The 114254-nt window shown below is 59.5% G+C and carries 114 protein-coding genes, 3 tRNA genes and 1 pseudogene (2 of these 118 only partly in view); 58 read left to right on the top strand and 60 right to left on the bottom strand.

Annotation, left to right across the window (positions count from 1 at the left end):
* Window positions 1-409, bottom strand: partial view of a heavy metal translocating P-type ATPase gene (locus I6E56_RS08525; protein WP_197137342.1) — the beginning only. Its footprint begins 1574 nt before the window's first position; only the first 409 of its 1983 coding nucleotides appear in the window; the start codon lies at window positions 407-409; its stop codon lies beyond the left edge, outside the window.
* A gap of 71 nt (window positions 410-480) precedes the next feature.
* Here I6E56_RS08525 and I6E56_RS08530 point away from each other — a divergent pair, with 71 nt between their 5' ends.
* The 4 genes from I6E56_RS08530 (at window position 481) to I6E56_RS08545 (ending at window position 4197) form a co-directional block, all read left to right on the top strand.
* A complete protein-coding gene (locus tag I6E56_RS08530) occupies window positions 481-783 on the top strand; it encodes a DUF2470 domain-containing protein (protein ID WP_197137344.1) in 303 nt (100 codons plus the stop codon).
* 150 nt (window positions 784-933) lie between these two features.
* Window positions 934-2316, top strand: a complete 1383-nt coding sequence (locus tag I6E56_RS08535; RefSeq protein WP_197137346.1) for an ABC transporter substrate-binding protein — start codon at window positions 934-936, stop codon at window positions 2314-2316.
* A 26-nt stretch (window positions 2317-2342) separates the two neighbouring features.
* Complete coding sequence (locus I6E56_RS08540; RefSeq protein WP_231606287.1) at window positions 2343-3299, top strand: carbohydrate ABC transporter permease; 957 nt, start codon at window positions 2343-2345, stop codon at window positions 3297-3299.
* Entirely contained in the window at window positions 3286-4197 is a 912-nt protein-coding gene (locus tag I6E56_RS08545) for a carbohydrate ABC transporter permease (RefSeq protein ID WP_231606288.1), read from the top strand. The genes I6E56_RS08540 and I6E56_RS08545 overlap by 14 nt, the downstream gene beginning before the upstream one ends.
* Before the next feature lie 74 nt (window positions 4198-4271).
* Here I6E56_RS08545 and I6E56_RS08550 read toward each other — a convergent pair whose 3' ends face one another.
* On the bottom strand, window positions 4272-5033 hold the full coding sequence (locus I6E56_RS08550; protein WP_197137347.1) for a FadR/GntR family transcriptional regulator: 762 nt from the start codon (window positions 5031-5033) through the stop codon (window positions 4272-4274).
* 65 nt (window positions 5034-5098) lie between these two features.
* Complete coding sequence (locus tag I6E56_RS08555; protein ID WP_197137350.1) at window positions 5099-6241, bottom strand: mandelate racemase/muconate lactonizing enzyme family protein; 1143 nt, start codon at window positions 6239-6241, stop codon at window positions 5099-5101.
* A gap of 185 nt (window positions 6242-6426) precedes the next feature.
* Here I6E56_RS08555 and I6E56_RS08560 point away from each other — a divergent pair, with 185 nt between their 5' ends.
* Window positions 6427-6834 carry a DUF4383 domain-containing protein gene (locus tag I6E56_RS08560; protein ID WP_197137351.1) on the top strand — a complete coding sequence of 136 codons (408 nt, stop codon included), beginning with the start codon at window positions 6427-6429 and terminating at the stop codon, window positions 6832-6834.
* 89 nt (window positions 6835-6923) lie between these two features.
* Window positions 6924-7571 carry a heme oxygenase (biliverdin-producing) gene (locus I6E56_RS08565; RefSeq protein WP_197137353.1) on the top strand — a complete coding sequence of 216 codons (648 nt, stop codon included), beginning with the start codon at window positions 6924-6926 and terminating at the stop codon, window positions 7569-7571.
* A 103-nt stretch (window positions 7572-7674) separates the two neighbouring features.
* Here the strand turns inward: I6E56_RS08565 and I6E56_RS08570 are convergent, their stop codons facing one another.
* From I6E56_RS08570 to I6E56_RS08580, 3 genes are read right to left on the bottom strand one after another with little or no spacing between them, the layout of a single operon-like run.
* Window positions 7675-8586, bottom strand: coding sequence for a TerC family protein (locus tag I6E56_RS08570; RefSeq protein WP_197137355.1), 912 nt, complete (start codon window positions 8584-8586; stop codon window positions 7675-7677).
* Window positions 8587-8637: 51 nt separating this feature from the next.
* Window positions 8638-9654 (bottom strand): Gfo/Idh/MocA family protein, encoded by a 1017-nt coding sequence (locus I6E56_RS08575; RefSeq protein WP_197137358.1) that lies wholly within the window; start codon window positions 9652-9654, stop codon window positions 8638-8640.
* On the bottom strand, window positions 9651-10244 hold the full coding sequence (locus tag I6E56_RS08580; protein WP_197137360.1) for an N-acetyltransferase: 594 nt from the start codon (window positions 10242-10244) through the stop codon (window positions 9651-9653). Before I6E56_RS08580 ends, I6E56_RS08575 begins: the two co-directional genes overlap by 4 nt.
* A gap of 191 nt (window positions 10245-10435) precedes the next feature.
* On the opposite strand from I6E56_RS08580, the gene I6E56_RS08585 reads away from it, so the two are divergent.
* The 7 genes from I6E56_RS08585 (at window position 10436) to I6E56_RS08615 (ending at window position 17439) form a co-directional block, all read left to right on the top strand.
* The gene (locus tag I6E56_RS08585) at window positions 10436-11194 is read left to right on the top strand and encodes a GntR family transcriptional regulator (protein WP_231606289.1); all 759 of its coding nucleotides are present in this window, start codon (window positions 10436-10438) and stop codon (window positions 11192-11194) included.
* Complete coding sequence (locus I6E56_RS08590) at window positions 11194-12117, top strand: N-acetylglucosamine kinase (RefSeq protein WP_197137362.1); 924 nt, start codon at window positions 11194-11196, stop codon at window positions 12115-12117. Before I6E56_RS08585 ends, I6E56_RS08590 begins: the two co-directional genes overlap by 1 nt.
* Window positions 12114-12872: a sugar isomerase domain-containing protein gene (locus I6E56_RS08595; RefSeq protein WP_197137364.1), complete on the top strand. Its 759-nt coding sequence runs from the start codon at window positions 12114-12116 to the stop codon at window positions 12870-12872. Before I6E56_RS08590 ends, I6E56_RS08595 begins: the two co-directional genes overlap by 4 nt.
* Window positions 12869-14308, top strand: coding sequence for a protein O-GlcNAcase (locus I6E56_RS08600; RefSeq protein ID WP_197137366.1), 1440 nt, complete (start codon window positions 12869-12871; stop codon window positions 14306-14308). Before I6E56_RS08595 ends, I6E56_RS08600 begins: the two co-directional genes overlap by 4 nt.
* 2 nt (window positions 14309-14310) lie before the next feature.
* A complete protein-coding gene (locus tag I6E56_RS08605) occupies window positions 14311-15579 on the top strand; it encodes an ABC transporter substrate-binding protein (protein WP_197137368.1) in 1269 nt (422 codons plus the stop codon).
* An 85-nt stretch (window positions 15580-15664) separates the two neighbouring features.
* A complete protein-coding gene (locus tag I6E56_RS08610; protein WP_197137370.1) occupies window positions 15665-16546 on the top strand; it encodes a carbohydrate ABC transporter permease in 882 nt (293 codons plus the stop codon).
* A complete protein-coding gene (locus I6E56_RS08615; protein WP_231606290.1) occupies window positions 16543-17439 on the top strand; it encodes a carbohydrate ABC transporter permease in 897 nt (298 codons plus the stop codon). The genes I6E56_RS08610 and I6E56_RS08615 overlap by 4 nt, the downstream gene beginning before the upstream one ends.
* A gap of 28 nt (window positions 17440-17467) precedes the next feature.
* Here I6E56_RS08615 and I6E56_RS08620 read toward each other — a convergent pair whose 3' ends face one another.
* Window positions 17468-18766: an ATP-dependent RecD-like DNA helicase gene (locus I6E56_RS08620; RefSeq protein WP_197137372.1), complete on the bottom strand. Its 1299-nt coding sequence runs from the start codon at window positions 18764-18766 to the stop codon at window positions 17468-17470.
* 95 nt (window positions 18767-18861) lie between these two features.
* Between I6E56_RS08620 and I6E56_RS08625 the strand changes: the two genes are divergently transcribed.
* Window positions 18862-19902 carry a hypothetical protein gene (locus I6E56_RS08625; protein WP_197137374.1) on the top strand — a complete coding sequence of 347 codons (1041 nt, stop codon included), beginning with the start codon at window positions 18862-18864 and terminating at the stop codon, window positions 19900-19902.
* A 51-nt stretch (window positions 19903-19953) separates the two neighbouring features.
* On the top strand, window positions 19954-21387 hold the full coding sequence (gene thrC, locus I6E56_RS08630; RefSeq protein WP_197137376.1) for a threonine synthase: 1434 nt from the start codon (window positions 19954-19956) through the stop codon (window positions 21385-21387).
* Between the two features lie 10 nt (window positions 21388-21397).
* Here thrC and I6E56_RS08635 read toward each other — a convergent pair whose 3' ends face one another.
* From I6E56_RS08635 to I6E56_RS08675, 9 genes are all read right to left on the bottom strand, one after another.
* A complete protein-coding gene (locus I6E56_RS08635) occupies window positions 21398-23359 on the bottom strand; it encodes a cytochrome c oxidase assembly protein (protein WP_307842810.1) in 1962 nt (653 codons plus the stop codon).
* A gap of 133 nt (window positions 23360-23492) precedes the next feature.
* Window positions 23493-23783 carry an HU family DNA-binding protein gene (locus tag I6E56_RS08640; protein ID WP_100387826.1) on the bottom strand — a complete coding sequence of 97 codons (291 nt, stop codon included), beginning with the start codon at window positions 23781-23783 and terminating at the stop codon, window positions 23493-23495.
* Between the two features lie 72 nt (window positions 23784-23855).
* Window positions 23856-24161 (bottom strand): 30S ribosomal protein S14, encoded by a 306-nt coding sequence (rpsN, locus tag I6E56_RS08645; RefSeq protein WP_197137378.1) that lies wholly within the window; start codon window positions 24159-24161, stop codon window positions 23856-23858.
* A 2-nt stretch (window positions 24162-24163) separates the two neighbouring features.
* Complete coding sequence (gene rpmG, locus I6E56_RS08650) at window positions 24164-24331, bottom strand: 50S ribosomal protein L33 (RefSeq protein ID WP_009773536.1); 168 nt, start codon at window positions 24329-24331, stop codon at window positions 24164-24166.
* The gene (rpmB, locus tag I6E56_RS08655; RefSeq protein ID WP_022885355.1) at window positions 24331-24567 is read right to left on the bottom strand and encodes a 50S ribosomal protein L28; all 237 of its coding nucleotides are present in this window, start codon (window positions 24565-24567) and stop codon (window positions 24331-24333) included. Before rpmB ends, rpmG begins: the two co-directional genes overlap by 1 nt.
* A gap of 161 nt (window positions 24568-24728) precedes the next feature.
* Window positions 24729-25112, bottom strand: coding sequence for a Fur family transcriptional regulator (locus I6E56_RS08660; RefSeq protein WP_197137380.1), 384 nt, complete (start codon window positions 25110-25112; stop codon window positions 24729-24731).
* A gap of 14 nt (window positions 25113-25126) precedes the next feature.
* A complete protein-coding gene (locus tag I6E56_RS08665) occupies window positions 25127-26035 on the bottom strand; it encodes a metal ABC transporter permease (protein WP_197137382.1) in 909 nt (302 codons plus the stop codon).
* Window positions 26032-26910 (bottom strand): metal ABC transporter ATP-binding protein, encoded by an 879-nt coding sequence (locus I6E56_RS08670; protein ID WP_231606291.1) that lies wholly within the window; start codon window positions 26908-26910, stop codon window positions 26032-26034. Before I6E56_RS08670 ends, I6E56_RS08665 begins: the two co-directional genes overlap by 4 nt.
* A complete protein-coding gene (locus tag I6E56_RS08675; protein ID WP_197137384.1) occupies window positions 26885-27859 on the bottom strand; it encodes a metal ABC transporter solute-binding protein, Zn/Mn family in 975 nt (324 codons plus the stop codon). The genes I6E56_RS08670 and I6E56_RS08675 overlap by 26 nt, the downstream gene beginning before the upstream one ends.
* Before the next feature lie 154 nt (window positions 27860-28013).
* Here I6E56_RS08675 and I6E56_RS08680 point away from each other — a divergent pair, with 154 nt between their 5' ends.
* Window positions 28014-29267 (top strand): FAD-binding protein, encoded by a 1254-nt coding sequence (locus I6E56_RS08680; RefSeq protein ID WP_197137386.1) that lies wholly within the window; start codon window positions 28014-28016, stop codon window positions 29265-29267.
* A 17-nt stretch (window positions 29268-29284) separates the two neighbouring features.
* Here I6E56_RS08680 and I6E56_RS08685 read toward each other — a convergent pair whose 3' ends face one another.
* The 5 genes from I6E56_RS08685 to I6E56_RS08705 are packed head-to-tail and all read right to left on the bottom strand — an operon-like array spanning window position 29285 to window position 35051.
* Window positions 29285-30412 (bottom strand): AI-2E family transporter, encoded by a 1128-nt coding sequence (locus tag I6E56_RS08685; RefSeq protein WP_197137387.1) that lies wholly within the window; start codon window positions 30410-30412, stop codon window positions 29285-29287.
* A gap of 48 nt (window positions 30413-30460) precedes the next feature.
* Complete coding sequence (locus I6E56_RS08690; RefSeq protein ID WP_197137389.1) at window positions 30461-31849, bottom strand: dihydrolipoamide acetyltransferase family protein; 1389 nt, start codon at window positions 31847-31849, stop codon at window positions 30461-30463.
* A gap of 14 nt (window positions 31850-31863) precedes the next feature.
* The gene (locus tag I6E56_RS08695) at window positions 31864-32841 is read right to left on the bottom strand and encodes an alpha-ketoacid dehydrogenase subunit beta (protein WP_197137391.1); all 978 of its coding nucleotides are present in this window, start codon (window positions 32839-32841) and stop codon (window positions 31864-31866) included.
* A complete protein-coding gene (locus tag I6E56_RS08700; RefSeq protein ID WP_197137393.1) occupies window positions 32841-33956 on the bottom strand; it encodes a thiamine pyrophosphate-dependent dehydrogenase E1 component subunit alpha in 1116 nt (371 codons plus the stop codon). Before I6E56_RS08700 ends, I6E56_RS08695 begins: the two co-directional genes overlap by 1 nt.
* Window positions 33957-33980: 24 nt before the next feature.
* Window positions 33981-35051 carry a histidinol-phosphate transaminase gene (locus I6E56_RS08705; RefSeq protein ID WP_197137395.1) on the bottom strand — a complete coding sequence of 357 codons (1071 nt, stop codon included), beginning with the start codon at window positions 35049-35051 and terminating at the stop codon, window positions 33981-33983.
* Between the two features lie 138 nt (window positions 35052-35189).
* On the opposite strand from I6E56_RS08705, the gene I6E56_RS08710 reads away from it, so the two are divergent.
* Window positions 35190-35585, top strand: a complete 396-nt coding sequence (locus I6E56_RS08710) for a phage holin family protein (RefSeq protein ID WP_197137397.1) — start codon at window positions 35190-35192, stop codon at window positions 35583-35585.
* Here I6E56_RS08710 and I6E56_RS08715 read toward each other — a convergent pair.
* Both I6E56_RS08715 and I6E56_RS08720 read right to left on the bottom strand, forming a co-directional pair.
* Window positions 35582-37009: a hypothetical protein gene (locus tag I6E56_RS08715; RefSeq protein ID WP_197137398.1), complete on the bottom strand. Its 1428-nt coding sequence runs from the start codon at window positions 37007-37009 to the stop codon at window positions 35582-35584. The two genes, I6E56_RS08710 and I6E56_RS08715, sit on opposite strands and share 4 nt — an antisense overlap.
* Window positions 36999-37259: a hypothetical protein gene (locus tag I6E56_RS08720; RefSeq protein WP_197137400.1), complete on the bottom strand. Its 261-nt coding sequence runs from the start codon at window positions 37257-37259 to the stop codon at window positions 36999-37001. Before I6E56_RS08720 ends, I6E56_RS08715 begins: the two co-directional genes overlap by 11 nt.
* 125 nt (window positions 37260-37384) lie before the next feature.
* On the opposite strand from I6E56_RS08720, the gene I6E56_RS08725 reads away from it, so the two are divergent.
* Window positions 37385-37915 (top strand): low molecular weight protein-tyrosine-phosphatase, encoded by a 531-nt coding sequence (locus I6E56_RS08725; RefSeq protein ID WP_197137402.1) that lies wholly within the window; start codon window positions 37385-37387, stop codon window positions 37913-37915.
* 8 nt (window positions 37916-37923) lie between these two features.
* Window positions 37924-39315, top strand: a complete 1392-nt coding sequence (gene purB / locus I6E56_RS08730) for an adenylosuccinate lyase (protein ID WP_197137404.1) — start codon at window positions 37924-37926, stop codon at window positions 39313-39315.
* Between the two features lie 73 nt (window positions 39316-39388).
* Here the strand turns inward: purB and I6E56_RS08735 are convergent, their stop codons facing one another.
* The 12 genes and pseudogenes from I6E56_RS08735 to I6E56_RS08790 all read right to left on the bottom strand — a co-directional run bounded on the left by I6E56_RS08735 (window position 39389) and on the right by I6E56_RS08790 (window position 49645).
* The gene (locus I6E56_RS08735; protein ID WP_197137406.1) at window positions 39389-40144 is read right to left on the bottom strand and encodes an ABC transporter ATP-binding protein; all 756 of its coding nucleotides are present in this window, start codon (window positions 40142-40144) and stop codon (window positions 39389-39391) included.
* Window positions 40141-41193, bottom strand: a complete 1053-nt coding sequence (locus I6E56_RS08740) for an iron chelate uptake ABC transporter family permease subunit (protein ID WP_374061653.1) — start codon at window positions 41191-41193, stop codon at window positions 40141-40143. Before I6E56_RS08740 ends, I6E56_RS08735 begins: the two co-directional genes overlap by 4 nt.
* Window positions 41186-42172 carry an ABC transporter permease gene (locus I6E56_RS08745; RefSeq protein ID WP_197137407.1) on the bottom strand — a complete coding sequence of 329 codons (987 nt, stop codon included), beginning with the start codon at window positions 42170-42172 and terminating at the stop codon, window positions 41186-41188. Before I6E56_RS08745 ends, I6E56_RS08740 begins: the two co-directional genes overlap by 8 nt.
* Before the next feature lie 96 nt (window positions 42173-42268).
* Window positions 42269-43258 carry a siderophore ABC transporter substrate-binding protein gene (locus I6E56_RS08750; RefSeq protein ID WP_197137408.1) on the bottom strand — a complete coding sequence of 330 codons (990 nt, stop codon included), beginning with the start codon at window positions 43256-43258 and terminating at the stop codon, window positions 42269-42271.
* A 267-nt stretch (window positions 43259-43525) separates the two neighbouring features.
* Window positions 43526-43771, bottom strand: coding sequence for a hypothetical protein (locus tag I6E56_RS08755; protein WP_197137409.1), 246 nt, complete (start codon window positions 43769-43771; stop codon window positions 43526-43528).
* Window positions 43771-44415 carry a DUF308 domain-containing protein gene (locus tag I6E56_RS08760; protein ID WP_197137410.1) on the bottom strand — a complete coding sequence of 215 codons (645 nt, stop codon included), beginning with the start codon at window positions 44413-44415 and terminating at the stop codon, window positions 43771-43773. Before I6E56_RS08760 ends, I6E56_RS08755 begins: the two co-directional genes overlap by 1 nt.
* Window positions 44416-44501: 86 nt before the next feature.
* Window positions 44502-45890, bottom strand: a complete 1389-nt coding sequence (dnaB, locus tag I6E56_RS08765; RefSeq protein ID WP_197137411.1) for a replicative DNA helicase — start codon at window positions 45888-45890, stop codon at window positions 44502-44504.
* A gap of 396 nt (window positions 45891-46286) precedes the next feature.
* Entirely contained in the window at window positions 46287-46739 is a 453-nt protein-coding gene (gene rplI, locus I6E56_RS08770; protein ID WP_197106865.1) for a 50S ribosomal protein L9, read from the bottom strand.
* A gap of 12 nt (window positions 46740-46751) precedes the next feature.
* Window positions 46752-47015 (bottom strand): 30S ribosomal protein S18, encoded by a 264-nt coding sequence (gene rpsR / locus I6E56_RS08775; RefSeq protein WP_009773575.1) that lies wholly within the window; start codon window positions 47013-47015, stop codon window positions 46752-46754.
* A gap of 42 nt (window positions 47016-47057) precedes the next feature.
* Window positions 47058-47570, bottom strand: a complete 513-nt coding sequence (locus I6E56_RS08780; protein ID WP_197106866.1) for a single-stranded DNA-binding protein — start codon at window positions 47568-47570, stop codon at window positions 47058-47060.
* A 122-nt stretch (window positions 47571-47692) separates the two neighbouring features.
* A pseudogene (gene rpsF, locus I6E56_RS08785) lies at window positions 47693-48034 on the bottom strand (30S ribosomal protein S6); the annotation flags it as partial.
* A 183-nt stretch (window positions 48035-48217) separates the two neighbouring features.
* Window positions 48218-49645: a CCA tRNA nucleotidyltransferase gene (locus tag I6E56_RS08790; RefSeq protein WP_197137414.1), complete on the bottom strand. Its 1428-nt coding sequence runs from the start codon at window positions 49643-49645 to the stop codon at window positions 48218-48220.
* Window positions 49646-49769: 124 nt separating this feature from the next.
* On the opposite strand from I6E56_RS08790, the gene I6E56_RS08795 reads away from it, so the two are divergent.
* From I6E56_RS08795 to trxA, 4 genes are all read left to right on the top strand, one after another.
* Window positions 49770-51440 carry a DUF6049 family protein gene (locus I6E56_RS08795; RefSeq protein ID WP_197137415.1) on the top strand — a complete coding sequence of 557 codons (1671 nt, stop codon included), beginning with the start codon at window positions 49770-49772 and terminating at the stop codon, window positions 51438-51440.
* Window positions 51433-53121, top strand: a complete 1689-nt coding sequence (murJ, locus tag I6E56_RS08800) for a murein biosynthesis integral membrane protein MurJ (RefSeq protein ID WP_197137417.1) — start codon at window positions 51433-51435, stop codon at window positions 53119-53121. Before I6E56_RS08795 ends, murJ begins: the two co-directional genes overlap by 8 nt.
* 158 nt (window positions 53122-53279) lie before the next feature.
* Window positions 53280-54266, top strand: a complete 987-nt coding sequence (gene trxB / locus I6E56_RS08805; RefSeq protein WP_197137418.1) for a thioredoxin-disulfide reductase — start codon at window positions 53280-53282, stop codon at window positions 54264-54266.
* Between the two features lie 54 nt (window positions 54267-54320).
* The gene (gene trxA, locus I6E56_RS08810; RefSeq protein WP_197106872.1) at window positions 54321-54647 is read left to right on the top strand and encodes a thioredoxin; all 327 of its coding nucleotides are present in this window, start codon (window positions 54321-54323) and stop codon (window positions 54645-54647) included.
* Window positions 54648-54680: 33 nt separating this feature from the next.
* Here trxA and I6E56_RS08815 read toward each other — a convergent pair whose 3' ends face one another.
* The gene (locus tag I6E56_RS08815) at window positions 54681-55625 is read right to left on the bottom strand and encodes an oxidoreductase (RefSeq protein ID WP_197137420.1); all 945 of its coding nucleotides are present in this window, start codon (window positions 55623-55625) and stop codon (window positions 54681-54683) included.
* Between the two features lie 237 nt (window positions 55626-55862).
* Here I6E56_RS08815 and I6E56_RS08820 point away from each other — a divergent pair, with 237 nt between their 5' ends.
* Together I6E56_RS08820 and I6E56_RS08825 are read left to right on the top strand one after the other, a co-directional pair.
* Window positions 55863-57167, top strand: coding sequence for a PLP-dependent aminotransferase family protein (locus tag I6E56_RS08820; RefSeq protein WP_197137422.1), 1305 nt, complete (start codon window positions 55863-55865; stop codon window positions 57165-57167).
* Window positions 57168-57176: 9 nt separating this feature from the next.
* The gene (locus I6E56_RS08825) at window positions 57177-58127 is read left to right on the top strand and encodes a D-alanine--D-alanine ligase (protein ID WP_197137424.1); all 951 of its coding nucleotides are present in this window, start codon (window positions 57177-57179) and stop codon (window positions 58125-58127) included.
* A gap of 1082 nt (window positions 58128-59209) precedes the next feature.
* Here the strand turns inward: I6E56_RS08825 and I6E56_RS08830 are convergent.
* The 8 genes from I6E56_RS08830 to rpmH all read right to left on the bottom strand — a co-directional run bounded on the left by I6E56_RS08830 (window position 59210) and on the right by rpmH (window position 64107).
* Window positions 59210-60160, bottom strand: coding sequence for a ParB/RepB/Spo0J family partition protein (locus tag I6E56_RS08830; protein WP_197137426.1), 951 nt, complete (start codon window positions 60158-60160; stop codon window positions 59210-59212).
* Window positions 60160-61077, bottom strand: coding sequence for a ParA family protein (locus tag I6E56_RS08835; protein WP_307842811.1), 918 nt, complete (start codon window positions 61075-61077; stop codon window positions 60160-60162). The genes I6E56_RS08830 and I6E56_RS08835 overlap by 1 nt, the downstream gene beginning before the upstream one ends.
* 65 nt (window positions 61078-61142) lie before the next feature.
* On the bottom strand, window positions 61143-61778 hold the full coding sequence (gene rsmG / locus I6E56_RS08840) for a 16S rRNA (guanine(527)-N(7))-methyltransferase RsmG (protein WP_197137427.1): 636 nt from the start codon (window positions 61776-61778) through the stop codon (window positions 61143-61145).
* Between the two features lie 14 nt (window positions 61779-61792).
* Window positions 61793-62323: a R3H domain-containing nucleic acid-binding protein gene (locus tag I6E56_RS08845; RefSeq protein WP_197137428.1), complete on the bottom strand. Its 531-nt coding sequence runs from the start codon at window positions 62321-62323 to the stop codon at window positions 61793-61795.
* Complete coding sequence (yidC, locus tag I6E56_RS08850; protein ID WP_197137429.1) at window positions 62320-63303, bottom strand: membrane protein insertase YidC; 984 nt, start codon at window positions 63301-63303, stop codon at window positions 62320-62322. Before yidC ends, I6E56_RS08845 begins: the two co-directional genes overlap by 4 nt.
* A gap of 7 nt (window positions 63304-63310) precedes the next feature.
* Entirely contained in the window at window positions 63311-63622 is a 312-nt protein-coding gene (gene yidD / locus I6E56_RS08855; RefSeq protein WP_197137430.1) for a membrane protein insertion efficiency factor YidD, read from the bottom strand.
* Window positions 63619-63939, bottom strand: coding sequence for a ribonuclease P protein component (gene rnpA / locus I6E56_RS08860; protein WP_374061661.1), 321 nt, complete (start codon window positions 63937-63939; stop codon window positions 63619-63621). Before rnpA ends, yidD begins: the two co-directional genes overlap by 4 nt.
* A 30-nt stretch (window positions 63940-63969) precedes the next feature.
* Window positions 63970-64107, bottom strand: a complete 138-nt coding sequence (gene rpmH / locus I6E56_RS08865) for a 50S ribosomal protein L34 (protein ID WP_055810406.1) — start codon at window positions 64105-64107, stop codon at window positions 63970-63972.
* A gap of 287 nt (window positions 64108-64394) precedes the next feature.
* Here rpmH and dnaA point away from each other — a divergent pair, with 287 nt between their 5' ends.
* From dnaA to I6E56_RS08920, 11 genes are all read left to right on the top strand, one after another.
* Window positions 64395-65810, top strand: a complete 1416-nt coding sequence (dnaA, locus tag I6E56_RS08870; RefSeq protein WP_197137431.1) for a chromosomal replication initiator protein DnaA — start codon at window positions 64395-64397, stop codon at window positions 65808-65810.
* A gap of 326 nt (window positions 65811-66136) precedes the next feature.
* Window positions 66137-67282, top strand: coding sequence for a DNA polymerase III subunit beta (gene dnaN / locus I6E56_RS08875; protein ID WP_197137432.1), 1146 nt, complete (start codon window positions 66137-66139; stop codon window positions 67280-67282).
* Window positions 67283-67297: 15 nt separating this feature from the next.
* Window positions 67298-68182: a phosphogluconate dehydrogenase (NAD(+)-dependent, decarboxylating) gene (gene gnd, locus I6E56_RS08880; protein ID WP_197138269.1), complete on the top strand. Its 885-nt coding sequence runs from the start codon at window positions 67298-67300 to the stop codon at window positions 68180-68182.
* Between the two features lie 11 nt (window positions 68183-68193).
* Entirely contained in the window at window positions 68194-69357 is a 1164-nt protein-coding gene (gene recF, locus I6E56_RS08885; protein WP_197137434.1) for a DNA replication/repair protein RecF, read from the top strand.
* Window positions 69350-69850 (top strand): DUF721 domain-containing protein, encoded by a 501-nt coding sequence (locus I6E56_RS08890; protein WP_197137436.1) that lies wholly within the window; start codon window positions 69350-69352, stop codon window positions 69848-69850. The genes recF and I6E56_RS08890 overlap by 8 nt, the downstream gene beginning before the upstream one ends.
* A 166-nt stretch (window positions 69851-70016) precedes the next feature.
* Window positions 70017-72011 carry a DNA topoisomerase (ATP-hydrolyzing) subunit B gene (gyrB, locus tag I6E56_RS08895; RefSeq protein WP_197137439.1) on the top strand — a complete coding sequence of 665 codons (1995 nt, stop codon included), beginning with the start codon at window positions 70017-70019 and terminating at the stop codon, window positions 72009-72011.
* Window positions 72012-72070: 59 nt separating this feature from the next.
* Window positions 72071-74647 (top strand): DNA gyrase subunit A, encoded by a 2577-nt coding sequence (gene gyrA / locus I6E56_RS08900; protein ID WP_197137441.1) that lies wholly within the window; start codon window positions 72071-72073, stop codon window positions 74645-74647.
* Window positions 74640-75047 (top strand): DUF3566 domain-containing protein, encoded by a 408-nt coding sequence (locus tag I6E56_RS08905; protein WP_197137442.1) that lies wholly within the window; start codon window positions 74640-74642, stop codon window positions 75045-75047. The genes gyrA and I6E56_RS08905 overlap by 8 nt, the downstream gene beginning before the upstream one ends.
* 48 nt (window positions 75048-75095) lie before the next feature.
* A tRNA-Ile gene (locus I6E56_RS08910) sits at window positions 75096-75169 on the top strand.
* A gap of 30 nt (window positions 75170-75199) precedes the next feature.
* Window positions 75200-75272: transfer RNA gene (locus I6E56_RS08915), tRNA-Ala, on the top strand.
* Window positions 75273-75598: 326 nt separating this feature from the next.
* Complete coding sequence (locus I6E56_RS08920; protein ID WP_197137443.1) at window positions 75599-76363, top strand: SDR family oxidoreductase; 765 nt, start codon at window positions 75599-75601, stop codon at window positions 76361-76363.
* A gap of 111 nt (window positions 76364-76474) precedes the next feature.
* Here the strand turns inward: I6E56_RS08920 and I6E56_RS08925 are convergent, their stop codons facing one another.
* Window positions 76475-77026 carry a hypothetical protein gene (locus I6E56_RS08925; protein WP_197137444.1) on the bottom strand — a complete coding sequence of 184 codons (552 nt, stop codon included), beginning with the start codon at window positions 77024-77026 and terminating at the stop codon, window positions 76475-76477.
* Window positions 77027-77159: 133 nt separating this feature from the next.
* On the opposite strand from I6E56_RS08925, the gene I6E56_RS08930 reads away from it, so the two are divergent.
* Both I6E56_RS08930 and I6E56_RS08935 read left to right on the top strand, forming a co-directional pair.
* Window positions 77160-77699, top strand: a complete 540-nt coding sequence (locus I6E56_RS08930) for a peptidylprolyl isomerase (RefSeq protein ID WP_197106889.1) — start codon at window positions 77160-77162, stop codon at window positions 77697-77699.
* Between the two features lie 125 nt (window positions 77700-77824).
* Complete coding sequence (locus I6E56_RS08935; RefSeq protein ID WP_307842813.1) at window positions 77825-78538, top strand: rhomboid family intramembrane serine protease; 714 nt, start codon at window positions 77825-77827, stop codon at window positions 78536-78538.
* A gap of 59 nt (window positions 78539-78597) precedes the next feature.
* Here I6E56_RS08935 and I6E56_RS08940 read toward each other — a convergent pair whose 3' ends face one another.
* The gene (locus tag I6E56_RS08940) at window positions 78598-78828 is read right to left on the bottom strand and encodes a cell division protein CrgA (RefSeq protein ID WP_197137446.1); all 231 of its coding nucleotides are present in this window, start codon (window positions 78826-78828) and stop codon (window positions 78598-78600) included.
* Window positions 78829-78909: 81 nt separating this feature from the next.
* Between I6E56_RS08940 and I6E56_RS08945 the strand changes: the two genes are divergently transcribed.
* Genes I6E56_RS08945 through I6E56_RS08955 form a run of 3 tightly spaced genes read left to right on the top strand, consistent with a single transcriptional unit; the run spans window position 78910 to window position 80473 of the window.
* Window positions 78910-79683, top strand: a complete 774-nt coding sequence (locus I6E56_RS08945) for a class E sortase (RefSeq protein WP_197137447.1) — start codon at window positions 78910-78912, stop codon at window positions 79681-79683.
* Window positions 79683-79841: a hypothetical protein gene (locus tag I6E56_RS08950; RefSeq protein WP_197137449.1), complete on the top strand. Its 159-nt coding sequence runs from the start codon at window positions 79683-79685 to the stop codon at window positions 79839-79841. Before I6E56_RS08945 ends, I6E56_RS08950 begins: the two co-directional genes overlap by 1 nt.
* Window positions 79838-80473: a gamma-glutamyl-gamma-aminobutyrate hydrolase family protein gene (locus I6E56_RS08955; RefSeq protein ID WP_197137451.1), complete on the top strand. Its 636-nt coding sequence runs from the start codon at window positions 79838-79840 to the stop codon at window positions 80471-80473. The genes I6E56_RS08950 and I6E56_RS08955 overlap by 4 nt, the downstream gene beginning before the upstream one ends.
* A 39-nt stretch (window positions 80474-80512) precedes the next feature.
* On the opposite strand, the gene pknB is transcribed toward I6E56_RS08955, so the two are convergent.
* The 8 genes from pknB to I6E56_RS08995 all read right to left on the bottom strand — a co-directional run bounded on the left by pknB (window position 80513) and on the right by I6E56_RS08995 (window position 90158).
* A complete protein-coding gene (gene pknB, locus I6E56_RS08960; protein ID WP_197137453.1) occupies window positions 80513-82237 on the bottom strand; it encodes a Stk1 family PASTA domain-containing Ser/Thr kinase in 1725 nt (574 codons plus the stop codon).
* A 69-nt stretch (window positions 82238-82306) separates the two neighbouring features.
* Window positions 82307-83995 carry a protein kinase gene (locus I6E56_RS08965; protein ID WP_197137455.1) on the bottom strand — a complete coding sequence of 563 codons (1689 nt, stop codon included), beginning with the start codon at window positions 83993-83995 and terminating at the stop codon, window positions 82307-82309.
* Window positions 83992-85446, bottom strand: coding sequence for a penicillin-binding protein 2 (locus I6E56_RS08970; protein WP_197137457.1), 1455 nt, complete (start codon window positions 85444-85446; stop codon window positions 83992-83994). The genes I6E56_RS08965 and I6E56_RS08970 overlap by 4 nt, the downstream gene beginning before the upstream one ends.
* Window positions 85443-86882 (bottom strand): FtsW/RodA/SpoVE family cell cycle protein, encoded by a 1440-nt coding sequence (locus tag I6E56_RS08975; RefSeq protein WP_197137459.1) that lies wholly within the window; start codon window positions 86880-86882, stop codon window positions 85443-85445. The genes I6E56_RS08970 and I6E56_RS08975 overlap by 4 nt, the downstream gene beginning before the upstream one ends.
* A complete protein-coding gene (locus I6E56_RS08980) occupies window positions 86866-88110 on the bottom strand; it encodes a Stp1/IreP family PP2C-type Ser/Thr phosphatase (protein ID WP_197137460.1) in 1245 nt (414 codons plus the stop codon). Before I6E56_RS08980 ends, I6E56_RS08975 begins: the two co-directional genes overlap by 17 nt.
* Before the next feature lie 4 nt (window positions 88111-88114).
* Window positions 88115-88642, bottom strand: a complete 528-nt coding sequence (locus tag I6E56_RS08985) for an FHA domain-containing protein (RefSeq protein ID WP_197137462.1) — start codon at window positions 88640-88642, stop codon at window positions 88115-88117.
* Entirely contained in the window at window positions 88639-89355 is a 717-nt protein-coding gene (locus I6E56_RS08990; protein ID WP_197137463.1) for a DUF3662 and FHA domain-containing protein, read from the bottom strand. Before I6E56_RS08990 ends, I6E56_RS08985 begins: the two co-directional genes overlap by 4 nt.
* 80 nt (window positions 89356-89435) lie before the next feature.
* Window positions 89436-90158, bottom strand: coding sequence for a M23 family metallopeptidase (locus I6E56_RS08995; protein WP_307842814.1), 723 nt, complete (start codon window positions 90156-90158; stop codon window positions 89436-89438).
* A 211-nt stretch (window positions 90159-90369) separates the two neighbouring features.
* On the opposite strand from I6E56_RS08995, the gene I6E56_RS09000 reads away from it, so the two are divergent.
* Window positions 90370-90453 (top strand) — tRNA-Leu (locus tag I6E56_RS09000).
* Window positions 90454-90538: 85 nt separating this feature from the next.
* Here I6E56_RS09000 and I6E56_RS09005 read toward each other — a convergent pair.
* The 4 genes from I6E56_RS09005 to I6E56_RS09020 all read right to left on the bottom strand — a co-directional run bounded on the left by I6E56_RS09005 (window position 90539) and on the right by I6E56_RS09020 (window position 95378).
* Window positions 90539-91585 carry a DUF389 domain-containing protein gene (locus I6E56_RS09005; RefSeq protein ID WP_197137465.1) on the bottom strand — a complete coding sequence of 349 codons (1047 nt, stop codon included), beginning with the start codon at window positions 91583-91585 and terminating at the stop codon, window positions 90539-90541.
* A gap of 27 nt (window positions 91586-91612) precedes the next feature.
* The gene (locus I6E56_RS09010) at window positions 91613-93220 is read right to left on the bottom strand and encodes an amidohydrolase (RefSeq protein ID WP_197137467.1); all 1608 of its coding nucleotides are present in this window, start codon (window positions 93218-93220) and stop codon (window positions 91613-91615) included.
* A gap of 92 nt (window positions 93221-93312) precedes the next feature.
* On the bottom strand, window positions 93313-94164 hold the full coding sequence (gene pdxY, locus I6E56_RS09015; protein WP_197137469.1) for a pyridoxal kinase PdxY: 852 nt from the start codon (window positions 94162-94164) through the stop codon (window positions 93313-93315).
* Between the two features lie 116 nt (window positions 94165-94280).
* Window positions 94281-95378: a LacI family DNA-binding transcriptional regulator gene (locus I6E56_RS09020; RefSeq protein ID WP_197137470.1), complete on the bottom strand. Its 1098-nt coding sequence runs from the start codon at window positions 95376-95378 to the stop codon at window positions 94281-94283.
* Between the two features lie 300 nt (window positions 95379-95678).
* Between I6E56_RS09020 and I6E56_RS09025 the strand changes: the two genes are divergently transcribed.
* The 8 genes from I6E56_RS09025 to I6E56_RS09060 all read left to right on the top strand — a co-directional run bounded on the left by I6E56_RS09025 (window position 95679) and on the right by I6E56_RS09060 (window position 105438).
* Complete coding sequence (locus tag I6E56_RS09025; protein WP_197137472.1) at window positions 95679-96959, top strand: ABC transporter substrate-binding protein; 1281 nt, start codon at window positions 95679-95681, stop codon at window positions 96957-96959.
* A 75-nt stretch (window positions 96960-97034) separates the two neighbouring features.
* Entirely contained in the window at window positions 97035-97994 is a 960-nt protein-coding gene (locus I6E56_RS09030) for a carbohydrate ABC transporter permease (protein ID WP_197137474.1), read from the top strand.
* 2 nt (window positions 97995-97996) lie between these two features.
* Entirely contained in the window at window positions 97997-98932 is a 936-nt protein-coding gene (locus tag I6E56_RS09035) for a carbohydrate ABC transporter permease (RefSeq protein WP_231606293.1), read from the top strand.
* A 91-nt stretch (window positions 98933-99023) separates the two neighbouring features.
* Window positions 99024-99788 carry an SDR family NAD(P)-dependent oxidoreductase gene (locus I6E56_RS09040; RefSeq protein WP_197106917.1) on the top strand — a complete coding sequence of 255 codons (765 nt, stop codon included), beginning with the start codon at window positions 99024-99026 and terminating at the stop codon, window positions 99786-99788.
* A complete protein-coding gene (locus tag I6E56_RS09045) occupies window positions 99785-101632 on the top strand; it encodes a heparinase II/III family protein (RefSeq protein WP_197137477.1) in 1848 nt (615 codons plus the stop codon). Before I6E56_RS09040 ends, I6E56_RS09045 begins: the two co-directional genes overlap by 4 nt.
* A complete protein-coding gene (locus tag I6E56_RS09050; protein ID WP_307842815.1) occupies window positions 101629-103596 on the top strand; it encodes a DUF4962 domain-containing protein in 1968 nt (655 codons plus the stop codon). The genes I6E56_RS09045 and I6E56_RS09050 overlap by 4 nt, the downstream gene beginning before the upstream one ends.
* Complete coding sequence (locus I6E56_RS09055) at window positions 103593-104246, top strand: DUF624 domain-containing protein (protein WP_197137479.1); 654 nt, start codon at window positions 103593-103595, stop codon at window positions 104244-104246. Before I6E56_RS09050 ends, I6E56_RS09055 begins: the two co-directional genes overlap by 4 nt.
* A gap of 4 nt (window positions 104247-104250) precedes the next feature.
* Window positions 104251-105438 (top strand): MFS transporter, encoded by a 1188-nt coding sequence (locus tag I6E56_RS09060; RefSeq protein ID WP_197137482.1) that lies wholly within the window; start codon window positions 104251-104253, stop codon window positions 105436-105438.
* 44 nt (window positions 105439-105482) lie between these two features.
* On the opposite strand, the gene I6E56_RS09065 is transcribed toward I6E56_RS09060, so the two are convergent.
* Together I6E56_RS09065 and I6E56_RS09070 are read right to left on the bottom strand one after the other, a co-directional pair.
* Window positions 105483-105857 carry a DUF2834 domain-containing protein gene (locus I6E56_RS09065; RefSeq protein ID WP_197137484.1) on the bottom strand — a complete coding sequence of 125 codons (375 nt, stop codon included), beginning with the start codon at window positions 105855-105857 and terminating at the stop codon, window positions 105483-105485.
* A gap of 43 nt (window positions 105858-105900) precedes the next feature.
* Window positions 105901-106878 (bottom strand): AraC family transcriptional regulator, encoded by a 978-nt coding sequence (locus I6E56_RS09070; protein ID WP_197137486.1) that lies wholly within the window; start codon window positions 106876-106878, stop codon window positions 105901-105903.
* Window positions 106879-107162: 284 nt separating this feature from the next.
* Between I6E56_RS09070 and I6E56_RS09075 the strand changes: the two genes are divergently transcribed.
* The 8 genes from I6E56_RS09075 to I6E56_RS09110 form a co-directional block, all read left to right on the top strand.
* A complete protein-coding gene (locus I6E56_RS09075) occupies window positions 107163-108503 on the top strand; it encodes an ABC transporter substrate-binding protein (protein ID WP_197137487.1) in 1341 nt (446 codons plus the stop codon).
* A gap of 78 nt (window positions 108504-108581) precedes the next feature.
* Window positions 108582-109517, top strand: coding sequence for a carbohydrate ABC transporter permease (locus tag I6E56_RS09080; RefSeq protein WP_231606294.1), 936 nt, complete (start codon window positions 108582-108584; stop codon window positions 109515-109517).
* Window positions 109517-110329: a carbohydrate ABC transporter permease gene (locus tag I6E56_RS09085; RefSeq protein ID WP_197137489.1), complete on the top strand. Its 813-nt coding sequence runs from the start codon at window positions 109517-109519 to the stop codon at window positions 110327-110329. Before I6E56_RS09080 ends, I6E56_RS09085 begins: the two co-directional genes overlap by 1 nt.
* A 69-nt stretch (window positions 110330-110398) precedes the next feature.
* A complete protein-coding gene (locus tag I6E56_RS09090) occupies window positions 110399-111865 on the top strand; it encodes a mannitol dehydrogenase family protein (RefSeq protein ID WP_197137492.1) in 1467 nt (488 codons plus the stop codon).
* A 136-nt stretch (window positions 111866-112001) separates the two neighbouring features.
* Window positions 112002-112550 carry a DoxX family membrane protein gene (locus I6E56_RS09095; protein ID WP_197137493.1) on the top strand — a complete coding sequence of 183 codons (549 nt, stop codon included), beginning with the start codon at window positions 112002-112004 and terminating at the stop codon, window positions 112548-112550.
* Between the two features lie 29 nt (window positions 112551-112579).
* Window positions 112580-113638: a type III polyketide synthase gene (locus I6E56_RS09100; RefSeq protein ID WP_197137495.1), complete on the top strand. Its 1059-nt coding sequence runs from the start codon at window positions 112580-112582 to the stop codon at window positions 113636-113638.
* A 67-nt stretch (window positions 113639-113705) separates the two neighbouring features.
* Complete coding sequence (locus I6E56_RS09105; protein ID WP_100387739.1) at window positions 113706-114236, top strand: isoprenylcysteine carboxyl methyltransferase family protein; 531 nt, start codon at window positions 113706-113708, stop codon at window positions 114234-114236.
* On the top strand, window positions 114233-114254 hold the 5' end (the start) of the coding sequence (locus I6E56_RS09110; protein WP_231606295.1) for an NAD(P)/FAD-dependent oxidoreductase. The gene runs 1127 nt beyond the window's last position; 22 of the gene's 1149 nt are visible here — the first part of the coding sequence; the start codon lies at window positions 114233-114235; its stop codon lies off the right edge, out of view. The genes I6E56_RS09105 and I6E56_RS09110 overlap by 4 nt, the downstream gene beginning before the upstream one ends.

Raw genomic sequence — 114254 nt, forward strand, 5'->3', positions numbered from 1 at the left:
GTGCGCTTGAGGTCTGAGCCAGTGACCGCATTTCGACCCAGTGGCCGAGCAGCATCACGACGAGCAGAAGCGCGAGCTCCCACCAGAACTCAAGGGCCTGGTCGATGAGGCCCAGAGTGGATGCCAGCGACGCGACATACGCGACCGTGATGCCCAGTGAGATCAGCAGCATCATTCCCGGTTGGCGCGACTTCAGCTCAGAGTAGCCGCCCGTGAGGAAGGGTTTTCCGCCCCAGAAATACATGACCGTGCCGAGCACTGGCGAGATCCAGTGGAACACCGCGACATCCGGGATCGTGTAGCCGATGATCTCGGAGAACATCATGCTGAAACCCGTCACGGGCACCGCGATCACCAGCATGATCCAGAACAGGCGGCGGAATTGGGCAACGTGATGCGAGTGATCCATGGGCGCCACGCTATACCCCTCTAGGGTATGGAACAACCCCAAAACCCACGACTCCCAGCTACCGTAGACCCGTGACTACTTTCAGTGAAGAAATCGTGTCCGCAGTACTCGCCCACATGAACAGCGACCACAACGATGACAACCTGCTCATCGTGCGTGCCTTCGCAGAATCTTCCGCCATTTCAGCGGCGATGGTGTCCTTCGACGGCACTGAGGGAACGTGGCAGTACTCGGATGTCGACGGCATCGAACATCACGTCACGGTGCCCTGGAGCACGGAGATTACCGAGCGCGCGGAGATCCGCCATGAGATCGTGAAGCTCTACGACGCCGCCTGCGAAAAGCTCGGCGTCGAAGCTCGACCCCACAGCTAACGCACCGCTTCCGCCCCGACTCCGCACTGCCTCCGCACTGCCTCCGAGCCCGCCGTCAGGCGGGTGTCGCGCCTCTCTATAGCGCTTATTGCGCAAACGTCACACGTATGATCTACTGTTCTCACCGCAATCTGCGGCTAGTCGTCAACGATGTCGACCCAGAAAGGCACCACCGACATGGCACCACAGCACTTTGGCCCCCAGCGATCACGCCGCTTTCTTACTGCCGTAGCGACCGTCGCAGCGCTCGGACTCCTCGCTAGTTGCAGCAGCGAATCCGCAGAGTTCAACGATGAGTACGGCTTCGCCGCCGCGGAACAAGTCGCCGACTCCACCATCACCATCTGGGCGGATGCCGCCCGCCAGTCCGCCGTCGAAGCCTTCATTGAGGCTCACCCCGAGATTGATGTCGACCTCGTGATCGACGATGGCTCGGCCGGTGCATCCGGAACCCTGAAGACCAAGATCTCGCTCGCCGATCAGGCCGGCGAAGGGTGGCCAGACGCCGTCTTCTCCAGCCAAACCAATGACGCTTCGTGGGCCGCGCAAGAGACCAACGGCAACCAGGCTTTCGCTGCACCCCTCAACAACGGTTACCTCGAGCAAGACTTCCTCGACGGCTTCACCGCCGGCGCGCTCGACCCCGTGACCGTCGATGGCACCGTGTACGGCCTGCGTAACGACCTCGCCCCGGTTCTGTTCTGGTACAACGAAAGCCTCTTCAACGAACTCGGCTACGACGTTCCAACTACATGGGAAGACTACGAAGCACTCGGCGCCCAGCTCGCTGACGAGAACCCCGGCTACTTCCTCGGTTCCATCGGCGACTCCTTCGTTGGCCCCTACGTTTACTACTGGGCTGGCCAAGCACCGATCTTCCAGCTCGACGGCGACACCTTCATCTCCGACCTGCAAGACCCGAACTCCCAGCGAGTGACGGCGATGCTCGACACGATGCACGACAACGGTTCGCTCATCTCCGACAGCCTCTTCAGCGCCGAATTCGTTGAGCAGTCAGACAAGCTGCTCGCGCTGCCCGGAGCTGCCTGGTACGCCGGAGCGCTCATCCAGAATCCCAGCAACATCAACGCTGCTGAGGGTGACTGGGCCGCGGCAGCACCTCTCGTCTGGGAAGGCGAAGAAGCAGTCACCGGCAACATCGGTGGCGGCGTCTGGTACGCCTCGAGCCACTCCGAGAACCTCGACGCGGTGGAAACCTTCATGGAATTCATCACAAGCGATGAAGCCGTGGCCGGCACCGGCGGCCTCCCCGCCTACGACGCCGCTGCGCAATCGTGGCTCGCCGACCAAGAGTCCAGCGGATTCTTCGGTGGAGACTTCACCGGCGCCATGAACGCTGCCGCCACCTCCGTGTGGAGCGGGTGGAGCTACCCCGACTTCAGCATCGAAACCTCCTACGCCAAGATCATCGTTCCGGGTCTCGCCGAAGGCAAGTCGATTGCAGAACTATCGGATGCCTGGCAGCAAGAAATGCAGAATGAAGCGCAGGTAGTCGGTTACCAAGTTCAGTAACCGCCACACCTCTACCCAGGAGACACGTGACATCCACGACCGTGACATCCACGACTAAGGCCGCTGCCGACTCTCGCACGAGTCGGCAGCGGTCCCCCCGCGGCTCGGCCTCACCCTCACTTTCGCGCTCACAAGCGCAAGTGGGGGCGGCCTTCTCCAGCGGCTACACCCTCTTTTTGATCGCGTTTGGTGTGCTGCCAGCCATCTACGCCATCTACTTGGCGTTCACGAAGAACGGCAGCTTCGCTGGCGTCTCCAACTTCACCAAGATCTTCAGCGACTACCGCTTCTTACCCGCCCTCGGCCACGTGGCTCTCTTCGTTGCCGTCTGGCTTGTGGGGCTCGTGATCATCGTCGTTCTTCTCGCGATCATCACCCACTCCATCAAGACCCGCTGGCTCTCGACCAGCATCCGCTTCTTCTATTACATCCCGGGCGCCCTCGCCGGAGCATCCAGCGTCATGCTGTGGTTGTTCGTGCTCGACCCCGCCGTGAGCCCTGTCTCCTTCATTCTCGACGCCTTCGGTTTCGACTCGTTCGTGCAAGTGGTGCGCGTCGATCAGCTCCCCGTCATCTTCGCGATTATCGCGTTCTGGACCGGCGCCGGTGGCTGGATCGTCATCATGTACGGCGCCCTCAACAACATCTCTTCGGAGATTATGGAAGCCGCTCGCATCGACGGCGCTGGCCCCATCAACGTGGCCTGGCACATCCAGATCCCGCTGCTGCGCAAGTGGATCTCCTACATGGCCATCCTTTCTCTCGCGGCAGGAACCCAACTCTTCGTGGAGCCTCGCGTTCTCTCGATCGCGAGCAAGGGTGTTGTGCCTCAGGATTACTCGCTCAACCAACTCGCTTTCCTGTATGCGTTCAAGCAAAACGACTTCAACGGCTCGGCAGCAATTTCGCTCGTCTTGCTCGCAGTCGCCCTGGGCTTGAGCAGTTTCTTTGTCTTCCGTGGAGGTCTCTTTGAGCGCGACTAACAGTTCACTCACCGCACGTCGCAGTGAACGCAGCCCCGGCCAGTGGCTCTGGCGAGTACTCGGCGCTTCCATCACGGTCGTCTTCGTGTCGTTCTTCATAATCCCCATCGTGTGGCTGCTGTTTGCTCCGACGAAGGATGCCCGGCAGCTGCTACTCGACTTCCCGTTCTCGTTCGGCAGCTTCAGCACGCTGGCCGAGAACTGGGCGAGCCTCGTGGCCTACCAAGACGGCCTTGTGTGGACCTGGCTCGGCAACTCCGCGCTCTACTCGGGAGCAGCACTCGTGCTCACTCTCGTGATCAGCATCCCGTGTGGCTACGCTCTCGCGCTCACCGAGTTCAAGGGCCGCAAGCTCTTGCTCGCGACCACGCTCATCGTGATGCTCATCCCCAACACCGCCCTCGTGCTGCCGGTCTTTCTCGAGCTCAGCGCCGTCGACCTCATTGGCTCACCGCTCGCCGTCATCCTGCCGTACTCGTTCTTTCCGTTCGGCGTCTATCTGACCTACATCTACTTCTCCACGACCGTGCCGCGTGACCTCTTGGATGCCGGCCGCCTCGATGGTGCCGGAGAGTTCCGTGTCTTCACCCAGGTCGCGATGCCGCTCGCGGTACCCGTGATCGCACTGGTCGGGTTCTTCAGCTTCGTGGCCAACTGGACCAACTACTTCCTGCCCTTCGTGACCGTGCCGGGCAAGGGCGCACCGATTCAGGTCGGGCTCGCAGAAATGCTCGCGAACGTTCCCCAGTTCAACCCCACCAATGCGGGCTCGACGACGATTGAGCTACCGGTTCTCGCGCTAGGAACGCTGCTGTCGGTGGCGCCCGTGCTGATCCTGTTCCTGTTCTCGCAGCGCTTCCTCGTCACCGGAATGACCGCGGGCGGTACCAAGGGCTAAGGCTCTCCGCCTGCGGACAGGTGCGAACGTGGCGGCAGCACGCGACGCGAGCTACACCCTCGAGCGACCGAAGGTCAGGATGCGGTGGGGCGGCGACGCAGCCACGCGCGCGAGATGTGGGTCGCCATCGCTTCAGACGCGGCTTTGCTGTCTGCGCGCTCAATGGCATCCAAGACGGCTACGTGCTCGGCGAGAGTGACCCGCAGTGAGTCTTCATCGGCGGGTGCTCCCACGAATCGGGTGCTCGAGAGGGCGCGGTCAAAGAGGATTCCGGTGATGTTTGCCGCCAGGCGGATGCCCGACTGCTCCATCACGCGGTGGTGAAACTCTGCGTCAGCCTGGTTGTTCTCTTCGGCATCGCCGAGGCTCGTCTCCATGCGCTGCGTGAGCGCTCGGAGGGCGGCGAGATCGTCGTCGGTGCGGCGCGTGGCAGCAGCACCCGCCATTGAGGCTTCGAGGCTTCCGCGCACGACGGCGAGTTCATCCAGCACACCAAGAGTGTCGTCGTTGTCGACGAGGGAGGACAGCACTACCGGGTCAAGCATGTTCCACGAGCTTGCGGGATTGACGGTGGTTCCGCGGCCTTGAGCTACGGTAACAAGACCTTTTTCTTCAACCCGCTTCACGGACTCTCGAATCACGGTGCGGCTCACTCCAAAGTGGGAGCTCAAGGTGCCTTCGGGAGGAAGGGTTGTGCCGGCGGGGACTTGCTCAGTGACGATCGAGTCCACAATCTCGCGAACGACCGCAACACCGAGTCGAGCGGCCGGCGCACGGCCTACTTCGCCATTCGCTAGCCACTTGGGCGCAGCATCATCGGCACTCACAAGATCCATCCACCCAGCATAGGGGAGCCCCTCCGTGCGCTGAGCTACGGCACTCCGCCCGGCAATAGGCCGGACTATTCACCGACGAGCCGCAGCCCTGCACGTTCGGAGCGCACATGAGGGCCGCCGGGAGCCAACCATCCTGCATGGGTTGTCGCCTGCGCCGCGATGGCCTCTTCGTCGATCGATACTCCGACACCGGGGGTGTCTCCGACGACGATTCCGCCATCGATGAACTCTTGATCGATCGTGACACCGAAGGGCGCGTTCACGTCTTGCACTTCGGCAGTGAGGTGGTTGGGCACGGATGCCGCGGCAGCAGCAAGCGCGGAATTGAGAGTGAGGCCCACCGGGCTCACCGGCAGGTTGCGGCTGTGTGCGGCGTGCGCGACCCGCAAGAAGTGGGTGATCCCCCAGACGCTGCCGACCTGCACAATGTCGATGCCGCCGAGATCGAAGAGCTGCGAATACTGTTCGAGCCCGGTCAGGTTCTCGCCGGTAGCGACAGCGGCGCGGATGGAGCGGCTCAAGCGAGCGTGACCAGCGGCGTCCCAGCGGCGCAAGGGCTCTTCAATCCAAGTGAGGTCGAGCTCATCTTCGATTTTTGCCATGAAACGTTCGGCCTGTTTCAGGTTCCACGATTCATTTGCATCGAGCATGAGCCCGGGCTTGCGAGCATTGATGCTGAGGGCGTCTTCGACAAGCGTGAGGCGACGGATGTCATCCTCATGGTCGCGCCCACCCTTCAGTTTTCCGGCGGTGTAGCCTCGCTCTGCCATGCCGACGTAGAAGCTCGAGAGTGCATCATCGTCGAGCGCAATGTCGAGGCCCGAGGCGTAGCCGGGCACGAATTTGTCGCGCGCTCCGAGCAATCGCCAGAGCGGCTCGCCGAGGGCTTTTGCTTTGATGTCCCACAGCGCCATGTCGAAGGTGCCGATGCCGCCGAAAGTGGCTCCACCGTGGCCTGATTTGAAGACTTGGGCGAGCATCCGGTCATACAGGGCCGATACCGCACGGGGGTCTTGGCCTTCGATGGCGGGGAAGATCTGGTCGAGGTCGCGGTGGGAACCGGTACCAACACCCGTGATGCCAACGTCAGTTTCGAGCAGAACGATGGGAAATTCGGTGATTCCCGAGGCGACGAAGCCGTTCACGTCGCCAACGGGACGCCCCCAGTTGTGGACGCTGCTGAGGCAGCGGTAGCCGGTAATCTTCATCTTCGCCTTTGATGATCGCTGTGCGCGCAGTGAACCACTGCGCGTAAACAGCATACATCATATGTTCTATTGTGCTCGGGAGAGAATTCACCTACCCCTCCCCCTAGCGAACGTTGCTCGATGCGACTACGAATAGAGAGCACACGATGCGCACTCACCTAGTGTGCGCACAAGGGGGAACAATCATGACTCGATCACCCAACCGCATGCTCGGAGCCACCGTCGGAGCATTCTTCGCACTCATCGGCATGCTCGGATTTTTTCGTACCAGCGGCATCGAATTCTTCGCGACGGAGGGTGCGCTTCTGGCCAACATCTTCAGCGTGAACGGATTCCAGAACGTTGTCCACATCGTGGTCGGTGCAGCCCTCGTGCTCGCCGCACTCGCCAACCGTGCGACCGCCCGAGCCGTCAACTCCGCTCTTGGCTTCGGCTTTCTCGTGCTCGGCTTTGCTGGTCTGCTGCTCGTCGGCTCGGAATACAACATCCTTGCCCTCAATTCGGCTGACAACGCATTGCACTTCGCGGGCGCCGTCATCCTTCTTTTGGTTGGCATCGGTGCCGACAAGCGCGCTACCGGAGTCAGTGCCTAACAGAGCCGAATACCCAACTTTCGGATGATGCCGGGCGTCTAAACGCCCCACTAGAGTGAGGGTCACCTAACCCCCATCTAGGAGACTCCGTGGCTGTAATTCCTTTCTCGCAAGCACTTCGCGAGCGCACCTGGTCGAGCCACGGAGACAGCGAAGGTGCTGACTTCATGAAAGACCTCATGACGGGAAAGGGAACTCGCGAGGACTACATCGCGTTGGTGGCACAGCACTACTTCATCTACGAAGCGATTGAAGCGGCCGCCGACCACTTCGCCAGCAACCCCGTTGCCGCGCCCTTCATCACGTCGCAGCTCACGCGCCTGCCCGCAATCGAAGCAGACCTCGAGTTTCTGATTGGTGCCGACTGGCGCGACCAGATCGCTCCGCTCCCCACTGCCGCTGCCTATGCGGCCCGCGTGCGCGAAGTTGCTGCCCAAGACTGGGCTGGCGGATTCATCGCCCACCACTACACCCGCTACCTCGGCGATCTCTCGGGTGGGCAGGTGATCCGCACCATCATGCAGCGCCAGTTTGGTTTCGAAACCAACGGCGTCGGCTTCTACCTCTTCGATGAGATTGCGAAGCCCAAAGAGTTTAAAAACACGTACCGCGACCAGCTAGATGCTGTCGAGTGGGATGACGCTGAACGCGACCGAGTCATTGACGAAGTGCTCGTTGCGTACAAGTTCAACACCGACCTGTTCATCGACCTGTCGCGCGCGAAAGCGGCCGCCTAGCCTGCCGCGCGGGTCGTGTCGCCGAACCGGCACGGCCCGCCTTGGGCAACGTTCTCCTCTGCTGCCTGCTGTTGCGCCCGCAGCGTTGTCCGAGGTCTGAGCGCTATCCGAGACCCGAGCGCTCATCGCGAACGCCGTCAGCTTCAGAATCTACGGATCCCTCAACGGGCTTCTTTGACAGCCCGACCGACCCGGCGCTGGAACGGCCCTCGAGAGCAGTGTGCACCGCGATCGACTCGTCGACATCGGCGTACCGCGGGCGCAGGCCCACGGGGCGCTGGCGACGCTCCTCGCGTTTCGCTCGCCGGGCCGCAACGATCAAGTTGAGAGCTTCGACCAGAATCGCGAACGCCATCGGCGCGTAGATGAGAGCTTTGTCGATGTAGACCCCGAATCCCTCGGCGATCAAGAAGACTCCAATGAGGAGCAAGAACGACAAGGCCAGCATTTTCACTGTTGGATGCTCGTTGACGAATGTAAAGATAAAGCGGGCCGCGAAGAGCATGATTCCGAACGACAGCACAACCACGGTGATGATGATGACGAGGTTTTCTGTCATACCGACTGCCGTGATAACGGAATCGAGCGAGAAGACGAGGTCGAGCACCAGAATCTGCGCGATGACCGACCCGAAGGTGACTGCTTTCCTGCCACCTCCAGTGCTGTGCTCTTCGTCGCCTTCCAGTTTGTGGTGTATTTCCGTGACGGCCTTGTAGACGAGGAAGAGACCACCCGCAATGAGGATGATGTCTTTCCACGAGAATCCGAGCTCACCGATGACGAAAATTTCGTCCTTCAATGTGATGATCCAGCCCGCAAACAGAACGAGAATGATTCGCATGAGCATCGCGAGGGTGAGGCCCAGGTTGCGAGCCTTCGCCTGCTGATCTTTCGGCAGTTTCGATGCGAGGATCGAAATGAAGATGACGTTGTCGACACCGAGCACAATTTCGAGAACGAAGAGTGTGAGAAAGACCGCAATGAGGTCAGGCGTAAAGGCGAAGGAGAATTCCATTCGTCAATTCTCCACTAGAGGCCCGCAATTGGGAGAGTGCGCCTGAGAAAATTAGCCCATCGCTTCGATCTGCGCGCGCAGCCCGTCAAGCGTACGCAGCACGGTAAGTGATGTGTCGAGCGGATGCTCGGGGGCTTCGGTGCGGCCATCCGCAATGTGCTGGGCAATCGCCGTCGTCTGAAAAGCGAGTCCCTCACGACCACGCAAACCCGTGCTGTCAGTGAACTCGGTGCGTTCGTGATCGCGCACGACCGCGAAACCGTTCGGCGCATAAAACGGAGTACGCACTTCAACGCGAGCACGGGTGCCGCTGATGCGGGCCTCCGTGGGGGTGTCGGCCTGCATGGTCGTGTGCAACACAGCCTGGGCACCGGTGGCGTGGTCGAGAATCATCGCCGCCTGCCCATCAACGCCGCTCGCGAGCATCCGCCCCGTTGCCACCGCTGCGCTGGGAGCGCCGAGCACGAACTGAGAGAACCAGACGGGATAGATGCCAATGTCGCGCAGCGAGCCACCGCCCATGGTCGGGTCGAACACGGGCTGGCCGGCGGGGGCGCCAAAGTTGGCCCCGAAGTCGGCGGTGACAACTTTCAGATCGCCGAGCTCCCCTTCGGCGAGCAGCTGCGCGATGATCGTCGTCTGCGGCAAGAAGCGAGTCCACATGGCTTCCATGGCGAACACGCCTGCGGCACGGGCGGCATCCACAATCACGCGAGCATCAGCGGCATCAATGCCGAGCGGCTTCTCGATGAGCACGTGCTTGCCTGCTGAAATGGCGAGCAACGCCAGCGGCCGATGAAAAACGTTCGGCGCGGCAACGTAGATGATGTCGACCTCGGGGTCGGCCACCAGCTGGTCATAGCTGCCATAGCTGCGCTCGATGCCGTGCTTCTTAGCGAACTCAGCGGCGCGGTCCGCAGAACGTGACGCGACGGCTACCACTCGCTGATCGGTGTTGGCGTGCATCGCGGCAACCCAATCGGTGGCGATACCCCCCGGGGCAAGGACACCCCAACGCAGTGTTGGGCCGCCCCGGAGCGGCGTTGCAGTGGAGTTAGGCAGAATCACGACAGTTCCATTCCCAGACAAATCGAGTCGGCGCCCCGAGCAAGTTCTGTGAAACCAAGGTGGCGGTAGAACGCGATGGCGTTGTGATTGTCTTCGCCAACCTCGAGATGGATGCCGCGCACTCCGCGAGCGCGCAGCGCCTCGAACAGTGTCTCGAGCATCGTTCGCCCGAGGCCCTGCCCTTGAGCGCGCGGCAGAAGATCGATGTGGAGGTGCGCTGGATAGTCGGCAACGACACCCGCGGGCGCTGTGACCGGAGTGTGAAGGTGCGAGATGAGTTCGTCGTCGAGCGAATCACCCGCCGTCGCGGGGTACTGGTCGCGCAATACCGGCCACCACTCACGCTCTTGCCACGCCTCAAACTGGCGCGTGTCTGCGGCGCCAAGAACGTAGCCGGCGACTCCGAGTTCGTCCGCGATCACGAATGCGAGATCGGGCGCACCGACCAAATACGGACCAACGTAAATGTGGCCAAGAAGGTCGGGATTCTCGTAGAGAGCGCTCCCATCAGCCCCGGCATCCGCTGTCTGAAGACAGACTCGGTAGGTGCCGGGAAGATCGTAGGGACCCGCAGGCCGAATCTGACTCATGGTTTCACCATATCGCCCGCGTCAACTGGTCTAGTTCAGCCGTTCCACCTTCGCAACGGAGTGGTCTAGCGAGCCTGCCCTCAACCGTGAATTTACGGGTGCAATCAGGTCATAATCTTGTATGTTTCGAGCATATTTCACCGAAATGTACCCCGGAGTGGTCTACTTCGCTCTTTACCCGGATGGTCAAAATGGACTCTAATGAGGAGGTGACAGTTGTCGAGGAAACCACCAGGCACACCTTGAGAGCACGCCTACGAGAACTCGTAGCGTCGACCGAGGTAGGCAAGAGTCTGCCTAGCGAACGCGACTTGAGCGCCCGTTGGGGCGTTGCTCGCATGACCATCCGTCGCGCCGTTGATGCTCTCGTTGCCGAGGGACTGGTCGAACGACGCCACGGTTCCGGCACCTACGTCACCCCTCAGCCCTTCGTTCGCCTGCTCGGGCTCACTTCGTTCTCTCAAGACATGCGTGACCGCGGTCTCGAACCGGGCGCCCGCCTTCTTGCTTACCGAGTGGCGCCGGCGGATGCCGCAATCTCCACTCAGCTGCACATCTCTGCTGGTGACCCTGTGGTCAGCTTCACTCGCCTGCGTTTGGGCAGTGGCGAAGCAATGGCGGTAGAAACGGTCTGGATTCCCCAAGCGCTCGTTCCCGGAATCAACGGCAGCGACCTCGGGGGTTCGCTCTACGAACTTCTGAGTAGCCGCTATCGCATCGCCCCTGGCGCCGCGAACGTGTCGATCGAGCCAGTGCTGCCTGATGAACGAGTGCGCGAGTTGCTCACCATCTCCGAAAACCAGGCCTGCCTGCGCATCCGGATGGTGGACTCTGATGCCCGCGGAAACATCATCATGATCGCCAATTGCTTCTACCGCGGCGACAAGTACCAGCTGACGGCTCAAGTTTCGGGCGGTGCTTTCTCGGCCGAACAGCCGCGGAACAACTAATGTTTCGGGTTCTGGCTGTCGACGGCGGCCAATCTGGAATTCGCCTCAAAAGCAGTGCACAACCCGGCACCGTTGAGGTCGACGGCGTAAGCCGCCTCGAGGGCGACACGCTGCGCACGGTTGCTGCCGCGATCACAAACGCCTGGATACACGGCAAGTTCGAACCCGTTGATCGGGTCGTGATGGGTCTCACTACGTCCCCGGCGGATGCCGCGTCTTCCACCCGTCTCGCTGAACTTGTCGCTGCAACGACGGGGGCCAGCGAGGTCTGGATCGCGGATGACACCGTCACCTCCCACGCGGGTGCGCTCTCCATCGAGCCCGGCGTCTCGCTCATTACCGGCACGGGAGTCGCCTGCCTCGCTGTGCGACCATCGGGAGAATCCCACGCTATTGATGGCGATGGCTATCTCTTAGGGGATGCCGGCGGCGGGTTCTGGATCGGCAGTCGCGGCATCTCTGCAGTGCTCAAGGAACTCGACGGGCGCGGACCAAGCACCACCCTGACGGCACGAGCGGCAGAACACTTCGATGGGCTCACGAATATCGCCGCACGCCTTCATAGCACCTACCGCCCGGTCAACCGCATTGCCCAGTTCGCCCGTGCCGTGCTCGCTTCGGCAACTGCGGGGGATGCCGTCGCCGACGCCATCGTGACCGCTGCGGCGCACGAACTCTTTCTCACCGCCCGCGTTGGCGTGAATTGGGTGGGCAATGATGCCCCGCTCGCCCTCGGCGGCAAACTGCTCGGCCCCAACACTCTCCTCTTCGCCCGTCTCGTCGAGCGCCTCGCCAATGAAGGCATGTCGTTTCGCCCCGCGGATGCGTCGGCTCTCGAAGGTGCACTGCTGTTGGGAACTGGCGACACCGACAATCTCTATCGCGATCTCATTTACGTGTGGAAAAAAGGAAGCCCCGAATGACTCTCACGAGCCCCCACAATCTCGATGTGCACTCCCCCGCTGCACGGTATCTCACGCAAGCGGCTCAACTCATTGGCCGATTGAGCACCGATGAAGCTCCGAACATTCGTGCGGCGTCTCGACTGGTGGCCGACGTTCTCATCAACCGGCGCATCGTTCATATCTTTGGCACCGGTCATTCCCACATGCTCGCTGAAGAGCTGTACTACCGCGCTGGCGGCTTAGTCAACGTTCAGCCGCTGCTCTTCGAAGGCCTGATGCTGCACACGAGTGCACCGCTCAGCACGTCCCTCGAGCGCCTGCCCGGGCTCGCTTCGGCACTGCTGCGCGATCACCCGATCGCTGCGAACGACGTGCTGATCGTGGCATCCAACTCCGGAAGCAACGCTGTGACTTCCGAACTCGTGCAACAGGTAATGGCTAATGGCACCCCCGTCATTGCCCTCACGAGCCTGACGCACGCGACCTCCCCCGAGGCTCGCCCCACAACGCGGCCACGACTGCACGAACTCGCCACCGTGGTGATCGACAACGGTGGCGCCGTCGGCGACGCGGCCGTTGAGATCGCCGGGTTGAGCAGCCGAGTGTCCGCCACCTCTACTGTGGTGGGAGCGGCCATTCTCAACGCGGTCATGGCCGAAGCTATTCAACTGGCAGTAGACGCCGGCGTCACCCCCGATATCTACCAGAGCGCCAACACCACAGCTGGTGATGCCAACAACCTCAAATACACCACCCCGGTAACCACACCATGAACCCACGCTCCCGAGCCGTCTCTGACTCCTCCGCTTTCGCCATTCGAGGCGTTATCGAGGGGTTCTACGGCGCGCCCTGGAGCCACGAACAACGCCTCGACCTCATCAGCTTCCTCGGCAACCGCGGCATGAACACCTTCGTGTACTCGCCCAAAGATGACCCGCTCGTTCGTCACGAATGGCGAACCCCCTACGCCGGCACCGAGCTCGCCCGCATGGCCGAACTCATCGCACGCTGTGACGACAACAACATGACCTTCATGTACTGCCTCTCCCCCGGGCTCACCATGAAGTACTCGAGCAACGCCGACATCGAGATGCTGCTCGCCAAGTTCAGCGCCGTGCGCGAATTGGGCGTCACCAGCTTTGGACTGCTGCTGGATGACATCCCGGCCCGGCTGCAACATCCGGCCGACGTGGCAGCATTCCCCGATCTCGTTACCGCTCACGAAGCCCTCATTGGGGATGTCTTTTCGCAATTCGACGCCGATACCCACCTCACGGTGTGTCCCACGCAGTATTGGGGCTACGGCGACGAGGACTACATCACTCGCCTTGGTCGCGGCATTGATCCGCGCATCGACCTCTTCTGGACTGGCCGGGCCATCTGCTCCGCCACCCTCGACCTTGCCGACGCTGCCGTCTTTGCCCGGGCAACCGGCCGCCCCGCGACCTACTGGGACAACTACCCGGTGAACGACGTCGCGATGGGCCACGAGCTCCACATCGGCCCCTACCAGGGTCGAGATCCGCACTTGCACCGCTTCTCCACGGGCATCATTGCTAACGGCATGGAGCTCTTCGAGTCATCCAAGATTCCCTTCGCCACAATCGCCGACTACTTGCGCGACCCCGAGCACTACGACGCAGAAGCCAGCTGGAAGCAAGCGATGCTGGATGTCGTTGGCCAAGACAACGTCGACGACTTCAGGCTGTTTGCTGACACGGTTCGTTCCTCGTGCCTCTCGGCCGACGATGCGCCGGTTGTGGGCGAGGCCCTCGAGCGCTTCACTTTTGAGTCGGAGTACGGTGATGCGGCCACCGCTGCCGCCGACCTGCTCGCAGTTGCCCACACCATGCTCGGTGCCGCAGACCGATTGCTCGACGGCCCAGTGGCAAACCCGCAACTCATTTCCGAGGTTCGGCCGTGGCTTGAGTCGTTCCGAGTGGGCGCGCGTGCGCTCGTGGAAATCGCAGAACTCTCCGCCACCGGTCGTCTCACCGCCGACGGTCCCTCCCGTCTTCTCCCCTACTTGCACACTCTTCGCGCAGCCCACCGTCGCGTCTTCGGCGACCTGCTCGATATGACTTTGGCTGAACTCGCTTCTGCCGAGGGCTCACCACCCGCACCTCCTGCACCTCCTGCATTACCTGTACCGTCTGCACCACACCGCACTGCATCACCCGACACTGCTTCACCTACAGCAAAGGAATGATCATGACAGTCACACGCAAGAAGTCCCTCTCTGCTGTCGCCGCCCTCAGCGCCACAGCACTGATCCTTACCGGTTGCTCCGCCGCCGGAGACAGCTCCGACGACAATGTTCTTCGCATCGCCATGGGGTCCCCCGGAGAAGCCCAGATCCGCGTCTGGGATGACGTAGCCGCACAGTACGAAGCCGCCAACCCCGACGTCACCGTCGAAATGAACTACCAAGACGACGACCTGTACCAAACCATCGGGCTTCCCAACCTGCTCAACGGCCGCAACGCTCCTGACATCTACTTTGAATGGGCTGGCGCGCGATTGGAACAGCGTGCCGCTGACGGTTTCGCTGCCGATCTCACGGACGCGGTGGAATCCGGCCCCCTCGCGGGGCTCTTCGACGACGAGGTATTCACCTCGCTCACCGTCGACGACGAGGTTGTCATGGTGCCGCACTCTGCAGACGTCACCAACGTGCTCTGGTACAACGAAGACATCTTTGCGGATGCCGGACTCACGCCTCCCACCACCTGGGCAGAACTGCTCGACACCTGTGACGCGCTCAACGCCGAGGGAATCATCCCGATCGCCTCGGGCAACAAAGACCTGTGGGCTGCCGGAAACTGGCTCGCCCACCTGACCTCACGTGTTGTGGGGGAAGACGCTTATAGCTCGGCGCTAGCGGGAGACACCGACTTCAACACCCCCGAGTGGATCGAGGCCTTCGGTTATGTCGAGGAGCTCGCCGCCCACAACTGTGTCAACGAAAGCGTCAACGCGGTTGATGACAACGAGGGCGCACAACTCTTCTTCCAGGGACAGGCAGCGATGCACGCTATCGGTTCGTGGCTCGTGAGCTGGGCGATCGATGAGGCACCCGACCTCAACTTCGACTACGTGAACCTGCCCGCAATGCCCGGTGAGGGCAACCAGGAGAGCGTCATCGGTGTTGTCACCGGTTACGTCGTCAACGCGAAGAGCACCAAGCAGGATGAGGCTGCCGAGTTCTTGGCTCTTCTCAATAGCGACGAGAACGTTCAGCAGTTCATCGGCGCCGAACTCACGCCGATGACCTTGTCGGCTGCATCGGGCGAAGACATCGACTCGCGCACCGCGTCGCTCACCGCACTGCTCGAGACCGCTCCGGCCATCGTGCTCCCGCCCGACAACGGCTACGACCTCGAGACCGCAAATGCGCTCTATGCAGCCCTTGCCGAAGTCCTGGGTGGCCAAACCTCCCCCGCGGATGCCGTTGCCGGCATCGATCAAAAATTGGGCTAACACTCTGACCCGTTAGCCTGCATGACGTGCTGGTCGTCCATCACCCGAAGGTGGACGACCAGCACTCTTTTCGAAGGATCTCCGAATGAAGCCGAACCGCGCGGTCACCCCGTATCTGTTCTTGGTGCCGGCAATGGGCGTCTTCGGGTTCGCCGTACTGTTCCCCGTCGTCATGACGTTTGCCTATAGCTTCACGGAGTGGAACGGCTACGGGGCCATGGTCTTTGTCGGTATCGACAACTATGTCAAGGCAGCCCAAGACGTGCTGTTCCGGGAATCCTTCCTGCACGTACTTATCTACATTGCCATCACGATCGTGCTTGAAGTTATAGTCGGGCTCGTGCTCGCGGGGCTCGTGAGCGTGCGCCAGCGCGGTTCTCTCTGGTTCCGGGTCGCCATCTTCACTCCCGTCATGCTTCCCATGGTTGTTGTGGCGGTGCTCTGGGCGTTCGTCTACAACAACGATTTCGGTCTGCTCAATGCCGCCCTTCAATCGTTGGGGCTCGAAGACCTCCAACGGGTCTGGCTCGGCGACACTTCGACCGCGTTAATCGCTGTGAGCGTTGTCTCTGGCTGGGTATATGCCGGTTTCTACATGACCATCTTCTACGCCGCGTTCAACCAGGTTCCCACGGAGGTCATTGAGGCCGCTCGCCTCGATGGTGCTGGCGAATGGCAGCTGTTCCGCCGCATCAAGGTTCCGATGATCCGCAACGCGATCACGGTCGCGCTCTTGCTCTGCATCACCGGCGGTTTTCAAGGCTTCGACCTGTTCTACGTTATGACGAACGGTGGCCCGTACGGTGCCACCGAAATCCCAACCACCTATCTCGTGAAGTCTGTATTCACTTTCCAGAATGTTGGCTACGGATCAGCTATGGCCGTCGTGCTGACCGTCGTCGTCGTGGGGCTTGGCTTGATCTTCACGAGAGTCAATCGCGAGAAGCCAGAGGAGGTGCGCTCATGAGTATTCAGACTCGCAACTCATCGTCAGCGCCCGCACCCGCGTCGAGGACTGGTCGCGGTATGCGCAAGCCGGCGCCTCTGCGCATCGCTGATGTTCTCTTCACCGGCGCGCTCATTCTCATCGCCGTCGTCTTCTTCTTCCCGATGCTCTGGATGGTGTTCTCCAGTTTCAAGTCGAACTCTGCGATCTTCGCGACTCCGTTTGCCCTCCCGACCGAGATCGACTTTGGCCGCTGGGTCGAGGCGTTTGAAGTCGGCCACATCGGGCAGTACGCCCTGAACAGTGTGATCGTCACGGGCGCTTCGGTGTTCGCCATCCTGCTGCTCGGTGCTGCTGCGGCGTTCTCGTTCAGCCGCTACCGCTTCCGAGGCCGTAACCTTCTGATGGGGTTACTGGCTCTCGGCTTGCTGCTTCCCCTGCAGTCGTACTTCATCGCCCAGTCCACCATGTTCACCCAACTCGCCATTACCGATACGCGGTGGGCACTCATCATCCCGTATACCGCGATGGGCTTGCCGCTCGCGGTCTACCTGCTCAAGGTCTATCTCGATGCCGTGCCCGGCGAACTATTCGAGGCCGCCCGCATCGATGGCGCTAGTGACCTTCGCATCTTCGGCTCGATCGCACTGCCGCTGCTGCGCCCGGGGCTTGCCACCGTCGCGATCTTTTCGGCACTCGCGAGCTGGAACGAGTTCTTGCTCGCCCTGCTCTACATTCAGGATGACGCGCTCAAAACAATCCCGACCGGACTCCTTGCATTCTCCAGTCGGTATGTAACCGACTATGGCTTGCTCTTCTCGGCGCTGTCGATCGTCACTTTGCCCATGATCGTGATCTACATCGTCTTCAACAAGCAGATCGTCGAGGGAATCACGGCCGGCAGCGTGAAGTAGGGCGCAGCAGGGGAGTGCTGCTTGACCGTCAGGCCTGAATAGCGGGAATGGGCTGGGCGCGCGACATGAAGCGCACCACGTTCTCGTCAACGATGATGTCACTCGGGCGAAGAGGTCGCGTGAGGTAGAGCCCTTCAAGCCTGCTGATGCGGCTCAGAGCAACATAGGTCTGGCCAGGAGCGAAAGAGCGTGGACCGAGATCCACTATCGCGCTGTCGTAGGTCTTGCCCTGCGACTTGTGGATCGTGACCGCCCAGGCCAACCGCAGCGGAAACTGGGTGAACTCGGCAACGACATCTTTGCGAAGCGCCTTGGTGCGGGCGGAGTAGGAGTATTTGAACTTCTCCCACGCGACGGGCTTCACTTCGTAGTCGCGCCCATCCACTTCGACCCAAACGGTGTCAGCGATCTTCGTGACGGTGCCGACGCTGCCATTGACCCAGCGCTGAGTGCCGCCCTCTTGAGTGTCGTTGCGCAAGAACATGACTTGCGCGCCCACCTTGAGTTCGAGTGATTCATCGGCGGGGTAGGCGCGACCGCCGAACTCTCCCGAAATCTCGGCCTTCGCCGTCAGCACCCGACCGGGGAGTCGCGCGAGCGCTGTCGCGTTGATTCGCGTGACGGTGCTGTTCGTGGTCGCCAGCGTGATCGTTCCGTCGTTGGGCGCCGGGCGTGCGCCGACCTCGTTGAGGCGGCCTGCGATTTCGGCGGTGACGCCGTTATGGCGCACGGCATTGAGCATGTATTTGAACTCATCCTCATGCTGGCGATGGATGCTCGTGAGTTCGTAGATCGTCAGGTCGGTCTGTTGCCACACGAGAGCGTCAAAGAACCAGATCGACTCGTAACGGTCTTCAAAGTAGGCACGCTCATCGGGATCACCCGGAACAGGGGCGAGTTGGTACGGATCGCCAAACAACACGACCTGCACGCCACCAAAGGGCTCTTTCTTGCGTTGGCGAGCCTGCCGAAGACTGCGGTCAATCGCGTCGAGAAGGTCAGCGTTGACCATCGAAACTTCATCGATCACGAGGGTTTCGATGGTGTTGAGCAGTTTGCGCAACTGATCGGTCTGTTCGAGCTCGTGATCCGCGATGACCCCGATCGGCAACCGGAATAGCGAATGGATGGTCTGGCCACCCACATTGAGCGCCGCAACACCGGTCGGAGCGCAGATCACAATCTGCTTCGACGTGTTGTGTGCGAGGTGATTGAGCAGTGTCGATTTACCCGTGCCTGCACGCCCCGTTACGAAGAGATTTTCGCGCGTCGTCTCGATCGCAGCAAAGACGGCTGCTTGCTCGGGCGAGAGGGTTATTTCGGACACCCAATCACCCTAATGCTGCTATCTACCGCTGCAGTGCCCGCGCGCCACAATCTGTGGTTCGTCTATCTCGCATCTCGGCGGTTTAGGATGTGTGAATGCGTCGCGAGCTTGTTACCTGGTCTATCGTGCTCGGGCTGATCATCGCTGCCTTCATCACGACGGTGCTGATCGTTAACGCGACCCTGTTCAGTTCGAGTGGCTATGTGCGCAGCTATCTCGCCGCCCTCGCTCGACACGACATGGCATCCGCTCTGCAAATCGCGGACATTGAACTAGCCGAAGACCTTGGGGCTTCCTCCGACGATGGCTCGGGCGCGACGCCCATCGACACCACCGGTGCCGGCTCCATCCTGTTGGCCGGCTCGCACGACCTCTTGCGCCCTTCGGCCCTCAGCACCATCGACGATGTCGATCTTGTCTCTCGTGAGGTCAACGCCGACGGCTCCGAAACGGTCACTTTCGTTTTCGAACTCGATGGCGATACCACCGAAACGACGTTCACCGTGCAGCGTGACGGAAGCCGTTTCGGCGTCTTTGCCGACTGGAAGTTCGTGACAGCGCCGCTCACGATCGTGCGCATCACCGTGGCCAACACTCAAGAGTTCAGCGCCAACGGTTCCGAGTTCGTCACGCCAGCGCAAGACGTTCCCGCACCGTACGTGGTGTTGACGCCGAGCAGCTTCGAAATCAGCCACTCTTCTACGTTCCTCACTGCTGACCCGATCACGGTGGCCGCGACAGAACCCGGCGGCACTGTTCGCGCTCGCCTAGAAGTTGTGGCGAATCAGGCCATGGTTGCCCAAGTGCAGCGCGAAGTGGACGCCGCGCTCGATGAGTGCGCCACCCAGGTCGTACTGTTGCCGACCGGTTGCCCGTTCGGCCAGCCCATGGCTAACCGCATCGTCACCACTCCCGAATGGAGCATGGCGAGCTATCCCGAAGTTTCGCTTGTGCCCGGCTCCGAGGCTGGCAGCTGGCTCATGCCGGCAACGGATGGCGCAGCGCACCTCACTGTCGATGTCCGCTCCATTTTCGACGGCTCGGTTTCCACCTTCGACAAAGACGTCAGCTTTGCGGCGAGTTACCTCGTCACCTTCGCGCCGGAGGACCAGTTGACCATCACGCCGCAGTACTAGTCGCCTCCAGCCGATAAACTGATGCCTCAGCGTCACGAAAGGTAGGACCGGTTGCAGTACTCCTCTACGCGGGGCCACGCCCTCGGCTCGTACACCGATGTCATCCTCGAAGGTCTTGCGAGCGACGGCGGGTTGGCCGTTCCTGGACCCCTTCCTCAGGTCGATTCCGCCCTGCTCGAGTCGTGGCGCGATCTGAACTTTGCTGAGCTTGCGACCGCGGTCATTGGCCTATTCGCGAACGACATTGCAGAAGACGATCTCGCGCGTATTTGCCGTGCCGCCTACGATCCGGCCAAGTTTTCGTCGAGTGAGATTGTGCCGGTCACCGCTCTCGGTGACGGTCTGACGCTTGTCGGTTTGTCAGAGGGTCCAACTCTTGCCTTCAAGGACATTGCCATGCAATTCCTTGGCGAGGCACTCGATTTCGCTCTCACGAAATCTGATGGCGTGCTCAACATTCTTGGTGCGACTTCTGGTGACACTGGTTCGGCCGCCGAGTATGCAATCCGCGGCCGGGAACGGCTCAGCGCTTTCATGCTGTCGCCCCTCGGTCGCATGAGCGAGTTTCAGCGGGCGCAGATGTATTCGCTGCAGGAGCCGAACATCCACAACCTTGTGGTCGACGGTGTTTTTGACGATTGCCAAGAGCTCGTCAAAGAACTGTTGAATGATCCTGAGTTTAAGCAGGCGCACAATTTGGGCGCGATGAACTCCATTAACTTTGGACGAATCTCCGCACAGATCGTCTATTACTTCTGGTCCTGGCTGCGCGTCACCGATGGCGTAGACGCGCCTGAGCGGGCTCACTTCGAGGTCTCTTTTTCTGTGCCGTCCGGCAACTTTGGCAACGTACTTTCGGGTCACTATGCGCGGATGATGGGCCTTCCCATTCGCAAGCTTGTCGTAGCGACAAACGAAAACAATGTCCTCGATGACTTTTTCAGGACCGGTATTTACCGCCCCAGAAACGCGGAAAACACGCTCGCAACGTCGAGCCCGTCCATGGATGTCTCTAAAGCATCCAACCTGGAGCGTTTCATCTTCGACCTACTCGGCAACGACGGAGAACGACTTCGCGCCCTCTGGCAGCAACTCGGCGACGACGGTTTTGTCGACCTCACCTCGCAGCAGTCGCGGTTCCGCGAAGAGTTCGGCATCGTGAGCGGCACGAGCACCCACCAGGATCGCATCAACACAATCCGGTCAGTCTTCGAAAGCACGCAGGTGATGCTGGATCCACACACCGCCGACGGTGTCACTGTGGCCCAGGCCCACGTTGAGCCCGGTATTCCGATGCTGGTCTTGGAGACGGCAAAGCCGGCGAAGTTCCCCGACGTTATCGCTGAGGCGCTTGGCAGCATTCCCACTACCGACGATGCCCACCGCACGATGCTCGACCTTCCGCAGCACCAGATTGATATGCCTGCGGATCCGAACGAATTGCGCGCGTACATCGCGGAGCACGCCCTGCACTCACGTTCCTAACCGGGAGCGTCTAGCGCTTAGCGAGCATCTCGTTGTAGGCGTCGAGTTCGGCATCCCCGTCACGGTCCGCCTTGCGGTCGTAACGCACGGATGCCCGACGATCGCTACGCGACCACATGATCGCCACGGAGATGGCGAGCGCGATGGTGGGGATCTCGCCAACGCTCCAGGCTATTCCGCCGCCGATGCGTTGGTCTTGAAGCGCGGTCACTCCGTTGTCCCAGCCCATCGCGCCGTACCAGTCGGCGAGTAGCAGTCCGGTGCCCGTCATGAGGCCTAAGCCGAAGAAGGCGTGGAAAGCCATGGTGGCGAGCAAGATGAGCAGGCGGATCGGGAACGCGGTTCGGTGTGGCGATGGGTCAATTCCGATGAGCGACTGCACGAACAGGTAACCAGAGGCCAAGAAGTGGATGATCATCCACTCGTGGCCGACATGGTCGGTGGAAGCCCAACGGAACAGCGGTGTGTAGTAGAAAACCCACAGCGAGACAACGAAAATGAGCGCTGCGACAACCGGATGCCCGATGACGGCCAGATAGCGCGAGTGCACGATCAGCAGAATCCACTCACGGGCTCCACGGCTGCCGTCAGTTCGTTTGGCGATCGCTCGCATCGCGAGCGTGACGGGTGCTCCCGGCACGAGCAGCACCGGAATCATCATGCCGAGCGTCATGTGCCCAAGCATGTGCATCGAGAACAGGTAGCCCTCGTACACGTTGACCCCACCATTGGTGATGTAGAACAGCAGCAGCATTCCCAGCACCCAGAACACGGTGCGGTAGATCGGCCACTTATCGCCGCGTTTGTGGAGGCGCCACACGCCGGCGAGGTAGAAGAAGATCGCGAAGGCGCAGATCAGCACCCAGATGAGGTCGAAGCTCCACAGCGTGAAAAGGTTGCTGGCAGAAACGGTCGGAGGCAGCGGGGAGCCGGTGAGGTAGGCCGCGGCGGAGGAGTCGGGCAAGTCTGCTGCCACGATCTCTGGAACGGGCGTCGGCGTCGCGGCTAGGGCGGCGGCGGCGCCGGAGGCCAGACCCATGAATGCGAGCTCAGCGGTGACAATCCACCAGAACCATCCGCGTTCTTTGCGGGGGCTGGCTTCGAGGCGGCCGATTGCATAGTTGCGGTACACAGCGCCAAAGAGGCCCAAGACAATGAGGGCAAACACCTTGACGAGCACGAGGATGCCGTAGGGCGACAGCAGGTTCGCCAAGTTCTCAACGCGAATTTCTGCACTCACATAGCCGGAGGCGGCCACCACAATGAAGCTCACGAGTGCGATGGTCGAGTAGCGGCGCAGCACGAGACTCAGGCGGTCTCGAGTGAGCGTGGGGCGGGCGATGGCGATCGCGAGAAGTCCGCCGAGCCAGAGGGCGGCAAAGACGAGGTGGAGGAAGATGGCGCTGGTGGCGGCGTCGTGGTCGGCGGTTCCGCCGCTGTGACCCTGCAACGCCATGGGGATAAGCCCCGCCACCGAGAGCACGAGCACGAAGACGAGGCCGCTCAGGTTGCGCACGGCGAAGCAGAGAACGGTCACAACGGCCGCTATAAGCACTGTGGCTAGCCAGGCTTGACCCAGTTCGGTCGAGGTAAGAAAGCTTGCGAGAACGTCGCCAAAGGCGCTGGAGAGGTCAATGGGCTGGTTGCGGACCGCCAAAAAGGTGAAAAACCCCGTAACGGCGGATGCCACAGCCCACACGGCCGCACCGGCGGCGGCAAAGTCGAGTGTGATGTTGAACTCGTCGCGCTTGGGGCTCATGGCAAAGACAGCGATCATGAGCCCGCCGATGGTCGCCGCAAGCCCGAGGTTCACGAAGAGCTTGGCAATCGGCAGCCCCCAGCGCACGACAGCACCAGGGTCAAGGAGGATCGGAACCGCGGCACCATCTCCGAACTGGAGACCGGCAACAACCGCAATGGCTGCAACAAGGATCAGCAGGGCGGGTCCGGCGATCCGGCTGATTCTTAGCACCCCTCAAGAGTACTCGCGGTTAAACGGGAGTTTGCCCGGCCGGGGACCCAAGCGAGCGCCCTCCTGGCCGAAAGGCGCAGGAAAAACAAAAAGGGCGACATCCCGAAGGATGTCGCCCTTTTAAAGTTGCTACTTAGCCCTTGGCTGCTGCCTTGAGCTTGCTGCCTGCGCTGAGCTTTACGCCGTGGCTGGCCTTGATCTCGATAGCTTCACCCGTCTGCGGGTTGCGGCCGGTGCGAGCCTCGCGGAAGGTGCGCTCTGCAGCCATCCATCCGGGGATCGAAACCTTGGTTCCTTCACCGACCGACTTCGAGAGTACGGAGAAGAATGCGTCAACGACGCCGGAAACGGCAGCCTGGCTCTGGCCAGACTCTGCGGCAACCGCCGCTACGAATTCAGTACGGTTTAGCGACTTGTCAGCCATAAGGTGGTCCTCCTCGGACGTAGTGCAGTTAGTTGTTCCGAAACGTTAGAAAACGTCGGAACCGCTTGGAATCTACCAGCTTGACTTGGTAATTCCGGGCAACTCGCCCCGGTGAGCCATTTCACGGAAGCGAACACGGGAAACACCGAACTGCTTGAGGTATCCACGGGGACGTCCGTCAATGGCGTCGCGACCGCGTACGCGGATCGGCGAAGCATCGCGGGGGAGCTTCTGAAGTCCGAGGCGTGCAGCCTCGCGTGACTCGTCAGTTCCGTTGATGTCGACGAGAGCCTTCTTCAGCTCGAGACGACGCTCGGCGTAACGCGCAACGATAACTTTGCGCTGTTCGTTCTTTGCAATCTTGCTCTTCTTAGCCATGTTTAGCGCTCCTCGCGGAATTCAACGTGCTTGCGAACCACCGGGTCGTACTTCTTGAGTACGAGGCGGTCGGGGTTGTTGCGACGGTTCTTGCGCGTCACATAGGTGTAGCCCGTTCCAGCAGTTGAACGGAGCTTGATGATCGGACGTACGTCCTGTGCCTTTGCCATTAGATTTTCTCCCCACGTGCAAGGAGGTCCTTGACAACGGATTCGATGCCACGAGCGTCAATTACCTTGATGCCCTTTGCGGACAGCTGAAGCGTTACGTTGCGGCGAAGCGACGGTACGTAGTACGTCTTCTTCTGGATGTTCGGGTCGAAACGACGCTTGGTGCGACGGTGCGAGTGCGAGATGTTGTGTCCGAAGCCGGGAATGGCGCCGGTCACTTGGCAGGTTGCTGCCATGGTGATACTCCTGTTCTAGTTACCGTAAGGACAAAGCCTTACCCAAGATCACTTGTCGGCACACACACTGCATTCTTCTCACACCCGTGTTTTCACACGAATTCGATCAGGGTGGGATGTGTGTACGAGAGCGGAAGATACCGCTCGATCAACGGTATATGTTACGTGCTAGAGCACGCCGGGCACAAGCCGAAAACGTCAACAATGTGATGCGGATCGGTAAAGCCGTGTTCTGCGGCCACATTTTTGGCCCACTGCTCTACGGCATCCGCCTTGATTTCCACGGTTGTTCCGCACTCGCGGCAGATCAAATGGTGGTGGTGCGAGTCGGGCGTACAGGCCCGAAAGAGGCTCTCGCCATCTTGCTGGAGCGAATCGGCGTCCCCTTCTCCCGCGAGGTCTGCCAGGGCGCGATAGACAGTCGCGAGGCCAATCGAACTGCCCGCTTCGCGCAGCGCTGTGTGCAACGACTGCGCGCTCACGAAACCCTCTGACTGGGTCAGAGCATTCCTTACCGCTTCTCGCTGCCAAGTGTTGCGCTTCATAGTGACCACTCTAACTATTTCCCCGCCGGGGTAGCTGTGATCAGTTCAGCTCCGGATGCGCGGCCCACGCTGCGGCGACCCCCACGAGCGCGGCGCGCGCCGATCACCCGGCAGACCAGGTAAATCAGGAACGAAATCGTCGTAATGTACGGACTAATCGGCAACGAGCCACCGATCGCTAACAGAACGCCGCCGGTTGCTGAAACAAAGCCGAAGATCATGCTGAGCACAGGAACCAGGCGCGGCGACGACGAAACCTGCATCGCGGCCGCAGCCGGCGTCACGAGCAATGCCATCACGAGTAATGCGCCGATGATTTGCACTGCGACAGCCACCATGAGGCCGAGCAGCACCATGAACCCGAGCGAGAGCATCCGCGAAGGAACACCGCGGGCCGCAGCAACCTCAGGGTCGAGACTGTCGAAGGTCAGCGGGCGCCAGACGACGAACAACGCCGCCAGCACGACAACACTGATCACGATCAGCAGGCCCAATTGCTCGCTATCGACCGAAATGATTTGGCCGGTGAGGAGCCCAAACTTGTTGGCACTGCGTCCGGTGTAGAGCGCCAGAAACAGGATGCCAAGGCCCATCCCAAACGGCATGAGCACACCAATAATCGAATTTCGATCGCGAGCCTTCGCCCCGAGCATCCCGATCAGAATCGCTGCAACGAGCGAGCCTGCAATTGAACCGGCCACCACATTGGCACCGAACAGCAGGGCGGCGGCGGCTCCCGCGAAGGAGAGTTCGCTGATGCCGTGCACCGCAAATGCCATGTCGCGCTGCATGACGAAAACACCAATGAGCCCGCCAGCGATTCCGAGCACCGCCGCTGCGACGAGAGAGAACCGCACGAGGTTCAGCAGCGCGCCATAGTCACTGAAATTGACGACTTGGGCCCAGAAATCTGCGAAAGTCACGCGATCTCCTCCTCATGGTGGTGGTCGCCGTGAGGGGTGCCGGCCACAATGACGCGGCCGCCCACGCGCACGACCTCAACGGGAGTGCCGTAGAGCTCAGTGAGGACCTCGCTGCGAAGCACCTCATCTGGCGTGCCGATCATGAACTTTCCGCCGGCCAGATACAGGATGCGGTCGACCATACTTAAAATCGGGTTAACGTCGTGCGTCACAAAAATGACCGCGGTGTCGTGCTCCCGGCGACGACGATCGATGAGCTCGGAAACCCCGCGCTGGTGCTGCAGGTCGAGGCTCAGTAGCGGTTCGTCGCACAGCAACAAGACTGGATCGGCCGCAAGAGACTGAGCGACCCGCAAACGTTGCTGCTCGCCGCCAGACAGCGAACCGAGGGGCTGGCCCGCGTAGTCGGTCGCACCGACGTCAGCGATCAGTTCATCGACGCGAACACGCACGCTGTGGGGGAGCGTTGGCACCCCAAAGCGGTGACCATTCACCCCGAGCGTCACGAGATCGCGACCACGCAGGGGAGTTCCAGGGGCGGCAAGTTTCTGCTGTGGAATGTAGCCAATGCAGCGATCCCCGCGGTGAACCGGATGCCCGTTCACCGAGATCGTGCCCGAATCCAGCTTCTGCTGGCCCAGAATCGTCTTCAGCAAACTCGACTTACCGGAACCATTCGAGCCAAGCACCGCGACAAACTCGCCAGGCGCAACATCGAGATTGAGCCCAGACCAGAGCGTGCGCGACCCAAAGCCGAGCACCCCATTACGGATGCTCAGCACGGGTGTTTCAGGTGCAGTGCCGTTTACGGCAACTGCTGGGGCGCTCGTCACGCGGTTGCCCTGCTCATTAAGCAAGGGCCTCCGCGAGAGCATCGAGGTTTGACGTCATCCATTCGACATAGTCTGACCCCTCGGGCAGCGTCTCGGTGAACGACACCACCGGAAGTCCCGCCTCGACAGCGGCGTCACGCACGCGTTCCGTTTCGGGGCTCGACGTCTGGTCGTTGTAGGCCAAGAGCGCGACGTGGTCATCTTCTACCAGCGCGAGCACCTCAAGAAGTGCCGACGGCGGCACATCGGTGCCTTCCTCGATCGCCTCAGTGAAATCGCTCGGGGTGTCATTGTGCAGGCCGACCGCTTGAAGCAGGTAGACGGCGACAGGTTCAGTAATAGCTACCCCCCGGCCCTCCGCAGTTTCGGCGATCGTGTCAGCCTGGGCCTCAAGATCCGCAAGGTCAGAGAGGTAACCGGCAAGGTTGGTGTCAAACATGTCGGCGTCGTCGGGGCTGAGCGAAGTCAGCTCCTCGGTGACGTGCTCGGCGATGTGCTCCATGGCATGGAAGCTGTACCAGACGTGCTCGTTGAAGCCCTCGATGTGGTCGTGGCCGTCATCCGTGCTGTGATCGTCATCGGTTTCTTCGTCGGCATGGTCTTCATCATCGAGAAGGCCCGACTCATCAACCGCGGTCACAAGAATGGCGCCTGCTCCGGCAGCTTCGTAGAGCGCTTCCGCGAAGGGGTCGTAGCCGCCGCCGTTCACGATCACGAGTTCTGCCTCAGAGACGGCGAGCTGGTCGCGCGCCGAAGCTTCGTAGCTGTGGGGGTCTTGCGCTGCGCTGTCGATAAGGCTCGTGACCGTCACGGCGTCGCCGCCGAGAGTGGAGACAAGGTCGCCGTAGACGATGGTGGAGGCAACGACAGAGATCGTGCCATCCTCCTCAACAGGAGCCTCCGTCGAGCACCCGGCAAGGGTGAGAGCGGAAACGGCAAGCACGGCGCCGGCGGTAAGGGCGCGTGGTCGGAAAGTGGTGAAGCGAGACATCAGAATGTCCTTCTAAGGCCGAAGCCAGTCGTGGTAATGAGATTCGTTATCAATAGAGTACACGATGAAGCGCTGTCGACCAATCAGGCAACATCCGTGTCTCGCCGATAACCTCAATCGTGGCGTGCAATTCGCCGCAACCGAAAGGACCGCCATGTCAACCGCCACCACAAACTGGGCAGGCAACCTCACCTACGGCGCCGAAGCAATCCTGCACCCGACCACGGTTGCTGACGTGCAAGAGCTGGTAGCCCACTGGCCCCGCGTTCGGGCGCTGGGCACTCGACACTCCTTCACCGACATCGCCGATACCCCCGGAGCGCTCATCTCGCTCTCTCAGTTCGACCCGGCGATCACGATCGATCCGTCTGCGATGACCGTGAGCGTGTCGGGCGGCACCAGCTACGGAATCCTCATCAACGAACTCGAAAAGCACGGTTTCGCCCTCCACAACACCGGGTCGCTGCCGCACATTTCGGTAGCGGGGGCCACGGCCACCGGCACTCACGGTTCCGGCGATCACAACGGCATCCTCTCCACCGCCGTCGCCGCCGTCGATCTCGTCACCGCGGATGGCTCCCTCGTGCACGTTGACCGCACTAGCGAGCATTTGCCCGCCATCGCCGTGGGCCTTGGCGCCTTCGGCATCATCACCCGGCTGACCCTCGGCATCGAGCCCAGCTACCGAGTTCGCCAAGACGTGTACCGTTTCGCGCCGTGGGAAACCGTGCTGGACAACCTCGACGAGGTGCTGGCTAGCGCCTACAGCGTGAGCCTTCTGGCCGACTTTGCGAGCCCCACCGTCGCGCAGATTTGGTTGAAGACTCGGTTAGCCGACGGTGGGGAACCAGACTTGGCATCCACGCTGTTTGGCGGTGCCTGGTACGACGACTCCGACGAAGGGCCCTCCGAGCACGTAAACCAGCGGGCGAGCGTTTCCGGCCCGTGGTCAGAGCGGATGCCGCACTTTCGACTCGACGGAGAGCCATCCAATGGCGGCGATGAACTCCAAACCGAGTACTACGTATCGCGAGAGCATGCGGTGCAGGCCTTGGAGGTGCTGCGCACGCTTGGCAGCCAGATATCGCCGCACCTGCTGATCTCCGAGATCCGTTCTGCAGCGGCTGACTCGCTCTGGATGAGCCCCGCCTACGAGCGCGACGTGCTCTGCATCGGCTTCACTTGGGCCAAGCATCCGGCTGAGGTCGCAGCGCTGCTCCCGGTGATCGAGACAGCTCTCGCCCCTTACGCACCACGGCAACACTGGGGAAAGCTCTTCCACTTTGGCGCCGAAGTTGTGCACGAGCGCTTTCCGCGCGCGGCCGATTTCCGCGCCCTTCAGCGCGAATATGACCCCGAGGGAAAGTTCTGGAACTCGTTCCTCGAGCAAAAACTGGGATCCCGCTAGCTCAGAGCTCGCAGTTTTTACTTGAGCTTCTTGCCAGCAGGAGCTGGCTTCTCTCCGTTTTCGTTCCACGTCTTCAGAATCGCCCAGCCCACGGCAGCGATCGGCACAGCGAGCACGGCTCCGACGATGCCGCCGAGGATCGTTCCGGCGGTCAACGCCACCAAGATTACCAGCGGGTGAATGCTCAGGGACTGCGCCATCACTACGGGTTGCAGGAAGTTGCCCTCCAGCTGGTTCACGAGCACCACGATTCCCAGAACAATTAACGCGACAACCCAGCCATTCGTGACTAGGGCGACAACGGCGGCCAAGATGCCCGCGACGGTGGCTCCCACGAGCGGAATGAACGCGCCGAGAAAGACGATTACGGCGAGAGGCAGCGCGAGCGGCACCTGCAAAATCAGCAGTCCGATACCGATACCGAACGCGTCGACAGCGGCCACCGTCGCGGTTCCGCGAACGTAACCACCGAGCGTGCGAACCGCTGTGTGGCCGATGCGGTGCCCACGATCACGACGCTCGCCGGTCATGGGGCGAAGGAAGAACTCCCAGATGCGGTCGCCATCTTTGAGGAAGAAGAACAGGATCACAGCGCCAAGCAGAATTCCGGTCACGACCTGAGCGGCCGCGGAGACTCCCTGGATCGCACCAAGGCCGAAGGTCGCACTCGTAACGAAGTCGACAACCGCGTTCCACGCCTCATCGAGGGCGTCCTGATCAATCGGGAACGGTCCGTCGAGCGCGAAACTCTTGAGTTGCTCGAACCCTTCAACGGCCGAGTCTGACAAGTCAGACCACTGATCCTGCACAGCGAACACGATCGCGGTGATTAGTCCGCCAAGCACGAGGATGCCGCCGAGCAAGGTGACCCACGCCGACAGTGCGCGACCGACACCGTGGCGGCGCATCCACACCACCAGCGGGCTAGCAGCCGCGGCAAGGATCAACGCGATAAGCACTGGAATGACCACGAGCTTGAGCTGCGTGAGCGCGAAAACCGTCACCGAAATAAGCGTCAGGAGCAACAACACCTGCAGAGACCGGATCGACCAAGAACCCAAACGATCGGTCCACAATTCGCGCAGTCCCAGACGGTGGGAACTGGATACCGCTTGAGCGGCAGACGATTTCTTCTTGAAGATCATTCCGCCACACTACCTACCGTTGTACCGAAATCGGTAGAGCCCCGCGACCTAGTCGAGCAGCAGAGCAGGCTCTTCCAGCACACTCGCAAGATCGGCAACGAAACGGCTCGCGACATCCCCATCGACAATGCGGTGGTCGAAGCTCGCACTGACCGTCGTAACGTAACGTGCCCGCACTTCGCCGTCGACAACCCACGGCTTCTGCTTGATCGAACCCAGAGCCACAATCGCGGCCTCGCCCGGGTTGATGATGGGCGTGCCGGTGTCCATGCCGTACGAACCGATGTTGGTGATCGTGATCGTGCCGTTCGACATTTCGGCGGGCTGCGTCTTGCCATCACGCGCGGTGATAGTGAGCTGTTCGAGAGATTTCGCGAGCTCGAGCAGGCTCAACTCTTGAACGTCTTTAACGTTCGGCACGATGAGGCCGCGCGGCGTAGCGGCAGCAATACCCAGATTCACGTAGTGGTGAACGATGATCTCTTTATCGGTCCAGCTTGAGTTCACCGTCGGGTTGCGGCGCACAGCCCAGCTCACAGCCTTGGCCATGATCAGTAGCGGGCTCACTCGTACGCCTGCAAAGTCGGTGGAGTTCTTGAGTCGCTTTACGAACTCCATGGTTCGCGTGGCATCCACGTCAGTGAAGACGCTCACGTGCGGCGCCGTGAACGCGCTGTGCACCATGGCCTTGGCGATGGCCTTACGCACGCCCTTCACGGGAATGCGCTCTTCGCGCTCGTCGCCCCACTCGGGAGTCTCGATGTTGCGGAACACGCTCGCCTGCGAAGCATGACGAATCACGTCTTCGCGCGTGGTTTCGCCGGCCAACCCTGTCGCGACGACCTCGGCGAGTTCAACACCCAGGTCTTTGGCGAGCTTGCGGATCGGGGGCTTCGCGATGATCGGGCTGGCGAATGACGCGGGCACGGATGCCGGGCGAGGCTTCGCTGCGGCGGCGGCAGCGCCAGCCTTCGCCGGCTGCCCACCCTTGCGACGACGCGAGCTGACATGCCCGCCTGTGCCATAGCCCACGAGCACAGCCCCGGGCTTGTCATCGTCGTTAGCGATAGTGGATGCCGTGTCAGCGACAGCAGCGGCAGCGTCATCCGCTGCGCTGCTTTCTGCACCAACGTCGGACATCATCCCGTGGCTTTCGTCTTCACCGGAACCGGGTGCGGTCAACTCAACTGAGCCGCCAACGGACTGCACGCTGATGATCGGAGTGCCGACCTCAACAGTCGACCCCTCCTCGACCAGCAGCTTCTGCACGGTGCCGGCAAAAGGCGAGGGGAGTTCGACGAGCGACTTAGCCGTCTCGATCTCTACCAGAACCTGGTTCACGACGATTTCGTCGCCGGGCGCAACCTTCCAAGAGACGATCTCGGCTTCAGTAAGCCCCTCGCCCACATCGGGGAGAGGAAATTCAGATACGGCCACGGGGGCCTCCTTCGTCAGTAGGCCAATGCCCGGTCAACAGCATCCAAGATGCGGTCAACACTAGGCAAGTACACGGATTCCAGCTTGGCAGGAGGGAATGGGGCGTCGTAACCGCTCACGCGCAGCACAGGTGCTTCGAGTGAGTAGAACGCACGCTCTGCCACGGTAGCCGCAACCTCCGAGCCCACGCTCACATTCCCGGGTGCCTCTTGAACAACAACAACGCGGCCCGTTTTTTGGGCGGATGCCACAATCGGGTCGTAGTCGATGGGGGAGAGCGATCGAAGGTCAACGACCTCGACACTCGTGCCTTCCTCGGCGGCGAGCTCTGCTGCTTGCAGCAGCATCGACACGATCGCTCCGTGACCGACGAGCGTCACTTCGGTGCCCTCACGCACTACCCGGCTGGAGTGAGTGGCGATGCCGGCCGATTCGCGGTCAACCTCGCCCTTCTGCCAGTAGCGCGACTTGGGCTCGAAGAACATCACGGGGTCGTTGCTCGTGATGGCTTCTTGAATCATCCAGTAAGCATCGTGAGGCGTAGCGGGGCTGAGCAGACGCAACCCGGCAGTGTGCGCGAAGTACGCTTCTGGGCTTTCCTGGTGATGCTCGACCGCACCAATGTGTCCGCCGTAAGGAACACGAATCACGACAGGCATCTGAAGCGTGCCTTCGTGGCGCGCGGTCAGCTTTGCCAGTTGGGAAGTGATCTGGTCGAAGCCGGGAAAAATGAAACCGTCGAACTGGATTTCGCACACGGGGCGGAATCCGCTCATGGCAAGCCCGATCGCGGTACCCACGATTCCGGACTCCGCGAGAGGAGTGTCAAGAACGCGATTTTCGCCGAACTCAGCTTGCAGTCCTTCGGTTACCCGAAAAACTCCGCCGAGCGGCCCAATGTCTTCGCCCATCAACAGGACTTTGCCGTCAGCAGCCATCGCGGCACGCATGCCCTCGTTGAGAGCCTTAGCCATCGTCATCGTTTCAGTCATTAGTTGCCCTCCTCAAACGATGCCTCGAAGTCGGCGAGCGCTGTGCGCTGTTCATCCATCAGCGGATGCGGGTCTGAGTAGACATTGTCGAACATCGTCGAGCTGGCCGGCACCGGCAACTCGGTGATGCGCTTGCGGATGTCGGCAGCGAGGTCGTCGCCCTCAGCCGCGATTTCGTCAAAGAAGGCTTGGCTCGCGCCGCGGCCCCGCAGGTAGGTGTCGAAGCGGGTGATGGGGTCACGTTGAGCCCAGAACTCGAGTTCGCTGTTGGCGCGGTATTTCGAGGGATCATCGCTCGTGGTGTGGGCACCCATGCGATAGGTGAGGGCCTCAATGAAGCGGGGGCCTTCGCCGGCACGCGCGGCATCCAGGTTGGCTTTGCTCACGGCGAAGCTCGCGAGAACGTCGTTGCCGTCGATTTGAACGCTCGGGATGCCGAAACCTTCGCCGCGCAGATAGAGCGGCGTGCGCGACTGGCGTGAGACGGGAACCGAGATAGCCCAGTGATTGTTTTGCAAGAAGAAGACTTGCGGGGTTTGGTAGCTGGCGGCGAAGACCATTGCTTCGCTCACGTCACCCTGGCTCGTTGAGCCGTCGCCGAAGTAGACCATGACGGCCGCATCGGTGTCGGGGTTGCCTGTGCCAGCACGACCTTCGAGGTTCATGCCCATGGCATAACCGGTGGCGTGCAGCGTCTGCGAACCGATCACGAGCGTGTAGAGGTGGAAGTTGTCGTGCTCCTTAGGATCCCAGCCACCGTGGCTGAGGCCGCGGAACATCGACAGGATCGTGATCGGGTCAACGCCGCGCATGAGCGCAATGACGTGTTCCCGATAGGAGGGGAACAGGTGGTCTTGGGGTTTGGCGGCGAGCGCCGAACCGACCTGAGCAGCCTCTTGGCCGTGGCTCGGAACCCAGAGGGCAAGCTGGCCCTGACGTTGCAGGTTCGCTGCCTCAATATCGAAGCGGCGCATCACCACCATGTGGCGGTGAAATTCCTGAAGAGCGTCATCACTGAGCTTGTCGACATACGGGAGGTACTGTTCGCTGGCATCGCTGTGAACGAGCGTGCCCTCGGGGGAGAGCAGCTGAACCGTCGCGGCGGTATAAGACATTCGACTAATCTAACGCGGCCAGCGTTAGATCGTTTCCCTTGAAGCGACAACCTCTTGGGCTGCTCTTAGGAGTTTCTCCACAGATTCCTCTTCGCCAACACTCACTCGGAGGCCTTCGCCGAGCGCGCGAACGACGATCCCGTGTGAGCGAAATACCTCTGCAGCCCAGTCGGTTGTTGACCCGGTGGGCAACCAGACGAAGTTGCCGTTGGGGGCGGGCACGTCCCAGCCTTGCTCTCTAAGGCCAGCAACGATTCTGTCGCGCACCGTATTAATGCGGGTCACCCGCTCCAACAATTCATCTTCATGTTCGAGAGATGCGATTGCTGCTTTCTGCGCAATCTCCGTTACCGAGAGTGGAATCGCTACCGCTCGCGCCGCATCCATCACGTATTCGGGGCCAACGGCATAGCCGATTCTGAGGCCCGCGAGGCCGTACGCCTTGGAGAAGGTGCGGAGCAGGACGAGGTTCGGGTACGTGCCGACGAGCGTCTCTCCGCACACGGCATCGGCGTCAGTCACGAACTCGCGGTAGGCCTCATCGAGAACGACGAGAACGTTCTCGGGAACTGTTGCCATGAAGTCGCGGAATTCGGCATCCGTGACAACAGTGCTGGTGGGGTTGTTGGGGCTGCAGACAATCACGACGCGAGTGGATGCCGTTATGGCGTCGCTCATAGCCGCGAGGTCGTGCCGGTGGTCGCCTTGATTCGCGATCTGCACGCTCGTGGCTCCGGCTGCCGAGACCAACAGTGGGTAGGCCTCGAAGCTGCGCCAGGCGTAAATAACCTCGTCGCCAGCGGCTGCGGCGGCGCTCACGAGTTGGGCGAGCACGGCCACCGAGCCTGCCCCGACCTGCACGCTGTCGGGGGTAACACCGAAGCGTTCAGCAATCTGCGCACGCAATACAGCGGCGGATGCGTCGGGGTAGCGGTTGATGGTGGCGGTGGAGAGTTGCGCGAGCACCGAGGGCAGCGGCTCGTAAGGGTTTTCGTTGGAGGACAGCTTGAAGGCATCCGCGGCGGCGGGCGCACCTTGGCGGTAGGGCACGATGGCGGCGATTTCGGGCCGAAGCTGTACTCGTTTGCTGGTCACATCACCAGCCTAGGGGCGCGACCGGGTGCATTAGTTTCACGCTCGTGACGATCTGCGGCCCGAATCATGCGTCTCGTTGTGCCGCAGTTCAGTGGATGGTCATTGCGGCAGTACAAACGCGTGCTGCATAGTTGTCGTATGAGAATCATCGTGCGCTTGCTGATCAACGCTCTTGCTTTGTGGCTGACTACGGTGGTTGTTGCCGGGGTCGAGATCATTCCTTTCGCCCCGGGTGGAACTCTTGAGGTCATTCTGACCTTCTTGCTGGTCGCTGCGGTCTTCGGAATTGTGAACGGAGTGCTCGGCAATCTGATCCGCATTGTTGCTTTCCCGCTGTACGTTCTGACGCTCGGCCTCCTCGCTCTTATCGTGAACGGCCTGCTGCTCCTACTCACGAGCTGGATCTCAGGTCTCTTCGGTTTCGGCCTCGTTGTTGACGGATTCTGGTGGGGAGTGCTTGGCGCGCTCGTCTTGGGTCTCATCAGCTGGTTCATCGGCATTCTGGTTCGCCCGGTAGTCGGCCGCAAGCGCTAAGGCTGCACCCGCTCGTACTCGTAACTAGTGACGGTGGTTACAGCATCCTTGTGAACGGTCGGCGTTAGGTTCGCCACAGCATCGCGAAGAAATTCACTCTCTGTACCGTCCAGGAGGCGCGCTGTTTCTCGATACTCGTCGAGTTGATGGGCTGGCGCCATAACACCGTCGGGTAGCGGACGGCCACCAAAGACCTCTCGCTCCACGATCACCGCGTGCTGATTTGATTGAATCCCCCCAGCAGCCGGAACGATGTCATCGCTGTGCTCGAAGAGGAGCGTGGGAACCGTTGGTGGGATCTTGATCTGACCCGTGTTGCCTCCGAACCCGACTAAACCGGTGACGTTGTAGTCTTCCGATTCTGCGAGCCGCGCGATGATCGCTGCCCCCTGAGAATGCCCGGTCAAAGCCACCGCGCTTTCAGCGGTAATACCGGCTTCTGCCATCGCTGCAACCACAGCGCTATACGCCGCTGCTTCCTGATCTGCAGCAAGGCTGAGATTGCTCGTGCCATCGAACGGTTGATCTGAGCCAGAGATAGCAAAGTCAACGGTTCCGGAAACGTACACCTCGAATGAGTCGTCCTCTCCGGGAAATGATGTCTTTTCTATTCGGATCTGAAACGGCGAATCTGGGGTCGGTTGGGCAATTCGATTGGCGCGTTCCTCGACAGAATGAGCGGGCTCCACGCGAGTGGTGTCGCTCTTGCTGACCAGTTGCACCGGTGTTTCTTTCAGCACCCCGGCGACACCTCCCAGCCGCTGGATCGCCCCGGCTGCGGTGGGAAGCCCCAGAACACCCGCGGCGCTCAAGACGCTCACTAGTGATGGCGGTAACCCTGCGGCTCCGGCCAAGAACTCATCGGCATTCATCACACCGAAGCGAACAGCGAGCACATAGGCCGGATCGCTGATGAGTTCGTTGAGTTCAGCAGTGAACTTTTCGCTGACGAACACGTCTGCTGGATTACGGCCCGTCACGAGAGCTGCTGCTGTTATCCCCAACAGAATCGGCACCGCTGTCACCGACAAAGCCAACACTGCGGCGTGCGTCGGGAACAAGAAACCGAGCCACGCCGCGGCATCGGCCGTGATCTTGCGAGAAACTCCCTCGGCGAAGGCCTCGGCCAACCCGTAGCTGTCGGCAGCGAATCGCACGAGATTGCCTAAGTTTTCTGCGCGCCAAGCGACCCTCTGGAGATCGGCATACGCATAGTCGAGGTCATCCTCGGCGCGGGCGGCAGCGGTGGGGATGCCGAGCGTCTCCAATTGGCTAATGGTGAGCCGGGCATCCACCATCTGAATGGCACCGGCGATGTCCCGCGTCATTTCGGCCGTGCGCTGGAGTGCGCCGACAGCAACGAGCATTTCCTCCGTAGATACCGAAACACTGCCACCACCGGAGATGATGAGTTCATCCGACATAGGAGCCCATCTGCTGAAGCGCCAACATCGTTCGATGTTCCGCCGTCTCGACCAAGGTTCGTGCTCGCGCTAGGTCGCGGTGCAGCTCAAGCACCCCGGAATCGAACAGCTCTTGGGCCGGGCCGCGCCAGTCGATGCCTGCGTGGGGGAGTAGCTCCCGCACAGAGCTGAGCCGTTCAATAATCATGCGGAGCTGTCGGGCTTGAAATTCAAGTGCGACACGGGCAGTCGCATCTAGAGGTGTAGTCAATGGTCGCCTTTCGATGTCACAACTCTCGCCAAACACCGCCCCACGCACTGGTTGCCAGCTCGCATCGGGGAAGGGAATACGTAGACCAGCGCTGTTGAGGAGGTGAAACTGCGACAGAATGAAGCATGACTTTCGAGCGAGCATCCTCAGACTCGACTGCCTTTAGGGTCTGTTTCGTCTGCACCGGCAACATCTGCCGCTCTCCGATGGCCGAAACAGTGTTTCGAGAGCTCGTTGCTCAAGCTGGCCTGCAGGACCGCATCGCGGTTACTTCCGCTGGTACCGGTGACTGGCATGTGGGGGAGGCCGCCGACGATCGCACCATCAATGCCCTCGCAGCACGCGGCTACAATGGTTCTGGGCATCGCGCCCGCCAGTTCGACCCCGAATGGTTTGACAAGTTCGACCTCATCGTCGCGTTCGATCGAGGACAGGAACGAATTCTGCGCACGTGGGCACCCAACGATCAAGATCGGTCGAAAGTGCAGCCCATGTTGAGCTTTGACAACGAACTCGCTCCTCTTGTCGATGTGCCAGACCCCTACTATTCGGATGCCGCACTCTTCGATCGTGTCCTCGGCATGATCGAGAAAGCGTGCGGTTCACTATTTCGTCAGATCACGCCAGGCATCACAGCACCAACCCCCAACAACTAGGGAGCCCCATGAGCCCGTTGCCCGTTCAACCACTGAGCCCCCTCGATGGCCGCTACCGGCCTGCCGTTTCGGCGTTGGGGGAGTACCTCTCGGAGGCAGGCCTCAACCGGGCCCGCGTGCATGTTGAAGTCGAATGGCTGATTTTCCTCACGAGCAAGAGCCTGTTCGGTTCGAGCCCGCTGAGCGCCGACCAGGTCACCGCCCTGCGCGCCTTCGCCACCGATTTTGGCCAAGAGCAGATCGATGAACTCGCTCGCCTCGAAGCCACCACCCGCCACGACGTCAAGGCCGTCGAGTACCTGGTGCGCGCCAAGCTCGACGAGCTCGGTCTCAACGCGATCGCTGAACTCACTCACTTCGCCGCCACCAGCGAAGACATCAACAACCTCTCCTACGCACTCACCATCTCGGATGCCGTGCGCGAAGTCTGGCTGCCCAAGTTCCGTATCGTGCTCGATGCGCTTCGCGCGCAGTCCGAGCTCATGCGCGACAACGCGATGCTCGCTCACACCCACGGTCAGCCGGCGACGCCGACCACCATGGGCAAGGAGTTCGCGGTCTTCGTGTACCGTCTCGACCGCATCCTGACTCGCATTGAGGGCATCAGTTACCTCGGCAAGTTCAGCGGAGCGACAGGCACGTTTGCTGCTCACCTCGCTGCAGACCCCGAGCAGAATTGGCCTGCCCTCTCGAAGGAGTTCGTGGAGTCCCTCGGGCTCGACTGGAACCCGCTGACCACGCAGATCGAATCGCACGACTGGCAAGTGGAGCTGTACCAGGCCACCAGCCACGCGAACCGCGTGCTGCACAACCTCTGCACTGACGTGTGGTCGTACATTTCGATGGGCTACTTCCGCCAGATTCCGCAGGCGGGCGCAACCGGTTCGTCGACGATGCCGCACAAGATCAACCCGATCCGCTTCGAGAACGCCGAAGCCAACCTCGAGCTCTCGAGCGCTCTTCTCGAGTCGCTCGCTCAGACTCTCGTGACTTCACGACTTCAGCGCGACCTCACCGACTCCACGACGCAGCGCAACGTGGGTGTCGCTTACGGTCACTCGCTGCTCGCTCTCGACAATATCCAGCGCGGCCTCAAGGAGATCGCCCTCAATCCTGTTGCTCTCGACGCTGATCTCGACAGCAACTGGGAGATCCTCGGCGAGGCCATCCAGACGGTCATTCGCGCCGAGGTTACCGCTGGCCGCAGCACCATCAGCGACCCCTACGCCATCCTCAAGGAACTCACGCGCGGCAAGCGCATCAACTCCGTCGACCTCACCGAGTTCATCTCGGGGCTCGACATTGGTGCGGATGCCAAGGCTCGCCTGCAGGCGCTCACGCCGGCGACCTATGTCGGCCTTGCCAGCTCGCTCGTCGACTACCTCGGCGACACCAAGTAGTTGCTCTGCAGAAGGCCGGTCTCTTCGCGGAGGCCGGCCTTCTGCGTCCCCCCGCTGCCTTCGGCACAGACCCCTAGTAGTACACGGCCAGTGCGCCGTTGGGGCCATCAATGACCTGCACCGGGGTATCGAAAATCTGGGTGAGCACAGCATCCGTCATGATCTCCCCTGGAGCACCGAACTCGACTACCTGGCCGTTCTTGACCGCACAGATGTGGTCGGCGTAGTGCCCCGCAAAGTTGATGTCGTGAAGCACGATGATGATGGTGCGGCCGAGTTCTTGAGCGGCCCGCTTGAGGTGCTGCATCATCTGAACTGAGTGCTTCATGTCGAGGTTGTTGAGGGGCTCATCGAGCAGCACGTATTCGGTGTCTTGCGCGAGCACCATGGCAACGTAGGCGCGTTGGCGTTGCCCACCCGAAAGCTCGTCGAGGTAGCGGTCTTGCAGGCCCTCAAGGTTCAGAAAGTTGATGGAGTTGTTGATCGCCACCTCATCCGCTTCGGTCAGTCGCCCTTGCGAATACGGGAAGCGACTGAATCCCACGAGCTGACGCACCGTGAGCCGGGCGATGAAGTGGTTCTCTTGCCGCAGGATCGCGATGATCTTGGCGAGGTCTTTCGACTTAGTCTTCGCGACGTCGTAGCCCGCGACCTCGATGTGACCGGAGTCGATCCCAAGCAGGCGGCCAACCATCGTTAGCAGCGTGGATTTGCCCGCACCGTTCGGGCCCACCAGTGCGGTGATTCCGCCCTCGGGAATCGTGAGGTCGACGGGACCAATGGTCACATCGTGCCCGTAGCTTTTGCCCACATTGCTCAGGGTGATCACAGTCGTCCCTTTCTCAGTATGACGATGAGGAAGACGGTTCCTCCGACAAGTTCAACGATGATCGAGACCACTCCTTGGGCGTAGAACAGGTTCTTCATCACGAAGTACGCGCCGCCCAAGACCACGAATCCGGCCAACACCGCGATCGGGAAGATATGGCGATGGTCGTAGGTGTCCGCGAATTGATAGGCGAGCGTCGCGACCAGGAAGCCAAAGAAGGTCATCGGGCCGACGAGTGACGTGGAGACCGCCATCAGAATCGATACGAAGAACAGCACGCGCATGATCTCGAAGCGGTAGCTGATTCCTAAGTTGGTGGCGGTGTCAGAACCCAGGGCGACGATATTGAGGCGTCGGCCCTGCGAAAGCAGGAAGGTTCCGGCCACCAGGCAAAGCACTAGCGAAATCGGCAGGTAGCTGGCATCCGCATTGGAGATGGACCCGAACAGGCGGGCCGTCAGGATGTCGAACTCACTGGGCGTGAGCAGGCGCTGCATGAACGTCGAGACTGCTCCCAGCCCGCCGCCGATCACAATGCCGACCAGCAGCATGATCTGCAGGTTGCCGTACTTTCCCGTGAGCAACCAGCCGTACAGCAGCAGCGAGAGCCCCACCATTAGGGCGATCTGAAGCAAGAACTGGGGGAGACCCTGCAGGGCGACGATGCCGCTGATACCCAAGAAGTACACCGCAGAGGTCTGCACCGCCACATACAGCGACTCGAAACCCATGATGGATGGCGTGAGAATCCGGTTGTTCGTCACCGTCTGAAAACTCACGGTTGCAATCGCCTGACAGAAGGCCACGACCGCAATCACGATCACGTTGGTGGCGCGCAGCTCAGCGATGAGCCAGAACCCTTCCGTACCCACCGGCATCGGGTTGTTCCAGGCGAGCAGGCCAAACCCGATCGCCAGAGCAAGCACGCTCAGGATGCTGAGGAGCGTCCAGTAGCGTCGTCGAGACCGCGCGGTGGGGAACGGCCCCGTCACGCCCGGCGAGCCAGCGGCGATAGTCGGCGTCTCCTGCGCATCCACGGGACTATGCACGACGGCGCTGCTTCAACAGGAGGGCAATGAAGACGATCGCACCCACGACGCCCAAGATGAGCGACACGGGAACTTCGAACGGCATGATGATCGTTCTCCCGACGATGTCGCATACGGTCACGATGGCGATGCCGAGCAGGCACACCCAGGGGAGGTTGCTGCGCAGGTCATCGCCGCGGAACATCGACACGATATTCGGCACGATGAGCCCGAGGAACGGGAGGTTGCCGACGACGACGGTCACTACCCCCGTTGCTACAGCGATCAGTCCGGTGCCCAACAGCAAGATCTGGTTGTAGTTGAGACCAACACTGGTCGCGATGTCTTGCCCCAAGCCTGCGACGGTGAGTCGGTCAGCGAAGATAAAGATCACAATGACGACCACGGCGACGATCCACAGCGGCTCGTACTGACCGCGAATCACCGAGGTGAAACTGCCAGCGAACCACACGGCAAGGCTCTGCAGGCTGTCTGTCGCCAGCGCTACATACGTCGAGACTGCGCCAACAACGGATCCCAACATGATGCCGACGATGGGAACGATGAGCGACGACCGCAGTGTCACCCGGCGCAAGAAGAGAAAGAACACCGCGGTTCCGATAAATGCGGCAAGCACCGCGCCGCCCATGCGGGCAAGGATGGTCGCACCCGGGAAGAGGATCGTCACCGTCAGCAAACCAAGGCCCGCCCACTCGGTGGTTCCGGTTGTGGTCGGCTCGACGAAACGATTCTGGGTAAGCAGCTGCATCACTAGTCCGCTCATGGCCATCGCCGCTCCGGCGAGCACGAGAGCGACGGTCCGCGGTACGCGCGTGATCGCGAACATCTGCTGCCCGTCATCCGCCCCAAAGATGTCGTAGACGCCGGTGAAAAGTGAGACCACCAGAAGAAGTGCCACGCCAACGGCAGCAAGAATTAGCTTTCCGTCGATAAGGCTGGCAGCCTTCGCGGCCCGCCGTGGAGCTAAGAGTGAAGTCATCCGGTTACGTAGGTGTTCCTCGTAGTGGGCGATACCCGTTCAGCGCTGCACCCGCCCGCAGTGGGTCAGATGCAGCGCCGAACGGCGAGACCGATGCTAGTTGCCGGCTTCTAAGGCGTCAGCAAGAGCGTTGAAGAACTCTGTGTAGGTCTGGATGCCTTCGTTCAGATAGGTGTCTGCCGGCATGTACACGAGGTTGTCCTCTTGCACCGCGGTGACACCGGCGAGTGCCTCGGAGTTTTCGAGAACTTCACTGCCCTGCACGTAGGTCGGGTCATCGGCGAGAATCGCGGCGTCCCGGTCCATCACAAGGATCCAGTCCGGGTTCGAGTCGGCGATGGCTTCAACCGAAATGTCGTCGCCCTGGTGGTCTTCGCTGCTGTCATCGACTTCAAGAGCTGCGGTGAAGTCGAAGATGTCGAAGAGCGGGCCTAGCGTACGGCCGACGCTGGGGGCCGAGTAGCCGATCTCGCCACCGGACGTGATGACGGCCATGACGGAGTCATCGGAGTCGTAGGCTGCGTTCACTCGCTCGATTGCGGCGTCAAGGTCAGCGTTGAGCTGAGCGGCTTCGGTCTGCTTACCGAAAATCTCGCCAAGGACAGTGGTTTGGCGCTTCAGCTCATCGTCGAAAGGCTCGCCTTCACGGGGGTCAAGCTCGACGATCGTGGCATCGGGCACTAGCTTGGCGAAGTCGTCGTGGAACTGCGCGAAACGCTGTCCGTTAATGATGACCTCGGGCTGGGCGACAACGATGGCCTCGAGGTCGGGCTCACCGTGGTTGCCCAAGTCGATGATCGAGTCATCCTCGGTGTAGGGGTTCGTGCTTGGCATGAGGGCGACGGCACCCGCGCTGAGCTCGATGCCCCAGGCTGCGAGCGTTTCGAAAGTACGGTTGTCGGTGGCGACGACTGACGTCAACGGGGTTTCGACTGACTGGGCGCCGTTGTTGTCTTCGAATTGAACAGTCGCTTCCGCGGCGCTGTCACTTGAATCTGCAGTTTCGGTCGCTGCGGTGCTGCAGGCGGTCAGTGCCAGAGCTAGCACTCCAACGAGTGCTCCGTGCCGAGTGCGTGAGAATTTCATGGTGTCCTTATGTTCGGGCGACCAGATACGGTCAGGCGTAAAAACGCAACACTCGCTGCAGCGAGTGTTGCTTAGGTAAGCCTAACCTTAATAATCACTGAGCGTCAAAGGAACCATGAGCGGATAGCGCCGCAGCCGGCGCGCGACAGAGACGCCCGAGAGAGCGCCTCACGCGGGCCGTTACCGCGTCGCCAAATCACACCGATCGGCTAGCGCCCTGGGGCAGTGCGGCAGAGTCGAGAATGAAAACGAGCGGCGCTGGGATTTCTAGTGCGAGGCGTCGCGGTCCTGCTCATCCATGTCAAGAAGTTCGTCTTTGTCGGGACGCACGGCGAGCACGAGCATCGCAATAACGACAAGCGAGACGATGAACGCGACCCCGGTGAAGATCAGAGCGAGCATCAGCTCACGAGTCGACATGAACACCACGAGACCGGCGAACAGCCCGAAAATCGCAGAAAGGCCGAGAATTTCAGCTGGACGCGTGCGGTCACGCTTATCTGGGGAGGCCACTATTCTTCTTTCTCTTGCACGGCTGCGGTAACGACGTCATGATCAGTTCGACTCCACTTGAGCGAGAGCGCCGCGATCACTAGGTACACACCAAGAATGGCCCAATAAGCTCCAAGAAGACCGACCACCACAATGGATGACGTGAGCTCGCGGTCGATTCCGTCGGGTCCGGTGTAGGGCTGGCTGAATCCCGGTGGCACGAGCAGCACGACGAGCGCGAGTAGCGCGGTCAGCCCGCCGACGAAAATCCAGTCGCGGGATGAGGCGTCGCGGCCCCGGCTGCGAAGCCCGAGGTAGAGCTCAAGGAAGCCGGTGATCGCGGCAAACGCGGTCAACAGGAAAACGAAGTAAGCCTGCCCGCCATCGGAGGCAATGAACGCCGCGACTGCGGTGGCGATGGAGAGTGCGCCCTGCGTGATCGTGAGATTGCGGGCGATCCCATGGTGCCGTGAAAGCACGCTTGCGGTCAGGAGCACAGCACCGACGATGAGGGTGAAGCTCGCGAGGGTCACTAGGCCCAGACGCGACGAGTGGTCGGCGGAGAAGGTAATGACAATGGCCAGAACGATGGCGGGAATAGCGCGAGCTAGCGGCACGTACCACGCAGTGGATGCCGGCAGCGGCTCAGCGTGAGCACTAGTCAAGCGATCGCCTTCTTTCTCAACAAGCGGATGCTTCTAGTGTAGGCCGCTTGTGGCAGTCCCCTGTCGGAGACGCCGGCCAAACGCGCTTACGACCCTGGCGGCAGATCGACGAAGCGCGAGAAGTGTCCGTGGAAGCCCACGGTGACGGTGCGGGTCGGCCCGTTGCGGTGCTTGGCAATGATCAGGTCGGCCTCCCCGGCGCGGGGGCTGTCTGCTTCGTACGCGCTTTCACGGTGAAGCAGAATCACCATGTCGGCGTCTTGCTCGAGCGATCCCGATTCACGAAGGTCGGAGAGCGCTGGCTTCTTGTCGGCTCGCTGCTCAGGTCCACGGTTCAGCTGGGAGATAGCAATAACGGGAACTTCAAGTTCTTTGGCGAGCAACTTGAGCGCACGCGAGAATTCGCTGACCTCTTGCTGACGGGATTCGACTTTCTTACCGCTCGTCATAAGCTGCAGGTAGTCGATGATGACCATGCGCAGGCCAACTTTTTGCTTAAGTCGACGACACTTAGCGCGAATCTCCACGAGGGTCATGTTGGGGCTGTCATCGATATACAGCGGAGCATCATTAATGCGACCACGCGTCTGAGCGATCGTGGTCCAGTCGTTGGCATGCACCGAACCCTTACGCATGTGCTGCAACGGAACGCTGGCTTCTGCCGAAAGCAGTCGCATAGCGATTTCGCTTCGACCCATTTCTAGCGAGAACACAATCGATGGCAAATCATGGTGAATGGATGCTGCGCGAGCGAAGTCCAAACCCAGCGTCGACTTACCGATAGCTGGTCGCGCGGCCAAAATGATCAGCTGCCCGGGGTGTAGCCCGTTGGTGAGTTCATCGAGCTCAGCGAATCCGGTGGGAACACCGATCATCTGACCGTCGCGGCCGCGAGCCGCTTCGATTTCATCGATTGCGCTCTCGACCGCGGTCGTGAGGGGCACGTAGTCTTCGGTTTCGACTCCGCCGGTTACGGAGTAGATCTCGGCCTGCGCGTTGTTGACGAGGTCGAGCACTTCGCCTTCGCTGGCATAACCCATCTGTACGATGCGGGTGCCTGCTTCAACAAGGCGGCGAAGAACAGCCTTTTCGGTGACGATCGTCGCATAGAAGCCGGCGTTGGCTGCAGTCGGAACGATGCCAGTGAGCGTGTGAAGGTACTCGACTCCACCGGCGCGGGAAAGTTCACCCGTCTTTGTTAGCTCATCGGTGACAGCGATAACGTCGGTGGGCTCGCCGTGCGAGTACAGGGTGAGCACGGCGTTGAAGATGGTCTCGTGCTTGGGGACGTAGAAGTCGACTCCGCGCACGGTCTCGATAACGTCGGCGACGGCATCCTTGCTCAGGAGCATTCCACCAATAGCGCTCTGTTCGGCGAGGAGGTCGTGGGGAGGTACGCGATCACCGCGTGAGCTGCCTCGCGATTCGCCGGCTTGGCGCTCGTCGCCCGAAAGGCCTAGATGCGCGATCGACATGGTTTTCCTCCTAGTGGGGCATCTCTATTTATACGAGTAGCCCCTGACACTCGGGCGGGCTCCTCACTGGGACCCGCTCCAAGGCTGCTTTACCCTACGAAGCAGAATCAACTACCCACAACTGGGGATGTGTATAAACCTGTGTACAACTCGGGCGAAACGCCGGGTGCTGTGTGAACAACCTGTGGAAACATCTGTGGAAACAGCGGCACATATCTCGCAAATCTCCGGCCTGACCTGCACTTTTAGTTTTCATACACAGTGTGCAAAAACATGCCTAAACCAGAGATTGAGGGTTCCGTATTTTTCGTAATCCTGTGCATAAAAGGCTTGACAACAGTGCTTAAACAACAAGGACGACGAGCCGCCTGGCCCGCCGTCCTTGTGATGAAACAGTTACTTGCTAGCAACCACCTGAAGGGTGATCGTTGCAACGATGTCGTCGCGCAGACGAATCGTAGCTTCGTGATCTCCAACAGTCTTGATCGCCGACGAGATTTCGATCTTGCGCTTGTCGATATCGCCAAGTCCTGCAGCGGCAACAGCGTCAGCCACGTGAGCGGGCTTGACTGAACCGAACAGACGGCCTTCGCGACCAGCGGTAACGCTGAGCTTGACCTTGGTCGCCTGGAGGCGAGCCTTGAGGTCCTGAGCTTCTTCAAGCGTGGCGTGCTCGCGCGATGCGCGTGCTGCCTTGATGGACTCGACCTGCTTTTCGCCACCACGAGTCCACGCCACGGCAAAGCCCTGGGGGATGAGGTAGTTACGAGCGAAGCCGTTCTTTACGTCTACAACGTCGCCAGGCGCGCCGAGACCAGTCACTTCGTGAGTGAGGATGAGCTTTGACATGTCGGTGGCTCCTTAACGGCCTGCGCCGGCGTAGGGCAGCAATGCCATCTCACGGGCGTTCTTGACGGCCGTGGCGATGAGACGCTGCTCCTGAACGGAAACACCGGTGATACGACGGGCGCGGATCTTTCCACGCTCGGAGATGAACTTGCGAAGCGTAGCGACATCCTTGTAGTCGATAACGCCTACGCGGATCGACTTGGCTGGTGCGGCGTTCTTGCCGTCCTTGCCTTTGCGGATGGGCTTGCGGCGGTCGCCGCTGCTCTTTCCTGCCATGAGTGTTACTTCTTTCTGTAAATAAGACTGATCGTCGAGTGCCTAGAAAGGCGTCTCGTCGGAGTAGTTACCAGGGGTGTTCCATACGTCGCCGGATGAGGCTGCAGGAGCGCTAGCTGCCCACGGCTCTTCCTTTGCCTGGCCGCCGCCACCGTTGTTCTGCTGAACTCCACGAGGAGCCGAGCTGTCACGGGGGGCGCGGGTGATCTGCGTCGTTGCATAACGGAGGCTGGGACCGATTTCGTCGATCTCCAGTTCCATGCTCGTGCGCTTTTCGCCCTCTTTGGTTTCGTAGGAACGCTGACGAAGGCGACCCTGCGCAACAACGCGGGTTCCCTTGGTCAGTGAGCTGGCAACGTGCTCGGCGAATTCACGCCAGCAGGAAGCGCGGAGGAAAAGTGCTTCTCCGTCTTTCCACTCGTTGGATGCTCGATCGAAGGTGCGCGGCGTAGAGGCAATGGTGAAGTTAGCTACGGCAAGTCCGCCCTGCGTGTAACGCAGTTCGGGGTCCGCCGTGAGGTTCCCCACGACCGTAATGACTGTTTCGCCGGCCACGGTTACTTAGCTTCCGCTTCAGCCTTGGCTTCGTCAGCAGGAGCAGCAGGTGCGGCAGGAGCGGCAGGTGCCGGAGCAGCCTTTGCTTCTTCGGCAGGAGCCTTGGTTGCGGCTGCAGGAGTCTTTGCTGGAGCAGCAGCCTTGCGGGCGGCCTTCTCTTCAGCAACCTTCTTGGCAGCAGCTACCTGAGCGAACCCAGCTTCTGCACGCAGCACCTTGGTGCGCATAACAGCTTCGCTGAGTGAGAGTTGGCGGTCGAGCTCGTCTGTTGACTTGCTCTCTGCGGTGAAGTTGACGACGGCGTAGATGCCTTCGGTCTTCTTGTTGATCTCGTAGGCCAAACGACGGCGACCCCAAATATCGATGTTATCGATGGTGCCACCGTCATTGCGGATGACATTGAGGAACTTGTCGAGACTGGGAGCCACGGTGCGTTCGTCGATCTCTGGATCGAGGATGACCATGAGTTCGTACTGATGCGTCACAAACCCACCTCCTTCGGACTTAAACGGTTACAGACGGTCTGTAACAGGAGGGTGTTGACGTTCATCCGACGGCCTAAGGGCAGTCAGACAACCTGCCCAGTGTAGTTGCTTGGCACCCTAATACTCAAGGTGAGAAGAAAAGCCGCTTTCGCTAGCGGGCGTCTACTGGCGGGCAGCCCACCACGCGCGCAATCGCTTCTCTGCTTCCTCATCGCCGAGCGGTCCCTCATCAAGACGCAGGTCGAGCAAGAACTTGTACGCCTCGCCCACATCGCGACTGGGCTTGAGGCCGAGGATCGCCATGATCTGCTCACCGTCAAGATCGGGACGAACTGCAGCAACTCCCTCTGCCTCAGCGATAGCCGCGATGCGGTCTTCGAGATCGTCGTAGGCAAAAGACAGTCGGTCGGCCTTGCGCACATTGCGCGTGGTGACATCCGCCCGCGTAATGATGTGGAGACGTTCGAGTTGGTCACCGGCATCCCGAACGTAACGGCGCACGGCCGAATCGGTCCAGGCGCCCTCGGTGTAGCCAAAGAACCGTAGATGCAATTCAATAAGGCGCGCCACCGACGTGATGGTCTCCTTGTCGAAGCGCAGTGCACGCAAACGCTTCGTCGCGAGCTTCGCTCCCACAACATCGTGGTGGTGGAAAGTAACAACGCCGCCGCGCTCGATTTTGCGGGTCGATGGCTTTCCAATGTCGTGCAAAAGCGCAGCAAGACGCAGAATCAGGTCGGGGCCTTCAATGCCGGGGCGACTCTTTTCAAGATCGATCGCCTGACGCAACACTGTAAGGGAGTGTTCGTAGACGTCCTTATGGTGAGCATGCTCATCCACTTCAAGCTTCAAGGCGGGCACTTCAGGCAACACTTGGTCGGCGAGGCCGGTTTCGACCATGAGGCGGATGCCCGGCACCGGGTCATCCGTCTTCAACAGTTTTGTCAACTCATCGCTGACACGCTCAACGCTCACGATGTCGAGGCGTGGAGCGAGCTGCTTCATCGCTGCGACAGTCGCGGGGGAGACCGTGAAACCAAGCTGCGACGTAAACCGTGCGGCACGCATCATCCGCAGCGGGTCATCACCAAAGGAGACCTCGGGGGAGCCCGGCGTTGTCAGCGTCTTGCTGAGGAGATGTTCCACGCCTCCCCACGGGTCGACGAGAACGCGCTCAGGCAGCCGAAGAGCCATCGCGTTCACGCTGAAGTCGCGACGCTCCAGATCTTTCTCGAGAGAATCACCGAACGCGACAACAGGCTTGCGGGTCGCACCGTCGTAACTATCGGCACGGTAGGTCGTAATCTCAACCGACTCACCATCGATGCGGGCAGCGATCGTGCCGAAGTCACGGCCGATATCCCACTGCGCTTCTGAAATCGGCTTCACCATGCGCATGATGTCATCGGGCATCGCATTGGTGGCAAAATCGAGATCGGTGACCTTGCGACCCAAGAACGCATCCCGCACCGGTCCACCCACCAGGGCGAGTTCGAAACCTTCAGCAGCGAAGCGCGCCGATAAGGTGGCTACGGGTTTAGAGTCGGCAAGCTTTCCGAGACTCTCGATCGCGTGGGCAACACTCTCCATGATGCGACTAGTTTCGCACGAGCAACGAGTTCAATTTGTCCCCAACCGCGCAAAGCACCCACCATTCAGACAAGGACGAATAAACTCACACCATGCTGGCCACGCGAGAGTACGGGGTAATCCCTTGCCCATAAGAGTCTTTAGTGCCGCTCTGGCGCTCGGTCTCGGGCTCACTCTTGCCGCGAGCGGAGTCAGCGCTGCGCCCACTGTCAGCAGTGTTCCGGCCCTGACTACGGCATCCGCGGCTACCGACGTTGCCATCATTGCTCCGTTGACGGTTCCCACCGGCAGCGGCGGCCTTCTCGACGCAGACACGCTCGCTGACTACACGGAACCTCTCGGTCTTCTCACGCGCGAACTAGATGCCATGGCTGGTAAGCCCGTGGCAATCGCGGTTGATCCGATGATTGTGGCTTCAATTCGCGTGCTCGGCACAAGTGCTCCCGACTCGGCGAGGGAGTGGCTTGAACGACTCTCGCTCATCAGCAATGAGATCGTTCCTTTGTCCTACGCGAATGCGGATGTCACCTTGGCAACCCAGTCGGAGCTGGGCGCCACGGTAGAACCCATCTCCTTCGACTTCGCTCTCGACTCGGCCAACTTCGCGGTGAGTAACACTCCGGTGCCTACGCCTGCCTCGACAGCTACCGCGCAAGCGGAGGACCCGAACGCGATTCCAAGTTTCCCCACTACGGAATCCTTGCTTGCCTGGGACTACGAGATCGACGGTTTTCTTCTTCCCCGCACGGACACGGTTGTTGCGAGTGATCTGGCTGCGTTTTCCGATAGTGGTTACAGCACGATCGTTCTGTCGTCGACGAACGTGTCTCGAGAAGCCGGTGCCGGCTCAGTAACCACCATCGATGGTGTTACCGCACTCGTGAGCGATACAACTGCCTCTGCAGCAATGGATGACGCACTCGGATCCACCCTCGACCGCGACGTGACTGCCGCCGAAACGGCACTCAGCCAGGCCGTGCTGAACGCCGGTTCTAACCAAACGGCCGACACTGCATCCGTGCTGATTACGATCGATCACTCACTAGAACTCAGCTCGGCGAGACTGGATGCCGCACTCGCCACGATGACGGCCAGCCCTTCAATCACGATGGTGAACCTCAGCGAACTAGCGTCGACCGAGGCCACTGCGGCAACAATCAATGACACGCCTCAGCCTGAGTCCCGCATCAGTGATGTTTCACGACTGTTCGATGCGGCGAAGGCGGAACGCAGCTTTTTCTCGATCGCCGCTGATCCTGAAGCTCTTATCGCCGAACGCCGGCTTGCATTGCTCGATGTGCTTGGCACCGTGTACACCGAGGATTCCGAGGATTGGCTCACTGAAGTCAATGAATTCTTGGTCGACTCCCGCGACCTGCGTACTTCAGTCACCGTCGTCGAGGCCAGCAACTTTCTGGTTCTTGCCGACAACGGATTCCTTCCCGTATCGGTCAGCAACAATCTTGGCCAGGCCGTCACCGTTTTCATTACGGTCGACCCACGAACCGGCCTCCTCGCGGTGGGGGATAGCCGAGTAAAGCTGACGATCGAACCCTATTCTCAAGCCAAGGGCGAGATCCCGGTGCAATCGTTGTCGAACGGGGTCGTGGATGTCGAAATCAGCCTCAGCAGCACCACTGGCCTGAAGGTCGGCTCCACCACGATCAGCGAGATCAACGTGCAGGCAGGATGGGAGACTCCCCTCGTGCTTGCGTTCGGCGCGCTTGTAGTCGTCATTTTTGCGGTCGGATTCGTTCGCAGCATCGTTCGCCGTAGAAAGCCGGCAAATGACTAACCGCTCCGATCCCGACGCCACGCCAGCGCCCGGGGTTTCCCTGCCCGCCACCGGTCTGCCCAAGGTCACGAACTCCACGATCGGGCGTGCGAGCGCGCTTCTCGCTTCGGGAACCTTGGTCTCTCGCATCCTCGGTTTCCTCAGCGCAATGGTGCTCGCCAACACTCTGGGGTTGTTCGGCACGAGCGATACGTATGCCATCGCTAACCAGCTTCCCAAAGCGGTCTATGCCATCGTGGCTGGTGGCGTTCTGAGCGCGGTCATTGTTCCGCAGATCGTGCGGGCCGCTCTGCACAAGGATGGCGGTCAGAAGTTCATCAACCGTCTAGTGACGCTGGGCATCGTCGTTTTCCTCGTCATTACAGTTGCAGCAACATTGAGCGCACCTCTTCTTGTGCAGGTGTACGCGCGACCCAGCGTCAACTTTGGGCCAGCAGAGTTCGCGCTCGCGACGGCCTTCGCCTACTGGTGCCTTCCTCAGATCCTCTTCTACGCCTTGTATTCACTCTTCGGCGAGGTTCTCAACGCTCGCGGCAAGTTTGGGCCGTTCACGTGGGCACCAGTTGCTAACAACGTAGTGATGCTCATCGGGCTGCTCGTCTTCAGCTTGCTCTTTGGCGATGTGACACGGTATTCCTCGGAGGACTGGACTCCGCAGATGATCGGAGTGCTCGCCGGCGGCGCCACTCTCGGTGTCGCGGTGCAAGCAACACTTTTGGCCTTCTTCTGGCGTCGCGCCGGTCTTCACTACCGCCCGGAGTTCCGCTGGCGAGGAGTGGGGCTCGGCAACGCCGGCAAAGCAGCGGCATGGACCTTCGGCATGATTCTTGTCACGCAGGTTGCGGGCGCTGTTGGTACCCGGATTGCCAGCGAAGCCTCTTCAGTCGCCGCATCGGTGTTCGTCCTCACAACTGCCTGGCTCATTTTCATGCTGCCGCACTCTGTGATTTCAGTCTCGATCGGGATGGCCTACTTCACCCGGATGAGCGGCCATGCGCGTGATGGAGACCTCACTGCCATGCGCGACGACGTATCAGCCGCCATACGCTCGATTCTGATGCTGCTGATGTTCGCGGCCATCGGCCTCATGGTGATCGCATTCCCGTTCAGCGCACTTTTCTCCACCGTCTATGCCGAGCAATCGTCCCTAGCGATCGTGTTGATCGTTTATCTAGTCGGGCTGGTTCCCTTCAGCATCATGTACATACTGCAGCGAGTTTTCTATGCCTTCGAAGACACTCGCACTCCCTTCATCTTGCAGACCATTCAGGTTTTGGTCTATGTGGCGGGCGCTGTGTACGTCTCCACTTTTCCGCTCGATCGCATTGCGATGGGGCTAGCAGCAATGATCAGCATCGCCGGCACGCTACAGACGATCATTGCGTTGATCGTGGTCCGCAAACGCGTTCCCGGGTTCCAGCTCCTTCCTCTCGTGCTTCGCGCTCTGTGGTTCCTCGCGGCGATGATTCCGTCGGCCGCAGCCGGCTTCGGCATCCTGACTCTCCTAGGTGGATTTGGGCAGGGGTCGTTCGTCGTCTCTGGGTTCGCAGCTGCTTTCGCCTCCATCGCCCTTTCGGGTACCGGCATGCTGATCGTCTACGCGGCGACTCTTGCCCTCACGCGCAATTCCGAGTTCTTCGCCTTTGCTCGACCGATCGTGTCTCGACTGCGCCGCCGCTAAAAGCGCGCCCCTTCCACAGTTTTGGCGTGAAAAAGCGAACTTAAAGTGACGGTGCTCCGAACTCTTGGGTGTTAGCCCCGCACGCCCCAGCCACTCGGAATACTCCGTGGCTAGGATGTGTTGAACCGGGTAATCACAATCCCAAGGAGACACAAAAAGTGCGCCAACTCATCATCATCGGATCCGGCCCCGCTGGGTACACTGCTGCGATTTACGCGGCGCGCGCGAACCTTGCGCCCCTCGTCATCGCGAGCTCTGTTGAGGCTGGTGGCGAGCTCATGAAGACCACTGAGATCGAGAACTACCCCGGCTTCGCAACCGGCATCCAGGGTCCCGAGCTCATGATGGAAATGCAGAAGCAGGCTGAGCGTTTCGGCGCCGAGGTTGTTCTCGACGACGTGACCGACCTTCAGCTTGAGGGCCAGATCAAGAAGGTCACTCTCGGCAATGGAGAAGTGCACGAAGCACTCGCTGTTGTGTTTGCAACTGGTTCTGCCTACCGCAAGCTCGGCCTTCCCGACGAAGAACGCCTCAGCGGCTACGGAGTTTCCTGGTGCGCTACTTGCGACGGTTTCTTCTTCCGCAAGAAGACGATTGCTGTCGTCGGTGGGGGAGACTCCGCCATGGAAGAAGCGACGTTCCTTACCAAGTTCGCTGACAAGGTCTATGTCATTCACCGCAAGGATGAGCTGCGTGCCTCGAAGGCAATGCAGGAGCGTGCGTTCAGTGACCCGAAGATTGAGTTCCTCTGGAACAAGGCGGTAACCGGCATTACCGGTTCCACTCTCGTGGATGGCGTTGACCTCACAGACACCGTCGATGGCTCTACCTCACACGTTGACCTCAGCGGTCTGTTCATCGCGATCGGCGCCGACCCCCGCACTCACTTGGTACATGGCCAGCTCGACATCAACGCCGACGGAACCGTTGCAGTGGATGGTCGTTCCTCTCGCACCAACATCACCGGAGTATTCGCAGCCGGCGATGTGATCGACCCGACCTACCGCCAAGCAGTTACGGCCGCCGGCTCCGGCACCGTTGCAGCCCTTGATGCAGAGCACTACCTTGCATCATTGCCCCGCGAGCTTGTCGCTGGCGCAGTACAGCCAGCGCGAATCGAAGAGTCTGATGAAGAAGCCGCCTAAGGGCGCTCGTCAGTTCCCACTCCCTCAACGTCCCACTGAACAAAGGAATTAACAATGTCAGCAGCAACAGAAGTAACCGACGCCAACTTTGAAGAACTCGTCATCAACTCGAAAGACACCATCATGGTGGACTTCTGGGCTGAATGGTGTGGCCCCTGTCGCGCAGTCGGCCCCATCCTTGACCAGATCGCCAGCGAAAACTCCGACAAGATCAAGATCGTCAAGCTCAACGTTGACGACAACCCCCAGATGGCCATGAAGTACCAGATCACCTCCATCCCCGCGATGAAGGTCTTCAAGGGCGGCGAGGTCGTGAAGACTGTTATCGGCGCAAAGCCGAAGCCTGCGATTGAAGCAGACCTCGCAGAGTTCCTAGCGTAAAGCTCAGTCTCTGCCGAAAGCCTCCGGCATCCACTACTTGGTGGGTGTGCGGAGGCTTTCGTACTTAACGCCCGTCAGACGCTCTGACTCAAGCCAGAGTTTGGTCGCGTCAACGTGCGAATGTGAGGCAGCGTTCGACTCAACCAACACAGGAGCACCTCGATGCTCGTTACGGCTCCCGGGACCAAAGAAGTCGCCACCCTGTGCTGTGGGGTCAGTTGCTGCCCGCAGAGAGGGCCTCGCGCCTTGTTTCGGGGATTGGATGCCCACGAAGAGCAGTGATTTCAGCGGGCGCAAATACCAGCGGTTGAAGAGGTGGTCAGCCAAACCGGTGCCAGCGGTGCCGGGATGAGCCGCCACAGAAATTGCATCAACTCCGGCGGCCTCGAAGCGGCGTTGAAGCTCGTAAGCGAAGAGCAGATTGGCGAGTTTTGAACGACCGTACGCCGCGCGAGGGGTGTACGAGCCATTGTGGAACATGAGGTTGCCGAATTCCATAAAGCCCCAGCGGTGAGCGAGGCTGGAGAGGCTCACAACGCGCGCTCCTGGAGTTGCCTCGATGAGGTCCATCAGATGACCGGTGAGAGCGAAATGGCCCAAGTGATTGGTTCCCAGCTGAGATTCGAAGCCATCGATCGTGAGTTGGGCATCCGTCATCATGATTCCTGCGTTATTGATCAACAGGTCAAGCCGCGAATGTTTCCCGTGAAACATTTCGCTAAATCGACGCACTGATTCCAGATCGGCCAGATCAAGCAACATTGTTTCGAGTGACACGGAACCGAGGTCGTCCAGCAATGCCTCCTTAGCGACTGCAGCCTTCTCGGCGCTGCGCATCGTCATCACAACGTGCGCCCCTGCTTTGAGGAGGGCACGACTTGTTTCAAATCCGAGCCCAGAGTTCGCACCCGTCACAATTACCACGGTGCCGGTGAGGTCTCCGATGTCAGATTCTGTCCAGGTAGTGCGAGCGTTCACTAATGTTCTCAATTTCGTAGTCGAGTGCTGTCAGAGTGATGCAGTGATCGTGACGAGAACTCCCCATTCTCAGAGCAGACCTCATCATTTGAACACGACTTTCTATGCGTCGCCTTTGAACCTTATTCGGAGCGAAGAAGGATGAGGTTTGGCTGAGATCGCGCCATAAACGTCGCTCAGTTTCGAGTCCTCAGGGTCAAACGCCTATTGTTTAAAGTCAACCGAACGGGATTGCCCATGACAACACAGCCAAACAACCTTGACCAGTGGTTCGACCACTATGCAGATCGCGCCTCCGGCCTTGCGGCCTCTGAGGTCCGAGCGTTGTTTGCGGTGGCCTCGCGCCCCGAGGTTGTGTCTCTCGCCGGCGGTATGCCGTATGTTTCCGCCCTGCCTCAAGACCTCATTACCGAGTCGATCGATCGTGTGATGCGCGATCGCGGTGCCGCCGCCCTGCAATATGGTTCCGGTCAGGGGCTGCCTGCGCTTCGTGAGCAGATCCTCGAAGTGATGGCTCTCGAGGGAATCCGCGCCAGCGTCGATGACGTCGTCGTCACCACTGGCTCGCAGCACGCGCTCGAACTCGTGACGAAGCTTTTCATCAACCCCGGCGACGTCGTTATTGCCGAGGGCCCGAGCTACGTCACGGCAATGGTGGTTTTCAAGTCATTCCAGGCCGAGATTACACATGTCGAGATGGATGAGTTCGGCCTGATTCCCGACTCACTACGTGCTCATATCGCCTCAGTGCGAGCCGCGGGCAAGACGATAAAGTTTTTGTACACAGTTCCCACCTTCAGCAACCCCGCTGGAGTCACCCTCAGCTGGGAACGGCGCCTGGAAGTACTAGAGATTGCCCGCGAAAACGGCATTCTCGTGTTGGAAGACAACCCGTACGGGCTCCTCTACTTCGATGGCCCGCCGCCGCACGCGATGCGCTCAGTCGAAGAAGACGGTGTCGTGTACTTGGGCACGTTCTCTAAGACTCTCGCTCCCGGTTTTCGGGTTGGTTGGGTGCTCGCCCCTCACGCAATTAGAGAGAAACTCATTTTAGCGAATGAGGCGGCCGTGTTGTCGCCGAGCTCGTTTACCCAGAACATCATTAGCGAGTACATGAATGTCTCTGATTGGAAGGGACAGATCGATACCTTCCGTGGCGTCTACAGGGAACGTCGCGATGCCATGTTGGATGCCCTCGACGATTACCTGCCCGACCTCGAGTGGACCGTACCCAACGGTGGCTTCTACATCTGGGTAACGCTGCCCGATAACCTCGATTCGAAGTCGATGTTGCCCCGTGCGGTCAAGGAATTAGTGGCCTATACGCCGGGTACGGCCTTTTACGCAGACGGCAATGGGCGCAGCAATATGCGTTTGTCGTTCTGCTACCCGACTCCTGACTTCATTCGGGAGGGAATTCGTCGTCTTTCCACTGTGATCAACGGGGAGCTCGAGTTGCTCAGCACATTCTCTCAAACTGCCCCGCTCACGGTTGTTCCTCCCACGCCGTCGATGATCAATCCTCCAGCCAACCTCAGCTAGGACACTCCTATGAACGATTCACCCACCCGCGTACTCGTTCTTGCCGGCGGAATTTCGCATGAACGCGATGTATCCCTTCGGTCAGGCCGCCGCGTCGCCGACGGATTGCGCGCCCAGGGCAAGATCGTCGAGCTCCGGGATCCGGATGCCACGCTGCTTCCCTACATTCGCGAATCAAAGCCCGATGTTGTCTGGCCAGCCCTCCACGGCGCGAGTGGGGAAGACGGTGCGCTTCGTGGTCTCCTCGACCTCATCGGCATCCCTTATGTGGGATCGCGCGCGGATGCCGCCCGCCTCGCCTGGGACAAGCCGACCGCCAAGGCACTCGTTTCCCGAGTCGGAGTCCGCACGCCGCTCTCGATCGCGTTGTCTCGAGATTCATTCCGTGAACTTGGTGCCCACAGCATTCTTGATGAACTCGCCGATGAGCTCTCCGGCGCGCTTGTCGTGAAGCCCGCTCAGGGCGGGTCGGCCCAAGGCGTTTCAATTGTTACCGATCGCACCGACCTTCCCCAGGCAATGGTGAACGCCTACAACTACTGCGATGTTGCTCTCATCGAACAGCGCATTACCGGTGTAGAAATCGCTATCGGAATTCTCGATAGCGGCATGGGGCCGGTCGCCCTGCCCGCCGTTGAAATCGAACCAGTCGACGGAGCTTACACTTTCGAGGCTCGCTATAATGCCGGTCAGACGCGCTTTTACACGCCAGCCAGAATCTCGGAAGGTGAGGCGGACCGCGCGGCCGAGGCCGCTCTCGCCGCACACTCCGCGTTGGGTCTTCGTCACCTTTCGCGTGTAGACATCATTGTGGATGGCGCGGGCACGCCCTGGTTCCTCGAGGCCAACGTGCTGCCCGGCCTCACTGAGACTTCAATTCTTCCCCAAGCACTCGTCGCTGCGGGACATGACCTCGGCTGGGTGTACGCGGCTCTCGCGGACATCGCGATGGAAGGCTAGCCAGCGCGTTATGCACCGAAGCCGGGGAGTGGCTCGCTTTAAGCGGACCACTCCTCGGACCAGAATTCGTGTGAGTCGGCCCCTGTACAAGTGTTTTTCTCAGCCAGTCCGCTGCCGATTTAGTCGAGTATGCAGGTCAGCCCGTCTCGCCGGAGGCTCATTGGCCGGTTGTCCGATTCATGGTCTATTGCTGGGGTTGCAATCTCCTTGGCCATTTGAACGACCCCACACCCGCAGTGTTTCACGTGGAACATCTGCGACCGCTCTTTGAAACACGTTGAACCGCGTCCGTGAGTTTCACGTGAAACATCGGTAAATCAAAGGCCCGGGTGCCGGCCGAGGAATGAATGTTTCACGTGGAGCAGTCCATGGATGTGGTTCGTGAAAAGATCGCCGGCAGTTTCACGTGAAACACGGTGATTCCACGGCATCGATCGCTCGATCGCGCGACTATTCGTAACGTTTCACGTGAAACCTCCCACCATCCATAACGGGTGGGAACGCGGTCCAAGTTCGTCGCAACGGGGGCGCACGCACGCGGCTACCCGCCACGCGCCACCCGCCACCCGCCACCCGCCACCCGCCACCCGCCACCACGGCTACCTAATCGCAGGGCACTATCTAAGGCGCACCCGAGATCGCCAAATACCGAGCCTTAGGCGTAGCCGTGGGGAGATTTCATCCGGTGTTCCCGAACAATGTCCTACGCTACGCACCTAAGGAAGAGCGAGAGGCACTCATCGAGTTATCCGGGGGAGTAACCCCTGCCCATGCGCCGGCGGGTGGCAGCGTGAGAACCCTGTTTACAGGAGCGTGAAATGAACCGCTGCTCGGTTGCGGACGACAGCTATCAAGCGCAAAGCATACGGAACACGCCATAAGAGCAGACTGTCACACCGATACGCCCACCGAAACTGCGCGGGATAACCAGCACTCCCGGGCCGCTAGCGCAACGGGGGAAGTATCGGAACAGGCACGCAATGCAGCGGGCCGTCCGATTCTAAAGCCCGTATTCTGTCCAGCGCACGATCAGCACCGCGGTCGCCGCACCGTGCACCAAGAAGAGGAGGCGCACCAGTCAACTACGAGTTGAAGCCGGTGTCACCGAGTTCCTCGAGGATGCGGTTGAGGTCCGCCACGGTGGCGAAATCAATAACGACTTGACCCTTGCTGGCACCGAGCGAGACCTTGACGCGGGTGTTGAGGCGGTCGCCCAATCGCTCCGCGATCTCATCGAGATGACCTTGCTTCTTACCTCGTGAAGGTTTTGAACGTGGAGGCTTGGTCGACAGAGAGCCGGCAGCTGCTTCAGCTGCGCGAACAGAAAGCTCTTCATTGACGATTTTCTCTGCCAACCGCTCCATTCCGGCGTTGTCAGGAAGCGATAGGAGCGCACGAGCGTGTCCTGCGGACAGCACACCGGCGGCCACGCGGCGCTGAACGCTTTCTGGAAGGCGCAAAAGACGCAAAGTATTCGTAATTTGAGGCCGTGAACGTCCAATCCGTTCACCCAGTTGCTCTTGGGTGATGCCAAAGTCGGCCAAAAGCTGCTGGTAAGCCGACGCCTCTTCTAACGGATTGAGGTTCGCGCGGTGCAAGTTCTCGAGAAGAGCATCGCGAAGCATGTCTTCATCTGCGGTGCTCTTAATCACGGCGGGGATTGTCGCCAAGCCCAAGTGCTTACTTGCGCGGAGGCGCCGCTCGCCCATGATCAATTCGTACTGTGGTTCACCCTCACGGGCCCCAACAACCGGACGAACCACAATTGGCTGAAGTACGCCAATCTCGCGAATAGACACAATGAGTTCTTCAAGTTCTTCTTGACGGAATTCAGTTCTTGGCTGGCGAGAGTTGGGAACAATGTCCAGAGGGGAAAGGCTCGCTAGACGAGCACCCGGAACCGACCGGAGTTTCTCCGGAGTGAGCTCGCCACCAGGAAAGAAAACATCAACTGGACGTTCTTCGTTCTCATCCGACGAGGGGATGAGCGCGCCAATTCCCCGACCAAGACCCGTACGTTTTGGTGCTGCCATTATTTGCGTGCTCCTCGGTAAGCAATCTCGGCCGCTGCTTCAAGGTAGGAGAGCGATCCGGGGGAGTTCTGGTCGTAGCTGATGACACTTTGCCCATAGCTGGGAGCTTCGGAAATTCTGACCGAACGGGGTATGACAGTCGTCAAAACCTGCTTGGGAAAGTGCTGGCGAACATCGTCGACAACTTGGTTCGCCAGGTTTGTGCGAGAGTCATACATTGTCATCAAAATCGTCGAAACCCGAAGGCGGGGGTTCAAGTGACGCTCAATGAGCTTGATGTTATTGAGCAACTGGCTCAGTCCCTCCAGCGCGTAATATTCGCATTGAATGGGGATGAGAACTTCTTGCGCCGCAACAAATGCGTTGATGGTGAGCAGACCAAGCGATGGCGGGCAGTCGATGAACACATAGTGAAATTGCTCGGTCGTCTCAGCAAGGAAAGCGTCCAACGCAGAACGAAGACGTTGTTCGCGAGCGACAAGAGAAACCAGCTCGATCTCTGCGCCCGCGAGGTGAATCGTGGCAGGCACACAATACAGTGCGTTGAATTCAGGGCTCTTCTGTATAACATCAGCCATAGGAACATCGTTGATCATGACGTCGTAGACACTCGGAGTATCAGAGCGATGCTCCACACCAACTGCGGTGGAGGCGTTGCCCTGAGGATCAAGATCAATAACCAAAACTCGAGCGCCAGTGCGGGCGAGAGCGGCCGCAAGGTTCACGGTCGAGGTCGTCTTTCCCACTCCACCCTTCTGATTTGCCACGGTGAAAACACGGGGATTCTCAGGCAGGGGGAGTGAGGCTGAGGCTACTGCCTCACGTCTGCGAGTGAGATCCGCGACCTCCCGCGCAAGCGGCGTTGTTTCATCGAACGACTTGCCTTGTTCGTTGACTTCGCTTTCGGGATGTTTCACGTGAAACTTTCTCTCAGTGTGGTTGCAAAAAGGCGAGATTGAAGGCTGCGCAGAACGGAACCGAATCAGTCCACTCTAGCCCGAAAGACCCTAGTGATTTCGGGAGTGATCCCTTCACCAAGAACAAGAGACTCGACATTCTTCAGTCGAGCCTTACGGATAACCTTGGATGCGGCATCGATCTCCTCATCGATACGAGCGCCCTTCATAAAGACCATCTCTCCGCCCGGAGCAAGAAGATGCTCGGTGGAGGGGATGAGCTTGGACAAAGCAGTAACTGCGCGGGCGGTAATCTGAGTCAGTCCTTCAGCGTAGGGAGCATCCTGCGAACGCGAACGATCGACTACGACATTCGAAAGACCGAGGCGGTTTGACTCAGCATTGAGCCAATCAACGCGGCGCTCCATCGGTTCAATCAAAACAAATTCCACGTCGGGTCGTGCGATTGCAAGAACCAACCCTGGAAGTCCAGCACCGCTCCCGATATCTCCTACGAGACCAGGGCGAAGCAGGGGAGCGACGAGCACGCAGTTAATAATGTGTCGAGTCCATAGCCTCGGAACTTCGAGGGGACCGATAAGTCCAAGTTCTTCACCACGGAGGGCAAGGCTCTCCGTATACGCTCGCGCCACATCGATGCGAGATCCAAAGAGTTCAGTCGCTATCTCGGGCTCGCGCTCAAGCCCCAGCTCATCAGTCAATGTTTCACGTGAAACTATGAACGCGTAATGACGGTGTGACGGTCGCGACCTTCGCCGCTTGACTGTGAAACAAAACCGCGCTCCGCAACAACATCATGCACAAGCTTGCGCTCGTAAGATGACATCGCCGGAAGTGCAGCAGAATCTGCGCCGGACTCGATACGTTCAACAGCAGTATCCACAAGCTTCGACAACTCAGCTGCACGAGCTTCCCGTGAACCACCGATATCAAGAATCAAACGCGAGAACGCGCCTGTCTTGTTCTGAACGGCAATGCGCGTGAGTTCCTGAAGAGCCGTCACAGTTTCCGGCTTCGACAACAGGCGGAGGTTGGTGTCCTCACTCGACGTTACAGAGACGTAGGAACGTCCGGCACGAGCGTCAATCTCGATGTCGCCATCGAGGTCGGCTATATCGAGCAACTCCTCGATGTAGTCGGCGGCAATGTCGCCTTCTTCCTCGAGCTGCGCAGTCGTACGGTCTTCGCGATCCTCCACAGGAGCGGACTCAACTGCGGTGGTGTCGATGTCAGAAACGTTCGTCATTTCTTCTTTCCCTGCTTCTTCTTTGCACGGTTCTTACTTACAGGTTGATCCCGCTGCACGTTCTTGGGTTCTTCAATCACAGCGGTTCCAGATTCTGATTCGGGAGCTTCTTCGATGATTCCCTTGCGCTGATTACGCTTCGCCAAACGAGCTTCGCGAGCAAGCGCCGCTTCACTGCCGGGAGTCGGCATGTTCCTAATAACGAGGAACTGCTGACCCATTGTCCAGAAGTTCGAGACGAGCCAGTAGAACATAACGCCCAGCGGGAAGGTGAACCCAGAGAAGGCGAAAACGAGGGGGAGTAGGTACAACATGATCCGCTGCTGGCGGTACATGGGACTAGCTTTCATCTCAGCCGACTGGTTCTTCGACATAATCTGAAGCTGGGTAATGAACTGCGAACCGGTCATCAGAATCACCATGATGACGGCAGTAACGATGACGGCAACGTTGCCCTCAGCAGTACTGATCGCAAGGTGCAGGGGAGCGATATCGAAAAGTGACGATGTGCCGAAGGACTCGGCCAGATCTGCATTGAGAAGACCAACACCCGCCGGGTGACCCTCGAGCTGTGCCTCGCGGAGAACCGAAAAGAGACCGAAGAAGATCGGCATCTGCAGGAGAAGAGGAAGACATGAGCTAAACGGGTTGGTTCCCGCGTTCTTGTACATCGCCATCGTTTCGCGCGACATTGCCTCGCGGGAGAACTGATCCTTCTTGCCCTTGTACTTATCTTGGATCTTCTTGAGCTGCGGGGCGACTTCCATCATGCGGCGCTGGCTCTTAATCTGCTTCACGAAGACCGGGATTAACGCGGCGCGAACGACGAGCACGAGGCCGACGATCGAGAGAACCCAGGTCAGACCCGCATCCGGATCCATGCCAAAGAACGTGATGATCTCGTGGAAGGCCACGAGGATTGCCTCGATTACCCACTTGATCGGCCAAAGCAGACTGCCAAAGAAAGCAAAAAGATCCATGAAGTAGTTAGCCCCTTTCGTGGCTTGCGGCTACAACAAAGCCGAACCGGGTGATCTGGTAACGGTCGTGCCGGCGAACCGGGATGTCATCGATTCCGCCTTCGGCCCACGGGTGACAGCGAAGAAGACGACGAGAACCAAGCCAGACACCACGGACAACACCGTGTTCTTGAATTGCTTGAAGTGTGTAGTAAGAACACGAAGGGTAATACCGGCAGACATCACCGTAGAGAGGCGAGATCACCGCACGATAAATCCGCAACACAAAGACACACACGTTGCGCGGAAAGAGCATCGCAAATGTAACGACGGAACTCATACCTTCACCACGATGCGGTCGATCCCTTCTGCAATCTCAGCCTGAAGCGTAGTGCACTCAGCTTGCTCAGAACCTGCCAGCGCACGAACCACAATGTCTACATTTGATTGCAGGTTCGGGAGAAGCTGAGCGGCCGCGGCGCGAAGCCGGCGGCGAACTCGGTTGCGGACAACCGCATTGCCTACCGCTTTGGAAACGATGAAACCAAAGCGAACGCCCTGAGACCGCTCGTTGTTCACAATGTGGACAACGCAGTGCGGTGCTGTGTAACGACGACCTCGACGAACCGCCAAGCGAAAATCGCTCGGAAGAGCCACGCGGTTTGCCTTAGACAGCACCGGACGAGATTACGCGGAGAGTTCGGTGCGTCCCTTGCGGCGACGAGCGCTCAGGATCGAGCGACCCGCACGGGTGCGCATACGCAGACGGAAACCGTGAACCTTCGCGCGGCGACGGTTGTTGGGCTGAAAAGTTCTCTTGCTCATAGCTATATCTCCAAGGCCCAGCTCTAGCAGCCGGGAAGAATTGGTAGGCCCAAGGGCCAGAAGTCAACTGATTAAAACTACGGCGTTAAACGGGTGCGGTCAAACCACACTTTTCGCAACGGCGCATTATCCACACAGAATACATCCTTATTGGTAACGACATGCTGTGGACAACTACGATGACTATCAGTGCACAACGGCCAAAAGACCACAGTATTTCAGCGAGAATAGCTGTACTCACCAGTGGATAACCCTGTGAGTAAATACTGCCAAGGGATGGGAAAAGAATGTCGGAAACACCCGACCCGACTAAAGGACTGTGGCAAGCAGTTCTGACACACCTCAACGGTGATGAGCGAATTACTCCTCAGTTGCAAGGCTTCGTGAACCTGGTTGAGCCAAAAGGCGTGATGGCTGGCACCCTGTACCTCGAGGTTCCGAACGAACTCACGCGGGGAATGCTCGAACAGCGACTGCGTCAACCATTCATCGATGCGATCGCGGCCCTCGACGACGAACACGGTATTTCGAACTTCGCCACAGTCGTCAACCCTGAAATCCAGCAAGATGCACTTTCGCAAGATATTCCACGCACTGAGCAGCCATATATTGAGCCGACACCCCAGAAACCCGTCGAAGCGTCAACGCCGCGACGAAGTGACTCTCGCTTGAATCCCAAATACAGCTTCGACAACTTTGTCATCGGTGGCTCTAACCGTTTCGCTCACGCCGCCGCAGTTGCAGTAGCGGAAGCACCAGCAAAGGCATACAACCCACTCTTCATCTATGGAGAGTCCGGGCTCGGTAAAACTCACTTGTTGCACGCCATCGGTCACTATGCCGAGAGTCTCTACCCGGGCATCCGCGTTCGCTATGTGAGTTCCGAAGAATTCACAAACGACTTCATTAACTCGATCGCAAATAACCGCGCTTCTGTATTTCAGTCTCGATACCGCGAAATCGACATTCTGCTTATCGACGACATCCAGTTCTTGCAGGGTAAGGACTCCACTCAAGAGGCGTTCTTTCACACCTTCAACACACTGCACGATCACAATAAGCAAGTGGTCATCACGAGCGACCTGCCTCCGAAACACCTCACAGGGTTTGAAGATCGGATGCGGTCACGCTTCGAGTGGGGCCTCATCACCGATGTACAGGCACCCGATCTCGAAACCCGCATCGCCATTCTTCGCAAGAAAGCTCAAAGCGAAAAAATGCAGGTGGGCAACGACATCCTTGAATTCATGGCATCGAAGGTTTCGTCAAACATCCGTGAGCTCGAAGGAACGCTGATTCGGGTTACCGCGTTTGCGAGTCTTAACCGCACCGAAGTCGACATGGCTCTTGTACAGACTGTGCTGAAAGATCTCATCACTCTTGATGAAGACAACGTCATCGCACCGGTGGACATCATCAATCACACCGCTGACTACTTCAAACTCTCAGTTGACGACCTCTATGGCTCGTCCCGTTCGCAAGCAATCGCCACTGCGCGTCAGATCGCCATGTATCTCTGTCGAGAAATGACGAATCTCTCATTGCCCAAGATTGGTCAACTGTTTGGAAATCGCGACCACACCACGGTGATGTACGCCAACAAGAAGATCACCGAGCTCATGAAAGAGCGTCGCTCGATCTATAACCAGGTCACTGAGCTCACCAGTCGCATCAAACAAAACCAGCGTTTCAGCCAAAAATAGGTTTTCCCACTTGGGGATAACTTGGGGATAACCATTCCAACTCGCCGGAAAGATTGTTGATCAGATTTAAATTTCTGTGGAATCAAGAATTCATGTCGTTCAAGTTTCCACGAACACTGTGAGCATTCTCCACTGGCCGTCAACAAGTCACACGATTGTAGTTTCCAGTAATTACATGAAATCTGACGAGTTATTCACAGAATCCACAACGGTTAAGAGTGTGACCTTTAAAGAATGAAATTTGAATCCCAAATAACCTGTAGTTCGCAAGTGGATCGGCTGTGCCAGTATTAACGGCCAGAGCGTGATCCGGTTAGGGGTAGTTCATGAAGTTTCAAGTCAATCGTGACGTCTTCAGCGAGGCGGTTTCGTTTGCGGTAAAACTGCTGCCGCAGCGCACAACGCTGCCGATCCTGAGCGGTGTATTGATAGAAGCTTCCGATGATGGACTCACGTTGTCATCATTCGATTACGAAGTTTCTGCTCGAACGCAGATCATTGCCGAGGTTGAAGAACCAGGACGCGTGTTGGTTTCTGGGAAGCTTTTAGCGGATATCGCCAGCCGACTTCCCAATGCTCCTGTACGTTTCAGCACTGAAGACAATAAAATCACCGTTGCTTGTGGCACCGGACATTTCACGCTCTCGAGTATGCCAGTTGAGGAGTATCCCTCACTTCCTCAGATTTCGGACAAGGTGGGAACTCTCAAGGCCGACCTTTTCGCCGCCGCAATTTCTCAGGTTGCTGTCGCTGCGTCGCGTGACGACGTAACGCCGGTCATCACTGGCGTTCAACTCGAGGTTTCCGAGAACAATATTTCTCTCGTCGCCACCGACCGCTACCGAGTAGCAGTTCGCGACATCGAGTGGGATGCTGGTGCCTCGGGCGTTGAAACCGCAACCGCCTTGGTGCCAGCTAAGACTCTGATGGAAGTCGGTAAGACTTTCGGCAACAGCGGAGAAATTTCTGTAGCGATCACTAGTTCTGACGAACGTGAGCTGATTGCTTTCCAAGCCGACAAGAAAACCGTGACGTCATTGCTCATCAAGGGCAACTTTCCACCGGTTCGCCGACTTTTTCCCGAGACTGTGGATAACTTCGCAGTAATGAACACGGGCGAGCTCATCGAAGCTGTCCGCCGAGTGTCGCTCGTACTCGAGCGTGAAGCAGCGCTGCGGTTCACTTTCACGACTGAAGGCGTCACGTTGGAGGCAATCGGGTCCGAGCAAGCTCAGGCATCCGAAACCATCGATGCATTCTTGACCGGCGATGACACGGTGGTCTCTCTGAAGCCGCAATTCTTGATTGATGGTTTGAGCTCGGTTCATTCGGAATTCGTTCGAATTTCGTTCACTAAAACCGATAACCCCAATAAGCCTGGTCCGGTGCTTATTACGAGTCAGTCGTCAAAGGATCAGCCAGGTAGCGACAACTATAAGTACCTGCTGCAGCCCAACCTGTTGTTGAGATAGTTCATGACAGACATGATGCACCTCGGAATTATCGGCCTAGGAAAAATGGGCGGAAACATGCGCGAGCGCATGCGGGCTCAGGGACTCACCGTGACGGGTTATGACCCCAATCCTGAGGTTAGCGATGTGGCTGAGCTGTCTGACTTGGTGGATGCACTACCGACTCCGCGCATTGTGTGGGTAATGGTTCCTTCCGGTGCCATTACTGATTCTGTAATTACTGATGTCTCGGCACTTCTCGAACCGGGCGATCTCGTCATTGATGGCGGAAATACGCGATTTACCGATGACCAGCTTCACCGTGATCAGCTCACAGAACTAAAAATTTCCTTCGTTGATGTGGGTGTCTCTGGCGGAATCTGGGGACTCGACAACGGTTATGGGCTCATGGCCGGCGGCGACAAGTCGGATATCGAACGTGCAATGCCGATCTTCGATGCGCTGCGCCCTGAAGGACCTCGCGAAGAAGGCTTCGTTCATGCTGGCCCTGTTGGCGCAGGGCACTACGCAAAAATGGTTCACAACGGCATCGAATACGCCCTCATGCAGGCCTGGGCCGAAGGTTTTGAACTCCTCGATAGCCGCAAGGATCTCATCGAAGACGTTCCCGGCACCTTTAAGGCGTGGCAGCGAGGAACAGTCGTTCGCTCGTGGTTGCTTGAACTCCTCGTCAAAGCTCTCGAAGAAGATCCCGAGTTCGCTGATATTGCTGGCTACGTTGAGGATTCGGGGGAGGGCCGTTGGACTGTGCACGAGGCTCTCAATCAGGCCGTAGCTGTCCCAACGATTAGCGCCGCGATTTTTGCGCGTTTCGTCTCTCGTCAAGAAGACTCACCTTCCATGAAGGCAGTCGCCGCTCTCCGCAACCAGTTCGGCGGGCATAGCGTCCGCAAGAGCTAAGCTTCGCCGCAATGCGTGTAACTCATGTGGAGCTCAAAGACTTTCGTAATTACAAGGGCCTTACTTTAGAACTCAGTGCAGGACCCACACTCATCGTTGGGTCCAATGGCCAAGGTAAAACGAACTTGGTCGAAGCTCTAGGTTTTTTGAGCACTCTCGGTTCACACCGTGTCTCAACCGATCACGCTATGGTTCGTCAGTCGACGGATGCCGCGATTGTGCGTGTTCGCCTCGAACATAACGAACGAAAATTCTTGGCCGAAGTACAGATCAATCGTTCTGGCGCTAACCGCGCTCAGATCAATCGTTCCGTCATCCGCACCCGTGAACTTCCGCGCTATTTCTCGAGTGTTCTATTTGCGCCCGAAGATTTGGCACTCGTGCGCGGCGAACCTTCCGGACGTCGTCGCTTTATCGATGAACTTCTCGTTCTTCGCTCTCCACGATTTAGCGGCGTAATGAGCGACTACGAACGAGTCGTGAAACAACGCAACATGCTGCTGAAATCGGCCCGGGCATCCGGAGTTCGAGACACCCAATTGAGCACCCTTGATGTGTGGGATGAGCGGCTCGTGGCCTTTGGCGCCGAAATTATCAGCGCCCGCAGTGCCTTGGTCGCCGACCTGAGCCCCGAAGTATCCCTTGCTTACGAGCGCATCGTTGGTGCAGACCATGGGGCAACGCTCGCTAATTCGCTAACCATCATTTCTCGCCAGGATGACCCGGATAATGCAGTAGCCACTAGCGCGGTCGGCGAAATAATTTCGGTCGCTGACGCGACTGAAGCATTCACAGCTGCCCTAGTATCCGTGCGAAAAGCAGAACGCGATCGCGCAATTACCCTTGTTGGACCGCATCGGGATGATCTGATCTTCGGCCTTAACGGGCTTCCGGCGCGAGGGTATGCCAGCCACGGTGAATCATGGTCATTCGCCCTCGCACTGAAATTGGCATCCGCCGAGCTGTTGCGTCGTGAGTCTTCGGCAGGCGACCCCGTGCTGATTCTCGATGATGTCTTCGCCGAACTCGATCAATCTCGTCGCGAAAGACTTGCTACTTCGATCGCGGGTTTCGAGCAAGTTCTCATTACCGCTGCGGTATTCGGCGATGTTCCGGCGGAACTCGCCGCCAATGTGGTTCGCATCCGGGCAGGCGAGGTAATTGACGATGAATGATCGTGATCCCGCCGTGGATGAACACGTTGCGGTCTATTTGAGATTTCGCGATATTTTCGGCGACGCCAGCAAACGCTCGTACATGGCGCGCAAGCGCAACCGCAAAGAACCGGGTACCAGCGTGCCTTTTGCCCCCGGTCGCGATCCGCATGGGCTCGGCGATGTGATGGATAACCTCACGATGAGCATGGGGTGGAGTTCTCCTCTAGCGCGCTCAGAATTACTCCTCGCGTGGACCTCAATCGTGGGTGCCGAAACTGCAGAGCACTCGGAACCCATTGGAATTGAAGAGGGAGTGCTCACCATTCGGTGCGATTCGACAGCGTGGGCCACTCAGCTTCGACTCATGCGTGGGCACATCACCACGACCATCGCTCAACAGCATCCAGAAGCCGGTGTGGAATCTGTGCGCTTTGAAGGGCCCAACGCCCCTTCGTGGAAAAGAGGCCCCAGATCAATTCCAGGTAGGGGCCCGCGAGATACTTACGGCTAGGAAGGCAAAATAGGTCACGCTACTAAAGAAACTCCCGCAGAAGGCAATTTGAGCGCCGCAGCCTCTCGGAATTTGGTAGAATCTCAGAAGCCGTCGGACGCGCCTCCTCAGGGAGTTATCCGCTCCGAATGGCCAGCGTGAACTAGCGGCAGGAGCCTAACTTCAGATGACATCGACGCCCGAGAACGACGTGCCCGAAAGCCACATCATTGCCAACGGTCATGTTGCCGCTGACAGTTACGGTGCCGATCAAATCCAGATCCTTGAGGGTCTCGAGGCTGTGCGCAAGCGCCCCGGAATGTACATCGGTTCTACAGGCCCCCGTGGTCTCCATCACCTTGTGTATGAGGTTGTGGATAACTCTGTGGATGAGGCCCTCGCGGGTTACTGCGACAACATCAACATTTGGCTTCGCAAAGACGGTTCGATTCGCGTTCGCGACAACGGCCGCGGCATCCCCGTCGACCTCAACCAGCAGGAGCAGAAATCCACTGTTGAAGTGGTTATGACGATCCTGCACGCGGGTGGAAAGTTTGGCGGCGGCGGCTACGCCGTATCGGGGGGTCTCCACGGCGTAGGAATCTCCGTCGTAAACGCGCTCTCCGCTGAGATCGACACCGAGGTGCGTCGTCAGGGACACGTCTGGCGAATGAGTTTTGCCAACGGCGTACCGACTGGTCCTCTTACCCAGGGCGAAAGCACTGACGAAACAGGAACCCAGCAAACTTTCTGGCCGAGCAAAGAGACTTTCGAAACGGTCGAGTTTGATTTTGAAACTCTGCGCGCACGATTCCAACAGATGGCATTCCTCAACAAAGGACTGCGCATTACCATCACGGATGAGCGCGGTGAAGAAGAAATCGTCGAGAGCTACATGTATGAGCGCGGCCTCGTTGACTATGTCGAGTACCTGAACAAGTCGAAGAAAAACGAACTCATTCACCCCGACGTGATTGCCTTCGAATCAGAAGACACTGAAAAGCAAATTTCGCTTGAAGTAGCCATGCAATGGACCGCGGGATACTCCGAAAGCGTTCACACCTACGCCAACACCATCAACACTCACGAGGGTGGAACCCACGAAGAGGGTTTCCGCGCTGCGCTCACCACGTTGGTGAATCGCTATGCGCGCGAGAAAAACATCATCAAGGAAAAGGATGACAACCTTTCTGGAGACGACGTTCGCGAAGGGTTGACTGCGGTTATCTCGATCAAACTCGGAGAACCCCAGTTCGAAGGCCAGACCAAGACCAAGCTCGGCAATACCGAAGCCAAAGCTTTCGTTCAGCGCATCGCCGGCCAGCAGCTCGGGGACTGGTTTGACCGCAACCCCACGCAGGCCCGCGACGTTATTCGCAAGGCCATTCAGGCATCCCAAGCTCGACTCGCTGCCCGCAAGGCGCGCGAGCAGACCCGTCGTAAGGGCTTGCTCGAGTCGAGCGGAATGCCCGGAAAGCTGCGCGACTGCTCGAGTAAAGACCCGTCGCTGTCTGAGATCTTCATGGTTGAGGGTGACTCGGCTGGCGGTTCCGCCGTTCAGGGCCGCAACCCCGAGTTCCAAGCGATCCTTCCGCTGCGAGGCAAAATCTTGAACGTTGAGAAGGCGCGCCTCGATCGCGCACTCGGCAACGCAGAAGTCCAGGCCATGATCACAGCCTTCGGTGCCGGTGTTGGCGAAGACTTCGACCCCGAGAAGGCTCGGTACCACAAGATCGTTTTGATGGCCGATGCCGATGTCGACGGCCAGCACATCACAACGCTGCTTCTGACACTGCTCTTCCGCTACATGCGCCCGCTCATTGATTTGGGCTATGTCTATTTGGCACAACCGCCGCTCTACCGCCTCAAGTGGAGCAACGCGCAACACCAATACGTGTACAGCGACATTGAGCGCGACAAGCTGACCGAACTGGGACTTTCCGAAGGAAAGCGTATGCCTAAGGACAACGGCATCCAGCGCTACAAGGGTCTCGGTGAGATGGACTACAAGGAACTGTGGGAAACCACGATGGACCCCGCTACTCGCACGCTTCTTCAAGTCACCTTGGATGACGCAGCTGCAGCTGACGAAACGTTCTCAACCCTCATGGGCGAAGACGTTGAATCACGTCGAAACTTCATCCAGCGCAACGCCAAAGACGTCCGCTTCCTAGACATCTAGCTCGAGCACAGCACACGGCGCCCGCATTCGCGACTGACACAGACTGGAACTGAAACTTAATGGCTGACGAAGAAACTCCGAAGAAGACCTTCGAAGATGCACCCGTAGACGACCGGCACGACAAGATTAACCAGGTCGATCTCCAACTGGAGATGCAGCGCTCCTACCTCGACTACGCGATGAGTGTCATCGTGGGTCGTGCGCTCCCTGAAGTGCGCGATGGTTTGAAGCCCGTGCATCGTCGCGTTATTTACGCGATGTACGACGGCGGCTACCGCCCAGACAAGGGTTTCTCTAAGTGCACCCGTGTCATCGGTGACGTCATGGGGCAGTTCCACCCGCACGGTGACTCCTCGGTATATGACGCCCTCGTTCGTTTGGTTCAGCCGTGGAGCCTTCGCTACCCACTGGCCCTTGGCCAAGGAAACTTCGGATCTCCCGGTAACGATGGTGCTGCTGCCCACCGTTACACGGAAACAAAGATGGCCCCGCTCGCTATGGAAATGGTGCGGGACATTGAAGAAGACACCGTTGATTTCCAAGACAACTACGACGGTCGTACTCAAGAACCCACCGTTCTTCCGAGCCGCTTCCCGAACCTGCTCGTCAATGGTTCAGTGGGTATCGCGGTCGGTATGGCCACGAACATCCCACCGCACAATCTCCGCGAGGTTGGTGAGGGTGCTCTCTGGCACTTGGCTAACCCCGATGCTTCTCACGAAGAACTGGTTGAGGCGCTGATTCAGCGCATCAAGGGCCCAGATTTCCCGACCGGCGCCCAAATCTTGGGCATCAAGGGGATTCAGGATGCTTACCGCACGGGTCGTGGCTCGATCACGATGCGCGCCGTCGTCAATGTCGAAGAACTTCAGGGCCGCACGTGTCTCGTGGTCACCGAGCTCCCGTACCAGGTGAACCCCGACAACTTGGCACTGAAAATCGCTGATCTCGTCAAGGACGGCAAGCTCGCCGGCATCGCCGACATCCGTGATGAGACGTCGGGTCGCACCGGCCAGCGCCTCGTCATCGTGCTCAAGCGCGATGCTGTGGCCAAGGTTGTTCTCAATAACCTCTATAAGCACACCCAGCTGCAGGAAAACTTCGGCGCAAACATGCTCGCGATTGTTGACGGCATTCCGCGAACGCTCTCAATCGATGGCTTCATCACCGAGTGGGCTACTCACCAGATCGAAGTGATCGTTCGCCGCACCGAGTTCCGCCTGCGTAAGGCTGAAGAACGTGCCCACATCCTGCGTGGTTATCTCAAGGCTTTGGACGCTCTCGATGAGGTCATTGCCCTCATCCGCCGTTCGCCCACCGTTGAAGATGCGCGCAACGGCTTGATCGATCTCCTCGACATCGATGAGATTCAGGCCCGCGCCATCCTCGACATGCAGCTGCGTCGACTCGCGGCACTCGAGCGCCAGAAGATCATCGACGAGCACGATGCTATTGAGCTCGAAATCGTTGACTTCAAGGCAATCATTGCGAGCAAGGAACGCCAGAGCAACATCGTCAGTGAAGAACTGACGGAGTTGCTTGCCAAGTACGGCGACGACCGCCGCACCGAAATCATGATGGGTTTCGATGGCGACATGAGCATGGAAGACCTCATCCCCGAAGAGGAGATGGTGGTTACTGTGACGCGCGGCGGTTACGTCAAGCGCACCCGCAGCGACAACTACCGCAGCCAGCACCGTGGTGGCAAGGGAGTCAAGGGCGCACAACTTCGTGCCGATGACATCGTTGACCACTTGTTCGTCACCACGACGCACCACTGGTTGCTGTTCTTCACCAACACGGGTCGCGTGTACCGAGCCAAGGCCTACGAGCTTCAAGAGGGTGGCCGGGATGCCAAGGGGCAGCACGTTGCCAATTTCTTGGCGCTGCAGCCCGGCGAAGAGATCGCTCAGATTCTCGATATCCGTGACTACGAGCAGTCCACCTACCTGGTGCTTGCAACCCGCAATGGTCTCGTGAAGAAGACGGCTATGGCGGAGTACGACACCAACCGCAGCGGCGGCATCATTGCCGTAAACCTGCGGGAAGGCGATGAACTCGTCTCGGCCATGCTTGTGGAGAACACCGACGATGTTCTGTTGGTATCTCGCAAGGGAATGTCGATTCGCTTCACGGCATCCGATGAAGCGTTGCGACCGATGGGGCGTTCAACGTCGGGCGTCATGGGCATGAGCTTCCGTGAGGATGATCAATTGCTTAGCGCGAGCGTCGTTCCCGAGAGCGGTTTCGTGTTCGTCGTCACCGAGGGCGGCTTTGCTAAGCGCACCGCAGCGGACCAGTACCGCGTTCAGGGACGTGGTGGTTTGGGCATCAAGGTTGCCAAACTGGATGGTACTCGCGGCGACTTAGCGGGTGCTTTGATGGTCGGGGACGAGGACGAAGTACTTGTGGTTCTTGCCAGTGGCAAGGTGGTACGCTCATCTGTCGCTGAGGTTCCGGCCAAGGGTCGTGACACTATGGGCGTGGTCTTTGCTCGCTTCGCAGCGGACGACAAGATCATTGCAATCGCACGAAACAGCGAACGAAACCTCGAGAAAAAAGAACTTGAAGCTGGAAACGATAGTGTTCCAAGCGAAGATGCCCCTGCTGGGAAGGACGAGTCGGTAGATGAGTAGTGTCGCAGAGAAGCTGCAGCGCAAGTCGCAGCGCCAAACATCAGTGAAACAGGTTCGCCTCAAGCTCGTGTACATCGACTTCTGGTCGGCCGTGAAGTTCTCGTTCCTCGTAGCGGTTTCCCTGGGAATCGTTCTCGTGGTCGCAACGCTCCTAGTGTGGATCGTGCTGAACTCCACCGGAATATTTGGAAAAGTCGATGAGATTTTCCGCGACATTTTGAGCGACGATTCCTTCAGCGTGGCGAGCACATTCTCGCTCGCACAGGTTGCCGGATTCTCGTTAGTCGTCGCAGTACTGAACGTTTTGATCGGTACAGCACTAGGCGCAATTTCGAGTATGCTTTATAACTTCAGCGTTCGACTAACTGGCGGAATCCTCGTGGGTTTCACTAACAACTAGTCGATTACGCCAAACGGTCAGAATGCGATACTCTCGTATCTGCCCAACGGGGGTATAGCTCAGGCGGTTAGAGCGCTTCGCTGATAACGAAGAGGTCCGTGGTTCAAGTCCACGTACCCCCACTGGAATCTCCACAAGAGGTTCCTCAAATTGGGGCCTTAGCTCAATTGGTAGAGCGCCTGCTTTGCAAGCAGGAGGTCAGGGGTTCGATTCCCCTAGGCTCCACAGCAAGAACAAAAACCCCGGCCAGTCTTCTGGCCGGGGTTTTTGCATTCCCTCGAAGCTGCGCGCAAGATGGGCGAAAGTCTTGTGGCGGCGATTCTCTGTGAATCTGTCTCCGACTCCCTCCGTGGCGCTGTTGCCCCACAGGAGGCCGCTGAAGGGGCCTCCGAGGTGCGGCTAGCCGCGACGCAGACCGCCGCAATCACGCTGCGCGCAGCGCTACCTCAGCTCGAGGGCGGAAGATTTAGCCAGAACGAACGTGCACTATGTGATGACTGACTTGCCCGCATCGAGAATCACACGACGATCGAAGAAAGTGATGGCCCGCAATGAATACAACACCCCGCACCCACGCGCCCGAGACGAAGATCGAGCGTGTGGCTCTCGTCACGGGAGGTTCCGGTGGAATCGGCCGTGCAGTTGTTCAGCGCCTCGCCCAGGATGGCGTTGCAGTTGCCGTGCACTACAGCGGCAATAAGGCGCGCGCCGACGAGACAGTGTCGGCGCTCATCGCCGAAGGTTCGCGCGCGATGGCAGTGGGAGGCGATGTCGCAAACGAGGTACAGATGATTGCGGCCTTCGATGCTGTCGAGGCAGAGTTTGGGCGAATCGATGTCGTCGTGAATACGGCTGCAATCATGGTTCTCGCCCCGATCGTTGAACTCAAGCTCGATGATCTGGATCGGATGCACCGCACCAACATCCGCGGCACGATTGTGGTTTCTCAGCTGGCGGCACGACGAGTGCAGGCGGGCGGCGCGATCGTGAATTTCTCCACCTCGGTGACGCGCACACAATTCCCTTCCTATGGCGCCTACACCGCGAGCAAGGCCGCTGTGGAAGGCATAACGCTCACGCTCGCCCGCGAACTTCGAGGCAAGGACATCACAGTCAATGCTGTGGCTCCCGGCCCGACCGCGACGCCGCTATTTCTTGATGGCAAGGATGACGCCACAATCGAGAAGCTTGCCCAAGCGGCTCCCCTCCAGCGACTGGGGCAGCCAGACGATATCGCCGAAGTGGTTTCGTTCCTCGCTGGCCCTGCACGCTGGATCAATGGGCAAGTACTCTTTGCGAACGGCGGGCTTGCCTAGCAACGCCAGCGGCGCGTTCGCGCCAAAAAGTTCTGGCCCGGTTCGAGGTGAACCGGGCCAGAACTTTTAGAGGTTGGAGCTACACCGTGCGCGGTGTGAAAAAGCGAAAGGCTATGCCGTTTCTGCTTCGTCGTCGATCCACAGGTCATCATCCGCGCGCAGTGTCTGCCACGCGGCGTACGCGACGCCTACTGCAGCAACGACACCAATGCCGATGAGGATGTAGCGACCGAAGCCGGCCGACTTGGGCTGCGGTTGTGCCTTGACGAGCCCGGTTTTCTCACCAGCGGTCGCAGCGAGACCCGAAACGCGAGCGAACGCATCCCGAACCTGCTGGTTCTTGGCTACTTCGAGAGCGGCAAGGGCTGTGCCGAGCGCTGACGTGACAGCAGGCAATACATCACCCTTGACCTTGGAGCGGGTGCTCTCGGCCACTGAGCGGGCTCCAGCAACGGATGACGAGACAACTGGCTTTACCCGGGAGTCGATCGTGTTGTGGATTTTAGGGCTGACTTCTTCGCGGGCGTAACTGGCGGCCTGGTGGCTCGCCTCTCGTACAACCGCAGAAGCGTGGTCAAGCAGCTCCTTTTGGTCGGCCCACAGGTCTTCAGCTTGACCTTTCAAGCGCTTGAGTTCTTTCCGGCGTTTGCGAGTTAGTGCCACGGGAAACCTCCAAAGATGGTCGAACGGTGAGTCCATACTGCCACGGTCGGTTCCGTGTGCGCACTGCTTTGGCTGTGAGCACCCTGAATAACGAGGATCTGAGGCTCAGGTTGGCTATGTAAGAATTGACCTTATGTCTCAACACACCGCAGTTGCCACGATCAAGACAAATCTCGGAGAAATCCGTCTCAACCTCTTCGGCAACCACGCGCCGAAGACCGTTGCTAACTTCGTTGGTCTCGCCAAGGGCGATATCGAATGGACCCACCCCGCTACCGGTCAGAAGACCAACGCACCTCTTTACGATGGCGTGATCTTCCACCGCATCATCAAGCAGTTCATGCTGCAGGGTGGCGACCCCCTAGGTAAGGGCATTGGCGGCCCCGGCTACAACTTCGACGACGAAATCCACCCTGAGCTCGATTTCTCGGCTCCCTACATCCTCGCTATGGCAAACGCCGGCACGCGCGGAGGCAAGGGAACCAACGGATCGCAGTTCTTCATCACCACCGTTGCTACTCCTTGGCTCCAGGGCAAGCACACCATTTTCGGTGCTGTTGCTGACGACGAGTCGCGCAAGGTAGTCGACGCTATCGAAGCCGTCGATACCGATGGCAGCGACAAGCCCCTCACCGACATCGTCATCGAGTCCGTCACGATTGACGAGGTCTAAACTTCGTGACCACATCCCCGGATGCCAGCGGTAACTATTGCTATCGGCATCCTGACCGGCAGAGTTTTACACTCTGCCAACGATGTGGGCGTACCGTATGCCCCAGCTGCCAAACGCAGGCAGCTGTGGGCGTACATTGCCCCGAGTGCATAAAAGAAGCTCGCGCTAATGGGCCGAAGCGCAAACCTGTTCTGGTTCGCGCGGCTCGTGCCTCACAGGGCAAACCGGTTGTAACGTACACGCTGATCGGTCTCACTGTTGCAATCTTCTTGCTGCAGCTCATTCCGGGCCTAGGCGTGACTCAAGCGCTCGTGTATTACCCGCCACTAACGGCTGTTGAGCCGTGGCGGATGATTACTTCGGCCTTCCTGCACTCAACAAGCAGCATTTTCCATCTCGGCTTCAATATGTTCACGCTCTTCATCTTCGGTCGAGCGCTGGAGATCCCACTAGGGCGGGCGCGATTTGTCGCGCTGTACTTGATCAGCGCCTTAGGCGGGTCAGTCGCAGTGCTACTGCTCGCTCCTACCTCTGTCGTGCTGGGAGCCTCCGGATCGATTTTCGGAATCGTGGCCGCGTTCTTCGTGATTCAGCGCCGTATGGGTGTAAACAACCGCGTGCTGCTCATCGTGCTCGTGATCAACCTCGTGGCTGGCTTTATCCCCGGCCTCAACATTTCGTGGCAAGCTCACGTTGGAGGGCTCATTACGGGTGCGGTTCTCGCGCTCATCTTCTTGCGGCAGCGCAATAAGCGATCTGCCAATTCTGAGATCGCCTTAGTGGCCCTCGTCGTCGTGGCTTTGATCAGCCTGACGCTGGTGCGGATCTTCGTTCTATAGCTGACTAAAAGTTATCCACAGGGTTATTAACACTGGGTATAACTACACCGGTGTAATTTCTAGCGCCACCGCGTTGTCATAAGGAATCCGACGAAGAGGATGCCGAATCCAACGAGAATGTTCCAGCTCTCAAGCGATGCGATCGGCAACTGCTGGTTGCTGACATAGAAGACGATGATCCACGCGAGCCCGATCAGCATGAAGCCAAACATGACGGGCTTAAACCAGACCGCGTTGGGGGCGTCTTCAGCGGGACGCGACGATGATTTTTCTGCAGAGTTACGGGCCATGGGAGAGATTCTAGCGCGAACGCCCTGAGTGCTGAACGGCCGCGCGGAAACCAAGCGGAGTCTGCGGATAGAATTGCGACCATGGTTCTCGAAAACGGTCGCCGAGCGCGGCGCAGTGCGAAGGGCCGCCGACCCATCTCCTTCATCGGAGTGCTCGGTGAAATCTTCATTACCGCTGGCGTGGTCGTTCTGTTGTTTCTGGTCTGGCAGACCTGGATCAACAGCTATTTCGTAAGCAACGCACAACGCGACGATGCCCTTCAGCTAAGCCAAGAGTGGAGCAAGGGCGAAGCTATTACTCTCGCGCCAACTGAGCGTGCTGACCCTGGCGTGCCCGTCGTTGACGAAGCACCCGCGCAAGCGGAGGCGTTCGGCACTCTGATTGTTCCGCGTTTTGGCGCAGACTACGCGATACCGATCGCTGAAAGTGTCGCCCTCTACAGCGTTCTCAACGCACAGGGTGTTGGCCACTACACCGGAACCCAAATGCCCGGCGAAGTCGGTAACTTTGCGGTTGCTGCACACCGCACCGGATACGGTGACCCGTTCTTCGACATCGACAAGCTCCAACTCGGCGACAGTATTTATGTCGAGACTGAAGCAGGTTGGTACCGCTATGTTTATCGTTCGCTTGAATACGTCATGGCCTCAGGGGTTGGTGTGCTTGAGCCTGTTCCACAGTTTGCAGGTGCGGTAGCTAGTGACCGCATCATGACATTGACCAGCTGCAATCCCATTCACACTGCGGACGAGCGCGTTATTGCGTATGCGGTGTATGACACTTGGTATCCGCGCTCAGAGGGAGCGCCCTCCGAGATCGCCGCGATCGTGCAAAATATTGAAGGAGCTGGCTAATGTACGCAGCACTCTGGCGTGTGCTCCCTGGGCCCGCAATAGTTCGCATCCTAATTCTTTTGGTGCTGGCCGCAGCGATCGTGGCCGCCTTGTTCATGTGGGTTTTCCCCTGGGCACTGCCACTTGTCACCCCCTTGGATGCGACGGTGCAACAGTGACTCGCATTCTCGTTGTTGATAACTACGACAGCTTTGTTTATACCCTCAACGGGTACCTACTCGAACTCGGTGCCACAACTGAGGTCGTGCGCAATGATGCTTTCAGTGCGGATGACGCCGCGACGGTTCTTGCGGACTACGACGCCGTGCTGCTCTCGCCCGGCCCCGGAACTCCAGCAGACGCCGGAGTGAGTATTCCGATCGTGCATGCAGCCCTTGCAGCGGGCATCCCGCTCCTAGGAGTGTGCCTCGGGCACCAAGCTATCGCTGAGGCGCTCGGCGCTACGGTGACGCACGCCGATGAGCTCATGCATGGCAAGACGTCGCAGATCGAACACGACGACAGTCTTATTTTCCGTGACTTGCCTCAGCCATTCACCGCGACGCGATACCACTCGCTCGCTATCGTCGACGGCACTGTTCCCGACGACCTCGTTGTCACGGCACGCACGCATGACGGAATCATCATGGGAGTACAGCACGCTACACAGCCGGTCTATGGCGTGCAGTTCCATCCGGAGTCTGTGCTCACCGAGGGCGGGTACCTCATGCTCGGCAACTGGTTGTCTCGCGTTGGAATGACGGAAGCACCGGCACTAGCTAAGACGCTCACCCCTCTAGTACACAACTAGAGCCGCATTCAATCACCCCGCAGGTGAGGGGGCGGGACTCTAACCAGCGCAGTAGTTCAGAGTGATTTGGGACTTTTGGGCTTGATCGCCAATGATCGACTGGTAGCTGACCGTGTTGCCCGAGCATCCGAAGTCCGCATTCAGCTTGACGCTGAGTTGGAGGGCAGTCAACGTTGAGTTGGCATCGCCGATTGCTTGACCGGTGACGTCTGGAACCTGAACGAGGCCGTTAGAGACTACCAAGTTGACAGTTTCACCCTCGCGGATGATTTCACCATCTGCCGTGCGCTCTGCATCACCGCGCGGGTCAGAGCTGATCACGGTGCCCTTGCTGAGGTTGGGCGAGTAAGTCTGAGAGGTCGATCCGTAGACCAGGCCAGCGGACTCAAGGAGCGAGATCGCCGCATCTTCCTTCATGTTGCTGACGTTCGGGACGGTTACGGGTGTGCGGCCCAACGACACGACCACTTGGATTTCGAGACCGAGCGGAACGGTTTGGCCTGGTCCTGGATCCGTGCGGATGATGATGCCCTCGTCGATCGTCTCGCTAGCCTGATTGACGCGTTTGGGAACGAGGTCGAGCTCAGTGAGCAGCGAGGAACCCTCTTCGTAGGTCAGGCTCGCGACGTCGGGGACGTCGACAGCGCTCGTGCCAGCCAGCTGCGCCGGAGTGAGGCTAAAGGCCCACACGACGACCGAAACGATGATGACCGCCATAAGAGCGATGCCGCCCCAAATCCAGGCAACCGGAGGACGGTTTTGAGTGCGCGGGGTACGGTCGTTCTCGTCAACTGCGAGCTGGCGGAAAGTTGCATCGGTGCCGGCTGTGGTGTTGGGGTTGACTCCAAATAACGTGGAGTTGAAATCTGTGGATGCGAGCTGCTTGCGATCCGGAACGGAGCCGATAGCCGCAGCTTCGACATCGGTGCGAAACTCTGCAGCACTCTGGTAGCGGTCGAAGCGATCCTTCGCGAGGGAGCGCAACACGACAGCATCAAGAGCGGGAGAGACCGCAGCAACCATCGTGCTCGGGGGCACAGGCTCAGAATTGACGTGTTGGTACGCTACGGCAACAGGGTTCGCCCCAGTAAACGGAGGCTGACCAGTGAGAAGCTCGAACAGAACAACGCCGGTGGAGTAGAGATCGGAGCGAGCATCGACCCCTTCGCCGCGGGCTTGTTCGGGCGAGAAGTATTGGGCGGTGCCGACGATGGCGCTTGACTCGGCAATTGTTGCAGCGGAGTCAGAGACAGCTCGTGCAATTCCGAAGTCCATGACCTTCACCTGGCCACTCTTGGTGACCATGATGTTTCCGGGCTTAATATCGCGGTGAACGACCCCGGCGCGGTGCGAGTACTCAAGAGCGGTGAGCACTTGCGAGACGATGCGCGCTGACTCTTCAGGAGCGATCGGGCCTTCAGCGACGATGTCCTTCAACAGTCGACCATCGACGTATTCCATGATGATGAACGGGATGAGAGTCTCATGACCCGTCTCATCGACAACGGACTCTTCACCGGCATCGAAAATTCGCACGATGGTGGGATGCGCCATCTTTGCAGCGTCGTGAGCTTCGCGACGGAAACGAGTGCGGAAGGCGGGATCGTTAGCGAGCGACGGCTTGAGTAGCTTGATCGCTACTCGACGCCCCAGTCGTGTGTCTGTTCCCAAATGAACATCTGCCATACCGCCGTGGCCGAGAAGCTCGCCAATTTGGTATCGCCCAGCGAGCTGGCGTACATCCTTTGCCACGCCTTCGCTCACTAGTTCACTCCCGATTGTTATTGCTGTCTGTGTAGTCTCAGTCTATCCGCTGGAACTCGTGATAATGGCTCACGGCCCGGCGACGATGGTGACAGTTACTGGCTCTGACGACTGTGACTCAAGATCGGTGCACACTGCGGTGTAGGAGATCTTTGTGGTTTCGCCTTCCTCCGACGGCAAGGTGATATCAAACTCGCTCACGCCAGAATCGTAGCTAGAGGCACCTGCGCTAGGACCGCCAACAACCAGGAAGTTGAACTTCGAAAGCGAATGACCGGCGGGGCAACCCTGATAGGTGGGCCACTTTACGGTGACAGTTTCGCCGCCGAGATATGGCCCAAGCGGTTCCAAAGTGTTTGCAGAGGGCTGCGTCGGGTCTGGAGTAACCGCGATCTCGTCGTAGAAGAACACAGTGATGGTCTCGCCCTTGTCGACGTTGCCATCCGGTGAAACTTCGTAGGAGAAGCCGACTTTCTCAGAGCTGGGGGCTTCGGTGCCGGTTCTAGCGTCGAGAACGAGCCCCTTCTCGTCGAGAATCGATTGCACGGCATCCTGCGTGCGGTTGAGAATTTCTTCAGCATCGAGGGAGACCTTTGTCTCCGTCGGCGTTGGGTCTGGCGTTGGCTCAACAGTCGCAGAAGCACTCGGCGTGGAGCTGGTTGCTACCGGCTCTTCATCGCCGGGGCTTGCAAGCAGCGCGATAATCGCGCCAATCAATACGACGGCGAGTAAGGAAATAAGCGCAACAATGGGCCAGGTCCAGGGGTTGCGACGCTTGGTCTCTTCGAGAACTTCATCCGGCGTTGCCGCAGCCCCCGCAGGGTTTGCAGTCGTGATCACGCGAGTAGCTTGCGTGGCGTTGCCGTAGTTGAGGCCAACGGTCGCGGCATGAGAGTTATCGCCCAGGATGCCGGGGACAGCGGTGGCCGCAGCAGCGACATCCCCCCGACGCAACGATTGTGCTGCACGAGAGAGATGCGAAGCGGATGCCGGTCGGTCGCCCGGCGATTTGGCCAAGCACGCGTACACAAGGTTGCGCACCGGTTCGGACACCGTCATCGGCAGTTCGGGTGGAGTCTCGTTGATCTGCGCCATCGCGATCGCGACTTGCGATTCGCCCGTGAACGGGCGGCGACCAGCAAGAGCTTCGTAGGCGACGATTCCGAGAGAGTAAATGTCTGTTGTGGGGGAGGCGGGGTGGCCACTGGCCTGTTCTGGCGAGAGGTACTGCACCGTTCCCATGACCTGACCGGTCGCGGTCAGCGGCACCTGGTCGGCAATGCGCGCGATACCGAAGTCGGTGATCTTCACACGGCCTTCTGGCGTGATGAGGAGGTTTCCTGGCTTGATATCGCGGTGCACGAGACCTGCGGCGTGGGCAGCCTGAAGCGCCGCGGCGGTCTGAGACACGATGTCGAGAACCCGGTCGGGGTCGAGCACGCGTTCACGCTCAAGGATGGCACTGAGGGCTTCTCCAGGAACGAGTTCCATGACGAGGTAGGCGCTTCCCTCTTCTTCGCCATAGTCGAAGACGTTGGCGATCCCTTCGTGGTTGACGAGAGCAGCGTGGCGCGCTTCAGCGCGGAAACGCTCCAAGAACCCGGGGTCACCGAGGTACTCGTCTTTGAGGATCTTAATCGCAACCGTTCGACCGATCACGAGGTCTGTTGCTTGCCAGACCTCGCCCATGCCACCAATCGCTACGCGACTGGAAAGCTGGTATCTACCGCCGAATGTGAGTCCACTAGTTGGTCTCATCTGTTTAGCACCGCCTCTAGTACTTGACGCCCAATTGGTGCGGAGAGCCCACTCGATGTGCCGGACTGTCCTAGCCCGCCACCGTCTTGGACAACTACCGCGACAACAACTTCTGGATCATTTGCCGGCGCGAATCCGGTAAACCATAGGGTGTATGGCTCGCCTTCTCCGTTTTCTGCTGTACCGGTCTTTCCTGCAACCTCAACCCCATCAATACTGGCAGTGTTCGCAGCACCACTACTGACACCATCAACCATCATCTGGGTGAGGGCGGCCGCGGTCTGCGCACTGATTGCCTGATTGAACAATGTGGGCTCGAAGGATTCGATAGTCGTGAGATCGGAAGACACGATGCTCTCAACAAGATTGGGCTGCATTAGTGTGCCGCTGTTCGCGATCGCCATCGACACCATTGCCATCTGCAAAGGCGAGGCGCGAACGCTGGATTGACCGAATGCCGAGAGCATGGTTTGCGGAGCATCAAGCGCGCTGGGGTAAACGCTCTCGGTCGACGCGAGCGGCACTGAGACGCTTTCGTTGAAACCAAAGAGTTCTGCCTGCTCGCGAATGGCGTTGGAGCCGAGCTCCTCGCCCAACTGGGCAAACGGAATATTGCACGAAAGCCGGATAGCTGTAGCGATCGACGCAGTGTCACCCGAGCCGCACGTCGCGCTGTCGGAGTTGCTGATTACGAAGGTACTCTCCGGCAGTTGAAGCTCTGCGGGGTTCGGGAACGTGCTGTCTGCTGTGTAGTCGCCGCTTTCGAGAGCGGCAGCCGCTACTACGAGTTTGAACGTCGAACCGGGAGGATCCAGAGGTCCTGCGAGCGTGCGGTTGTAGAACGGGTCATCCGGGTCAGAGAGCAGGCGGTCATATGCCTCGATGACTTCGCTCGTGTTGTGGACAGCCAACTCGTTGGGGTCGTAGGACGGCTTCGACACCATCGCCAGGATCTCGCCAGTGTCAGGCTTGATGGCGATAACGGCCCCCTGAAGGTCTCCGAGAGCATCCCACGCAGCCTGCTGAATTACGGGGTCGATTGTGAGCTCGACGGCAGCCCCCGTGGGGTTCTGGCCAGTAAGAATTGAGTTCACCTGATCGAAAAACTGGTCATTCGACGAACCACTGAGGTAGTCGTTGAGTGAGTTCTCCAAACCAGTGTTTCCCTGGTTCAGAGTGAGGTAGCCAGTGATCGGCGCATACAGCTCGCCCTTCGGATAGACCCGAAGGAATTTGAACTCATCGTCGACGGGCTCGGAGTATGCGATTGGCTCGCCATTGACGAGGATGGGGCCACGCTCGGCCGAATAGCTTGCGTAGAGCGTGCGTACATTGCGGCCATCCGCCTGCAGGCTGTCGGCCGTGACGACCTGAATCACTGAACTTGAAATGAACAAGCTCACAAACATGAGGAGCACGACGGCACTCACTCGCTTCAGTTCGCGATTCACTGTCCCACCACCAATCGGTTTTCGATCGAGGGCTCGATCACAAGCTGCGGCTGGTGACGCACGGTGTCAGAGAGGCGCAGCAAAAGCGCCGCAATGATCCAGTTTGCAACGAGGGATGAACCACCCGCCGCCAAGAACGGGGTCGTGAGACCGGTCAATGGAATCACGCGTGTGACGCCACCGATTACGACAAAGACCTGAAGGGCGATCACAAAAGCGAGACCGACACCCAAGAGGCGGCCGAAATCATCTTGACCAGCAAAGCCGATACGGAATCCACGAGACACAAACAGAAGGTACAACGCCAGAATTGCGAAGATGCCGATAAGGCCGAGTTCTTCGCCAAGTGAGGCAACGATGTAGTCGCTCTCGGCGAGAGGGGTGATCCCGGGGCTGCCTCGTCCAAGCCCTGTACCAATGAGTCCACCGTCAGCGAAACCGAAAAGGCCCTGCACTAACTGGTAGCTGCCTCCCGTTGCCTCGTAAACCTCCTGATTGAAGGGATCGAGCCAGGCATCAATGCGGCCGGAAATATAGGTCAGGTAGCGACTTGCGACAAAGGCGCCGCCCAAGAACATGGCCATTCCGAGCAGGATCCAGCTCGAGCGCCCGGTGGCGACGTAAATCATCACGAGGAAGAGACCGAAGTAAAGCAGGGCGGTACCCATATCGCGTTGGAAGATCAACACAAGCATGGATGCCACGAAGACAACAAAGATGGGGCCGAGGTCGCGGGCACGAGGGAAGGTCATTCCCATAAATTTGTGACCGACCATGGACAGAGAATCGCGCGCCGACACGAGATAACCTGCGAAGAAAATCGCGAGAGCGATCTTGGCGAGCTCGCCGGGCTGGAAAGAGAAAGCACCAATTTGAACCCATAGGCGCGCGCCAAACCGGGTGTCACCGATGACCGGTGCGAGCGGCAGCAGCAACAGGGCGATACCGCTGAACATCGCAATGTAACGATACCGCTGAAGTACCCGGTGATTCTTGATGATGATCAGCACCGCCATAGCGATGATGATGGCAATGCCCGTCCACACAATCTGGCGAACTCCGCCGCTGCTCCACCCCGAAACCTCGTCAGCCAAATCGAGACGGTAGATCATGGCGATACCAAGGCCATTGAGCACCGTAATGATCGGCAAGATCAGGGGGTCAGCATCCCGTGCCGTCTTTCGCAAGGTGATGTGCATCGCAAAAACCAGAACACCGAGCATCGCCGAAAGCCCCAAGACGGTGTACCCAAGATGACCCATCACCCCTAATTGAACGAGCGCTATCGCGCCCAGGTTGATGAAGATCGCGACGATGATGAGCAAGAGTTCGAGATTGCGCAGGCGAGCAGGAACCCGCAGTTTGAGGCGGATGTTCTCGGTAATAGCTCGGGGGGCGGCCGCAGCCCGAGCTTCAGCGCTAGGGGACACGGGCATCAGACAACATTTCTACAATGCGTTGCGCATCTTCAAGGTCACTCGCGTTGATGGTGTTCTCAACGCTCGAGCGCAAGTAGAGAGGGAGGTCAACGACGCGAACATCCGTGATTTGGTACACGTGTGACAAGGAAATTGGGCCGATGCTTTGCTGCACACCCTGATAGATAGCGACCTTGCCGTCATCAGTGCCCACGAAGTGCTGCTGTTGAGTGTACTGGTAGCCCAAAACGAGGCCGGCTACGATCGCCGCGACCGTGAGGGTAATGAACGTAATCCACGAAATGCGGCGGCGTCGAACCCGGCGGCGGTCCTCGCGGATGATCGCTTGGTAGTACTCGTCTGACTCTGGCTCAAAGTGGCTGTCGTCGGTTTGCGTGGCCTTGAGGGGGTGCAGCAGCAGGTTCGGCAAACGAACCGGCTTCTTCACGATCGTTGGCTCGAAGGAGAGCGGGGAAGCAGCGGAACCAACCATGAGCGGCGGCTCGTGGGCCGACGACGCATCGTCACCGACATCCACCAACACGACCGTGACGTTGTCGGGAGCGCCCTGATCGAGGGCTGCCTGAACCAGTCGTTCTGTCGCCGCTTGCGAATCGGTCACCCGGCGAAGGATGGCCGAAATCTTATCTTCTGTAACGAAACTGCTCAAACCATCAGAGCAGAGCAGCCAACGGTCACCCGGTTGCGTGTCAAAAACCTCTGTGTCGATCTCCGGTGACGCATCAACATCACCCAAAACTCGCATCAGAACGGATCGACGGGGGTGCACGGCCGCTTCTTCAAGCGTGATGCGGCCGCTTTCGACCAAACGTTGCACGAAGGTGTGATCGTGCGTCATCTGCTTCATCGTGCCGTCGCGCAGCAGATAGATGCGCGAGTCGCCAATGTGCGCCATGCCCATTTTGTTGCCGACGCGAACCATTCCACTGACCGTGGTTCCCATGCCGGTGAGCTCATTGTGCTCAATAACAGTGTCGGAGAGGATGCGGTTAGCGGCGAGCAGGGTGTCGTGCAGCACCTGAGCGGCTTCTTCTGCTGACTCAAAAACGTGGTCTGCTTCTACAACGTGCTTAATGGTGATCGCCGAAGCGACGTCGCCACCAGCGTGGCCGCCCATGCCGTCCGCGACAATGAAAAGGTAACTGCCGGCGTAGGCACTGTCCTGGTTGTTAGCCCGAACCTTCCCCACATGGGATGCGGCAGCACTGTTGCCCAAAGTGGCCATTCAATTACCGCCGCAGTTCGAAGCTAGTAGTGCCGATCTTGATCGGCGTATTCAGCGGAACCGGGGTCGGAACGCTCACGCGCTGGCCAGCCAAGAAGGTGCCATTCGTGGAGTCAAGATCCTGAACGACCCAACTATCAGCCCACCGCAACAAGCGCGCGTGATGGGTCGACGTGTAATCGTCGCGGATGACTAACCCAGACTCGCTGGAGCGCCCAATGGTCAGCTGCTCCTCCGGGAGCGAAATCTCTAAGCCCTCTTTCGAACCAGAAACAATCACCAAGCGAGTGGCATCGAGCGAGCTGCCCTCGACAGAAACTGGCTGCACAGGGCGCGTCGTCTGGGCGGCCGCCGGCGCGGGAGCGGATGGCGCTGCTGCGGTTTGTTGCACCTGAGCTGCGCTCTGCAGGGGCATCCGGCGAACCTTCTCTCCGAATAGGTCAGAGCGGAGCGCGTAGACGATGGCGAAGATGAAACCCCACATGATGGCGAGGAAAGCGATGCGCAACAAGAGGAGGGTTAGTTCACTCATAGGGTGAACCCCCGGTCGTCGCGACGATCAGCGGGCTGATCGACATCTGCAGATTGGGCAAGCACACGGAACACGATACGGGTTCGGCCGACATCAATCACGGATTCCGGCGCGAGTGGTGCACGAGAAACGGGCGATCCGTTCAATTTAGACCCATTCGTGGAGTTGAGGTCGTTGACCTCCGCACGGCTGCCATCCCAAAGAATCTCTACGTGTTTGCGAGAAATGCCGTTGTCATCGACGGTGATGTCGGCTTCGCTGCCGCGACCGATGATGGTGCGGGAATGTTTAAGCGTGTGTCGAGTGCCATTGATGTCGAGCACGGGTGTCCACGCGACGGTTCCCTTCACATTGACGGAATCGACTTCGATCATTCCCTGACTGAGAGAGTCGTCGGGTGCAAGCACGATGGAGATTCCGCCGGAGAACGAATAGTGCTGCGCGGTTGCGTGGCGTTGCACAAGCTCGGTGAGCTCAGAGATGAGCGTACTGCCGAGGCCCGACATGCGTTGGTAATCACTCTGGCCAAGACGCACGGTGAAGCTGTTGGGCACGAGGATGCGGTCGCGCGACACAACGGCGGCCTGCGTGTCGAGTTCGCGGCGCAGGGCGCTCGTGATTTCGACGGGTTGCAGACCACTTTTAAAGGTCTTAGCGAATGCGCCGTTGACGGCACGTTCGAGACCTCGTTCAAAGTTGTCCAGAAGACCCAAAGCTCTCCTCGTTCTGGCTCGTTGTAGTACGTCGATGTTAGCCGGTGCATGGGGCTAACCCGTTACCCACGGTCGAGCAATTAGGGCAGAAGGCCCATGGGGTCAACGCGAGTGCCGTTGACGTAGGTCTCAAAGTGAAGGTGGGCGACGGTGACGTAGCCGGTGCTACCGCTCAGGCCGATTGGCGTTCCAGCCGCCACTGTTTGGCCCGGGGAGACCATTTGTGATCCGGCAATCATGTGGGAATACAGGGTGGAAACGCCACTTCCGTGGTCGATTTTCACGTACTGGCCCCAGCCGCCGCCGTACGTAACCTCAGTGACAACACCCGGTGACGCCGAGACAATCGTCGCTCCGCTGCCTGTCATGATGTCGATGCCGCCGTGAAATTCTGTACCGCGGTAACCGAAGCCGTCGTTCACGGGGGCGTTGGCAGGCCACTGCGCCAAGAACCCAGCGAAAGCACCGCTGTAGCTCCCAGAGTACGAACCGGAGGAGGCCGCGGCGTAGACCTCAGCAACGGGTTCTGGCTCTGGCTCTGGCTCAGGTTCTTTGATTTTGATGGCGTCGCGAGTTGCGGCCGAGATTTCGGCATCCACCGATGAAGCGAAGGACTGGATGGGAACAACCGCAGCCTTCTCGGTGGTGGCGAGCTCTGTTGCCTGCTGGAGAACGACCGAAGCCGATGCGGCGGAAGCGGTGGACTCGATGTCGCGCGATGAAGGTTCCAAGTGCGCTGCGGCAGGAACAGTCACGCTCACGACAACAGCCATGATTGCGCTGATAGTCAGCAATCGTTTCACGCGGTAACCCCCAGGGGTGTGGTCTTTGTTCTGTCTGGGTGGACAGTTTTGGATCAAGTCTGGTTGAACCCGTGCTTTTTAGGCACACGGACAGCTATCGACCCTATATGACGAAGCTGTGAATCGTCACTATTCGTCTTTTGGTGCCAGAATCGTTGAACGGCTGGGCGCTGTGATAATCTCACTCAGTTGAGTGTTCAACTCAACCCACGCGTGAGTGGCGGAATTGGTAGACGCGCACGGTTCAGGTCCGTGTGTTCGAAAGGACGTGGGGGTTCAAGTCCCCCCTCGCGCACAGTGAAAAAATAGCCTTTGCTCTGGCAGATTTTGTCAGAACAAAGGCTATTTTTGTCGGCCCCGCTGAGCGCTCCTCAGCGGGGTTAGGGCGTTGCAGGGCTCTGAAGATTGACGAATCGTGACGGCACGAGTTCCACCTCGACAATGCTCGGATCAACACCTTGTTCAGCGATCAGGGTGGCGAGCTCATCGGTGTCGGGTGCGGGCAGCGGGCCCGTTACACGAAGGAACACTCGGTTGAGGCCGGTATCGACGCTCACCAGATCCCATTCAGCGTCATCAGCCCACTGTTCCGCAGTTGAGCGAATAGCATTTTCGCGAACGGTAGCGGTCGCTGTATTCGCGGAAGAAATAGTGAGTGGAATAGCGACAAGCACGAGCATTGTCGAGATCGCGATGCCCGCCCTGTGTTTGTGCACGAGTGAAGCCGCTGGCGTTGACTTAAGCGCAGGGGATTGTTGAACCTTGAATAGGGCCATCACCACGACACCTGTAGCGAGAATAGAGGCGACGTTCGTGATGAACAGCAACAATGCGCCCAATGCCTCCTCGAATGCTCCGGACTCTAAAGTGAGTCCCGAAACAACGAGCGGCGGCACCAGAGATATCGCAATTGCAACCCCGGGAAGGGTGTCGGAGATGTCTCGACGAATGAGCGCGAAAGAGCCGACAACTCCTGTGGCGAGCGCAGCAAGCAAGTCGATGAGTCCAGGGTGCACGCGGCCAGCAACCTGATCGTTCGTCGCCGCGACCACATCATTAGCTACGAGCAAGCCGACGATGAAGCCGACCCCGACTGCGGCAGTCGCACCCGCTGCCATCAACGCGATGGAACGCACGAGGTTGATGCGATCTCCGAGCACAGTAGAGAGCATCGTTCCCTGAATGGGGAGCATCATGGGCGCCACGATCATGGCTCCGATGACAGCGGCAGTCGATTCAGCCACAATTCCTGCGGCAGCGATCGTGGACGCCAATATCAGCAGTATCCAGAACCGGCTGAGCCGTTGCCCGCGTTCTGCCCCATCGAAGAGAACCGCGTTTCGCATGTGCTCGATGCCGTTGCGGTTGGTTGGCGGAAGATCAGTAGTTGCTGCGTCCATGGTCGTCGGCCCCTCGCTCGCGGTCATAGTTCTGTGGATCGCCGTGCTGTTAGATCAATTGTTCTCGTACACCAAGGCGCCAGCGAAGTAGGTGGCCAACACTTGGGTATTCGCCAGAGCTTCACTGCTGACCTCATACGGGTCGCGATCAATGACGATCAGGTCCGCATATTTTCCGACCTCGATGCTGCCGATGTGGTTCTCTGACTGCAGCTGCCAGGCTGCAGAAGTTGTGTGGGCCCTTAGAGCGTCATCGAGAGTGACTCCTTTGGCGCCGTCCAACACTCTGCCGGTGTTGCTCCGCCGGGTCATTGCAACAGCCATATTGCGAAAAGGCTCGAGCGGCGTGACGGTGCCATCGTTATGGAACGTGGTGCGTATTCCAGCCGCTAACGCGCTCTGAGCATCCGCCCACCTCATGCCGGGTTCGCCGAACAACTTGTCGACGAGGACATCGCCCCAATAGTGGATGTGGTCGACGAAGACGCTCACGGTGACCCCCAGTGTTGCGGCGCGTTCACACTGCGCCGGCGTGATTGCTCCGACGTGTTCAAGTCGAAAGCGATGATCGGTGAGACCGAGCTCGGTAATCACCGTCTCCCAAGCGTTGAGGACACTATCGATGGCGAGGTCGCCGTGAGCATGGCAGGCGAGCTGCCAGCCTTGGGCGGCGTAATTCCGGGAAATTTCGCGCAATTCATCTTCGGAAAAATTCGCGGTGCCCCGGTGGCCAGGCTCAAGGCCCATCGCCGTTGTTGTCGCGTTCGTCAGATAGGGAAAGGACGTTGCAATATTGCCGACCCACGGTGAGCCATCGGCCCACGTCTTAATTCCAATCTGTGAGACCACGTGATCACCATTGACTCGCTCAATGGCGCTCGTGCCACCGGGATGAGACATTTCGTAGAGGCGAAGCCGAGCCGTGAACTCGTGTTGGTCTCGAGCAGCGGCAAGCAGCGGCGCTTGCGCGGGGTTCCAGGACATATCGCAGAGCGTTGTGACCCCGACAGCGTTGGCCCGGTGCAGCTCGGCAGACATCAAACGGTCGAAGTCTGCATACGACTTGCTGAGGAAAGGCCCCGCGACGGTGAAAATCGCCGCCGTTTCGTGCGCAACCCCCGATAACTCACCTTTGTCATCCCTGCCATAGGAAGAGCCTTGAGGATCGGGAGTTTCCCGAGTGATGCCGGCGAGTGCGGCGGCCGCCGAGTTGAAGAACGCGCTGTGGCCTGAATTGTGCACGATCACCAGAGGAACGTCGCCAGCAAGCTCATCGAGGCTTGTTAGCGTCGGATCAACGAGTCCCACTTGAAGCAGCGGGTCCCACCCGTTGGCAAGCACTCCGGCCGGTTCGGCGCCGACGGCGGAGCGGATGCGGTGCATTACCTCGTGCGGGTCCGTGACGATTACGGGCCTAATGTCGACCACATTCTCGCTCAACAGAACGGCACTCGATGTCGGATGGCCGTGGGGCTCTATGAGGCCAGGCATGAGCACACGTTCGCCGAGCTCAACAATTGTCGCGTCTGCGGGGAGTTGCGAGCGGAGATCGCTTTCAGCGCCGACGGCAGTGATCCGATCGCCCTCTACCAAGACCGCGCTCGCACGAGGAACGTTCTCGTTGAGGGTAAGGACCGTGCCGACAAAAAGAGTCGAAGACATTCTGCTTCCTTTCACGTACCGCTGAGTAAGGAACTCTCCAAAACTCTAACGGCGCGTGATTGTTAGCTGAGGCATCCTCGCCGCAAAACGCGTTAGCGAACTTGGCGAACCGTGAACTGCATTTGCGGGTTCGCATAGAACTCTTGCGACTCAACGAGCTGCAGTTCGCGCTCGCCAGACTCGAGAGTTTTGGTGAGAAGGTCGAAGACGCTGGATGCCGTGCGAGCGAGAGCGTCAGCAGCATCGCCGGAGCGCGTGAAGTGGGCGGTGAAGAGGGCGGCGGTGACGTCACCCGAACCGTTGGCCTTCATCGGCAGTCGTGGGGTCTGTACGATCCACGCTCCGGCATCCGTCACAGCCATCATCTCGATGGTGTCCGCTTCAGCATCGGGGCGTTCAACGCTCGTGACGAGAACAGTGCTCGGACCCATCGCGCGGGCGAGATCAGCAGAGGCCAGCGTCGACTCGATCGTGTCCGGATCGGTTTCGGTGAGAAAACCCAGTTCGAACTGGTTGGGGGTGATGATGTCGGCGACAGGAACCACGCGCTCACGCAGCAGGATCGGGATGGCGGGGGCCACGAAGCATCCGGACTTCGCATTTCCCATCACCGGGTCGCATGCGTAGATCGCGTTCGGGTTCGCCGCCTTGACGCGAGCAACAGTGTCGATGATCACATCGCCGATACCCTCGCCGCCCTGGTAGCCCGAAAGGATGACGTCGATCTGGGGGAAGACTCCGCGATCCTCGATGCCGGCAATGACCTCAGACACATCGTTGGGATCGATCATCGGGCCGCGCCACGCGCCATAGCCGGTGTGGTTCGAGAAGTTGACCGTATAAACGGGCAACACCTCAACGCCAATGCGCTGCAGCGGGAACACCGCGGCGGAGTTGCCGACATGGCCGAACGCGACTGCTGACTGAATCGAAAGGATCTTCATCCCTTGATTCTCCCACCTTCCTCATGGGATGCCAGTGCACGCCGACAGCACTGAGCGGTAACGCAGGGCACGCCGCCCATTTCAGCAGTGCGCGTATCGGAAAGCCGACCGTGACGCTAGCGCGAAGCCGAGGCGGCTGCGGCTGCGATTGACGGCGAACCGTCGTCGGCGAGGCGGGTAGTCGACTCCCGCACAATGAGTTCTGCGCGCAACAGTACCGAGCTGCCAGGGTCAGTTGACTCGTTGGAGCCACGCTCGACCGCTTCGCTGACGGCAAGCTGCGCCATCCGAGTGATGGGCTGGCGAACGCTCGTGAGCGGCGGGTCGTAGAGGTCGGCGAGGATGATGTCGTCGAACCCGATCACTGACACATCACGACCGACCTTGAGCCCCAAATCGCGCAGGCCGCGGCAGAACCCCAACGCCGTCATGTCATTGATGGCCACTACCGCGGTGGGTGCTGTGGCGGGGTCGGCGAAGAGGTCTTTTGCCGCCGCGCGACCGACTTCAGCCGCTTCAACATCACCGAAAAGCTCGGCGTCGAGGCCGGTCCAGTGCGGCATGTCGGCGACGGATAGGCCCGCAGCTTCGATGGCATCGCAGTAGCCGCGGTAGCGTGCCGAACGGTTGACAGACCGAATCGATCCAGAGACAAACGCGATGCGCGTGTGACCAAGTTCGAGAAGGTGAGCGGTGGCGACCTGGCCGCCGACGTTGTTGTCGATGCTGATGCTCACGACAGACTCGGGATCGTGCGGCTGGGCTGGCCGGTCGAAGGTGACTAGCCGGAGGCCCTCTTCGATGACGTGGCTCACATGATCAAGCGACGGCAGGGAGGTGCACAGGATGATGCTGCGCACGCCGTCTTCCCACAGTTCTTCGACATAGCGGCGCTCGCGCTCGGGGTCGCGTTCACTGTTGCAGAGCAGCACGCTGCAGCCCAATTCCAGTGCGGCGATCTCAACTTCGTGAGCAAATGCTCCCCAAAATGGGTTGCCGACGGAGGGCACAACGAGGCCCACTGTTTGTGTTTTGCCGTTGCGTAACTGGCGGGCCGCCCGGTTGGGCCGGTAGCCAAGTTCTGAGATTGCCGTCTCAATGCGTGTTCGTGTCGCAGCGACCATTCGACCCTGACGGTCGTTGAGGAAGTTGGAGACGGTACTGGGGGAAACGCCAGCGGCCTGCGCCACATGCTGGATGGTTACTCGAGCCACGTGACCTCCTTTGGTTGATGACGATCCTGATGATCGCTGTTTCAGTGTAACGATTTATTGGTTTTCGGCAAACGGGCCCTGAGCCACTCGCCTCAAACTCGTACCTATTCAAATAAACCCTATTGACGTGACGAGACAGACTCGTCTATGGTCAGTGCATCGTTACACCGATTTCATCCACCCCCCTTAGGAAATCGGTCAACAATCAAATGAGCCGACGACGACGTCGCGGAACGAAGGCACTGGAGCCGTCGCTCAATCTCACAGTGAGAGGACATGCACATGGAAGTGAAGTCACGAATGCGCCGCACAGCATCGGTAGCGATGGTGGCCCTGTTGGGTCTCGGTCTCGCCGCCTGTTCAGCAGGAGAAGCAGACGCTGATCTCAACCCCGACGAGGTTTCGGGCGAGATTAGCCTGCTCACCCCCATCTTTGAAGGAAGCCCAGGGCAAGACCTTCTCGAAGACGAGCTGCTTCCGCAGTTCTACGAGGAGTACCCCAATGTCACGGTCAACGTGGATTACACGACCTACGGCAACCTCAACGAGAAGCTCACCACAGCTGTTGTGTCGGGTCTCGTTCCCGACGTGATGCTCATGGGCGTCGGTTGGATCGAAGCGTTTGCCGACAAGGGCGTACTCGCCGATCTCGGCGAACTCGGTCTGAGCGAGGACGAACTCAAGGAGAGCTACACCGACGAGATCGTTGAAGCTGGCATGTGGGACGGCAACGTCTACGCAGTGCCGATCATGCTCGACACGCGTTTCGGAGTCGCTCGCATGGACATCCTCAAGGAAGCCGGCTACGACAGCCCACCTTCCTCGTGGGAAGAGCTCATCGAGATCGCTGAAGCGACCACCGTGCGCTCCGACAACGGTTCGCTAGAGCGTGCAGGCTTCGACATGATGTCGTTGGATGCCCGTCAAGCGTTCGAGACGATGCTCTTCTCGGCCGGTGGCGCACTCTTCAATGAGGATGCAACCGAGCCCGCCTTCAACAGTGACGAAGGTGTCGCAGCTCTGGGCCTGATGGCTGACCTCGTGAACAAGTACGAGGTTGAAGACATCGGTTTCACCTCGACCGATGACATCGTGAACCCGCTCATCAACGGTCGGGCTGCAATGGGTATCGCGCACAACAACCTGTGGACTCAGGCTCTCGAAGCGGATGAAAGCGTTCTCGACGACCTTGAGCCCTTCGTTATTCAGGGCGATGCATCCGGCATGTTCTTTGGTGGAACCTTGGCAACTGTTGCCAACAACTCCAAGAACCCGCAGGCAGCTCGCGCACTCCTCGAGTTCCTCTCGAGCCCTGACGCAGCGCTCGCGGCCAACGAACAGCGCGGCAACGTTCCGGCTCTGACCGAACTGCTCGACTCTGACTACGTGCAGTCGAACCGCTTCGTGCAGTTCGCCATGGAGAACCTGGATGTTGCACAGCGCGAAGGTGGCCCGTCGCAGTGGCTTGAAGTGCGTGGCGATTTTGCCCCCGCAGTTCAGGGCGCTCTGCTCGGACAGAAAACTCCTGAGGAAGCGCTCGACGATCTCGCTGCTCTCGTACAGACAGCAATAGACCGCTAGTTCCTTCCCCCTAGTGCCCGGGCGTCCAACCCGCCCGGGCACTACCTCCCCAGACTTCAACCACACGAGGGCGTGATGACCACTACAGAGCGACACCCCATTCGCAGCGCGGAAGCGGCAGCGAAGCAGGTTTCCCCATCCACCGCACCGAAGAAACGCAAGCGCATCAGCACCGCGGAGAAGAAGCGTCGCCGTGCTGGCTGGCTGATGATCACACCATCCGTGATCCACGTGGGGCTGTGGACGCTGATCCCCGTCATCGCGACCTTCTACCTCTCATTCACTGACTACGGAATCTTTGCGGCTCCGAAGTGGATCTGGTTCGACAACTACGTCGAAATGTTCAACGACGCAGTGTTCATGCAGTCCATCGGCAACACCGTTTGGTACACCTTCTGGACAGTGCCCGTGTCGATGGCCGTCGCCGTCGTCGTAGCCGTGTTGCTCAACCAGGGCCTCAAACTGCAAAAGTTCTACCGCACCGCCTTCTTCCTCCCGCAGGTCACCGCTACCGTCGCCATCGCGATGGTGTGGCTGTGGATCTTCAACCCCCAGTACGGTCTGCTCAACGCGATGCTCGAAACGCTCGGGCTCCCCGGTCAAGCGTGGCTCGTCGACCCGCAGTGGGCGCTCCCGGCAGTGATCTTGGTTGGTGCCTGGCAGGGCATCGGTATCAAGATGCTCATCTACATCGCGGCCCTGCAGAACATCGACGAATCGCTCTACGAGGCGGCATCGCTCGACGGAGCATCCTCAATTCGCAAGTTCTTCAGCATCACCGTTCCGATGCTCAAGCCGGCCACATTCTTCGTCTTCATCATCTCGATCATCGGCGCTTTCCAAGTGTTCGACCAGATCTACGTACTGACAGACGGTGGCCCGGCGAACGCGACCACGATGATGACCTACGAGGTCTACCGCTCGGCGTTCCAGGAATTCCGGATGGGAATGGCATCCGCTCAGTCGGTAGTGCTCTTCGCCTTCCTTCTCTTTGTCACTCTCATTAGCCGTCGCGTCACCAAAGAAGAGGACTAGTGATGACTCTCCCTACTATCAAGGCCCTCGCGATTAGCGAACAGGTCACGGTCGTTCCCCGCAAGCGGTGGTTCCACCACGCCAAGGGTCGCCAAGCGGCGCTTATCAATGTGGCCCTCATCCTCGGCTCGATCACCATGCTGGTGCCGTTCCTGTGGATGGTGCTCACGAGCCTCAAGTCGCCAGCCGAGCTGGCACAGTTTCCCCCGACGTTCCTTCCGCAAGAGTGGATGTTCAGCAACTACGCGGCGACTCTGGATGCTGCGCCGTTCGGCCTGTACTTTCGCAACAGCTTTGTGATCGCCACCACTCACACCCTCATCACTGTCGTCTTGGGTTCGATGGCGGGTTATGCGTTGGCCCGCATTTACTTCAAGGGGCGGGAGGCGATCTTCCTCGCTTTTATCGCGATGTTGATGATCCCCACCTACACGAAGATCGTTCCGCAGTTTCTCCTCGTCAAGTTCATGCCCCTCTTCGGCGGCAACGACATCCTCGGCCAGGGCGGTAGTGGCTGGTTGGACACGTGGTGGGCTTTGATCATTCCTGGTGGTCTGAGCGCATCGGCCATCTTCTTGTTCCGTCAGTTCTATTTGTCGCTGCCGAAGGACCTCGAAGAGGCGGCACGGATTGATGGCCTGGGCGAGTTTCGCATCTTCTCGCAGATCTATACGCCGCTCATAAAGCCGGCTATCGCGACTGTCGGACTGCTGACGTTCCAAGAGAGCTGGAACAACTTCCTGTGGCCTTTGCTCGTCACCACCAGCAGCGACCTTCGCGTGATTCAGGTCGGGCTCGCGGTGTTCCAGCAGCTCGACAACACGCAGTGGCAGTACCTGATGGCTGGAACAACGATGGCGACGGTGCCCATGGTGGTGCTGTTCATCTTCGCCCAGAAGTACTTCATTCAGGGCTTCACCAACGCCGGCATCAAGTAGCGGCATTGCTCGGCCGCCGCTAACGAGAGCGGCCCAGCACGAACTTTCGATCGATCAACACCCAACCAATAGATAGGCACGGTACATAGACATGAGTATTGACCTCACCGGACGACGCGCACTCGTTACAGGAGCAGGAGCGGGAATCGGCGCGGCCATCGCCAAGGCACTGGCGGCAGCAGGAGCTGACGTCGTGGTGCACTATGCGAACAGTGAAGCGGGAGCCACCGCCGTCAAGGAAGAGATCGAAGCGGGCGGGCATCGTGCGCTCGCTGTGCAGGCTGACCTCACCGACTCGGCGCAGGCAACGAAGTTGGTGGATGCCGCAGTCGAGTTCCTTGGTGGCCTCGACATCCTCGTCAACAACGCCGGTCACTTGGTGGGTCGCGCCACAATCACCGAGACCACGGATGAGCGCTGGAACGAGGTCATGGATGTGAACATTGCGAGCACCTTCTTCACCACTCGCCAGGCCCTCCCCGCGCTCGCGGAGTCGGAGCACGGCCGCATCATCACGATGGCGTCTCTCGCTGCGGAAAACGGTGGCGGTGCTGGATCGGTGGTTTACGCGACCTCGAAGGCTGCCGTTGTCGGCTTCACTCGTGCCCTCGCTAAGGAGATCGCCGGCAAGAAGATCACGGTCAACGCTGTTGCTCCTGGCTTCATTGGCGAGACCGCTTTCCACGAGACCTTCACTCCGGGCGAAGCTCAGAAGAACATCGTCGCGGGCATCCCTCTCGGTCGTGCCGGCACCGCTGGCGACGTTGCTGACGTTGCTCTGTTCCTGGCATCCGACCTCTCGTCGTATGTCACGGGTCAAGTTGTTGACATCAACGGAGGACTCAACTTCCGATGAGTTCAGTTCCGCAGCAGCCGGGCGGGTGGTGGCATGACTATGTCTGCCCCACTCACGGCGTCGAGTTGGGTGCCCGCGAGGGCAACGAGTTTCTGTGCAGCTACGGCTGTCGCCTCACGGGCGACAAGGTCGAAGCGGCCTGGCTCGCGCTTGAACATCAAGCCCTTGCTCGGGCCGCCCGGGTTGCTGCGCGACGGTACGCGCTGCACGGTGACGTCGCCGATCGTGAACGTGCCGTCGAGCTCGTGCTCGACTACGCCGCACTGTACGACCAGATTTCCGCCGGCGGCTGGAGCGAACGCAGCGAATCATGGATGCTGCGCGGCAAGCTGCTTGCCCAAGCACTCTCTGAGGCGCAGTGGGCCGTCGGCTTCGCTGATGCGATCATCACGCTCGGCCCGATCCCTGAACTTCAAGAGTCGGGAACTCTCAACCGCACTCTCGAAGGGCTCGCTGACACGCTGGCCGAGTCGCGCCGCATCCTTGTTGAAGACCGCAACGACCAACGCAGCAACTACACCGCATGGCTGGATGCCGCCGCTCGCCTCATCGCGTTAGCCCGCGAGTCGCTGGGTGGCGAGCCTGTTGCCGCACACTTTGAGACCGCGATCGTGGATCACCTGCAGCTCGCGGTGCGGTCGGACGGCTGGGAGTGGGAGGCATCCACCTACTATCACGTGTTCGTTTTGCGGGCCTATCTTCTGGGATTGCGCGGAGTCGACCTCGCCGAGCTTCCGGACGAAGTCGTCGACACTTTGCGCCGCATGATCGACGTGCTCGTGTCGATCGCCGCCCCCGATGGATTCTTGCCCGCGCTGCACGACGGCCCCTATGACCGGGTCGCGATGCACCGCGAAGTGCTGGAGATTTGCGCCCTGGGCGCTCAGTTCTTCAGCGATACCGGCCTCGCGACTGTGCAGTCCTGGGTCGTCGAAAGGCTTGGTGCTGACCACGATGGTCTCGAGTGGATGCTCGATGGCTGGTTCGTGGGAGCACCGCTTGACCGCGCACCGGTGGTGGTCGGTTCGCGAGCATTCGAGGATGCCGGGTATGTCGTGTTGCGTGATTCACGCAATCGCATGGTCGGCATCCTCGATGCTGGACCGCACGGTGGAGCCCACGGTCACTTCGACAAGCTCGCGCTTTATCTCTATGGCAATGGTGTTCGCTGGCAGCCGGCCCCGGCGGTTCCGCCGTATGGGCACGCGTTGCGTCATTCGTACTATGCGCGCACGATGGCGCATCCGACGGTGCGCGTCGATGGCGCCGATCAGGTCGAAGCGACTGCCGAGATCACCGCGTGGGATGCTGCCTCCTCCCGCGTCACGGCCGTCACCACGACCGCGATCGAAGGTGTGCGACTGAGTCGCACGGTGCAGCTCGCCGACGGACTGCTGGCGGATGTCGTGCACGTCATGTGCGACGACGGCGAACCGCACACGATTGCGCTTGGTCTTCGCCCGGCCGTTGATTTCAGCGTGCGGGTTGACGGCAACTCGTGGCATTCGACTTGGGGTGCTGGTGCGAGAGCGGCTGGTTCGCCCGCGGGTGCGCACGCCAAAACTGGCGAGCAGGCTCAGCCGGCACTGAACGGTTGGCACTGGGCCTCCAGCGAAACCACGCTCGACCTGCACGCGGGTCGCGGACCATCCGACGATCCGAGCCGGCTCCAAGGAATCGGCGACTGGGTGACGACGGCTCCGGCCGCGACTTTCGTGAGCGTCTACAGCTTCGATCCCGACGCCACCATCGACTCCATTGAGACCCATATTTCCGATACCGCTGTGGTGATTGAGATCGCCGCCGCTGACCACGACACTTCCCGAATAGAGGTAGCACTGTGACCACCCCCATGCTGATTGGTAGCCGCGAAGCTGAGCTGCGGAGCGCGCTCGATGGCCCGTTGAGCGCGCAATTCCGCCGACTCTTGGAGGAATGTGAGCGCGCGAAGGGGATGGAACTTCCGCAGGAACACCCGCTGGCATCCATCACTTATTTCGGGCCAGGCTCGGCGAACCTTGCGCTCGCCTACCGCCTGACCGGGCAAGAGGCCTACCTCGAAGAGTTGCGTCGTTGGCTGGCACCGCCGCTGTCGTTCCCGCACTGGGGCAAGGCGAACCTGCCCGACCATGACCTCGATGCCGGCTGGATTCTGCACGGCCTCTCGCTCGCGTACTCGTGGGCCGGCGATGCGCTGCGTCCCGAAGAGAAGCAGGCACTCGAAGACAAACTGCTGTTGCAGGGCCAGCGCATGTACGAGTTCGCTGTGGAGAAAGAGGGCGGATGGTGGTCATCGTCGTACTGGCAGAACCACAACTGGATTTGCTACGCCGGCCTCGCCACCGCCGGCTACGCGCTGCAAGAGAAGTACCCCGAAGCGAAGGCCTGGACTGAGCGCGCTAAAGAGAACTTTGCCCTCGTTCTCGACTCGCTTCCCGACGACGGTTCCAACAATGAGGGTGTCGTCTACTGGCGCTACGGAGTGCCGTGGATCGCCAGCTACCTTGACGTCCTCCGCGATCAAGAGGGCCTCGACTGGTTCAACCGCGGCACCTACTTGAAGGAAACGTTCTGGTACCGCCTTTACCAGGCGGCTCCCGACATGGAGCGGATTGTCGATCACGGTGACTGCCACGACCGCCGCAGCGGGCATCCGGTCGCCCTGTACTACAAGCTGGCTGCCGAATACCGCATCCCGCAGGCGCAGTGGTTGGCCGACAAGGTGTCGACCGAGTTCTATTGGCGCGAAGCCTACGAGAGTGGCGTGCGGCCCGGCGTTCGCCCCGAGGCGTACAAAGAGCTGTTGTGGTTCGACCCCAGCGTTGAGGCTGCCGGCCCAGAAACGCTTCCGCCGAGCAAGTACTTCGAAGACCTTGGCCTTGTTGTTGGTCGCACGTCGTGGGATGAGCAGGCGGCGCTCGTGTCGTTCAAGGCGTCACCGGGCGGCGGTCACAAGGCCTGGAATCAGTCGCACCGTCAGCGCGAAGAGAACGGCTGGGTCACGCTGAACGCGGGACACCATCACCCCGACTCGGGTAGCTTTGTGTTCCTCGGCCATGGCTCGTATCTCGCAATCGACGAAGGGTATTCGTCGCGCAAGCTCACCGAACACCACAACTCGATCCTCATCGACGGCAACGGTTTTGTGAATGAAGACCGCTACCACGTGTTCGAGGAGCTGGCCGAAGAGTTCACGGCCGAGATTTTGACGACCACGATTAAGGATGGTTGGACGCACGCCGTGAGCGAGTCATCCGCGATGTATGACCGGGCCCTCGGTGTCACTCGCGTGCGCCGCCATCTCGTGCTCACGCCCGGCGGCACCCTCGTGATCGCCGATGACCTCGCCGCCGACGAACCGCGCACCTGGACCTGGCTGCTGCAAACCGACAACGCTCCGATTGCCATCAGCGACAAACGGTGGCGAGCGGATGCCGGACACGGCGTCATGCCGATCGCTGCGCTCGACGACAACCCCACCAGCGAAATCGTCGAAACGTTCGTGCATGCCAACCCCACGTCATCCACGCCGAGTTTGGCGATCAGCAAGAAGCAGCACACGCTCAAGCGCGTGAGCGAGCCGACTATGAGTGCTCGGTTCGTGACCGTGCTGGAGTCCCGCAACTGGGATGACACCGCACCCGCGAGCATCCGCTACGACGTCGCAGCGGGCGGAGTACGTGTGGAGATCGAGCGTGACGGAGTGACCGAAACCGTATCGTTGGGCTTTGATGGCGACGCTCCCACTCTGGGTGCCACTGCTGTCATTGGCGAAGGATTCCAAGGAAGCACGAACGCGCGACGATGAGACAACGACCGCAGCGATCGCAGGGTACGAGGCGGTCTCCCCGCTGGGAGACCACTCTGCTCGGTGCGCTCGCGTACCCGGGAAACATCTTCCTGGGATCGCTTGCGGTGCTCATCTTGTCGCTCGGAATCATCACGGTGCTGCCGGCGGCGATTGCGCTCGCTCGTGCGTTCGCCCTCTGGAATGTTACGAACGACGACAAAGTCTTCACGAACACCTTCCGGCAGTTTCGGGAAACGTGGCGGCGCACGCTGGGCCTCGGCGCCATCGCGACCGTCGTATTCGCGATCTTGGTGGCCGACGGCATCTTCCTCGCGGCACAACTGACGAGCACCGGCGATCCGCTGGCGCTCATGTTCGCCGCCGCAGTGATGCCGATCGCGGCGGCCGTGGGCGTGTTCGCCGTCGCGCTCACGGCAGCCGCGACGCTCTCCACCGAAGCGGATGCCCGCACCTGGGCACGTGAGGGATTCGTACTGATGCTGCAGCATCCGCGTCGCTCGCTGCTCGTGTTGTTCACGCTGACGGTCACCATCGTGGCCTCGGTGCTGCTGCCGAGCCTCGCGCCATTCGTGGCGATCGCGCTGCCGGTCTACGTGGGCGTGCGGGCCTGGGGCCCGAAGCCTCCCGTCAACGACGAACAGGATTAGGGGAGTGGCGAAACGCCCGCCGATCTCGTTTGCGCTGAAGGTTCTCTATGGCGACACCTTCACGATGGCCGTCGGTTTTTACATGCTCGTGCCGCTGCTGGCGTATCACTTTCTGCAAGATCTGACCCTGACGATTGCGGTCGTCGCTGCCCTCACCGCGCTGCGCACAGCGGCCCAAAACGGGATGATGCCGATCGCCGGGTGGGTTGCTGACCGCATCAACTTTCGCCGCGCCATCCTGATCGGGGTGCTGGTTCGAGCTTTGGGCTTTGCGATGCTCGGCACCGTCGAGTCGATTCCCCTGCTCGTGGTCGCATCGATCTTTACTGGCTTAGGTGGCGCCCTTTTTCACCCCGCAAGCTATTCGGCTTATGCGGCACTCACGACCGGTGCCGACCGGGTGCGGGTGTATTCGACGCGCGAAGTCGTGAGCAACGTCGGCTTCATTGTTGGCCCCATCATCGGCGGTTTTCTCGCCGGCGCCGACTTTGCTTTCGTGAGTTTGTCGGCGGCTGGGATGTTCGTGATTGCGTTCATCATCAGCGCCTTCGGTTTGCCGCACCCGAGCGACGAAGAGCGGGCCCGCACGCCTCCGCGTTTGAGAGTGGCCTTCGCGGATGCCGCTTTTCTGCGTTACTGCGCGCTCGTCGCGGGTACTGCGGTGCTCATCGCGCAGTTCTATCTCGTGATCCCGTTCCGGGCTGCCGAGTTCACCTCGGGGCCCTCCGACCTCGGCTTCATCTATTCGGGCGCCGCCGTGGTCATGGTGATCACGATGCTGCCGCTCACCGGTGCCGCCAATCGTTTCCTGCCCGACCGCATCACCCTCGCCGGCGCTACCGCGTGCCTCGGCGTCGGCGTCGGAATCATGGGGCTGTCGACGAATCTGGTCGGGATGCTCGTCGGCGTCGCCGTGTTCATCGTCGGCCAGATGCTGGTGCAGCCGGTGCTCAACGCGACAGTGTCACGCTTCGCCCCCGACGGTTCCGTCGCCAGCTATTTCGGAGTGCAGGGTCTCGCGAACGCGATCGGTGGCGCGGTCGGAAGCGGCTCGGCCGGTGTGATTTACGCGCTCGCCGACTCCGGTGAGCCCGGGGCCGAATGGGTGTGGCTGACGTATCCCGCGTGGGCGATCCTCGTCGCCATCATGTTCGTCATCTTTGGGCCGCGGGCGGCGCGAATGCCGCTCTGACACCAACACCGATGCGGCGGAGTCGTCGGTTGTGTGGAAGTGCTTTAGTGGCGGCCGCGCTCCACGAGCTTGCGCTCGCGCATTGCGAGGAACAACGGGAAGGTGAACGCGAAGGCCGTGATGCCTGACAGCACGATGTAGAGCCAGGCCCGCTTCATCCCGAGCCTGCGTGCTTCGATGATGATCAGGATGCTGCCCGCAACGGCCACGACGAGAAGGTCGACGCCGAGTGAGTTCACGGCGGGGCCGCTGCCGAACCAATCGCCGAGGTAATTGCGCATCTGCACGATCGCCAGGGCGTTGAAGAGCCAGGTTCCGACCAAGCCGACGATGGCCAGCACGGCGAAGGTAATTGCGGTGGCGTTCCAGTGGCGCAGCAGTGCGGGGCTGTTCGCGGATGACGCGGTGGCTTCAGTCATGGAACCAGTGTGCACCCTGCCGGCGCCAGTTTTTCGGGCCGCCTCACGCCTCCACTGGCGCTTTGAGCCCGAGACTCATCACGGGTACGCGAGGCTTATCGGCTGGTTCGAGCGAGCGGTAAGCGCTCGGAGTCATCCCCATTTCGGCAAGAAACTGGCGATTGAAGTTGGCAAGGTTCTCGTAGCCGACATCAGCGCACACGCTAAAAATGGGCTGATCTGAGTCATCGAGCAGGCGGCACGCGTTGGCAACGCGAAGCTTGCGCACCACATCGCTAAAGGTAGAACCACAGGCATTCTTGAAATATTTTGAGAACGTTGACTCCGACATGTGGGCGAGATTTGCGGCCTCAGACATGCGAATTCTTGATGTGAGATTGTCGAAAATATAGGCGAGTCCGGCATCCACGGCAGCTTTTGCGTTGGAATCTGAGGGCGAACCGAACCACTCGCTCGCCACCAATTCTTTATCGGCGGGGGGCGCTTCGGTGAAGATCACAAAGAGGGCGATGAGATGCGCGAGTTGCCGTGCACCCGTCGTTCGGCGCACCTCTTCGATCTCTTCGGCCGCTCTCGCTGCCGTAGCTCCGAGAAACACTATTCCCCGGCTGGATTCCGTAATGACAGGGGTGATTTCGGCCAGCTCTGGCAGCGTCGCGACACAGGAATCCCACCACTGCGCATCGAAATGAATGATCGCATCCCTGTCGTAGACAACCTCACCAGGGCGCAGATCGCTGATCCAATCGTGGGGAACGTTCGGGCCAACCAGCGCCACATGTCCCGGCCCGAACTCTCCAGTGCGATCACCAATGGCGAAGCTGCCGGTGCTCCTGCGAATGAGGTGGATTTCGTACTCTGGATGGTAATTCCAGTGCGCGATTCCTGCAGGGTAATCATGGTCGAGGGTGCGTATCGACGAGTGAGGCAAGTGGGGGATAAGTTCACGTGATGGAGCTGTGCCCACATATTGGCGTGCGATCTCTGCAGCACTTTCCGTAGGCAACGCTAATTGCTTCATGGGGCCTCCTCGCCCTCGCTCTCAAGATACCTAAGTCAAGCATTTCTTTCGCAACAAAGGGCGGCTACGGAAAGAAAGTATTAGAAGGTCACGCCAAAGTGGGTTTCGCTCATCGCCGTGGACAAGTAACTTCGCTATTAACGGGATGCACCACAGCGGACATCTGGACCCGGATCTCAGCTTCGGGCAGAACAGCGTCACAGGTCATCCATCTCTGCCGGCGGCATGTCTTTGGCATGCCATTGGCGCACCCAGAAGTAAGCACTGAGAACAAAGGAGTATCAATGCTGGTCACGAAACGCACACTGGCGATAGGGGCGGGACTCGTTGTCTCGGCTCTCGCGCTTGGCGGTTGCACCGCACCGGGATCGTCGTCGGGTGACGTAGTCACTCTCACGCTCGCGACGGTGAACAACCCGCAAATGAAAGACATGGAGGAGCTCAAGGGCGAATTTGAGTCCGCGCATCCGGATATCAAGATCAACTTCGTTCAGATGGAAGAAGGCGACCTTCGGGCGGCCGTCACGAACGATGTGGCAACGGGCGCTGGCCAGTACGACATCGTCACGGTTGGCGCGTATGAGGTTCCGCAGTGGGGTCAGCTCGGCTGGCTCACTGACCTCACCGACACCCTTGCCGCAGACGAAGAGTACGACGTCGACGACCTGCTGCCGGCCGTTCGCACAGCACTCACTGTTGACGACAAGCAGTACGCGGTTCCGTTCTATGGCGAATCATCGTTCCTCATGTACAACAAGGAAATGTTCGCGGATGCCGGCCTTGAGATGCCGAATAATCCATCCTGGCAAGAGGTCGCTGGTTTCGCCAAGGAGCTGAAGACCGACGACCGTGCGGGTATTTGTCTCCGCGGAAAGCCGGGATGGGGCGACTCGTTCGCGCCCATCACCACTGTCGTTCAGACTTTCGGCGGCAACTGGTACGACATGGACTGGAATGCACAGGTCGATTCCCCCGAGTTCGTTGAGGGCGTTCAATTTTACGTTGATCTACTGCAGGATGCCGGAGAAGCCGATTCCGTTTCGGTGAGCTTCACTGAGTGCCTCAACCTGGTCAGTCAGGAAAAGGCTGCCATGTGGTACGACGCGACTAGCGCTGCAGGAATCCTTGAAGATCCTGATTCCTCCGGGGTTGCCGGCAATGTCGGTTACGCTCACGCTCCCGTAGTCGAGACTGCAGAATCCGGTTGGCTCTGGTCGTGGAACCTTGCGATCCCGTCGACAACGAAGAACGTCGATGAAGCGACAACGTTCGTGAAGTGGGCAACGAGCAAGGAATACCAGCAACTCGTCGGTGAAACGCTCGGGTGGACTCGCGTTCCCCCGGGAGCACGCCAGTCGACCTATGAGATTCCGGAATACAAGGAAGCAGCGGCAGCATTCGGGCCAATCACGCTCGAGATCATGAACGCTATCGATCCCGTGCAGCCCGGTGTTAACCCGCAGCCGTGGGTCGGAGTGCAATACGTCACCATCCCTGAGTTCCAGGATGTCGGCAACCAGGTGGCTCAGCTTGTCGCTGATGCGATTGCTGGCCGCTCCACGGTTGCCGAAGCGCTCGCTAAGGGTCAAGTTATCGCGCAGGCTGCCGGCGATAAGCAGAAGTAGGCACCACAGTTCGAGAACAGTGTGCGCGGGGCCCATTGCCCGGCCCCGCGCCCACCTCAACGGCGAGGAAAACTTTCTATGACCACTACAGCACCTCCCCAGCAGGGATCGATTGCGGTCGCCCACGCGGCGCATCGAACGGCAAAGAAAAAGGCGAGAGTCGCACGACGGTTAGTCCTGCCGGCGCTGATCTTCTCGATCGTGCTCACGCAGATACCGTTCCTGGTGGCGATCGTCTTCTCCACTCTTGAGTGGAATCAATTGCGCCCCGACAAGATCCATTTCAACTGGTTTGCCAACTACGCTGTCGTATTTACTGGTCCAGACTTTTTCTCGTCCCTCATCTCAACGGTGACCATTACCGGGTCATCGGTGGTTCTTTCTCTCGTATTCGGGCTCATGTTTGCGCTCCTGCTCGACCGCAAGTTCACCGGTCAAGCGTTGGCCCGCACGCTCGTGATCACCCCGTTCCTCGTGATGCCCGCTGCGGCAGCGCTCATCTGGAAGTGGTCAATGCTCGACGCCAACGTCGGCATGGTCAACTGGGGCCTCAATCTTGTGGGGCTGCCGAGCATTTCGTGGAACACCGATCTGCCCGTGCTGACCGTGATCATGATGCTCACGTGGCAGTACACGCCATTCTTTATGCTCATTCTGTTGGCCGGTCTGCAGAGCCAGAGCAAAGAAATTCTTGAGGCCGCATCCGTTGATGGGGCAGGGCCTATTCGGGTTTTTGAGTCGATGACCCTTCCACACTTGCGCCAGTACATCGAGATCGCGACCCTGTTGGGGTCGATCATGATGCTCCAAGTATTCGATCCCATAGCGATCATGACGAAAGGGTCTGGCGGCACCAAAACGCTCTCCTACCTTCTCTATGAGCGTGCCTTCATTGGGCTGGATGTCGGGCAGGCGGCCGCGTTCGGTGTCGTCACCGTGGTGATCACCATCGTCACCACGTCAATCATTTTGCGGAGCCTGTTCTCCGTCTTTATCGACGGAGGTAAGCGCTGATGCGATCGCTACGAAGTGCCGCCCTCACGATTTTTACGTGGGCGCTCGTGTTGATGTTCTTCTTCCCCATCCTGTGGATGGTGTTCACCGCGTTCAAGAGTGAGCTGGATGCGAGCTCTATTCCACCTAAGTTCATCGTCGACCTCACACTCTCGCAGTTCGAAGATGCCTTCAACCGTGGCATGGGCTTCTATCTCATGAACTCGCTCATCGCGAGCGTCGGGTCAACCATCATCGTGCTGATGCTGGCGATTCCCGCTGCCTACGGCCTCAGCGTGCGACCGATTACGAAGGTGAAGGATGTGCTGTTCTTCTTCATCTCGACCAGGTTCATGCCCATCGCCGCGATTATCCTGCCTATCTTCCTCATCCTGAAAACGATCGGCGGGCTCGACAACATAATCGCGCTTGTGCTGCTCTACACGGCAATAAACTTGCCGATCGCTATTTGGATGATGCGCTCATTCTTTAGCGAAGTACCGCTCGAGATCATCGAGGCAGCCCAAATCGATGGGGCGAATCTGCGCATCGAACTCACTCGCGTTGTGCTCCCGATCGTGTTGCCCGGCATTGCAGCGGTGGCCCTCATCAGCTTCATTTTCGCGTGGAATGAATATTTCATCGCGACGCTCATCACGACAGTGGATGCGCGCACAGCGCCACCGTTCTTGGTGAGCTTTGTAGACGGTCGCGGGCAGTTCCTCGCCGTTCTGTCCGCGGCTTCCACTCTTGCCGTTCTTCCGGTGATTATCGCCGGGTGGGCAGCGCAAAAACAGCTTGTTCGCGGGCTCGCCATGGGCGCGGTCAAGTAGAGACCGTGCCGAAAGAAGCGACTGTGCCTGAAGAAGCGACTGTGCCGAAGAAGTGAAAGGGAGAACCGCATGACTGTATTGAGCGAGGCCACCAGAGAACAGCTCGCGGGCGACGTAGGTCGGCCGAACTACGACCGCTCGACGTTGACTACAGGGATTGTGCACATTGGTGTTGGCGGGTTCCACCGTGCCCATCAGGCCATGGCGCTTGACTCCCTGATGAACGAAGGGCTCGCTCAGGACTGGGCAATCTGCGGAATCGGTCTCCTTGAAGGCGACCGCACACTCGCGAGCGTTTTTGAGGAGCAGGACTGCCTCTACAGCTTGATGCTCAAGCACGCTGATGGGCATCGCGAGACGCGGGTTGTCGGCAGCATTATTGAGTATCTGTTTGCTCCGGATGACCCGGAAGCGGTCATTGAAAAAATGGCCAGCCCGCAGATTCGCATTGTGTCGCTCACCATCACTGAGGGTGGCTACAACGTAGATCTGAACGGTGACTTTGATGAGGATGCGCCGGCCGTCGTGGCGGATCTTGCGGCTGGCGCTGTGCCTGCGACAGTCTTCGGATTCGTTACGGAAGCTTTGCGTCGCCGACGTGACCGGGGCATCCCACCGTTCACGGTGATGTCGTGTGACAACATCCAAGGCAACGGGCATGTCGCGAGCAAAATGTTCACCGCCTTCGCTCGGCTCAAGGATGCCGAACTGGGGGAGTGGGTCAGCGAAAACGTTCGCTTTCCGAACACCATGGTTGACCGCATCACGCCGGTCACGAGCGCCGAAGATATCGCGGAAATTGCGCAGATCACGGGACTCTCCGACGCCTGGCCAGTGGTGTGCGAACCGTTCTTTCAGTGGGTTGTTGAAGATGACTTCCCTCTTGGTCGTCCTCCGTATGAGAAGGCTGGCGCGCAAATCGTGAGCGATGTCGAACCCTACGAACTCATGAAGCTGCGGTTGCTCAACGCGAGCCATCAAGGACTTTGTTATTTCGGCTATTTGAGCGGTTACCGTTTCGCACACGAGGCCATGGCCGATCCTGCGATTCCGGCGTTTCTGCTTCGGTACATGGATCGAGAGGCGACGCCAACGCTGCGACCGCTGCCCGGTATCGACCTTGATGACTACAAGCACACCCTCATCGAGCGTTTCTCGAACCCCGAAGTGCGGGACACTCTGGCGCGACTGTGTGCTGAGTCATCCGATCGCATCCCCAAGTGGCTTGTTCCCGTTGTGCGAGCACAGTTGGATTCGGGCGGTGAAATCGACTGCTCTGCCGCGATCATTGCGAGTTGGGCGCGCTACGCCGAAGCGGTGGATGAAACGGGTGAACCAATCGTGGTGGTTGACGCGCTCCGGGACGAACTCGTCGCGATCGCTCAGACTCAACGCAGCGACGAGACGGCGTTCATCCGCAACCGGAAACTCTTCGGCGACCTGGCGGATAACCAGAGATTCGTCGACGCCTACCTGACCGCGCTGCACTCACTGTTTGAGGTTGGCGCTAACGCGACGGTGCGCTGCTACCAGTAGCGATGCTGGGGAGGGCGAGCTGGGGAGGGGCAGCGGGCCAGCGGGTCAGCTCGTCCTCGTCCGGGTTGGGCGCTAGCGGCGGGACCGGCGCACCTGCACTCGGCAGACGCTAAGCCAGCGCCCGCAGTATGGTCGAATGACGAAGACACCTGCGGCTAACGATTCGACCGGGCGCGGCACGCGCAGCGGGCAGAGCGAGGAGATCAAGGTCGCATCGGTGCGAGATTCGAACACCCCTGAGGAAGGCTCTCGCGCGAGCCGCATCGGCCGCCGCGTCGGACGTATCGCGCTTGGTGCATCCCTCGTCTTTGCCGGCATCGGCCATCTCACGTTCGCGCGCGAAGACTTTCAGGCGCAAGTGCCCGATTGGCAACCGTTCGACCAAGACTTTGTGGTTGTGGCATCCGGAATCGTCGAAATTGCGCTCGGCAGTGCGCTGATCTTTGCCAAGAAGTACCGCCCGCACGTGGGCTGGGTTGCCGCCGCCTTCTTTATCGCGATCTACCCGGGCAACATCTCGCAGCTCGTGAATCAGGTCGATTCGCTCGGTCTCGACACCGATCTCAAACGGTGGATTCGGATGCCGTTCCAACCCGTGCTCGTTCTCTGGGCCCTCTGGTCGACCGGAGCGTGGCGCGCGTGGCGTGCCGCCCGCCGCAACGACAGTCGAAACCTCGGTGCGTGATAGCTTCACTCCATGAGCGGAGTCGCCGAATGAGCAGAGTTGCGGCAGTCGCCCCGGTGGTGCCCAAATACAGTTACACGCAAGCCGAAATGACGGGCATGCTCGCGCCGCTTCTGGCCGAGAATCCCCGCCATCAGGCCGTAATCGAACGGATGCATGGCGCTAGCGGCATCGACCGCCGGCACATGGCGCTTCCTCTCGAGCGATACCCCGAGCTGGGCAGTTTTCGTGAAACAAACGATGAGTTCATCCGTGTCTCGACCGAGCTGCTTGAGCGTGCACTGACCACGGCGCTCGCGGATGCCGGCCTCGCCCCGAGCGATGTCGACTTTGTGTTCTTTACTTCCGTGACCGGCATTTCGGCGCCGTCGATCGACGCGCTGCTGATCCCGCGCTTGGGCCTGCGCCCCGACGTGAAACGGGTTCCCTCGTTTGGCCTGGGCTGTTTGGCGGGGGCCGCGGGCTTGGCCCGCGTGCATGACTATTTGGTCGGGCATCCGGATGAGGTCGGCGTTCTGCTGAGCGTCGAGCTGTGCTCGCTCACTCTGCAACGCGACGATCACACCATGGCCAATTTTGTCGCCACCGGCCTCTTCGGCGACGGTGCCGCGGCGGTCGTGATGGTGGGGGAGAACCGCAGCGAACCCGGCCCGCGCGTGATCGACACCCGCAGCACATTCGTCGCCGACAGTCACGATGTGATCGGCTGGAACGTGGGCGGCACCGGTTTCGAGATCGTGCTGAGCGCGGGCGTGGCCGACGTGATTCAGAACAGCTTCCCGGGCGAGGTGAGCGATTTTCTGGGCCGCAACGGTCTGACGATCGCCGACATCGATACCTGGATTGCGCATCCGGGTGGTCCGCGCGTGCTCGAAGCGTTCGAGAGTTCGCTCGGGCTTGAACGCAGCGACCTGCAGTCGAGTTGGGATTGCCTCGCGCGCGTCGGCAACCTGTCGTCGGCGGCCGTGCTGCATGTGCTGGCGGATGCTCTGCAGGCCGACCCCGCGCCAGCCCCCGGTAGTCACGCTCTCGCCTTCGCTCTCGGTCCGGGCGTGAGCGCCGAATTCGTTCTCTTGGAGTGGTCGTGATGCGAGGCGTCGCCGGATTTCACGGCTATCGCAACGGCCGAGTGGTGAGCATGAAGGAGCCCCGCGCATGACCGTCATTGCCTACATCGCCCTCATCGTGGGCACGAGCATGGAGCGCCTCTATGAGCTGCGCATCTCGAAGCGCAATGCCGCTGCAGCCTTCGAGCGTGGCGGTCGTGAGTATGGTCAGAAGCATTTTCCGTGGATGGTGGCCCTGCACACCGGGCTGCTCATCGCTTGCGTTGTCGAAGTGATCGTCGCCGATCGTCCCTTCCTGTTGTGGCTCGGAATCCCGATGCTCGTGATTACCCTGCTCTGCCAAGCGGCGCGCTACTGGATCATCAACTCGCTTGGCGCTCAGTGGAACACGCGGGTCATCGTCGTGCCCGGGGCCGGCCGCGTGCAGAACCGCGGACCGTACAAGCTGACGTGGCTGCCGCATCCCAACTACCTGGTTGTCGCGATCGAGGGCATTGCATTGCCGCTCGTGCACACCGCGTGGGTCACCGCGATTGTCTTCACGGTGCTGAATGCGGTGCTGCTGTTGGCGTTCCGCATCCCGACCGAAAACCGGGCACTGCGCGAACTGACGCCATGAGTGCGGCGGGTGAGAATG

Source organism: Salinibacterium sp. NK8237 (assembly GCF_015864955.1).
Classification (GTDB): Bacteria; Actinomycetota; Actinomycetes; order Actinomycetales; family Microbacteriaceae; genus Rhodoglobus.

Bases quoted from the DNA above. Each gene is read 5' to 3' on its own strand.
- I6E56_RS08535 (WP_197137346.1), top strand. From the start codon at position 934: ATGTCGACCCAGAAAGGCACCACCGACATGGCACCACAGCACTTTGGC.
- I6E56_RS08550 (WP_197137347.1), bottom strand. From the start codon at position 5,033: ATGGATCTTGTGAGTGCCGATGATGCTGCGCCCAAGTGGCTAGCGAAT.
- I6E56_RS08555 (WP_197137350.1), bottom strand. From the start codon at position 6,241: ATGAAGATTACCGGCTACCGCTGCCTCAGCAGCGTCCACAACTGGGGG.
- I6E56_RS08560 (WP_197137351.1), top strand. From the start codon at position 6,427: ATGACTCGATCACCCAACCGCATGCTCGGAGCCACCGTCGGAGCATTC.
- I6E56_RS08570 (WP_197137355.1), bottom strand. From the start codon at position 8,586: ATGGAATTCTCCTTCGCCTTTACGCCTGACCTCATTGCGGTCTTTCTC.
- I6E56_RS08580 (WP_197137360.1), bottom strand. From the start codon at position 10,244: ATGAGTCAGATTCGGCCTGCGGGTCCCTACGATCTTCCCGGCACCTAC.
- I6E56_RS08585 (WP_231606289.1), top strand. From the start codon at position 10,436: ATGGACTCTAATGAGGAGGTGACAGTTGTCGAGGAAACCACCAGGCAC.
- I6E56_RS08590 (WP_197137362.1), top strand. From the start codon at position 11,194: ATGTTTCGGGTTCTGGCTGTCGACGGCGGCCAATCTGGAATTCGCCTC.
- I6E56_RS08595 (WP_197137364.1), top strand. From the start codon at position 12,114: ATGACTCTCACGAGCCCCCACAATCTCGATGTGCACTCCCCCGCTGCA.
- I6E56_RS08600 (WP_197137366.1), top strand. From the start codon at position 12,869: ATGAACCCACGCTCCCGAGCCGTCTCTGACTCCTCCGCTTTCGCCATT.
- I6E56_RS08605 (WP_197137368.1), top strand. From the start codon at position 14,311: ATGACAGTCACACGCAAGAAGTCCCTCTCTGCTGTCGCCGCCCTCAGC.
- I6E56_RS08610 (WP_197137370.1), top strand. From the start codon at position 15,665: ATGAAGCCGAACCGCGCGGTCACCCCGTATCTGTTCTTGGTGCCGGCA.
- I6E56_RS08615 (WP_231606290.1), top strand. From the start codon at position 16,543: ATGAGTATTCAGACTCGCAACTCATCGTCAGCGCCCGCACCCGCGTCG.
- I6E56_RS08625 (WP_197137374.1), top strand. From the start codon at position 18,862: ATGCGTCGCGAGCTTGTTACCTGGTCTATCGTGCTCGGGCTGATCATC.
- I6E56_RS08640 (WP_100387826.1), bottom strand. From the start codon at position 23,783: ATGGCTGACAAGTCGCTAAACCGTACTGAATTCGTAGCGGCGGTTGCC.
- rpsN (WP_197137378.1), bottom strand. From the start codon at position 24,161: ATGGCTAAGAAGAGCAAGATTGCAAAGAACGAACAGCGCAAAGTTATC.
- rpmG (WP_009773536.1), bottom strand. From the start codon at position 24,331: ATGGCAAAGGCACAGGACGTACGTCCGATCATCAAGCTCCGTTCAACT.
- rpmB (WP_022885355.1), bottom strand. From the start codon at position 24,567: ATGGCAGCAACCTGCCAAGTGACCGGCGCCATTCCCGGCTTCGGACAC.
- I6E56_RS08660 (WP_197137380.1), bottom strand. From the start codon at position 25,112: ATGAAGCGCAACACTTGGCAGCGAGAAGCGGTAAGGAATGCTCTGACC.
- I6E56_RS08670 (WP_231606291.1), bottom strand. From the start codon at position 26,910: ATGCTCTCGCGGAGGCCCTTGCTTAATGAGCAGGGCAACCGCGTGACG.
- I6E56_RS08675 (WP_197137384.1), bottom strand. From the start codon at position 27,859: ATGTCTCGCTTCACCACTTTCCGACCACGCGCCCTTACCGCCGGCGCC.
- I6E56_RS08680 (WP_197137386.1), top strand. From the start codon at position 28,014: ATGTCAACCGCCACCACAAACTGGGCAGGCAACCTCACCTACGGCGCC.
- I6E56_RS08685 (WP_197137387.1), bottom strand. From the start codon at position 30,412: ATGATCTTCAAGAAGAAATCGTCTGCCGCTCAAGCGGTATCCAGTTCC.
- I6E56_RS08695 (WP_197137391.1), bottom strand. From the start codon at position 32,841: ATGACTGAAACGATGACGATGGCTAAGGCTCTCAACGAGGGCATGCGT.
- I6E56_RS08700 (WP_197137393.1), bottom strand. From the start codon at position 33,956: ATGTCTTATACCGCCGCGACGGTTCAGCTGCTCTCCCCCGAGGGCACG.
- I6E56_RS08710 (WP_197137397.1), top strand. From the start codon at position 35,190: ATGAGAATCATCGTGCGCTTGCTGATCAACGCTCTTGCTTTGTGGCTG.
- I6E56_RS08715 (WP_197137398.1), bottom strand. From the start codon at position 37,009: ATGTCGGATGAACTCATCATCTCCGGTGGTGGCAGTGTTTCGGTATCT.
- I6E56_RS08725 (WP_197137402.1), top strand. From the start codon at position 37,385: ATGACTTTCGAGCGAGCATCCTCAGACTCGACTGCCTTTAGGGTCTGT.
- purB (WP_197137404.1), top strand. From the start codon at position 37,924: ATGAGCCCGTTGCCCGTTCAACCACTGAGCCCCCTCGATGGCCGCTAC.
- I6E56_RS08745 (WP_197137407.1), bottom strand. From the start codon at position 42,172: ATGACTTCACTCTTAGCTCCACGGCGGGCCGCGAAGGCTGCCAGCCTT.
- I6E56_RS08750 (WP_197137408.1), bottom strand. From the start codon at position 43,258: ATGAAATTCTCACGCACTCGGCACGGAGCACTCGTTGGAGTGCTAGCT.
- dnaB (WP_197137411.1), bottom strand. From the start codon at position 45,890: ATGTCGATCGCGCATCTAGGCCTTTCGGGCGACGAGCGCCAAGCCGGC.
- rplI (WP_197106865.1), bottom strand. From the start codon at position 46,739: ATGTCAAAGCTCATCCTCACTCACGAAGTGACTGGTCTCGGCGCGCCT.
- rpsR (WP_009773575.1), bottom strand. From the start codon at position 47,015: ATGGCAGGAAAGAGCAGCGGCGACCGCCGCAAGCCCATCCGCAAAGGC.
- I6E56_RS08790 (WP_197137414.1), bottom strand. From the start codon at position 49,645: ATGGAGAGTGTTGCCCACGCGATCGAGAGTCTCGGAAAGCTTGCCGAC.
- murJ (WP_197137417.1), top strand. From the start codon at position 51,433: ATGACTAACCGCTCCGATCCCGACGCCACGCCAGCGCCCGGGGTTTCC.
- trxA (WP_197106872.1), top strand. From the start codon at position 54,321: ATGTCAGCAGCAACAGAAGTAACCGACGCCAACTTTGAAGAACTCGTC.
- I6E56_RS08820 (WP_197137422.1), top strand. From the start codon at position 55,863: ATGACAACACAGCCAAACAACCTTGACCAGTGGTTCGACCACTATGCA.
- I6E56_RS08825 (WP_197137424.1), top strand. From the start codon at position 57,177: ATGAACGATTCACCCACCCGCGTACTCGTTCTTGCCGGCGGAATTTCG.
- I6E56_RS08830 (WP_197137426.1), bottom strand. From the start codon at position 60,160: ATGGCAGCACCAAAACGTACGGGTCTTGGTCGGGGAATTGGCGCGCTC.
- I6E56_RS08845 (WP_197137428.1), bottom strand. From the start codon at position 62,323: ATGACGAACGTTTCTGACATCGACACCACCGCAGTTGAGTCCGCTCCT.
- yidC (WP_197137429.1), bottom strand. From the start codon at position 63,303: ATGGATCTTTTTGCTTTCTTTGGCAGTCTGCTTTGGCCGATCAAGTGG.
- yidD (WP_197137430.1), bottom strand. From the start codon at position 63,622: ATGAGTTCCGTCGTTACATTTGCGATGCTCTTTCCGCGCAACGTGTGT.
- rpmH (WP_055810406.1), bottom strand. From the start codon at position 64,107: ATGAGCAAGAGAACTTTTCAGCCCAACAACCGTCGCCGCGCGAAGGTT.
- dnaA (WP_197137431.1), top strand. From the start codon at position 64,395: ATGTCGGAAACACCCGACCCGACTAAAGGACTGTGGCAAGCAGTTCTG.
- dnaN (WP_197137432.1), top strand. From the start codon at position 66,137: ATGAAGTTTCAAGTCAATCGTGACGTCTTCAGCGAGGCGGTTTCGTTT.
- gnd (WP_197138269.1), top strand. From the start codon at position 67,298: ATGCACCTCGGAATTATCGGCCTAGGAAAAATGGGCGGAAACATGCGC.
- recF (WP_197137434.1), top strand. From the start codon at position 68,194: ATGCGTGTAACTCATGTGGAGCTCAAAGACTTTCGTAATTACAAGGGC.
- I6E56_RS08890 (WP_197137436.1), top strand. From the start codon at position 69,350: ATGAATGATCGTGATCCCGCCGTGGATGAACACGTTGCGGTCTATTTG.
- gyrB (WP_197137439.1), top strand. From the start codon at position 70,017: ATGACATCGACGCCCGAGAACGACGTGCCCGAAAGCCACATCATTGCC.
- gyrA (WP_197137441.1), top strand. From the start codon at position 72,071: ATGGCTGACGAAGAAACTCCGAAGAAGACCTTCGAAGATGCACCCGTA.
- I6E56_RS08905 (WP_197137442.1), top strand. From the start codon at position 74,640: ATGAGTAGTGTCGCAGAGAAGCTGCAGCGCAAGTCGCAGCGCCAAACA.
- I6E56_RS08920 (WP_197137443.1), top strand. From the start codon at position 75,599: ATGAATACAACACCCCGCACCCACGCGCCCGAGACGAAGATCGAGCGT.
- I6E56_RS08930 (WP_197106889.1), top strand. From the start codon at position 77,160: ATGTCTCAACACACCGCAGTTGCCACGATCAAGACAAATCTCGGAGAA.
- I6E56_RS08940 (WP_197137446.1), bottom strand. From the start codon at position 78,828: ATGGCCCGTAACTCTGCAGAAAAATCATCGTCGCGTCCCGCTGAAGAC.
- I6E56_RS08945 (WP_197137447.1), top strand. From the start codon at position 78,910: ATGGTTCTCGAAAACGGTCGCCGAGCGCGGCGCAGTGCGAAGGGCCGC.
- I6E56_RS08950 (WP_197137449.1), top strand. From the start codon at position 79,683: ATGTACGCAGCACTCTGGCGTGTGCTCCCTGGGCCCGCAATAGTTCGC.
- I6E56_RS08965 (WP_197137455.1), bottom strand. From the start codon at position 83,995: ATGAGACCAACTAGTGGACTCACATTCGGCGGTAGATACCAGCTTTCC.
- I6E56_RS08975 (WP_197137459.1), bottom strand. From the start codon at position 86,882: ATGCCCGTGTCCCCTAGCGCTGAAGCTCGGGCTGCGGCCGCCCCCCGA.
- I6E56_RS08980 (WP_197137460.1), bottom strand. From the start codon at position 88,110: ATGGCCACTTTGGGCAACAGTGCTGCCGCATCCCATGTGGGGAAGGTT.
- I6E56_RS08985 (WP_197137462.1), bottom strand. From the start codon at position 88,642: ATGAGTGAACTAACCCTCCTCTTGTTGCGCATCGCTTTCCTCGCCATC.
- I6E56_RS09005 (WP_197137465.1), bottom strand. From the start codon at position 91,585: ATGACCGCGAGCGAGGGGCCGACGACCATGGACGCAGCAACTACTGAT.
- I6E56_RS09010 (WP_197137467.1), bottom strand. From the start codon at position 93,220: ATGTCTTCGACTCTTTTTGTCGGCACGGTCCTTACCCTCAACGAGAAC.
- pdxY (WP_197137469.1), bottom strand. From the start codon at position 94,164: ATGAAGATCCTTTCGATTCAGTCAGCAGTCGCGTTCGGCCATGTCGGC.
- I6E56_RS09025 (WP_197137472.1), top strand. From the start codon at position 95,679: ATGCGCCGCACAGCATCGGTAGCGATGGTGGCCCTGTTGGGTCTCGGT.
- I6E56_RS09030 (WP_197137474.1), top strand. From the start codon at position 97,035: ATGACCACTACAGAGCGACACCCCATTCGCAGCGCGGAAGCGGCAGCG.
- I6E56_RS09035 (WP_231606293.1), top strand. From the start codon at position 97,997: ATGACTCTCCCTACTATCAAGGCCCTCGCGATTAGCGAACAGGTCACG.
- I6E56_RS09040 (WP_197106917.1), top strand. From the start codon at position 99,024: ATGAGTATTGACCTCACCGGACGACGCGCACTCGTTACAGGAGCAGGA.
- I6E56_RS09045 (WP_197137477.1), top strand. From the start codon at position 99,785: ATGAGTTCAGTTCCGCAGCAGCCGGGCGGGTGGTGGCATGACTATGTC.
- I6E56_RS09055 (WP_197137479.1), top strand. From the start codon at position 103,593: ATGAGACAACGACCGCAGCGATCGCAGGGTACGAGGCGGTCTCCCCGC.
- I6E56_RS09065 (WP_197137484.1), bottom strand. From the start codon at position 105,857: ATGACTGAAGCCACCGCGTCATCCGCGAACAGCCCCGCACTGCTGCGC.
- I6E56_RS09070 (WP_197137486.1), bottom strand. From the start codon at position 106,878: ATGAAGCAATTAGCGTTGCCTACGGAAAGTGCTGCAGAGATCGCACGC.
- I6E56_RS09075 (WP_197137487.1), top strand. From the start codon at position 107,163: ATGCTGGTCACGAAACGCACACTGGCGATAGGGGCGGGACTCGTTGTC.
- I6E56_RS09080 (WP_231606294.1), top strand. From the start codon at position 108,582: ATGACCACTACAGCACCTCCCCAGCAGGGATCGATTGCGGTCGCCCAC.
- I6E56_RS09085 (WP_197137489.1), top strand. From the start codon at position 109,517: ATGCGATCGCTACGAAGTGCCGCCCTCACGATTTTTACGTGGGCGCTC.
- I6E56_RS09090 (WP_197137492.1), top strand. From the start codon at position 110,399: ATGACTGTATTGAGCGAGGCCACCAGAGAACAGCTCGCGGGCGACGTA.
- I6E56_RS09095 (WP_197137493.1), top strand. From the start codon at position 112,002: ATGACGAAGACACCTGCGGCTAACGATTCGACCGGGCGCGGCACGCGC.
- I6E56_RS09100 (WP_197137495.1), top strand. From the start codon at position 112,580: ATGAGCAGAGTTGCGGCAGTCGCCCCGGTGGTGCCCAAATACAGTTAC.
- I6E56_RS09105 (WP_100387739.1), top strand. From the start codon at position 113,706: ATGACCGTCATTGCCTACATCGCCCTCATCGTGGGCACGAGCATGGAG.